Origin of the sequence: Roseovarius sp. MMSF_3359 (assembly GCF_030733385.1) — a bacterium.
In the GTDB taxonomy this organism is placed as follows: Bacteria; Pseudomonadota; Alphaproteobacteria; order Rhodobacterales; family Rhodobacteraceae; genus Roseovarius.
In genome coordinates this window covers 111,468-221,922 of the sequence record NZ_JASHJC010000002.1, presented here as the reverse complement: position 1 = coordinate 221,922, position 110,455 = coordinate 111,468, and the positions used below count along the sequence as shown (strand labels likewise).

121 protein-coding genes, 1 tRNA gene and 1 pseudogene (2 of these 123 only partly in view) are annotated in these 110,455 nt (G+C 60.3%); 66 read left to right on the top strand and 57 right to left on the bottom strand.

Annotated elements, in window-relative coordinates; genetic code table 11:
- On the top strand, window positions 1-134 hold the final stretch of the coding sequence (locus tag RBB29_RS03930; protein WP_306112873.1) for a class II glutamine amidotransferase. 664 nt of this gene lie to the left of the window's left edge; only the last 134 of its 798 coding nucleotides appear in the window; the start codon falls outside the window, past its left edge; it ends in the stop codon at window positions 132-134.
- Between the two features lie 87 nt (window positions 135-221).
- Here RBB29_RS03930 and RBB29_RS03925 read toward each other — a convergent pair whose 3' ends face one another.
- From RBB29_RS03925 to RBB29_RS03900, 6 genes are all read right to left on the bottom strand, one after another.
- Window positions 222-2,426 carry an NADP-dependent isocitrate dehydrogenase gene (locus tag RBB29_RS03925; RefSeq protein ID WP_306112872.1) on the bottom strand — a complete coding sequence of 735 codons (2,205 nt, stop codon included), beginning with the start codon at window positions 2,424-2,426 and terminating at the stop codon, window positions 222-224.
- Window positions 2,427-2,528: 102 nt separating this feature from the next.
- Entirely contained in the window at window positions 2,529-3,758 is a 1,230-nt protein-coding gene (locus RBB29_RS03920; RefSeq protein ID WP_306112871.1) for a multidrug effflux MFS transporter, read from the bottom strand.
- Window positions 3,759-3,843: 85 nt separating this feature from the next.
- Window positions 3,844-4,188 (bottom strand): potassium channel family protein, encoded by a 345-nt coding sequence (locus RBB29_RS03915; RefSeq protein WP_306112870.1) that lies wholly within the window; start codon window positions 4,186-4,188, stop codon window positions 3,844-3,846.
- A gap of 9 nt (window positions 4,189-4,197) precedes the next feature.
- Window positions 4,198-4,677: a metal-dependent hydrolase gene (locus tag RBB29_RS03910; RefSeq protein ID WP_306112869.1), complete on the bottom strand. Its 480-nt coding sequence runs from the start codon at window positions 4,675-4,677 to the stop codon at window positions 4,198-4,200.
- On the bottom strand, window positions 4,674-5,324 hold the full coding sequence (locus RBB29_RS03905) for a DsbA family protein (protein WP_306112868.1): 651 nt from the start codon (window positions 5,322-5,324) through the stop codon (window positions 4,674-4,676). Before RBB29_RS03905 ends, RBB29_RS03910 begins: the two co-directional genes overlap by 4 nt.
- Entirely contained in the window at window positions 5,321-6,838 is a 1,518-nt protein-coding gene (locus tag RBB29_RS03900) for a class I adenylate-forming enzyme family protein (protein WP_306112867.1), read from the bottom strand. Before RBB29_RS03900 ends, RBB29_RS03905 begins: the two co-directional genes overlap by 4 nt.
- Before the next feature lie 64 nt (window positions 6,839-6,902).
- Here RBB29_RS03900 and RBB29_RS03895 point away from each other — a divergent pair, with 64 nt between their 5' ends.
- On the top strand, window positions 6,903-7,523 hold the full coding sequence (locus RBB29_RS03895) for a helix-turn-helix domain-containing protein (protein ID WP_306112866.1): 621 nt from the start codon (window positions 6,903-6,905) through the stop codon (window positions 7,521-7,523).
- Window positions 7,524-7,612: 89 nt separating this feature from the next.
- Here the strand turns inward: RBB29_RS03895 and RBB29_RS03890 are convergent, their stop codons facing one another.
- The gene (locus RBB29_RS03890; RefSeq protein WP_306112865.1) at window positions 7,613-8,350 is read right to left on the bottom strand and encodes a FadR/GntR family transcriptional regulator; all 738 of its coding nucleotides are present in this window, start codon (window positions 8,348-8,350) and stop codon (window positions 7,613-7,615) included.
- A gap of 97 nt (window positions 8,351-8,447) precedes the next feature.
- On the opposite strand from RBB29_RS03890, the gene RBB29_RS03885 reads away from it, so the two are divergent.
- The 6 genes from RBB29_RS03885 (at window position 8,448) to RBB29_RS03860 (ending at window position 13,394) form a co-directional block, all read left to right on the top strand.
- On the top strand, window positions 8,448-9,224 hold the full coding sequence (locus tag RBB29_RS03885; RefSeq protein WP_306112864.1) for a DUF2182 domain-containing protein: 777 nt from the start codon (window positions 8,448-8,450) through the stop codon (window positions 9,222-9,224).
- Between the two features lie 3 nt (window positions 9,225-9,227).
- Window positions 9,228-9,932: a DUF1326 domain-containing protein gene (locus tag RBB29_RS03880; protein ID WP_306112863.1), complete on the top strand. Its 705-nt coding sequence runs from the start codon at window positions 9,228-9,230 to the stop codon at window positions 9,930-9,932.
- 1 nt (window position 9,933) lies between these two features.
- Entirely contained in the window at window positions 9,934-11,037 is a 1,104-nt protein-coding gene (locus RBB29_RS03875) for a dimethylsulfoniopropionate demethylase (RefSeq protein WP_306112862.1), read from the top strand.
- Between the two features lie 71 nt (window positions 11,038-11,108).
- Window positions 11,109-12,101: an acryloyl-CoA reductase gene (acuI, locus tag RBB29_RS03870; RefSeq protein ID WP_306112861.1), complete on the top strand. Its 993-nt coding sequence runs from the start codon at window positions 11,109-11,111 to the stop codon at window positions 12,099-12,101.
- A 150-nt stretch (window positions 12,102-12,251) separates the two neighbouring features.
- Complete coding sequence (locus tag RBB29_RS03865; protein WP_306112860.1) at window positions 12,252-12,776, top strand: hypothetical protein; 525 nt, start codon at window positions 12,252-12,254, stop codon at window positions 12,774-12,776.
- Between the two features lie 78 nt (window positions 12,777-12,854).
- Complete coding sequence (locus tag RBB29_RS03860; RefSeq protein ID WP_306112859.1) at window positions 12,855-13,394, top strand: GNAT family N-acetyltransferase; 540 nt, start codon at window positions 12,855-12,857, stop codon at window positions 13,392-13,394.
- Between the two features lie 327 nt (window positions 13,395-13,721).
- Here the strand turns inward: RBB29_RS03860 and RBB29_RS03855 are convergent, their stop codons facing one another.
- The 8 genes from RBB29_RS03855 to RBB29_RS03820 form a co-directional block, all read right to left on the bottom strand.
- Complete coding sequence (locus RBB29_RS03855; RefSeq protein ID WP_306112858.1) at window positions 13,722-14,594, bottom strand: DmsC/YnfH family molybdoenzyme membrane anchor subunit; 873 nt, start codon at window positions 14,592-14,594, stop codon at window positions 13,722-13,724.
- Between the two features lies 1 nt (window position 14,595).
- Complete coding sequence (locus RBB29_RS03850) at window positions 14,596-15,369, bottom strand: 4Fe-4S dicluster domain-containing protein (RefSeq protein ID WP_306112857.1); 774 nt, start codon at window positions 15,367-15,369, stop codon at window positions 14,596-14,598.
- Window positions 15,366-18,212: a molybdopterin oxidoreductase family protein gene (locus RBB29_RS03845; RefSeq protein WP_306112856.1), complete on the bottom strand. Its 2,847-nt coding sequence runs from the start codon at window positions 18,210-18,212 to the stop codon at window positions 15,366-15,368. The genes RBB29_RS03850 and RBB29_RS03845 overlap by 4 nt, the downstream gene beginning before the upstream one ends.
- A 25-nt stretch (window positions 18,213-18,237) precedes the next feature.
- Window positions 18,238-19,269, bottom strand: a complete 1,032-nt coding sequence (locus RBB29_RS03840) for a YeiH family protein (RefSeq protein WP_371931409.1) — start codon at window positions 19,267-19,269, stop codon at window positions 18,238-18,240.
- 81 nt (window positions 19,270-19,350) lie between these two features.
- Entirely contained in the window at window positions 19,351-20,358 is a 1,008-nt protein-coding gene (gene pta, locus RBB29_RS03835) for a phosphate acetyltransferase (RefSeq protein ID WP_306112855.1), read from the bottom strand.
- Between the two features lie 20 nt (window positions 20,359-20,378).
- Window positions 20,379-22,154 carry a sulfoacetaldehyde acetyltransferase gene (xsc, locus tag RBB29_RS03830; RefSeq protein ID WP_306112854.1) on the bottom strand — a complete coding sequence of 592 codons (1,776 nt, stop codon included), beginning with the start codon at window positions 22,152-22,154 and terminating at the stop codon, window positions 20,379-20,381.
- Between the two features lie 252 nt (window positions 22,155-22,406).
- Window positions 22,407-23,867 (bottom strand): PLP-dependent aminotransferase family protein, encoded by a 1,461-nt coding sequence (locus RBB29_RS03825; protein ID WP_306112853.1) that lies wholly within the window; start codon window positions 23,865-23,867, stop codon window positions 22,407-22,409.
- A 93-nt stretch (window positions 23,868-23,960) separates the two neighbouring features.
- On the bottom strand, window positions 23,961-24,644 hold the full coding sequence (locus tag RBB29_RS03820; protein ID WP_306112852.1) for a helix-turn-helix transcriptional regulator: 684 nt from the start codon (window positions 24,642-24,644) through the stop codon (window positions 23,961-23,963).
- A gap of 141 nt (window positions 24,645-24,785) precedes the next feature.
- On the opposite strand from RBB29_RS03820, the gene RBB29_RS03815 reads away from it, so the two are divergent.
- The 6 genes from RBB29_RS03815 (at window position 24,786) to RBB29_RS03790 (ending at window position 28,544) form a co-directional block, all read left to right on the top strand.
- Window positions 24,786-25,097 carry an NIPSNAP family protein gene (locus tag RBB29_RS03815; RefSeq protein ID WP_306112851.1) on the top strand — a complete coding sequence of 104 codons (312 nt, stop codon included), beginning with the start codon at window positions 24,786-24,788 and terminating at the stop codon, window positions 25,095-25,097.
- Window positions 25,098-25,204: 107 nt separating this feature from the next.
- Window positions 25,205-25,600 (top strand): 30S ribosome-binding factor RbfA, encoded by a 396-nt coding sequence (rbfA, locus tag RBB29_RS03810; RefSeq protein WP_306112850.1) that lies wholly within the window; start codon window positions 25,205-25,207, stop codon window positions 25,598-25,600.
- Entirely contained in the window at window positions 25,600-26,340 is a 741-nt protein-coding gene (locus RBB29_RS03805) for a phosphodiester glycosidase family protein (protein ID WP_306112849.1), read from the top strand. Before rbfA ends, RBB29_RS03805 begins: the two co-directional genes overlap by 1 nt.
- Before the next feature lie 60 nt (window positions 26,341-26,400).
- Window positions 26,401-27,306: a tRNA pseudouridine(55) synthase TruB gene (truB, locus tag RBB29_RS03800; RefSeq protein WP_306112848.1), complete on the top strand. Its 906-nt coding sequence runs from the start codon at window positions 26,401-26,403 to the stop codon at window positions 27,304-27,306.
- Entirely contained in the window at window positions 27,303-27,878 is a 576-nt protein-coding gene (locus RBB29_RS03795; protein ID WP_306112847.1) for a DUF1643 domain-containing protein, read from the top strand. The genes truB and RBB29_RS03795 overlap by 4 nt, the downstream gene beginning before the upstream one ends.
- 141 nt (window positions 27,879-28,019) lie before the next feature.
- A complete protein-coding gene (locus RBB29_RS03790) occupies window positions 28,020-28,544 on the top strand; it encodes a flavodoxin domain-containing protein (RefSeq protein ID WP_306112846.1) in 525 nt (174 codons plus the stop codon).
- A 91-nt stretch (window positions 28,545-28,635) separates the two neighbouring features.
- Here RBB29_RS03790 and RBB29_RS03785 read toward each other — a convergent pair whose 3' ends face one another.
- From RBB29_RS03785 to RBB29_RS03730, 12 genes are all read right to left on the bottom strand, one after another.
- On the bottom strand, window positions 28,636-30,114 hold the full coding sequence (locus RBB29_RS03785; RefSeq protein ID WP_306113092.1) for a Do family serine endopeptidase: 1,479 nt from the start codon (window positions 30,112-30,114) through the stop codon (window positions 28,636-28,638).
- 159 nt (window positions 30,115-30,273) lie between these two features.
- Window positions 30,274-30,471, bottom strand: coding sequence for a DUF2065 domain-containing protein (locus RBB29_RS03780; RefSeq protein WP_306112845.1), 198 nt, complete (start codon window positions 30,469-30,471; stop codon window positions 30,274-30,276).
- On the bottom strand, window positions 30,468-31,370 hold the full coding sequence (hflC, locus tag RBB29_RS03775; RefSeq protein WP_306112844.1) for a protease modulator HflC: 903 nt from the start codon (window positions 31,368-31,370) through the stop codon (window positions 30,468-30,470). Before hflC ends, RBB29_RS03780 begins: the two co-directional genes overlap by 4 nt.
- On the bottom strand, window positions 31,370-32,560 hold the full coding sequence (gene hflK / locus RBB29_RS03770) for an FtsH protease activity modulator HflK (protein ID WP_306112843.1): 1,191 nt from the start codon (window positions 32,558-32,560) through the stop codon (window positions 31,370-31,372). The genes hflC and hflK overlap by 1 nt, the downstream gene beginning before the upstream one ends.
- Window positions 32,561-32,630: 70 nt before the next feature.
- Window positions 32,631-34,097, bottom strand: a complete 1,467-nt coding sequence (locus tag RBB29_RS03765) for an FAD-dependent oxidoreductase (protein ID WP_306112842.1) — start codon at window positions 34,095-34,097, stop codon at window positions 32,631-32,633.
- Between the two features lie 12 nt (window positions 34,098-34,109).
- Window positions 34,110-34,898 (bottom strand): ribose-5-phosphate isomerase RpiA, encoded by a 789-nt coding sequence (rpiA, locus tag RBB29_RS03760; protein WP_306112841.1) that lies wholly within the window; start codon window positions 34,896-34,898, stop codon window positions 34,110-34,112.
- A gap of 157 nt (window positions 34,899-35,055) precedes the next feature.
- Window positions 35,056-36,594, bottom strand: coding sequence for a murein biosynthesis integral membrane protein MurJ (gene murJ / locus RBB29_RS03755; protein ID WP_306112840.1), 1,539 nt, complete (start codon window positions 36,592-36,594; stop codon window positions 35,056-35,058).
- A gap of 92 nt (window positions 36,595-36,686) precedes the next feature.
- Window positions 36,687-37,040, bottom strand: coding sequence for a dihydrodipicolinate reductase (locus RBB29_RS03750; RefSeq protein WP_306112839.1), 354 nt, complete (start codon window positions 37,038-37,040; stop codon window positions 36,687-36,689).
- A 52-nt stretch (window positions 37,041-37,092) separates the two neighbouring features.
- On the bottom strand, window positions 37,093-37,911 hold the full coding sequence (gene dapB, locus RBB29_RS03745) for a 4-hydroxy-tetrahydrodipicolinate reductase (protein WP_306112838.1): 819 nt from the start codon (window positions 37,909-37,911) through the stop codon (window positions 37,093-37,095).
- Window positions 37,912-37,988: 77 nt separating this feature from the next.
- Entirely contained in the window at window positions 37,989-38,492 is a 504-nt protein-coding gene (locus tag RBB29_RS03740) for a response regulator (RefSeq protein ID WP_306112837.1), read from the bottom strand.
- Between the two features lie 187 nt (window positions 38,493-38,679).
- Window positions 38,680-41,448, bottom strand: coding sequence for a [protein-PII] uridylyltransferase (locus RBB29_RS03735; protein WP_306112836.1), 2,769 nt, complete (start codon window positions 41,446-41,448; stop codon window positions 38,680-38,682).
- 20 nt (window positions 41,449-41,468) lie between these two features.
- Window positions 41,469-42,638, bottom strand: a complete 1,170-nt coding sequence (locus tag RBB29_RS03730; protein ID WP_306112835.1) for a penicillin-binding protein activator — start codon at window positions 42,636-42,638, stop codon at window positions 41,469-41,471.
- 89 nt (window positions 42,639-42,727) lie between these two features.
- Here RBB29_RS03730 and rsmI point away from each other — a divergent pair, with 89 nt between their 5' ends.
- Genes rsmI through RBB29_RS03710 form a run of 4 tightly spaced genes read left to right on the top strand, consistent with a single transcriptional unit; the run spans window position 42,728 to window position 45,897 of the window.
- Window positions 42,728-43,588 carry a 16S rRNA (cytidine(1402)-2'-O)-methyltransferase gene (gene rsmI, locus RBB29_RS03725; protein WP_371931417.1) on the top strand — a complete coding sequence of 287 codons (861 nt, stop codon included), beginning with the start codon at window positions 42,728-42,730 and terminating at the stop codon, window positions 43,586-43,588.
- Window positions 43,585-43,998 (top strand): YraN family protein, encoded by a 414-nt coding sequence (locus RBB29_RS03720; RefSeq protein WP_306112833.1) that lies wholly within the window; start codon window positions 43,585-43,587, stop codon window positions 43,996-43,998. The genes rsmI and RBB29_RS03720 overlap by 4 nt, the downstream gene beginning before the upstream one ends.
- A 58-nt stretch (window positions 43,999-44,056) precedes the next feature.
- The gene (gene gshB, locus RBB29_RS03715; protein ID WP_306112832.1) at window positions 44,057-44,992 is read left to right on the top strand and encodes a glutathione synthase; all 936 of its coding nucleotides are present in this window, start codon (window positions 44,057-44,059) and stop codon (window positions 44,990-44,992) included.
- Complete coding sequence (locus RBB29_RS03710; RefSeq protein WP_306112831.1) at window positions 44,989-45,897, top strand: alpha/beta hydrolase; 909 nt, start codon at window positions 44,989-44,991, stop codon at window positions 45,895-45,897. The genes gshB and RBB29_RS03710 overlap by 4 nt, the downstream gene beginning before the upstream one ends.
- Here the strand turns inward: RBB29_RS03710 and RBB29_RS03705 are convergent.
- From RBB29_RS03705 to cobU, 4 genes are all read right to left on the bottom strand, one after another.
- Window positions 45,863-47,377 carry a YifB family Mg chelatase-like AAA ATPase gene (locus tag RBB29_RS03705; RefSeq protein WP_306112830.1) on the bottom strand — a complete coding sequence of 505 codons (1,515 nt, stop codon included), beginning with the start codon at window positions 47,375-47,377 and terminating at the stop codon, window positions 45,863-45,865. The genes RBB29_RS03710 and RBB29_RS03705 overlap by 35 nt on opposite strands.
- Before the next feature lie 199 nt (window positions 47,378-47,576).
- A complete protein-coding gene (locus RBB29_RS03700; RefSeq protein WP_306112829.1) occupies window positions 47,577-48,443 on the bottom strand; it encodes a glutathione S-transferase in 867 nt (288 codons plus the stop codon).
- Between the two features lie 58 nt (window positions 48,444-48,501).
- Window positions 48,502-49,074: a histidine phosphatase family protein gene (locus RBB29_RS03695; RefSeq protein ID WP_306112828.1), complete on the bottom strand. Its 573-nt coding sequence runs from the start codon at window positions 49,072-49,074 to the stop codon at window positions 48,502-48,504.
- Window positions 49,071-49,592: a bifunctional adenosylcobinamide kinase/adenosylcobinamide-phosphate guanylyltransferase gene (gene cobU / locus RBB29_RS03690; RefSeq protein ID WP_306112827.1), complete on the bottom strand. Its 522-nt coding sequence runs from the start codon at window positions 49,590-49,592 to the stop codon at window positions 49,071-49,073. Before cobU ends, RBB29_RS03695 begins: the two co-directional genes overlap by 4 nt.
- Before the next feature lie 107 nt (window positions 49,593-49,699).
- Here cobU and RBB29_RS03685 point away from each other — a divergent pair, with 107 nt between their 5' ends.
- The 6 genes from RBB29_RS03685 (at window position 49,700) to RBB29_RS03660 (ending at window position 56,184) form a co-directional block, all read left to right on the top strand.
- Complete coding sequence (locus tag RBB29_RS03685; protein ID WP_306112826.1) at window positions 49,700-50,578, top strand: RNA polymerase factor sigma-32; 879 nt, start codon at window positions 49,700-49,702, stop codon at window positions 50,576-50,578.
- Complete coding sequence (locus RBB29_RS03680; protein ID WP_306112825.1) at window positions 50,575-51,345, top strand: ChaN family lipoprotein; 771 nt, start codon at window positions 50,575-50,577, stop codon at window positions 51,343-51,345. The genes RBB29_RS03685 and RBB29_RS03680 overlap by 4 nt, the downstream gene beginning before the upstream one ends.
- A gap of 84 nt (window positions 51,346-51,429) precedes the next feature.
- Window positions 51,430-52,623 (top strand): bifunctional phosphopantothenoylcysteine decarboxylase/phosphopantothenate--cysteine ligase CoaBC, encoded by a 1,194-nt coding sequence (coaBC, locus tag RBB29_RS03675; RefSeq protein WP_306112824.1) that lies wholly within the window; start codon window positions 51,430-51,432, stop codon window positions 52,621-52,623.
- Window positions 52,624-52,662: 39 nt separating this feature from the next.
- Window positions 52,663-53,124: a dUTP diphosphatase gene (gene dut / locus RBB29_RS03670; RefSeq protein WP_306113091.1), complete on the top strand. Its 462-nt coding sequence runs from the start codon at window positions 52,663-52,665 to the stop codon at window positions 53,122-53,124.
- Window positions 53,124-54,194 (top strand): molybdopterin-synthase adenylyltransferase MoeB, encoded by a 1,071-nt coding sequence (locus tag RBB29_RS03665; protein WP_306112823.1) that lies wholly within the window; start codon window positions 53,124-53,126, stop codon window positions 54,192-54,194. The genes dut and RBB29_RS03665 overlap by 1 nt, the downstream gene beginning before the upstream one ends.
- Complete coding sequence (locus RBB29_RS03660; protein WP_306112822.1) at window positions 54,172-56,184, top strand: M3 family metallopeptidase; 2,013 nt, start codon at window positions 54,172-54,174, stop codon at window positions 56,182-56,184. The genes RBB29_RS03665 and RBB29_RS03660 overlap by 23 nt, the downstream gene beginning before the upstream one ends.
- A 5-nt stretch (window positions 56,185-56,189) precedes the next feature.
- Here the strand turns inward: RBB29_RS03660 and RBB29_RS03655 are convergent, their stop codons facing one another.
- From RBB29_RS03655 to RBB29_RS03625, 7 genes are all read right to left on the bottom strand, one after another.
- On the bottom strand, window positions 56,190-56,921 hold the full coding sequence (locus tag RBB29_RS03655; protein WP_306112821.1) for an SDR family NAD(P)-dependent oxidoreductase: 732 nt from the start codon (window positions 56,919-56,921) through the stop codon (window positions 56,190-56,192).
- 86 nt (window positions 56,922-57,007) lie between these two features.
- Window positions 57,008-58,504: a phosphomannomutase/phosphoglucomutase gene (locus tag RBB29_RS03650; protein ID WP_306112820.1), complete on the bottom strand. Its 1,497-nt coding sequence runs from the start codon at window positions 58,502-58,504 to the stop codon at window positions 57,008-57,010.
- A 16-nt stretch (window positions 58,505-58,520) separates the two neighbouring features.
- Complete coding sequence (kdsA, locus tag RBB29_RS03645) at window positions 58,521-59,354, bottom strand: 3-deoxy-8-phosphooctulonate synthase (RefSeq protein ID WP_306112819.1); 834 nt, start codon at window positions 59,352-59,354, stop codon at window positions 58,521-58,523.
- Window positions 59,355-59,392: 38 nt separating this feature from the next.
- Entirely contained in the window at window positions 59,393-61,012 is a 1,620-nt protein-coding gene (locus RBB29_RS03640) for a capsule biosynthesis protein (RefSeq protein ID WP_306112818.1), read from the bottom strand.
- Window positions 60,990-61,649: an ABC transporter ATP-binding protein gene (locus RBB29_RS03635; protein WP_306112817.1), complete on the bottom strand. Its 660-nt coding sequence runs from the start codon at window positions 61,647-61,649 to the stop codon at window positions 60,990-60,992. The genes RBB29_RS03640 and RBB29_RS03635 overlap by 23 nt, the downstream gene beginning before the upstream one ends.
- A 196-nt stretch (window positions 61,650-61,845) precedes the next feature.
- The gene (locus RBB29_RS03630) at window positions 61,846-62,874 is read right to left on the bottom strand and encodes a permease (protein ID WP_306112816.1); all 1,029 of its coding nucleotides are present in this window, start codon (window positions 62,872-62,874) and stop codon (window positions 61,846-61,848) included.
- Entirely contained in the window at window positions 62,867-63,211 is a 345-nt protein-coding gene (locus RBB29_RS03625; protein WP_306112815.1) for a helix-turn-helix transcriptional regulator, read from the bottom strand. Before RBB29_RS03625 ends, RBB29_RS03630 begins: the two co-directional genes overlap by 8 nt.
- 212 nt (window positions 63,212-63,423) lie before the next feature.
- On the opposite strand from RBB29_RS03625, the gene RBB29_RS03620 reads away from it, so the two are divergent.
- Entirely contained in the window at window positions 63,424-64,011 is a 588-nt protein-coding gene (locus RBB29_RS03620; RefSeq protein ID WP_306112814.1) for a uracil-DNA glycosylase family protein, read from the top strand.
- Window positions 64,004-64,780 carry an SseB family protein gene (locus RBB29_RS03615; protein WP_306112813.1) on the top strand — a complete coding sequence of 259 codons (777 nt, stop codon included), beginning with the start codon at window positions 64,004-64,006 and terminating at the stop codon, window positions 64,778-64,780. Before RBB29_RS03620 ends, RBB29_RS03615 begins: the two co-directional genes overlap by 8 nt.
- Here RBB29_RS03615 and RBB29_RS03610 read toward each other — a convergent pair whose 3' ends face one another.
- From RBB29_RS03610 to RBB29_RS03580, 7 genes are all read right to left on the bottom strand, one after another.
- Complete coding sequence (locus tag RBB29_RS03610) at window positions 64,781-65,713, bottom strand: glyoxylate/hydroxypyruvate reductase A (RefSeq protein ID WP_306112812.1); 933 nt, start codon at window positions 65,711-65,713, stop codon at window positions 64,781-64,783.
- Between the two features lie 5 nt (window positions 65,714-65,718).
- Window positions 65,719-66,858, bottom strand: coding sequence for a rod shape-determining protein RodA (gene rodA / locus RBB29_RS03605; RefSeq protein ID WP_306112811.1), 1,140 nt, complete (start codon window positions 66,856-66,858; stop codon window positions 65,719-65,721).
- A complete protein-coding gene (gene mrdA / locus RBB29_RS03600) occupies window positions 66,855-68,798 on the bottom strand; it encodes a penicillin-binding protein 2 (RefSeq protein WP_306112810.1) in 1,944 nt (647 codons plus the stop codon). Before mrdA ends, rodA begins: the two co-directional genes overlap by 4 nt.
- Window positions 68,795-69,328: a rod shape-determining protein MreD gene (locus RBB29_RS03595; protein WP_306112809.1), complete on the bottom strand. Its 534-nt coding sequence runs from the start codon at window positions 69,326-69,328 to the stop codon at window positions 68,795-68,797. Before RBB29_RS03595 ends, mrdA begins: the two co-directional genes overlap by 4 nt.
- On the bottom strand, window positions 69,321-70,247 hold the full coding sequence (gene mreC, locus RBB29_RS03590; RefSeq protein ID WP_306112808.1) for a rod shape-determining protein MreC: 927 nt from the start codon (window positions 70,245-70,247) through the stop codon (window positions 69,321-69,323). The genes RBB29_RS03595 and mreC overlap by 8 nt, the downstream gene beginning before the upstream one ends.
- A gap of 31 nt (window positions 70,248-70,278) precedes the next feature.
- Complete coding sequence (locus tag RBB29_RS03585; protein ID WP_306112807.1) at window positions 70,279-71,325, bottom strand: rod shape-determining protein; 1,047 nt, start codon at window positions 71,323-71,325, stop codon at window positions 70,279-70,281.
- A 135-nt stretch (window positions 71,326-71,460) separates the two neighbouring features.
- Window positions 71,461-74,178: an EAL domain-containing protein gene (locus RBB29_RS03580; protein ID WP_306112806.1), complete on the bottom strand. Its 2,718-nt coding sequence runs from the start codon at window positions 74,176-74,178 to the stop codon at window positions 71,461-71,463.
- 325 nt (window positions 74,179-74,503) lie between these two features.
- On the opposite strand from RBB29_RS03580, the gene RBB29_RS03575 reads away from it, so the two are divergent.
- The 11 genes from RBB29_RS03575 to RBB29_RS03530 all read left to right on the top strand — a co-directional run bounded on the left by RBB29_RS03575 (window position 74,504) and on the right by RBB29_RS03530 (window position 80,159).
- On the top strand, window positions 74,504-75,706 hold the full coding sequence (locus tag RBB29_RS03575; protein ID WP_306112805.1) for a site-specific integrase: 1,203 nt from the start codon (window positions 74,504-74,506) through the stop codon (window positions 75,704-75,706).
- Window positions 75,703-76,434, top strand: coding sequence for a hypothetical protein (locus RBB29_RS03570; RefSeq protein ID WP_306112804.1), 732 nt, complete (start codon window positions 75,703-75,705; stop codon window positions 76,432-76,434). Before RBB29_RS03575 ends, RBB29_RS03570 begins: the two co-directional genes overlap by 4 nt.
- A gap of 75 nt (window positions 76,435-76,509) precedes the next feature.
- Window positions 76,510-76,710: a helix-turn-helix transcriptional regulator gene (locus RBB29_RS22270; protein ID WP_371931407.1), complete on the top strand. Its 201-nt coding sequence runs from the start codon at window positions 76,510-76,512 to the stop codon at window positions 76,708-76,710.
- Window positions 76,711-76,813: 103 nt separating this feature from the next.
- Entirely contained in the window at window positions 76,814-76,969 is a 156-nt protein-coding gene (locus tag RBB29_RS03565; RefSeq protein ID WP_306112803.1) for a hypothetical protein, read from the top strand.
- The gene (locus RBB29_RS03560; RefSeq protein ID WP_306112802.1) at window positions 76,966-77,346 is read left to right on the top strand and encodes a hypothetical protein; all 381 of its coding nucleotides are present in this window, start codon (window positions 76,966-76,968) and stop codon (window positions 77,344-77,346) included. The genes RBB29_RS03565 and RBB29_RS03560 overlap by 4 nt, the downstream gene beginning before the upstream one ends.
- 41 nt (window positions 77,347-77,387) lie before the next feature.
- Window positions 77,388-78,593: a YfjI family protein gene (locus RBB29_RS03555; protein WP_306112801.1), complete on the top strand. Its 1,206-nt coding sequence runs from the start codon at window positions 77,388-77,390 to the stop codon at window positions 78,591-78,593.
- 51 nt (window positions 78,594-78,644) lie between these two features.
- Complete coding sequence (locus RBB29_RS03550) at window positions 78,645-78,878, top strand: hypothetical protein (RefSeq protein ID WP_306112800.1); 234 nt, start codon at window positions 78,645-78,647, stop codon at window positions 78,876-78,878.
- Window positions 78,878-79,162 (top strand): hypothetical protein, encoded by a 285-nt coding sequence (locus RBB29_RS03545; RefSeq protein WP_306112799.1) that lies wholly within the window; start codon window positions 78,878-78,880, stop codon window positions 79,160-79,162. The genes RBB29_RS03550 and RBB29_RS03545 overlap by 1 nt, the downstream gene beginning before the upstream one ends.
- On the top strand, window positions 79,159-79,590 hold the full coding sequence (locus tag RBB29_RS03540; protein ID WP_306112798.1) for a DUF5681 domain-containing protein: 432 nt from the start codon (window positions 79,159-79,161) through the stop codon (window positions 79,588-79,590). Before RBB29_RS03545 ends, RBB29_RS03540 begins: the two co-directional genes overlap by 4 nt.
- On the top strand, window positions 79,587-79,880 hold the full coding sequence (locus RBB29_RS03535) for a hypothetical protein (RefSeq protein WP_306112797.1): 294 nt from the start codon (window positions 79,587-79,589) through the stop codon (window positions 79,878-79,880). The genes RBB29_RS03540 and RBB29_RS03535 overlap by 4 nt, the downstream gene beginning before the upstream one ends.
- A gap of 3 nt (window positions 79,881-79,883) precedes the next feature.
- Window positions 79,884-80,159 (top strand): hypothetical protein, encoded by a 276-nt coding sequence (locus RBB29_RS03530; RefSeq protein WP_306112796.1) that lies wholly within the window; start codon window positions 79,884-79,886, stop codon window positions 80,157-80,159.
- A 289-nt stretch (window positions 80,160-80,448) separates the two neighbouring features.
- Here RBB29_RS03530 and RBB29_RS03525 read toward each other — a convergent pair whose 3' ends face one another.
- Window positions 80,449-81,333 (bottom strand): hypothetical protein, encoded by an 885-nt coding sequence (locus tag RBB29_RS03525; RefSeq protein ID WP_306112794.1) that lies wholly within the window; start codon window positions 81,331-81,333, stop codon window positions 80,449-80,451.
- Window positions 81,334-81,466: 133 nt separating this feature from the next.
- On the opposite strand from RBB29_RS03525, the gene RBB29_RS03520 reads away from it, so the two are divergent.
- Together RBB29_RS03520 and RBB29_RS03515 are read left to right on the top strand one after the other, a co-directional pair.
- Complete coding sequence (locus RBB29_RS03520) at window positions 81,467-81,661, top strand: hypothetical protein (RefSeq protein ID WP_306112793.1); 195 nt, start codon at window positions 81,467-81,469, stop codon at window positions 81,659-81,661.
- A gap of 184 nt (window positions 81,662-81,845) precedes the next feature.
- Entirely contained in the window at window positions 81,846-82,034 is a 189-nt protein-coding gene (locus RBB29_RS03515; protein WP_306112792.1) for a hypothetical protein, read from the top strand.
- Between the two features lie 627 nt (window positions 82,035-82,661).
- On the opposite strand, the gene RBB29_RS03510 is transcribed toward RBB29_RS03515, so the two are convergent.
- The 6 genes from RBB29_RS03510 to RBB29_RS03485 all read right to left on the bottom strand — a co-directional run bounded on the left by RBB29_RS03510 (window position 82,662) and on the right by RBB29_RS03485 (window position 87,115).
- On the bottom strand, window positions 82,662-83,111 hold the full coding sequence (locus tag RBB29_RS03510; RefSeq protein WP_306112791.1) for a hypothetical protein: 450 nt from the start codon (window positions 83,109-83,111) through the stop codon (window positions 82,662-82,664).
- A gap of 81 nt (window positions 83,112-83,192) precedes the next feature.
- Window positions 83,193-83,420: a hypothetical protein gene (locus RBB29_RS03505; protein ID WP_306112790.1), complete on the bottom strand. Its 228-nt coding sequence runs from the start codon at window positions 83,418-83,420 to the stop codon at window positions 83,193-83,195.
- 704 nt (window positions 83,421-84,124) lie between these two features.
- Entirely contained in the window at window positions 84,125-84,748 is a 624-nt protein-coding gene (locus RBB29_RS03500) for a hypothetical protein (RefSeq protein WP_306112789.1), read from the bottom strand.
- A 138-nt stretch (window positions 84,749-84,886) separates the two neighbouring features.
- Complete coding sequence (locus RBB29_RS03495) at window positions 84,887-85,558, bottom strand: SOS response-associated peptidase (RefSeq protein ID WP_306112788.1); 672 nt, start codon at window positions 85,556-85,558, stop codon at window positions 84,887-84,889.
- A gap of 1,064 nt (window positions 85,559-86,622) precedes the next feature.
- Entirely contained in the window at window positions 86,623-86,808 is a 186-nt protein-coding gene (locus RBB29_RS03490) for a hypothetical protein (protein WP_306112787.1), read from the bottom strand.
- Between the two features lie 118 nt (window positions 86,809-86,926).
- Window positions 86,927-87,115 (bottom strand): hypothetical protein, encoded by a 189-nt coding sequence (locus RBB29_RS03485; RefSeq protein WP_306112786.1) that lies wholly within the window; start codon window positions 87,113-87,115, stop codon window positions 86,927-86,929.
- A 1,544-nt stretch (window positions 87,116-88,659) separates the two neighbouring features.
- Here RBB29_RS03485 and RBB29_RS03480 point away from each other — a divergent pair.
- Complete coding sequence (locus RBB29_RS03480; RefSeq protein WP_306121102.1) at window positions 88,660-88,896, top strand: hypothetical protein; 237 nt, start codon at window positions 88,660-88,662, stop codon at window positions 88,894-88,896.
- A gap of 26 nt (window positions 88,897-88,922) precedes the next feature.
- Here RBB29_RS03480 and RBB29_RS03475 read toward each other — a convergent pair whose 3' ends face one another.
- Entirely contained in the window at window positions 88,923-89,108 is a 186-nt protein-coding gene (locus RBB29_RS03475) for a hypothetical protein (protein WP_306112784.1), read from the bottom strand.
- 129 nt (window positions 89,109-89,237) lie between these two features.
- Window positions 89,238-89,456 (bottom strand): helix-turn-helix transcriptional regulator, encoded by a 219-nt coding sequence (locus RBB29_RS03470; protein ID WP_306112783.1) that lies wholly within the window; start codon window positions 89,454-89,456, stop codon window positions 89,238-89,240.
- Between the two features lie 106 nt (window positions 89,457-89,562).
- Here RBB29_RS03470 and RBB29_RS03465 point away from each other — a divergent pair, with 106 nt between their 5' ends.
- The 8 genes from RBB29_RS03465 to RBB29_RS03430 all read left to right on the top strand — a co-directional run bounded on the left by RBB29_RS03465 (window position 89,563) and on the right by RBB29_RS03430 (window position 92,725).
- Entirely contained in the window at window positions 89,563-90,180 is a 618-nt protein-coding gene (locus RBB29_RS03465; RefSeq protein WP_306112782.1) for a hypothetical protein, read from the top strand.
- 20 nt (window positions 90,181-90,200) lie between these two features.
- Window positions 90,201-90,482 (top strand): hypothetical protein, encoded by a 282-nt coding sequence (locus RBB29_RS03460; protein WP_306112781.1) that lies wholly within the window; start codon window positions 90,201-90,203, stop codon window positions 90,480-90,482.
- The gene (locus tag RBB29_RS03455; RefSeq protein ID WP_306112780.1) at window positions 90,479-90,694 is read left to right on the top strand and encodes a hypothetical protein; all 216 of its coding nucleotides are present in this window, start codon (window positions 90,479-90,481) and stop codon (window positions 90,692-90,694) included. Before RBB29_RS03460 ends, RBB29_RS03455 begins: the two co-directional genes overlap by 4 nt.
- 1 nt (window position 90,695) lies before the next feature.
- Window positions 90,696-91,148: a hypothetical protein gene (locus RBB29_RS03450; RefSeq protein ID WP_306112779.1), complete on the top strand. Its 453-nt coding sequence runs from the start codon at window positions 90,696-90,698 to the stop codon at window positions 91,146-91,148.
- A complete protein-coding gene (locus RBB29_RS03445; protein ID WP_306112778.1) occupies window positions 91,145-91,399 on the top strand; it encodes a hypothetical protein in 255 nt (84 codons plus the stop codon). Before RBB29_RS03450 ends, RBB29_RS03445 begins: the two co-directional genes overlap by 4 nt.
- A gap of 1 nt (window position 91,400) precedes the next feature.
- Window positions 91,401-91,733, top strand: coding sequence for a hypothetical protein (locus tag RBB29_RS03440; RefSeq protein WP_306112777.1), 333 nt, complete (start codon window positions 91,401-91,403; stop codon window positions 91,731-91,733).
- Between the two features lie 250 nt (window positions 91,734-91,983).
- Window positions 91,984-92,196, top strand: a complete 213-nt coding sequence (locus tag RBB29_RS03435; RefSeq protein WP_306112776.1) for a hypothetical protein — start codon at window positions 91,984-91,986, stop codon at window positions 92,194-92,196.
- 40 nt (window positions 92,197-92,236) lie between these two features.
- Complete coding sequence (locus RBB29_RS03430; protein ID WP_306112775.1) at window positions 92,237-92,725, top strand: hypothetical protein; 489 nt, start codon at window positions 92,237-92,239, stop codon at window positions 92,723-92,725.
- A gap of 889 nt (window positions 92,726-93,614) precedes the next feature.
- On the opposite strand, the gene RBB29_RS03425 is transcribed toward RBB29_RS03430, so the two are convergent.
- Both RBB29_RS03425 and RBB29_RS03420 read right to left on the bottom strand, forming a co-directional pair.
- Window positions 93,615-93,881: a hypothetical protein gene (locus RBB29_RS03425; RefSeq protein ID WP_306112774.1), complete on the bottom strand. Its 267-nt coding sequence runs from the start codon at window positions 93,879-93,881 to the stop codon at window positions 93,615-93,617.
- A gap of 956 nt (window positions 93,882-94,837) precedes the next feature.
- Window positions 94,838-94,912: transfer RNA gene (locus tag RBB29_RS03420), tRNA-Thr, on the bottom strand.
- 86 nt (window positions 94,913-94,998) lie between these two features.
- Between RBB29_RS03420 and RBB29_RS03415 the strand changes: the two genes are divergently transcribed.
- The 15 genes and pseudogenes from RBB29_RS03415 to RBB29_RS03345 all read left to right on the top strand — a co-directional run bounded on the left by RBB29_RS03415 (window position 94,999) and on the right by RBB29_RS03345 (window position 107,504).
- Window positions 94,999-95,154, top strand: coding sequence for a hypothetical protein (locus RBB29_RS03415; RefSeq protein ID WP_306112773.1), 156 nt, complete (start codon window positions 94,999-95,001; stop codon window positions 95,152-95,154).
- A gap of 5 nt (window positions 95,155-95,159) precedes the next feature.
- On the top strand, window positions 95,160-96,428 hold the full coding sequence (gene murA, locus RBB29_RS03410) for a UDP-N-acetylglucosamine 1-carboxyvinyltransferase (RefSeq protein WP_306112772.1): 1,269 nt from the start codon (window positions 95,160-95,162) through the stop codon (window positions 96,426-96,428).
- Window positions 96,425-96,895, top strand: a complete 471-nt coding sequence (locus RBB29_RS03405; protein ID WP_306112771.1) for a DUF2948 family protein — start codon at window positions 96,425-96,427, stop codon at window positions 96,893-96,895. Before murA ends, RBB29_RS03405 begins: the two co-directional genes overlap by 4 nt.
- 77 nt (window positions 96,896-96,972) lie before the next feature.
- The gene (hisD, locus tag RBB29_RS03400) at window positions 96,973-98,274 is read left to right on the top strand and encodes a histidinol dehydrogenase (RefSeq protein WP_306112770.1); all 1,302 of its coding nucleotides are present in this window, start codon (window positions 96,973-96,975) and stop codon (window positions 98,272-98,274) included.
- 45 nt (window positions 98,275-98,319) lie between these two features.
- Window positions 98,320-99,282 carry a LuxR C-terminal-related transcriptional regulator gene (locus RBB29_RS03395; RefSeq protein WP_306112769.1) on the top strand — a complete coding sequence of 321 codons (963 nt, stop codon included), beginning with the start codon at window positions 98,320-98,322 and terminating at the stop codon, window positions 99,280-99,282.
- 120 nt (window positions 99,283-99,402) lie between these two features.
- On the top strand, window positions 99,403-100,389 hold the full coding sequence (locus RBB29_RS03390; protein ID WP_306112768.1) for an MBL fold metallo-hydrolase: 987 nt from the start codon (window positions 99,403-99,405) through the stop codon (window positions 100,387-100,389).
- A 119-nt stretch (window positions 100,390-100,508) separates the two neighbouring features.
- Window positions 100,509-101,693: pseudogene (locus RBB29_RS03385) on the top strand (RidA family protein); the annotation flags it as partial.
- Window positions 101,694-101,822: 129 nt separating this feature from the next.
- Window positions 101,823-102,302, top strand: a complete 480-nt coding sequence (locus RBB29_RS03380; RefSeq protein ID WP_306113090.1) for a UPF0262 family protein — start codon at window positions 101,823-101,825, stop codon at window positions 102,300-102,302.
- Between the two features lie 5 nt (window positions 102,303-102,307).
- Window positions 102,308-102,769, top strand: a complete 462-nt coding sequence (locus tag RBB29_RS03375) for a low molecular weight phosphatase family protein (protein ID WP_306112767.1) — start codon at window positions 102,308-102,310, stop codon at window positions 102,767-102,769.
- Window positions 102,766-103,158 (top strand): ketosteroid isomerase-related protein, encoded by a 393-nt coding sequence (locus RBB29_RS03370; protein ID WP_306112766.1) that lies wholly within the window; start codon window positions 102,766-102,768, stop codon window positions 103,156-103,158. Before RBB29_RS03375 ends, RBB29_RS03370 begins: the two co-directional genes overlap by 4 nt.
- Entirely contained in the window at window positions 103,155-103,736 is a 582-nt protein-coding gene (locus RBB29_RS03365; protein WP_306112765.1) for a GNAT family N-acetyltransferase, read from the top strand. Before RBB29_RS03370 ends, RBB29_RS03365 begins: the two co-directional genes overlap by 4 nt.
- Window positions 103,737-104,058: 322 nt before the next feature.
- Window positions 104,059-104,679, top strand: coding sequence for a 30S ribosomal protein S4 (gene rpsD, locus RBB29_RS03360; protein WP_306112764.1), 621 nt, complete (start codon window positions 104,059-104,061; stop codon window positions 104,677-104,679).
- A gap of 111 nt (window positions 104,680-104,790) precedes the next feature.
- The gene (gene hisC, locus RBB29_RS03355) at window positions 104,791-105,876 is read left to right on the top strand and encodes a histidinol-phosphate transaminase (protein ID WP_306112763.1); all 1,086 of its coding nucleotides are present in this window, start codon (window positions 104,791-104,793) and stop codon (window positions 105,874-105,876) included.
- A complete protein-coding gene (locus RBB29_RS03350; protein ID WP_306112762.1) occupies window positions 105,873-106,787 on the top strand; it encodes a prephenate/arogenate dehydrogenase family protein in 915 nt (304 codons plus the stop codon). Before hisC ends, RBB29_RS03350 begins: the two co-directional genes overlap by 4 nt.
- 3 nt (window positions 106,788-106,790) lie before the next feature.
- Window positions 106,791-107,504, top strand: a complete 714-nt coding sequence (locus RBB29_RS03345; RefSeq protein ID WP_306112761.1) for an extensin family protein — start codon at window positions 106,791-106,793, stop codon at window positions 107,502-107,504.
- 4 nt (window positions 107,505-107,508) lie between these two features.
- Here the strand turns inward: RBB29_RS03345 and RBB29_RS03340 are convergent, their stop codons facing one another.
- Window positions 107,509-108,513, bottom strand: a complete 1,005-nt coding sequence (locus RBB29_RS03340) for a DUF2125 domain-containing protein (protein ID WP_306112760.1) — start codon at window positions 108,511-108,513, stop codon at window positions 107,509-107,511.
- 68 nt (window positions 108,514-108,581) lie between these two features.
- On the opposite strand from RBB29_RS03340, the gene RBB29_RS03335 reads away from it, so the two are divergent.
- The 3 genes from RBB29_RS03335 to RBB29_RS03325 form a co-directional block, all read left to right on the top strand.
- Window positions 108,582-109,112, top strand: coding sequence for a gamma-glutamylcyclotransferase (locus RBB29_RS03335; protein ID WP_306112759.1), 531 nt, complete (start codon window positions 108,582-108,584; stop codon window positions 109,110-109,112).
- 68 nt (window positions 109,113-109,180) lie between these two features.
- Window positions 109,181-110,389 (top strand): biopolymer transporter ExbB, encoded by a 1,209-nt coding sequence (locus tag RBB29_RS03330; protein WP_306112758.1) that lies wholly within the window; start codon window positions 109,181-109,183, stop codon window positions 110,387-110,389.
- A gap of 3 nt (window positions 110,390-110,392) precedes the next feature.
- Window positions 110,393-110,455 carry the 5' end (the start) of a peptidoglycan -binding protein gene (locus RBB29_RS03325; protein WP_306112757.1) on the top strand. 1,896 nt of this gene lie beyond the right edge of the window, so only the first 63 of its 1,959 coding nucleotides appear in the window; the start codon lies at window positions 110,393-110,395; its stop codon lies beyond the right edge, outside the window.

Here is a 110,455-nt window from a genome sequence, read left to right as displayed (position 1 = left end):
TGGTTTCCGAGCCGTTGATGACGGGCGGTTCCGGTTGGGAAGAGGTGCCACAGGGCAGCATCTGCACGTTCACGGACACGGGAGTGGAGCGCCGGGACTTCCTGAGCGATATCCCTTCGGATTGCGCCGCGTAGGGGTCCGGCACGCGCCCGCATCCATTTCAAGGGTCAAACGAAAAAGGCGGACCAGAGTGGCCCGCCTTTCTGCGTTTATCAGGCGCGTTACCCGATGATGCCGTTGAGCGTGGCGCTGGGCCGCATGACGGCGGCCAGCTTGTCGGGATCGGCGGTGTAGTAGCCACCGGTATCGGCGGGCGATCCCTGAGCTGCGGCCAGTTCGCTTGTGATCTGAGCCTCGTTTTCGGTCAGGGCGGCGGCAATCGGCGCGAATTCCGCGGCGAGTTCTGCGTCCTCATCTTGTGCTGCAAGAGCCTCGGCCCAGTAGCGCGCGAACCAATAGTGGCTGTCACGGTTGTCCGGCTCACCGACCTTGCGGCTGGGCGAGCGGCCATGGTCAAGGATGCCTTGCGTTGCAGCTTCGACCGCTTCGCCCAGAACCCTTGCCCCCGCATTGCCCTTGGCATCGGCGAGGAACTTGAAGCTTTCCCCAAGAGCGCAGAATTCACCAAGGGAATCCCAGCGGAGGTGATTTTCCTCCTGCAATTGCTGAACATGCTTGGGGGCCGAGCCACCGGCGCCGGTTTCAAACAGCCCGCCGCCCTGCATCAGTTTGACAATCGACAGCATCTTGGCCGAGGTGGCCAGTTCGAGGATCGGGAAGAGGTCGGTCAGGTAGTCGCGCAGCACGTTGCCGGTGATGGCGATTGTGTTTTTGCCTTTGGTAATGGTCTCGAGCGAGGCACGGGTGGCCTCGCGCGGGGCCATGATTTCGAACTTATCGGCAACACCCTTGGCTTCGAGGATGGGTTTCACATAGGCGATCAACTCCGCGTCATGGGCGCGGTCGGCGTCCAGCCAGAAGATCGCGCGGTACCCGGTTGCCTTCTGGCGTTCGATGGCGAGGTTCACCCAATCTTCGATCGGGGCCTTGCGGGCCGAGGCCGAGCGCCAGATATCACCCTTTTCGACATTGTGCGAATGCAGCACGGTGCCATCGTCGAGGATCATCTTGACCACGCCGTCCTGCGGGATTTCGAACGTGGTCGGGTGCGAGCCGTATTCCTCGGCCTTTTGTGCCATCAGGCCAAGGTTTTGCACCGTACCCGCGGTCGCAGGGTCGAGCTTGCCGTTGGCCTTGAAGAAGTTGATCGCCTCGTCATAGACCGGCGCATAGCTGTCATCGGGGATGACGCAGACTGTGTCATGCTCTTTGCCATCCGGGCCCCAACCCTTGCCGCCCGCGCGGATCAGGGCGGGCATCGAGGCGTCGATGATGACGTCCGACGGCACATGCAGGTTGGTGATGCCCTTGTCGGAATTGACCATGTACATCGGGGGGCGGTCGGCCATGCAGGCCTCGACCGCAGCCATGATCTCGGCATTGTCCGCGACTTTCTCCAACAGCGCCCCAAGACCCTGGTTGGGGTTGACGCCAAGCGCCGCCATCGCGTCGCCATGCGCGTCGAACACAGGCGCGAGGAAGGTCTTGACCGCGTGGCCGAAAATGATCGGGTCCGAAACCTTCATCATCGTTGCCTTCATGTGCAGCGAAAAGAGGACGCCGTCGGATTTGGCCCGGTCGATTTCGGTGGCGAGGAAACTGTCGAGCGCCTTGGCGGACATGAAGGTCGCATCGACAACAGTCCCCGCGGGATAGGAGATATCGTCTTTCAACACGGTCTCGCCCTGGGCCGTTTCAAGCACGATCCTGGCGGTTGACGCACCGTCGAGCGTGGCCGACACTTCGTTGGAGAAGAAGTCATTGCCGGACATTGACGCAACGCGGGTCTTGCTATCGGCGGACCAGTCGCCCATGCGGTGCGGGTTGGCCTGGGCAAATGCCTTGACGGCCTTGGCGGCACGGCGGTCGGAATTGCCTTCGCGCAGGACCGGGTTCACCGCTGAGCCCTTGATCGTGTCATAGCGGGCGCGCACCTCTTTTTCCGCATCGGTTGCGGGGGATTCGGGGTAATCCGGGACGGTAAAGCCCTTGGATTGCAATTCTTTGATCGCGGCCACAAGCTGCGGCACGGAGGCCGAGATATTCGGCAGTTTGATGACGTTGGCCTCGGGTGTCTTCACCAGCTCACCCAGTTCGGCAAGGTCATCGGCGATACGCTGATCGTCGGTCAGGTGATCGGGGAAGGTCGCCAGAATGCGGCCCGCAAGCGAGATATCCTTGGTGCCGACCGACACGCCTGCGGCGGCGGCAAACCGTTGAATGATCGGCAGGAGCGACGCGCTGGCCAGCTCGGGGGCTTCGTCAACTTTGGTGTAAATGATGTCGGGCGTGGGTGTGTTGGCCATCGGTGACCCCTTTCGATCCGGTTGACGTTTTCGCCGTATCCAAGGGGATGCGCGGCGGTGATTCATATGCGGTATGCAATAGTATACAAATAAAGTCCAGCCCTAGCCGGCAAATTCTTCAACCCGCTTCAGCCGTACCATTATCACCCGCCCGAGGAGGGTACAAACCAGTACGCCGAGGATGAGCGGCACGGGGGTTCCGTCGAAGGCGAGGCCAATGGGAATGGCCAGCAGTACCGAGCCGACGGTGGCAATGCCCGAGATGACGCTGGCCGCCATCCCCGCGATATGGCCGAGCGGCTCCATCGCCAGCGAGGTCAGGTTGCCAAGCGTTAGCGAGACCATGGCAAAGACGCTGGCCTGCCACGCGACGTAGATCGCGAACTGGGTGCCGGGGGGCAGGTCCAACCGCAGCACCACAAGCGCCAGAAGGCAGGCCACGACTTGTCCGCCAAGGGCCACATTGACCAGGCTGCGCATGCCGAAGCGCATGACCAATGCGGCGTTCATCAGGCTGGCCGCGCCGGCGATCAGGGCGATCATCCCAAACCAGTAAGGGAATTCACTCGGACGCCCGAAGGTATCGCCCATGATTTGTTGAATGGAACTGAGCGATGCCCAAAGTGCCGCAAAACAGAGTGTCATCACTGCGGTGGCCAGCACGACGGTGCGATCCGACATGACCTCTTTGACTGCATGCCAGAGGGTCGTCGCGCGGAAGGGTTGGCGTTTGGCACTTGGCAGTGGCTCGGTCAGGCGGGTGGTCATCCAGAGACTGTAGATCGCCGTGAAGATCACAAAGCTGCCAAAGACGCCGCGCCAGCCCGCCAGTGCGATGATTCCGCTGCCGATCAGGGGACCGATCGCCGGGACCAGGGTGAAGACCATCGTGACAAATGACATGAGCCGGGCCATTTCACGGCCCGAATAGAGGTCGCGGATGATCGCCATCGACACGATCCGCGCGGCGGAGACGCCAAACCCCTGAAAGATCCGCGAAACAATCAGAAGTTCGAGGGAGGTTGTGATGATGGCCACCAGCGCGGCCAGCGCAAAGATAACCGAGCCCGCCAGGATCACCGGTTTGCGCCCGAAGGCATCCGACAGCGGCCCGACCAGGAACGTCCCGAGGCCCATCCCGAAGACGAACGAGGTCACGATCAACTGCGCCCGGTTCAGCGCATCCGGAGACAGTTCGGCACCGATCCGCGGCAGGGCAGGCAGCATCGCGTCGATGGCAAAGGCGACCACGCCGCCCATCATCGCCATCAACAGGATGAATTCCACCTTGCCCATACGGGTGCGGGCCGCTGATCCAGTCGTCTCGGTCATGGCTGTCGCCTATCACTCCTTGCGGCATCGGACCAGAGTGCGCAGCGCACAGCCCAAGACCCAAATCCGCACAGGGCCTGCGGGGTCAACCTTTGGCCGGATCTTCCGGAGATGTGGCGCCTTCGACCGCGTGGCGTGCCATCCGTTGCGCAAGCCGCTCTGCGTGTTCTTCGCGTTTGCGCACAGCGAAGGAGGCAAATTGCTGTATGGTCAGGGCAAAGACACCGAGGCCGGTGAAAATGAAGATCGTCGTGCCGATCTTGCCCAAGGCCGTGGCGGGAACGAGTTCGCCATATCCAACGGTCGAAAGTGTTACGACGGTAAAGAAATAGGCGTCGAGCCAACTCCATCCCTCGACATATCTGAAAAAGATCGTGCCCGTCGTGATGATGAGGGGCAGGGTCGTGATCAATGTGAGTAGTCTGAACATGGCGGTTCCTCACCTGTTTGATGGGTGGGCAGGGCGCATCACAGCCCAGAGGGCCAGTCCCCAGATCAGGAGTTCCAGCAGGAATACCGGGTGCAGGATAAAGTTCAAGACCCAGTGGCCATACTGCGCCGGGATGTCGAAAAGCCTGTAGAGTTGATCCGAAAGAGGCCAGAGCCATTTGATACCGCCCGCCACCGTATCAAGGCAGAGATGCATGAAAATACCTGCGAGAAAGGCCAGCGCCGGGTGCAGCCAATGGGGCTTCGTTACCTGAAGGACGGGAAGGACAAGCGCCGCCAGCATGAGCCAGAATCCGGGGATGTGCACCCAATAGTGATGGTGATGAAACGCCCGGTTGTCGACGAGGTAGAACCAGATGAGGTCGAGATCCGGCAGGACGCCACCAATCACCGCCATCCACAGACAGGTACCTGAATGCGCGATCGCGCGCCCTGTCAGGTATCCGGCGGGGAGATGGGCGGTTATCACGCCTCGCTGGCTTGGTCGGCCTTGGCGGTGAGTTCGTCGATGACCTTGAGCCAGAGTTCCGCCGGTTGGCATCCGGGGACGGCCTGCTGACCGCCAACGATAAAGGTCGGCACACCGGTCACGCCCATTTCGCGGAACTGCGCATCGCGGGCGCGGATATCCGACAGGTCCGATGTGCTCTTGAGCAGGCGCTGAACCACCGCGCCGTCCATGCCAAGGCTATCGGCAACATCGGCCAGCACCTCGGCGTCGCCAATGTCACGGCCTTCGTCGAAATAGGCGGCAAAAAGGGCCATCGCCATCTCGTCCTGCTTCTCCTCGATACCCGCCCAATGCAGCAGGCGGTGGGCGTCGATCGTGTTGGGCGTGCGTTTGATCGCGGCAAAGTCGATGTTGAGGCCCGCCGCCTCGGCCCGTTCCAGTACCGGCGCATAGGCCCTGACCGCTCCCTCCTTGCCGCCAAACTTGGCCTCGAGATATGCGCGCCTATCCATGCCTTCTGCAGGCATGTCGGGGTTGAGTTGAAACGGATGCCATTCGATCACGAAGGGGTGGTCGGGCCGTTCCGCCAACGCCTGATCCAGGAGGGTCTTGCCGATATAGCACCAGGGGCAGATCGGATCGGAAATGATGTCGAGCTTGATCATTGCAGGCCTTCATAGATCGGGCGCAGTTCACGCCGCAGGAGTTTGCCATTGGCCCCGGTGGGCAGGCTGTCGAGGTGGTAGTAGCCGCGTGGCCGTTTGTAGGGGGCGAGGTGATCGGCGGCAAGGGCCTGCAATTCGTCATCGGGCAGCGGGGCAGGGCCGGTATAGAAGGCCATGATGAGGCGCGCATCCTGCTTGACCTCGATGTCCGTCACGGCGGCCTGCGTGATCCCGGGATGCGCGTTGAGCACGGCCTCCACCTCCAATGGTGAGACGCGGTAGCCGCCCGCGTTCATCATGTCATCGGCGCGGCCGTGGTAGGTGATCTGACCGTCTTCATCCATGCTTCCCTGATCGCCGGTGATGAACCAGTCCCCGCGATATCGCGCGGCGGTGTCGTCCTCGGCATGCAGGTATCCCAGCATCAGGCCGGGGTCCGAGCTGTGGATGGCGATGGTGCCCTCTTCGCCGAGGGGGACCGGGCCATCGTCGCCCATGATCGCCACCCGGCGCCCGGTCTGGGGGCGGCCCAAGGCGCCCGGTTTGGCCGGATGGGCCGGGCTGCCGGAAATGAAGGTCGAGCATTCGGACATGCCATAGGCTTCGTAAACCTTCGTCCCGGTGGCCTCGTTCCAGGCGGCGCGCACCCGGTCGGGCATCTTCTCCCCCGCCGAAAGCGCATGGCGCAGTTTCGGCAGGACGAGGGGCGTGTCGTCCCGCAGGAACTTGCGAAAGACACCCGGGGCGGCGGCGAAAATCGTGGCATCGTGACGTTTCATCAGTAGGGGAAGCTGTTCCGGTGTGATGCCGGGCGCGGCGATCAGGGCCGTCGCGCCGACCGTCCATGGGTCCATCAATCCGGTCCCAAGCGTGTAGGTCCAGTTGAAGGCCCCCGCATGCAGCAGCCGATCCTCCGGGGTCAGGCCGTACCAGCCGTCGAACATCATCTGCCGCGCCCAGATGGCGCGATGCGCATGGGCCACTGCACGCGGCACCCCGGAGGTGCCGGAGGTATAGATGATGTAGGCGAGCCGGTCGGGATCGCCCATGTCATAGTCGGCGGGCGGCAGGCTGCGCATCTCTTCGAGCGTGGCCTGATCGAGCGTCAGGATGGTGTTTTCCGGGCAGGCGATGCCATCACCCAGAAGGATCGCCTTGGGGGTGAGCGTTGCGATGATGCCTGCCACTTCGGTCTCGGTCAGTTGCGAGGAGGTCGGCACCGGGACCAGTCCGACACTCAGGCAGGCCAGGTAGGCAATCGGAAACTCCACCGTGTTGCCGAGCCGCATCAGGACGATATCGCCCGGTGCAAGGCCAGCGTTCAGGAGGCCCGTTGCGGTGCCAAGCACCGCTTCCTTGATCCGCCCGAAGCTCCAGCGTTCGGCACCGGAGAGGCCAAGGACCGCAAGAGCCACCTTGTCGGGCGACGCATCGGCACGGCCCAGCACATGGGCCGCCATGTTAAAGGATGCGGGGCAGGACGGGGGCGGGCCTTGGTAGAATTCCGATCTCATCCTGTTGGCTTAGGGCCGAGTTGCGCCGGTTGCAAGTGGCCGCTGCGCTGCGATAAAACAGGGTATGACTCAGACCCACGGCACATTGATCCGTATCGCACGTGAAAACGGCAAGAACACCGAGACCGAGCCCCTTAATCTCGGCGCCCGTGTGCGCGAGCTGCGCAAGGCGCGCAAATGGACGCTGGAACAGGCCGCGACGCAGGCCGGGCTGGCGCGATCGACCCTGAGCAAGATCGAAAACGGGCAGATGTCGCCTACCTATGACGCGCTGAAGAAACTGGCCGTGGGGTTGGAGATTTCGGTGCCACAGCTTTTCACACCGCCGCAGCGGGACAAGATCAACGGGCGGATGTCGGTGACGAAGGTCGGGAGCGGCGCACATCAGGCGACGACGACCTATGAGCATGAACTGTTGGGCGAGACGCTCACCAAGAAGCAGATGCTGCCTTATCGCGCCCGCATCCGCGCCCGCAACATCGAGGAATTCGATGGCTGGGTCCGCCATGACGGCGAAGAGTTCCTCTATGTCCTGACCGGTGTGATCCGGCTCTACACCGAGTTTTATGAACCCATCGAAATGCGCCGCGGCGATAGCGCCTATTACGACGCCACGATGGGCCACAATGTCGTGTCGGTCAGCGACGAGGACGCGACGATCCTGTGGGTCACATCTCTGGTCTGACGGACGGGCGATGACGTGACGATAGCACGGCGTTGCACGGGCTTGACGTCGTGCGGGGGCTTCAAATCACCCGCAATCCCGACATTCAGCTAAACCGCTTTCTTGCTCTTTCTTGCGGCCATCACGTCGCGGCCCAGGGTGAGCGTGTAGGCTTCCAGCTCGTGCAGCGCGGCTTGGGCGGCTGCGGGGTCCATGCCTTCGATGGCATCCGCGATCCGCGTGTGCAGGCGCACGATTTCTTCGCGCGAGCGGGCGGTGAAGGTGATCATGTTCATCAACGGCTGCATTGCCTCGACCGCGCCAGCAAGCTGGTACGAGAGCACCGGATTGCCCGCCGCATCCACAAGGGCGCGGTGGAAGGTCACGTCGGAGGCGCAGAAACTTTCGTCGCTCAGACCCGGCTGCCCTTGCCGGTGAATTTCCGCGCGCATCGTTGCCAGATGATCGGGCGAGCGACGCTCGGCCGAGAGCGGTGTGCAGGCCCGTTCCAGCGCATAACGCGCCTCGCAGGCGACGTCGAAGCTGACCGCGTTCATGCTCAAAAGCAGGGTCGAGGTGGTGATCTGCTGCCCGTAAGCCTCTTCGTAGCTGAGCCGATTCACAAAGGCCCCGCCAAAGGCCCCGCGCTGCGTCCGGATCAGGGATTGCGCCGCCAGCCGTTTGAGCGCCTCACGCACCGTCGGGCGGGAGACGTCGAACTGATCGGCAAGCTCTGCCTCGGATGGCAGACGCTCATCCACGATCATGTCGCCGCTGACAATCGCATCGCGGATAGCCTGCGCGATCTGCGCTGACAGATCCGCCTTTTTGTCGGGGTCAATTTTCATTTGTCTTACATTTAAATGTCTGACATTTTAAAAGCAACCCCAAGAACACTCTTTGAGTCGGAGAGGCGACCCGGTGAAGGCCATCTTTGAGACCCCCATGCGAACCCTGCTCTGGCTCGTGTTCTTCGCGGCCATTCTGGCGGCGTGGTGGGTGATGTATGTGATGGCAATGGACATGGACCTCGACCTGATCGGGCGGCCGGGGGATGCGGGCCAGGCCATGCGCCGGATGGATCCGCGCATGGACATGTATATGCCAATGGCGCATTTCGGCCCGCTTTTCGCGATGTGGGCGATCATGATGGCGGCGATGATGCTGCCCACGCTGGTGCCCACCTTGCGCGCCTACGAGGACCTGATGACCAGTGCCACGGGCACCCGCGCGGGCTGGCTCGGCGTGTTGCTCGGGTATTTCCTGGTCTGGGTCGCCTTCGCGGCGCTCATTACCGGGGTGCAACTGGCGCTCCTGTTCGGGGGCGTTGTCGATATGCTGGGGATCGCGAAATCAACGGTTTTTGCGGGTCTCCTGTTGCTGGTGGTGGGGGGATTCCAGTTCACCCGCGCCAAGGAAATCTGCCACGGGGTCTGCCACAGCCCGATGACCTATTTCCTGGGCCACTGGCGCGTGGGCTTTGCCGGGGGGCTGCGCATGGGGCTGGGACTGGGCGCGTTTTGCGTTGGCTGTTGTTGGGGCTTCATGGCGCTTGGTTTCGTGGGCGGCGTGATGAGCCTATTGTGGATGGGCCTGGCCACGCTTTTCATGGTGCTCGAAAAACTGCCGCAGATCGGTCACCGGGTGACGAAACCGATGGGTGTGGCGCTGATATTCGGCGGGTTGGCTGTGCTGGCCCTGCCGCTTGCTAACGGAGGATAGACAATGGCGATCAAACGCAAACCGGACGCTGACAAGCTGCCGGTCTCACAACGGATCGACAACCGGATGCCCAATCCCAAGCGGCGCAAGATGTCGCCCACGGAATGGGCCATCAAGGGGGAGCTTTTCCTCAACTGCTCCTGCACGGTCTTCTGCCCCTGTGTGGTCAGCCTTGGCGCGCACCCGCCGACCGAGGGCCATTGCCACGCCTGGATGGCGATTGCCATCGACGAGGGCCATTTCGAGGGCGAAGACCTCGGCGGCCTGAATGTGGGCCTGCTCGTGGATATTCCGGGTCGGATGGGCGAGGGCAACTGGAAGGTTGCGGCCTATGTGGACGAACGCGCAAGCGGTAAGGCCTATAACGGTATCCTGCAGATATTCTCGGGCCAGGCGGGCGGCACGACCGGCCTTTTCACGATGCTGGTCAGCGAGATCATCGGTGCCGAGCGCCAGAAGGTCGAGATCGTGCGCGAGGGCAAGAAACGCGGCATCTATATCGGCCGCAAGATCGCCGGTGAGATCGAAATGATCGACGGGCTGAGCCCCGATCACCCGGTGATGGTCAGCAATTCGAAATACTGGATGGGGCCGGACATCATCGCGGCCAAGGGGATCAAGTCCAAGGTGCGCGATTACGGGCGCGTTTGGGATTTCGGCGGCAAATCGGCAGAGATCTGCCCGATTGATTGGAAAGGCCCCAAGTAAAATGGCACTACTGTCACCGTCACACCGGCTGCGCCGGACGCCGTTTTCCGAAGGTGTCGAGGCCGCCGGGGTCAAAGCCTATACGGTCTATAACCACATGTTGCTGCCCACGGTGTTTCGCAGCCCCGAAGAGGATTACCGCCACCTGAAAGAGGCGGTGCAGGTCTGGGACGTGTCCTGTGAACGGCAGGTCGAGCTGCGCGGCCCCGATAGCGGACGGCTGATGCAGATGCTCACCCCGCGTGATTTGCGCGGCATGACGGTGGGGCAGTGCTACTACGTGCCAATCGTGGATGAAACCGGCGGGATGTTGAACGATCCCGTGGCGGTCAAGCTGGCGGAGGACCGGTGGTGGATCTCGATTGCCGACAGCGACCTGCTCTACTGGGTCAAGGCGATTGCCCATGGCTGGCGGCTTGATGTGCTGGTGGATGAACCGGATGTGTCGCCCCTTGGTGTGCAGGGACCAAAAGCCGACGACCTGATGGCGCGTGTATTCGGTGATGGCGTCCGCGATGTCCGCTTCTTCCGCTATGGTATCTTTGATTTTCAGGGGCGGGATATGGTCATCGCGCGCTCGGGCTATTCCAAGCAGGGCGGGTTCGAGATCTATGTTGAGGGTGGCGACATCGGCATGCCGCTCTGGAACGCGCTGTTCGAGGCCGGAAAGGACCTTGATGTGCATGCCGGATGCCCGAACCTGATCGAGCGGATCGAAGGCGGGTTGCTGAGTTACGGCAATGACATGAACTCCAACAACACGCCCCATGAATGCGGCTTGGGCAAGTTCTGCAACACCCATACGGCGATTGGCTGCGTCGGGCGCGATGCGCTGTTGCGGGTGGCCAAGGAAGGTCCGGTGCAGAAGATCTGCCCGGTCGAGATCGACGGACCAAGGGTTCCGGTCTGTGACCGGTGGTGGCCTGTGACGGTGGATGGCACAAGGATCGGGCGGATCAGTTCCGCCGCCTGGTCGCCCGATTTTGACACCAACGTCGCCATCGGCATGATCCGCATGACCCATTGGGATGCCGGGACGGAGTTCGATGTCGACACGCCCGACGGGACGCGCCGCGCCCGGGTGCGCAGCGGATTTTGGAGCTGACGAAAGTTTTAGGGCATTTGCCCGCCCCGGACACGGTCCGGTTGGACCCAGAGAGATGAGAGGAATGAGAGATGTTCAAGGCATTGGTCGTTGAGAAGGATGAAGAGAGCGGCAAGACAAGCGCCGCGGTCCAGGAACTGGGCATGGAGGACCTGCCCGAGGGCGAGGTGACCGTCGCGGTCGAGTATTCGACGGTCAATTACAAGGATGGTCTCTGCATCGGGCCGGGCGGTGGCTTGGTGCGCAAGTACCCGCATGTGCCGGGGATTGATTTTGCGGGCACCGTCGAGGCGTCATCCGATGACCGCTACAAGCCCGGCGACAAGGTGGTGTTGACCGGCTGGCGCGTGGGCGAGGCGCATTGGGGTGGCTATAGCCAGAAGGCCAATGTGCGCGCCGATTGGCTTGTGCCACTGCCCGAGGGGCTTGATACCCGTCAGGCGATGGCCGTTGGTACCGCCGGGTTCACCGCGATGCTGGCCGTGATGGCGCTTGAAGATCACGGGTTGGAGTCTGGCCATGGTCCGGTTCTGGTGACCGGTGCCGCGGGGGGTGTCGGGTCCGTGGCGACGGCGATCCTCTCCAACCTCGGCTATGAGGTTGCTGGCGTGACCGGACGGCCCGAGTCGGCGGACTACCTGAAATCCCTGGGCGCAACTCAGATCGTCGCCCGCGAAGAGATCAACGAGACCACGAAGCGCCCGCTTGAGACCGAGACATGGGCCGGCTGCGTCGATGCGGTGGGTGGCGCGATGCTGGCCCGCGTTCTGGGGCAGATGAAATATGGCGCGTCGGTCTCGGCCGTGGGCCTTGCGGGCGGGGCGGGGCTTCCGGCGACGGTCATTCCGTTCCTCTTGCGCGGCGTGAACCTGCTGGGCATCGACAGCGTGATGCAGCCCTACGACAACCGCGTCCGCGCCTGGCAACGGATTGCGCAGGACCTGCCCATGGACAAGCTTGAGGCAATGGTCCGACCGGCCACCCTGTCCGATCTGCCGGGGCTCGGAGCGGATATCCTGCAAGGACAAGTACAAGGCCGTGTCGTGGTCGATGTGAACGGCTAAACCCCCGCAAAACAAGGCTGAAATGCTGATGCGCCCGGTCCCTGGACTGGGCGTTTTCAGGAAATAATGATAAACTTTCGCCTGTTTTGTGCCTAATTTCGAACAAATGACCTGAGCATTGTCTTCTGAATTGATTTCAGGAGGGTCAAGATGGATTTCAAATACGATTTCGATATGTTTTCGGTGTTCCCGGACGAAGTGCGTCAGGAATTCCAGGGCATGTTGAACGAGATCGGCATGGGCGCCATCGGTTCCGAACAAAAGGCCCTGTTTCGCGACTCCGCCCTGGTCGAGGCGCTGCAAGGCGCGGATGAGGCCGTCAAGAAGGTCTTTCTGGATGCGGGTTTTGGCCTCAACGTCTATGACAGCGGTGCCCCCGATGGGCGGTATCCCGGCCATGACGAGGACGCGCGCAACATCTGCGTGCACAAGCTGGCCGAGAACATTGCCGCTGCCGAAGATCTGGGCGATGCCAACTGGAATGGTTTCGATATCGGTGAATTCCTGACCTACCTGTCGACGGCCAAACCGATCGACGCGACCGAAATGCAGGCCGCCACCGCACCGCCACCCCCCGTCAAGAAGCGATCCTTTTTGCGCTTGGGTCTTTTTGCAGGCGGAGCGATGGTCATGGTCTCCACCGTCGGCATTCTGCTGGGTACGATCGGCAGCTGACCACTTTTTGCCGGGTGGCGTTGTGCAAATAGCGCAACTCCGTGACAATGAAATTCACCTGCCAGAGGTCGCGTGACAATGGGCGAAATCACTGCAATAGATCTCCGCAAGATGACGGATTTTGGTAAGGTAAATATCCGGCTGGCGCGCGATGGAGAATTCGACGCCATCTGGCCTATTCTGCGGGGGGTGATCCGGGCCGGCGAGACCTATGCGATCGACCCGAAGATCAGCCGTGAAGGCGCGTACGAGCTCTGGATGAATGCGCCGCGGGCGACCTATGTTGCCGAAGCGGACGGTGAAATTCTCGGCACCTATTACATCAAGACGAACCAGGCCGGAGGCGGCGCCCATGTCTGCAATTGCGGCTACATGGTGTCGGAGGCGGCCCGGGGCCGGGGCCTGGCCGCGCGTATGTGCGAGCATTCCCAGGCTGAGGCATTGAAGCTCGGTTATCGGGCGATGCAATTCAACCTTGTCCTGGCGACGAATACCGGCGCCATTCATCTTTGGCACAAGCTGGGGTTCGATACGGTGGGTCGGCTACCGCTGGCCTTCGATCACCCGCAGTCAGGGCTTGTCGATGCGCTTGTCATGTACAAATGGCTGGAGTTCTAAGCCAGGCGTTTCGGACAAATTTCCTCCGGACAGGTAAGACCCCAGGCAAGGTCAGCTTTGAGCCCGTTGCAGGCATTGCTCCAGCCCGGAATCAAGGTGCGCAGCACCGCCGGGCAGCGCCCGACCGCCCCATGGGCGGGCGCTTCCTCGTCGTGTCAATCCGAACGATTGTTGAATGTACGCGTCACCATAAAGTGCGATGAACAACCTCAGCGGCGCCCACCCGCGGTCGGGCGATGCCCTCTGTTTCAATGGTGATCGAAGGCCCGCTTTGTCCGAAGAACCAACAACTGTCCGATGCTCCTGTCGTCGCTTGCCTGCGAGCCCTCAGCGTTTCCCGTAATAGAGGCCAACCACATGTTCGGCTTCTGCGAAGAACAGCCAGCGGGAGGCTGCGATGCCCATCAGGTGCATCACGATCGCGACCAGGATCAACACATGGGCAAACGGGATCAGGATCAGCAGGACCGGCATGATAAACCCGAGGATCAGCGCCATTGCCCGGACCTTGAGCGCATGTTTGCGGCCGACCTGGAACACCAGCTCGCGAAGCAGGTAGTTGGTGCCGGTATGGGGCGGCTCGAACGCGCGGACGGTGCCGATATTGCCCAACCCTGTGGCGCTTGCCATATCGGTGCCGCTTTGTTTGAGGGCGTTATCACCCCGCACCCACCAGATGACCTGAATGACGGCGGCGATGGGCAGAAGGATCTTGGCGGCGGCAAGCTGCCCGGCCAGAAGCGCGCCGCCCGCGAGCGAGATCGACAGCAGCAACGCCGGGGTCAGCGCGGTTTTCCAGCGTGGCACGGTGGTGAGCTGCGCATAGATCATCGACGTGGCATAGACTGTCGCGAGGCTGAGCGCCGCGCCGATCCAACCCAGAGGCGCCAGTTTCTTGTCCAGAAAGATGAGCGCAGCGGCATAGATGCCCATGATCACGAGCGCGGCCACAGCAGCCACGCCCTCGCGGCTAAGCCAGCTTGAGCGCCACTGGCTGAACGCCTTGATCGCCCGTTCCGGATGACCCAGGTGGAAGGTCGAGGCCAAGAGCCCGCCCACTGCCAGGCCGAAGCCGAGCGCGAAGAAAACAAAGGCAACCCAACCCGAGACGTCCGGCAAGCCAAGGCCAAGAAAGAACAGCAGGCCAAAGCCCAGACCCGACAGGGTGGTGAATACGATGACAGAAGGTGCGGGATGCATCTCAGATTTTCTCCAATGCCTTGTCGAGCCAGCCGAGGAAGCCTTTGGGCTCTTCCATCACCGGCTCAAGGAAGGGGGCGAGGATGTCGATTTGCTCGGACTGATCCATCTGATCCTTTGGCCGGGGGGGCAGGTATTTGTTGACGGGTTTGGTGCCCTGCTCGGGCATCAGGTCCATGCCGCCGCGTTCCGCCGATAGTTTGCTGACATTGCTTTCGGGGTCGGCGAAATCACCGAAGTGGCGGGCACCGGCGGGGCAGGTCCGCACACAGGCGGGGACGCGGTCTTCTTCTGGCAGATTGTCGTTATAGATCCGGTCAACGCAGAGTGTGCACTTCTTCATCACACCCTCGGCGGCGTCAAGCTCACGCGCGCCGTAAGGGCAGGCCCAGGCGCAGAGGCCGCAGCCGATGCAGTCGCTTTCGTTCACAAGAACGATGCCGTCCTCAACCCGCTTGTAGCTGGCCCCGGTCGGGCAAACGGTGACGCAAGGTGCGTCTTCGCAATGCAGGCAGGATTTCGGAAAATGCACCAGTTGCGCCGCCGGGTGCGGCATGGCGGAGGTGGCCAGCGGCTGCACCTCGTAACTGTGGACGCGATTGAGGAACGTCCCTGAGGCTGCGCCGTCATACGCATTCTGGTCGGATAGCGGCGCGCCGTAGTTCTCGGTGTTCCAGCCCTTGCAGGAGATCACGCAGGCATGGCAGCCAACGCAGGTATCAAGGTCGATCACAAGGCCCAGCTTGCGGGTGGTGTTTTCGGGAAGGGTTGTCATTTGCCCACCTTCCATGTCAGTTCCTTGGGGCCTTGGCCCACGGGGGATTTGATCGGGTCGAACGCAGGTTGGCTGACATCCGGGGGGGCGCTGGCCTTCTCGATTTTCACGCGCAGGTCGAACCACGCGGCCTGGCCGGTGATCGGGTCGGAATTGGACCATCGCAACCCGTCGCCCTTGGGCGGTTGCAACTCGTGGATCAGGTGGTTCAGAAGGAAGCCCCTGGTCGTCTCCGACGCGTCATTGCCGAGCGCCCAGGCCCCCTTGCGTTTGCCAATCGCATTCCAGGTCCAGATCGTGTTTTCGTTCAAGGCGGCCATGTGGGCCACGGGGACGGTGATCTCGCCATGGGCGGAGGTGACCTTGGCCCAATCGCCTTCGGCAAAGCCGTTCTCTTCCCAGATCTTGGTGGGAACGTAGAGCGGATTGCGGCCATGGATCTGGCGCAGCCAGGCGTTCTGCGTGCCCCAGGAGTGATACATCGCCATCGGGCGCTGCGTCAGCGCGTGGACCGGGAATTCGGACGTATCCACGTTGTCGTCCTCAAAAGGCGCATACCAGATCGGCAGCGGGTCCATCGTCTGTTTGATCCGTTCGCGCAGGTGATCGGGCGGTTGCCGGTCCCCATGGCCTTCGGCGGCCAGTTGGAACTTGCGCATCGTCTCGACATAGAGGTCGAATACGTAAGGCTGAGGGCTGTCATAGAGGCCGATTTCAACCGCCCAGTCCTGATATTCCTTGTTCCACGGCTTGTAATAGTTCGAGCCATCGGGGATGTGCTTCACGAAGAAACCGCCATTGGCGATATAGCTCTCAAGCTGCGATTCATTCGGCGCACCGCGCCCGTGCTGCAGCCCACTTTTGCCCATGCGCCACCCGGCCAGCGGCCCGACGCCCGGACGGCGTTCGTGGTTGACCATGTAATCGGCATAATCCTGATACTTGGCGCTGCCGTCTTCGTTGGTGAAACCCGGCAGTTTCATCTTGTTGGCCAGTTGTACAAGCGCCGTCTGGAACCCGCGCACATCGCGGTCGGGTTCGATCACCGGCCACCGGATCGCATCTGCCGCCCCGTCCGCCTCGCAGATCGGACGGTCCAGCAACGAGATGCAGTCGTGCCGCTCAAGATAGGTCGTGTCGGGCAGGATGAGGTCGGAATAAGCCACCATCTCCGAGGAATAGGCATCGGAATAGATGATATGCGGTATCACGTAATCGCCGTTTTCATCTGTGTCGGTCAGCATCTCCATCACACCGGTGGAATTCATCGAGGAATTCCACGACATGTTCGCCATGTACATGAAGAGCGTGTCGATCTTGTAGGGATCGCCCGCATGGGCGTTCGAGATCACCATATGCATCAACCCGTGGCTCGACATCGGGTTTTCCCAGGTGAACGCCTTGTCGATCCGCGCGGGTGTGCCATCCTCGGTCAGCATCAGGTCGTCGGGGCCTTGAACAAACCCCAGATGCGGGCCGTTCAGCGGCGATCCGGGCGTGACCTTGGCATGGGGTTTGGGATGGGCGCTGACCGGCTTCGGGTAGGGCGGTTTGAAACGGAACCCGCCGGGGACTTCGACGGTCCCGAGCAGGATTTGCAGCACATGCAGCGCGCGGCAGGTCTGGAACCCGTTGGAGTGGGCGCTGACGCCGCGCATCGAGTGGAAACTGACGGGGCGCCCCGTCATCTTGGTGTGTTTTTCACCGCGGAAATCGGTCCATGCGTGGTCAAGTTCAAAGGCTTCTTCGAACGCGACACGGGCCAGTTCGGCGGCGATGGTCTTGATCTTCTCAGGTCTGATGCCGCATTTCTCGGCAACGGCCTCGGGGGCATATTGCTTGTCGAGATACCGTTCGGCCATCAGGTGCATGACGGGGCGATGCGTGACGCCCGCCGCGCGGTGGGTGGCATGAAGGTCGGGGCGAACCCCCGGTTTGTCAAAGGCTGTGAGCTTGCCGGTGTTGCGGTCGATCACCAGCGGTTTGCCATCCTCATCACGCAGGAAAAGCCCGTATTCCGGCGATTTCTCATCCCCGTTCACCAGCACCGGCGCATTGGTGTAACGCGCGAGGTAGTCGAGGTCGATCTTGCCCGCCTTCATCAGTTCGTGGATGAGCGCCAAGATGAACAGCCCGTCGGTGCCGGGCGTGATCCCGACCCAATCATCAGCCACCGCGTTATAGCCCGAGCGGATCGGGTTGACGCCAATGACCCGCGCACCCCGCGCCTTGATCTTGCCGATACCCATCTTGATCGGGTTTGAATCGTGGTCTTCCGCCACGCCAAAGAGCATGAAGAGCTTGGTGTGGTCCCAATCGGGCTGGCCAAACTCCCAAAACGCGCCACCCATCGTGTAGATGCCCGCCGCCGCCATGTTGACCGAGCAGAACCCGCCATGAGCCGCGTAATTCGGGGTGCCGAAATTCTGCGCCCAGAAACTGGTGAAGGACTGTGACTGATCGCGGCCGGTGAAGAAGGCGAGTTTGGACGGGTCTTCCTGCCGGATCGGTTCCAGCCAATCCGCGGCGATCTGATAGGCTTCGTCCCAGGAAATCTCCTCGAACTCGCCCGACCCGCGCGGCCCCACCCGTTTCAGCGGCGCGCGCAGGCGCGACGGCGCATTGACCTGCATGATCCCGGCGGACCCTTTGGCGCAGAGGACGCCCTTGTTCACCGGGTGGTCGCGGTTGCCTTCGATATAGGCGACCTGTTTCTTGCCATCGGGGCCGTCCTTGAGATGCACGTTGATGCCGCAACGGCAGGCGCACATGTAGCAGGTCGTTTTGCGTATTTCGTCCGAGACTTTCGGGGAGGTGTCGATTTTGGGTTGCTGGATTGTCATCTGGCTGTTTGTTCCTCTCGTCCCGTCAGTTCAAGAACTTTATTCCTGCAAGTATCAGTCCGGCAATGAAAATCGTCTCGAGGACGATCAGGGCGATGGCGGCGCCACCGACGGAAAGCACTTGTCTCAGGTTGGTTTTCATACCGACCGCCGCGATCGCGGTCAGCAGGAGCCAGCGTGACGTCTGGCTCAGGAATTCGGTCAAAAATGCCGGGATCAGGTTGAAGGAGCTGAGCGTCGCCAGCGCTAGGAATCCCAGAACGAAGGTCGGCAGGATTGGCGGGCGGGTGCCCGACCCGTCATGTTGTGCAAAGCTGCGGATCAGGACGGAGGCCACCAGCACCACCGGTGCCAGCATCGCCACGCGGAAGAGCTTGACCAGGGTTGCCGTGTCGCCCGCCTGCTCCGAGATCGAGAAGCCTGCGCCGACGACCTGCGCCACGTCATGGATTGTCCCGCCCAGGAATACGCCCGCCGCGATATCGTCCATCTCCAGGGCCTTGACCAGAATGGGATAGGCGATCATGGCGATCGTCGACAAAACGGTCACGCCGACAACCGTGAAGATCAGCCGTTCCTCGGAGCGTTCGTCGCGTGGCAGGATCGCGCTGATCGCCATGGCGGCGGAGGCACCGCAGATGGCGACCGATCCCGCGGTCAGGAAAGCAAAGCGCCATTTGTGCCCCAGGAACCGGGCGAAGATCAGGCCGAAACCGATGGTCGCGACGACCCCGGCGATGACCAGGAGGATCAGGTCGAGCCCCAGCCCGGCCATCAGGGACATGGAAATACGCACCCCAAGGAGCGCCACACCGACCCTCAGCAAGGTGCGGGCGGCAAAAGCGATGCCGTCGACGGTCTTGCCCTCTTCGCCCAGAAAACTGACTGCGATCCCGAGAAGCAGCGCCAGCAACATGGCGGGTGTCGCATAATGATCCGACAGGAATTGCGCGGTGACGGCGACCAGTATCGACATGACGATGCCGGGGAACAGCGCGCGGGCGCGCGTCCCGATCAAGGTGCGCAGCGGTGGTTGGGATGTGTCGGTAGGCGCCATGGTGCAGGACGTATCCTTTTTCGTGGTATTGCCGGTTGCACGAGTGACCGCCCCGGGGGCGACCGCAGGGCTGCCTTGGGTTTACTTAGCCACCGATTGCAGGACGGTGACGGCGATCATTTGGGTGACGTCCTCGGCGACGCAGCCGCGCGACAGGTCGTTGGCCGGGTGCGCGAGGCCCTGGAGGATCGGGCCGATGGCGCTGTATCCACCGACACGTTGGGTGATCTTGTAGCCGATATTGCCGGCGTCGAGATTGGGGAAGATCATTACATTGGCCTTGCCCGCCACGTCCGATCCCGGGGCCTTGCTCTCGCCGACCGACGGGACGAAAGCAGCGTCGAACTGCAATTCGCCATCGGCCTGCAGGTCCGGCTGCGCCGTGCGCAGAAGGTCCAACGCGTCGGTGACCTTGGTCACTTTCTCGTGCCGGGCGCTGCCTTTGGTCGAGAAGGACAACATCGCGATCCGTGGCTCCTCGCGCATCAACGCGCGGCAGGAATTGGCCGAGGCCGCAGCAATGGCGGCGAGCTCTTCGGCGCTCGGCTCGATCACCAGGCCGCTGTCGGAATAAAGCATCGCGCGCCCATGTTCCGTGGCATTCGCGGGCGGGTACATCAGGAAGAAGCTCGACACCATCGCGGCATCGGGGGCCTTGCCGATTACCTGGATCGCCGTGCGGACGACATCGGATGTGGTGGCAACGGCACCGCCGACGGTGCCTGCGGCATGGCCCAGCCGGACCAGCATCGCGGCATAGACCAGCGGTGTTTCGGCGGCTTTGCGCGCGGCCTCTTCGTCAACTCCCTTATGCTTGCGGAGGTCAAAGAAGGCGGCGGCGAAATCCTGGGTCAGGGTGGAGGTCGCGGGGTCGTGGATCGACACCCCGTCACCGGCACTTGCCCCCTGATTGGCAAGCTTGGTTTCGATGGCCGTTTGTTGGCCCACCAGAATCACATCGGCAATCCCGGCCTTCCGGGCGGCCAGCGCCCCCGCGACAACGCGGGGATCACTGCCTTCGCTTAGGGAAATCGTCGGACGGGTGGCCGGACGCTCTGACAGCAGCAGGTCAATGGGTAACTGTGTCATGGGCTCCGGCCTATTCCCGATCAGACTTGTTGGGGACGCATGTCCGCCTTGTCGATGCCCGCCACGGCGACGGGTTTCTTCATCGCGTCGCGGCGGAACGGCTCGCCCAGTTCCTGGTTGATCATGGCCTCGATCAGCGTGGTCTTGCCCGCTTTCTGATCCTTGATCGCCTGATCCAGGGCAGCGGTCAGCTCTTCCGAGGTGCGCGCGACAACGCCCTTGAGACCGCAGGCTTGCGCGATACCGGCATAGGAGACCTGCTCGTCCAGCTCGGTGCCGACGAAGTTGTCGTCATACCAGAGGGTCGAGTTCCGCTTTTCCGCACCCCATTGGTAGTTGCGGAAGACGATCTGCGTGATCGCGGGCCATTCGCCACGACCGATCGCGGTCAGTTCGGTCACCGCGATGCCGAAGGCACCGTCACCCGAGAACCCGACAACCGGCACGTCCGGGCAACCGATCTTGGCGCCGACAACCGACGGCAGACCATAACCACAGGGACCAAAGAGGCCCGGAGCCAGGTATTTGCGGCCTTCCTCGAAGGATGGGTAGGCGTTGCCGATGGCGCAGTTGTTGCCGATATCCGAGCTGATGATCGCCTCTTTCGGCAGCGCGGCTTGGATGGCGCGCCATGCTTTCCGAGGGCTCAGCCAGTCGGGCTTGGCCGCGCGGGCACGCTCGTTCCAGGTTGTGCCGGGATCGTCCTGCTCGTGGTCGAGCGAGGTCAGTTCCTGCGCCCAGGCCGATTTGGTCTTTGCGATATGGGCCTTGCGCTCTTCGCGGCCCGCATCACCGGCGGTGTCGCTCAACTGACCCAGGATGCCGTTTGCCACTTTTGCCGCGTCCCCGATGATGCCGACGCTGACCTTCTTGGTCAGGCCGATGCGGTCGGGGTTGATGTCGACCTGGATGATCTTGGCATCCGCGGGCCAGTATTCCATGCCATAGCCCGGCAGGGTCGAGAACGGGTTCAGGCGCGTGCCGAGGCACAAGACAACATCCGCATCCTTGATAAGCTGCATACCCGCCTTGGAGCCGTTATAGCCCAGGGGACCGGCAAAAAGCGGGTGCGAGCCGGGGAAGGCATCGTTGTGCTGGTAGCCGACGCAAACCGGTGCATCGAGACGTTCGGCCAGGGCCATCGACGCGTCGATACCGCCTTTGGACAGCACCACACCGGCACCGTTCAGGATGACGGGGTTTTTCGCATTCGACAGCAGATCGGCCGCTTCGGCAACCGCTTCGGCACCGCCGGCGGGGCGTTCGAATTCGACGATCGCGGGCAGTTCGATGTCGATCACCTGGGTCCAGAAGTCGCGCGGCATGTTGAGCTGCGCGGGCGCCGAGGCGCGCTTGGCGTTCATGATGACACGGTTCAGAACTTCGGCCACGCGGGAGGGGTCACGCACCTCTTCCTGATAGGCGACGCAGTCGGCGAACATGCGCATCTGTTCCATTTCCTGGAAACCGCCCTGGCCCAGGGTCTTGTTGGCCGCCTGCGGCGTGACCAGCAGCAGCGGTGTGTGGTTCCAATAGGCGGTCTTCACGGCGGTCACGAAGTTGGTGATGCCGGGGCCGTTTTGCGCGATCATCATCGACATTTTGCCGGTCGCACGGGTGTAGCCGTCGGCCATCATGCCGCCAGAGCCTTCATGGGCACAGTCCCAGAAGGTGATTCCGGCTTCGCCAAAGATGTCGGAGATCGGCATCATGGCGGATCCGATAATGCCGAAAGCATGTTCGATCCCGTGCATTTGCAGGGTTTTGACGAAGGCTTCCTCGGTTGTCATTTTCATGGGGCGGTCCTCTATTTGCAGCGCAATTGGTGAATTGCAGTAAAATCTGGCCGGAAACTAGCGGTGCCTCCGGCGTGGTGTTAGGGCCAGTTTTCTGACTCTGGTATGTCCAGGCAAATTAAGTATTGAGATCAAAAGTCTCAAAAATGATTATTTTTTGCAAGGCACAATTTTCAAGGCACTGAAAGAAAAGCCTTGTTTTCTTATATTTCCCGGATTTCCCTGTTTTTGAGGCGGCGAAATGGGGGAATTTCAGCTATTGGCCAATTCCCGCGCCAGAATCGCCAGCCCGTCGGGGATGCGCGCCGCCGGGATTGACGAGTAGGCCAGGCGGTAGAAATTGCGGGGCGGATCATCCCCGTGAAAGAAGTGAACGCCGGGTTCAATCAGCACGCCCTTGTCGCGCAGGCGCCCGTCCACCGCCGCCATGTCCACCCCATCCGGCGCCCGCATCCAGATCGACGAGCCCCCGAAAAGGCCGCGTCCGGTCACGTCAAGCCCGAGGTCTTCGAGCGCGTATTCCATGACCCGTCGCCGCTTGGCATAGATCTGCCCCATCTTGCGGATCAGGCTGTCGTAATGACCGAGCGACAGGAAATAGGCGGCCGTGCGCTGGATATGACCCGGGGGATGCCGTAGGACGCTGGTACGCAGGGCGCGCACTTCGCGGATGAAGGCCCGGGACCCGACCAGATACCCAAGGCGCAGCCCGGGAAAGATCGACTTGGAAAAGCTGCCCACATAGATCACCCGTCCATCCGTATCGAGCGATTTCAGCGCCGGCAGGGGCGATTTGAGGAATGACATCTCGAACTCGTAATCATCCTCCACGATCAGCGCATCCATGTCCCGCGCCTTTTTCAATAGCGCCTTGCGCCGGTTCAACGGCATTGTTGCGTTGGTGGGTGATTGGTGGCTGGGCGTCGTAAAAATCACATCTGCTTGCGCAGGCAGGTCATCGGGCGGCAGGCCGTCGCGGTCCACGGTGATCGGGGTCAGGTGGCATCGCGATTGGGTCAGGATATCGCGCAAGGCGTGGTAACAGGGATCTTCGATCGCCGCCGTGCGTCTTTGGGTCAGGAGAACCTGCGCGGTAAGCCACAGGGCATTTTGCGCGCCCATTGTAATCAGGATCTCGGAGGGATCGGCGAGGATGCCCCGCCGCGGCAATGTGTGGCGCGCAACGAATTCGATCAGTTGCGGATCGTCCTGATCGTAGTAATCCGTCGTCATCGCCTGGAAGTCTTTTTGCCCCAATGCCTGCAACGCGCATTGACGCCAATTGCCATGGTCGAATAGCGTCGGATCGGCCTGCCCGTAGATGAACGGATAACGATATCGCGACCAATCCTGCGGCTTGTCGGGTGTCACGCCCCCGGTGAAGCGTCGCCCAAGCGCACGGGACCAATCGATCCGATCCTGCCGGGGATGGCGGGCGGAAAACTCCGGCGGCTCGGGCGCATTGTCGGACACGTAATATCCCGACCGGTCGCGCGCGGAGAGATAGTCATTGGCCTGTAACTCCGTGTAGGCGAGCGTTACGGTGATCCGGCTGACACCGAGGTGATCGGCCAGACGTCGGGAAGAGGGCAGTTTCTCGCCCTTGCGGAACCGACCCGACAGGATGCCCTGGGCGATCATCTGTTGGATCTGCGCCTGCAATGTCCCTTGCGCATCGGGATCGAGAAAGAAGGTTTCGACGGAAATGGCCATGGTGGCACTCTAGACTGGACTTATCCGGCGTGCAATCTGGCCTGATCCCGGCCGCCGTTGTGGGCCCTTTTTGCGTGCTGCGGGTCTGCGCGGTTAAGGCAGGGGAAATGCCTTGTCGAAAGCCGCCATGCCCCGTGGCGTAAACCGGATGATCCGTGTGTCGTCCACCCGACTGGCCCAGCCCGCGTCCTGCATATGACTGAGGAGCGCCCGGCCCAGGCGCCCGGCCAGGTGCGAGCGGCGTTCCGACCAGTCCAGGCAGTCGCGGCAGAGCGGTGCGCGCGATGGCGGCAGCGCGTCAAGGTCGATGCCGAGGCCGGCCACAAACACCCGGCCCGTGTCGGTCAGGGTGAGGCCATCGCCGGAATGGCGAAAATGGCCACGGGCGGTCATGCTGTCATAGGCACGGGTGCCCATGTCCCCGGCCAGGTGGTTGTAGCAGACCCGCGCGTGCCGCAATTCGGGGTCGCGTGGGCCAGGTCGGTGGCGCAAATGCCCCGATCCGGCGGCGAGGCCGGTGAGGGCTTCGAGCACCTGCGCCACCTCTTCGGAGCCCAGGGTGAAATACTTGTGACGCCCTTCTTTGCGGGGCCGCACGAGGCCGCCTGCCTCAAGTTTGGCCAAATGGCTGGACGTGGTCTGCAAGGTTACACCGGCCTCGCCGGACAGTTCGGTCGCGGTCAGCGCCTTGCCGCTCATCAGGGCGTTGAGGATGTTGGCGCGCGCAGGATCACCGATCAGGGCGGCGATACGAGAGATGTCGGGCATGTCTTTCATAGTTCGACCATAGCCGAAGCATTAGAGTGCGGCAATAGGATACCCTTGAGATGCCGCAACATATAGCGCGCGGACGTAATTTCGATCCTCGAAATTGCGCAACATGTACATAAAATCAGAAGGTTATAGGGAGCCGCCAAAATGCTGACCTGTATCATCCGTTATCACATTGACCCGACGAAAAAGGCGCAGTTCGCGCAATATGCCCGCAACTGGGGGAAGGCGATACCGCGCAACGTTGCGGACCTGATCGGGTATTTCGCACCGCATGAGGGCAGTGCGACCTTGGCCTATGGCATCTACAACATCCGGTCGCTGGCCGACTACGAGCGTTACCGAGTGCGGTTGGTCGCCGATCCGCTGGGGCGCGAAAATTACGCCTTTGCGCAGTCGGAGAAGTTTCTCTTGCGGGAGGATCGGACGTTCCTGAAACGGGTGGATCTGCCGGAATAACCGCCATGTGAAACCGGACGTGCCGTTGCGGCACCATACGCGGGATGCAGTCGGGCGACGGTGATCTGTGCTTGGCAAAGCCCATGCGAGGGCATAGATGCAGGTTTATGGCAAAGAACAAGTTTCATGACGGCCCCGGACCATCGCAACGGCAGTTGCGCGTCGGAGAGTTGATCCGCCGGACATTGTCCGAGGTGCTGATGCGCGGCGATATCCACGATCCCGACCTGAACCGCCTGTCGGTCACCGTGGGCGAGGTGCGTACCTCCCCCGACCTCAAGGTCGCGACGGCTTATGTGCTGCCTTTGGGCGGCAAGGGTCAGGACGAGATCATCGGATTGCTGGCCCGCAACAAATCCGAACTGCGCCGCATCATCGGCAAGAAGCTGGAACTGAAATACGCGCCCGACCTGCGGTTTCGCCTCGACGAGACCTTTGACCAGATGGACGAGACCCGCCGCCTATTCTCGCAAGACGAGGTGCGTCGGGACCTGGAGGAGTGATGCGGGCCTTCTGGGGCATCGCGGCGTTTCTGGCGGCAACGCCTGCCTGGGCGGTTGATTGCCGGGACCTGAGTTTCAAGGGCGAGGTTTATACCGTCTGCGAGGTCGATGCCCAGGCCGAAGACCTGCGCCTTTTCCTCAATGACCCCGAGACCGGCAAACCGCTCGGCAATTTCACCAGCATCGAAAACCTCGTCGAAGAGGAAGGGCAGGTGCTGGCCTTTTCGATGAATGCCGGGATGTATCACACGGATCGCCGCCCGGTTGGCCATTACGCGGAAAAGGGCGAGGTGCTGGCCCCGGTCATCACCAATGCGGGTCCCGGTAATTTTGGTCTTCTGCCCAATGGCGTCTTTTGCATCCGCGAGGGCCGCGCCGATGTTTTTGAAACCCTGCGCTACGTGGATGAGGCGCCCGATTGCACCTATGCGAGCCAATCCGGGCCGATGCTGGTGATCGACGGGGCGCTGCACCCGCGGTTCCTGCCCGATAGCGACAGCACCTATATCCGCAACGGTGTTGGCACGACGGCGGGTGGCGAAACGGCCTTTTTCGCGATCTCGAAATCGCCGGTGACCTTTCATCAGTTCGGCACCATGTTCCGCGACGGCCTCAAACTGCCGCAAGCCCTCTATTTTGATGGTAGCATTTCGCGGCTCTATGCGCCCGACCTCAACCGGTTCGATATCGGTTTCCCGATGGGGCCGATGGTGGGCGTGGTGGCGCCCCCGCCGGAATGATTGACCTATCCGCGCAGGCAGGGTAACGCCCGGGGCCTGAGGCTGAGACGAGGGATCTCGATGGGACGCAAACGCAAAGGCCGCGATATCTCGGGCTGGCTGGTGGTGGACAAGCCCGCGGGCATGACCTCGACCGCGGTGGTCAACAAGGTCCGTTGGGCGTTTCAGGCCAAGAAGGCGGGCCATGCGGGCACCCTTGACCCCGAAGCGACCGGCGTTCTGGCTGTTGCCTTGGGTGAGGCCACCAAGACAGTTCCCTACATCACCGACGCGCTCAAGGCCTATGCGTTTTCCGTGCGTCTGGGGCAGGGAACGAACACCGACGATGCCGAGGGCGAAGTGATCGCCGAAAGCGATGCCCGTCCGGATGACGCGGCGATCAAGGATGCGCTTGGCCGGTTCGTTGGTGAAATTCAGCAGGTGCCGCCCAAGTTTTCGGCGGTCAAGATCGACGGTGAGCGCGCCTACAAGCTCGCTCGCGATGGCGCCGATGTCGAGATCGCGGCGCGGCCTCTGTGGGTGGAGGAGTTGCTCCTGACCGACCGTCCGGATGCGGATCACGTGACGCTGGAGATGACCTGTGGCAAAGGTGGCTATGTCCGCGCCATTGCGCGGGATCTCGGCGCGGCGCTAGGGTGTTACGGGCATGTGGTCTGGCTTCGGCGGCTCTGGTCCGGGCCGTTTGATGCCGGTGACGGGATCAGCATGGAAGAGATCGACCGCCTGGCGCAGACGCCCGAATTGGACAACCACCTGAGACCGCTCGAAGAAGGTCTGGCCGATCTGCCGATGCTGTCCTGTACGCCCGAGGGGGCGGCGCGGCTGCGCAACGGCAACCCGGGGATGGTGATTGCGCAGGACGTTGAATATGGGGATGAATGCTGGGCCGCGCTGGACGGCAAGGCGGTGGCGGTTGGCCGCTACAAGGCGGGCGAATTGCACCCGAGCCGGGTTTTCAACACATGAGCGGGTCAGGCGATACCTGGACGCATGATCCCGGCGGCAAGGTGCGCCTGAAGCTGCCGGATGGGGTGATCGGCGGTGCGACTTTCTCGCCCTGTGGCCGGTATCGGCAGGCGCTCACGCGGGATTGGACGCCCGAGGGCGCCGCCCCGCGTGCGATCCTCTTTGTCGGGATGAACCCTTCCGTGGCCGCCGCCGACATTTCCGATCCGACCTGCCACCGGGAGTTGATGTTTGCGCGCGACTGGGGCTTTACGAGATATCTCAAGGGCAACATGCTCGACTGGCGGGCGACGTCGCCGAAGGATATCCCGGCCGATGCGGCGCAGGCGTGCAGCGCCGACAACATCCCGGCCCTGGTCGCCATGGCCGAGGAGGCGGAAACGCTGGTCATGGCCTATGGCAAGCTGCACAAGCGGTTCAACCCGGTGGTTGCCGAGGTGCTGGGCGCCATGGCCCGGACGGGCAAGCCGCTCATGTGTCTCGGCACCAATCAGGATGGATCGGCGAAACACCCGCTTTACCTGCGCAAGGATACCCAGTTGCGTGGTTTTGAGATCCCCGACCTGAGTTAGAAGGCGGCCAGCGTCACATCACAACACTTGATTTAAGACAAGGCCCGCCCGCGCGGGCGGTTTTATTGTGCAATGGGAATGTGATCCGGATCCAAGCAGTATTCGGCGTCGAATCCGAAGGTAAGCTGAGGAGAAACCCGCATGAGAATTCTGATAATTTTTGGCACTGTCGAGGGGCAGACCGCCAAGATCGCCCGTTTCCTGGCCGATGAGGCGCGCGGGGCAGGCCATGATGTCGATTTGATCGACACGGCCGACAAGTCCGCGTCGATTTCGGCTGCCGACGCTGACAAGGTGATCCTTGCGGCGTCTGTACATGAGCGCAAACACCCCAAATGGTTCGAAATGTGCCTCGCGGCGGAAGGGGACAAGCTGGCGGCGCGCGATACGATGCTATTGTCCGTCAGCCTGATGGCGGCCTTCCCCGATACGAGGTCCGAGGCGCAGGAATTCGTCGAAGAGATGAAGATGCGCACCGGGTTCGAGCCCGCGACCGAGATGCTGGTTGCCGGTGCGGTGCGCATGAGCAGCTATGACTATTTCTCGACGCAGGTGTTGCGCCATGTGGTCCTCAGGGGCGGGAAATACGATCTGGCCGAAGGGGATCACGAGTTCACGGACTGGGAGGGGCTGAAGACCGCCCTGTCGGCATTTCTGGCCGCGTAAGGGCGCGTTGCAGGCGCTCCGCGATGCGATCTTTCATAGAAAAAGCGCCCCGAGACCGGGGCGCCTTCGTCGATGAGAAGAGGACGGGCGTTTACTCGCCGTCTTTGTTCATCTCTTTTTCTTCCAGCGGCAGCGCGACAAACCGGGCGTCCTGATCGCGCACAACGCGCAGCAGGATGGATTTGCGGCCCGCCTCCTTGGCCTTTGTGACCAGCTCTTCGAAATCGGCAATGCCCGAAATCTGCAGCATGCCGGCGCCGGCCTCGGTGATCAGATCGCCGGGGCGCACGCCTTTTTCGTAGGCTTCGGACAGCTCGTCCACATCGGTAACCAGAAGGCCGGTGGTATCCGCGTCAAGGTTGAGGGCGGTGCGCGCCTCGTTGGTGATCGCGCTGAGCGACAGGCCGAGCATTTCCTTCTGCTGCGGTTCCTCGCTCTTTTCGTCATTGCCGGGCTGGGCCGCAGGGATTGCCCCTTCGGCGGCCTCACGGCGACCAAGGGTCACTTTCAGGGTTTGAGTTTTGCCGTCGCGGAAGACGATCACCCGCACGGTCTTGCCGACTTCGGTGTTGCCAACCTGACGGACGAGGCCGCGTGTATCGGCCACTTCCTTGCCGTCGAAGGACATGATGACATCGCCGGATTCCATACCGGCTTCGGCTGCGGGTCCTTCGGGGACATCGGTCACCAGAGCACCAGCAACCTTCTCAAGGCCAATCGCTTCGGCCACGTCATCGGTCACATCCTGGATCCGGACGCCCAGCCAGCCGCGGCGCGTTTCGCCGAATTCCTGCAACTGCTTCACAACCTTGGTGACCACGTTCGACGCCATCGAGAATCCGATGCCGATCGAGCCGCCATTTGGGCTCAGGATCGCGGTATTTACGCCGATCACGTCGCCGTCGAGGTTAAAGAGCGGGCCGCCGGAGTTGCCGCGGTTGATGGCGGCGTCGGTCTGGATGTAGTCGTCATAGGTGCCGGAAAGGGCGCGGTTGCGTGCCGAGACGATCCCGGCGGACACCGAAAAACCCTGACCCAGCGGGTTGCCCATGGCGACGACCCAATCACCCACGCGGGCAAGGTCGCTGTCGCCGAAGCTGACGAAAGGCAGGGGTTCCTTGGTATCGACCTTCAGAAGCGCGATATCCGTTTTGGGGTCGGTGCCGATGACCTTGGCCTCAAGCTCCTTGCCCGAATAGAATTCGATGATGATCTCGTCGGCACTTTCGATCACGTGGTTGTTAGTCACCACGTATCCATCTTCGGAAATCACGAAACCCGAACCAAGCGCAGAAGTGCGCCGTGGCCGGTCGCCATCTTCGTTGCGCTCACGGAACTGGCGGAAGAAATCCTCGAAAGGCGAGCCTTCGGGGACGATGGGAGATGGTCCGGCGCCCTGCGCCATGACCGTTGACGTGGTGATATTCACAACCGCCGGGCTGAACTTTTCGGCCAGATCGGCAAAGCTGTCGGGCCGGGCTTGTGCGGCGATCGTCTGGGCCAGCAGAATGGCAAAAGCCAGCGCAGTCAGCCACAGGGCGCGCAGGCCATTGATATTCTGCCGTGTCATTGAAACGGTTTGAACTTTCACGCGGGGTTCTCCTCTGGTGTTCGATATACGTCCGGCGACACAGCCGGTGATGTCTGGATCACATGTAGGTGCGGTTTGATGGATCGCAAAGTCCACGACAGTGTGTCACGCGCATGTGAACGAATTGTAAGGATTCTATCAGGCGCCGAGCGTTTTGGCGACCCAGACGAGCATCAGGCCGATCACGATGGCCAGGCAGCCCAGCAGACGGCGGCTTTCGACCGGCATTGCACGCAGGGCGACAAGCAGTTGGTCGATAAGCGAAGGGGCCAGTGCATAGACCAGCCCCTCGACAATCAGTACCAGCCCGAGGGCCAGAAACGTGGTTTCGATCATTGCGCGGTGCTGGCCCGGTTGGCCGCCGCCCCCTGATCCGAGCGCAGGTAGTTGAAGAACTCGCTATCGGGTGACAGGACCATGCTCGAATTCTGCCCGGTCAGCGATTGTTCATAAGCCGCCAGCGACCGGTAGAACTCGAAGAACTCCGCGTCCTGCGCATAGGCTTCGGCAAAGATCCGGTTGCGTTCGGCATCGGCCTCACCCTCGATGATGCGGGCGTCACGGCGCGCTTCCGACAGGATTTCCTCATAGGTCCGGTCGGCGGTCGCGGTCACCCGCTGCGCCGCCTCGCGGCCCCGGGCGCGTTCGTCGGTTGCTTCGCGTTCCCGTTCGGCGATCATCCGTTGCAGCGTGGCGTCGAAGTTCTGCTCGGGCAGGTTGGTCTGCCGCAGGCGCACATCGACCACTTCGAGGCCAAGCGCCCCGGCCCGGCTATCGGCGCGGTTCCTGATCTGCTCCATCAGGCCCGCCCGTTCCGGCGACAGGATGGTGTTGGAGGTTACACCGTCCGAACCTAGCACCGCCCGGATCTGACCGTCGAGGATGTCATTGAGCTGAATGGCTGCTTCGCGCTCGCCACCGGCGGCAAGGGCCTGCCGGAACTGCCGGATATCGGCAATCCGGTAGAGAACGAAAGCGTCCACCTCAAGCCGCCGGTCATCGGCGGGGGTGACTTCGATCACCGGGGTTTCCAGCGACAGGATGCGGTCTTCGTAACGCACCACTTCGTCGAGCAGCGGCAGTTTGAACCCAAGGCCGGGTTCATTCACCTCTTGCTTGATCTGACCAAAGCGCAGGACAAGGACCTTTTCACGCTCGTCCACGATGAAGATCGACGACAGTACCGCAACAACGGCAACGACGAGGATCGGAAAGAGATATTTGGTTTTTCCCATCAGTTTGCTCCCGAGTTACGGCGCAGTTCATTGAGCGGCAGGTAGGGCACCACGCCCTGACCGCCGCCATCGGTGTTGTTCTCAAGGATGATCTTGTCGACATCCCCCAGAACCTTTTCCATCGTCTCGAGGTAGAGACGCTTGCGGGTCACCTCGGGTGCTTCGCGATACTCCGCCAGAACGGCGAGGAAACGGCTGGCCTCACCAACGGCGTCGTTCACCACGCGCGCACGGTACCCTTCTGCGGCCTCAAGAAGCTGCGCGGATTCACCGCGCGCCTCGGCCAGTTTCCGGTTGGCATAGGCGTCCGCCTGGCGTTCCACCCGGTCACGCTCCTGCTCGGCGGCCTGAACGTCGCGGAAGGCGTCGATCACCGACTCGGTCGAGGTACGGCCATCGGCATCGGTAACCGTGACCGTCTGGCTCGGCGGGTCCACCTTGTTGAAGTTGACACGGATGATGTTGATGCCGGTCTCGCGATTGTCCAGCGTCTCCTGGATCAACTCCTTGACGCGGGCTTCAATCGCGGCGCGATCCCGGTTGAGGATTGGTGCCAGCTCGGATTGCGCAATCACCTCGCGCATCGCCGCTTCGGAAATGGCGCGTACGGAATCATTCGGATACTTCAGCGAGAACTTGAAATCCTCGGCGTTCTTGATGTTCCAGACCACCTGGAAATCAATATCGACGATGTTTTCGTCCGTTGTCAGCATCAGACCGTCATTGTCGCGGCCCGACCGGCGCACACCGATGTCTTCGGTGCGGTTGGTTGTGACATTGAACACTTCGTAGGTCATGACCGGCCATGGCGCGAAGTTCAGACCCTCCGTGCCGATGCCGGAAAACTCACCAAGAAAAAGCTCGATCGACTGTTCTTCGGGTTTGACCGTGTAGAAGCTCGCGGCCCCCCAAAGACCCACGGCGACCAGCGCGCCGATAAAGATCGACCCTTTGCCGATCCCGCCGCCATTGCCACCGGAACCACCGCCAGTGCCATTCGCGCCACCGCCACGGCCGCCCATCAGCACACGAAGCTGATCCTGGCCCTTTTTCACAAGCTGTTCGATCTCGGGGATCTGTCCGCCCTCAGGGGGGCGTCTGCCGCCACGATTGCCGCCGCGGTCGTCGTCGCCGCCATCTCCACCCGAGTTTCCGCCGCCGCCCCAGGGGCCGCCAGAATGTCCAGCCATGTATAATCTTCCCTTATCTCTTGCCACCTTACGGGGCGATGTACCTAACCTGTGCAGGAATGGCAAAAAATCAAGCCGTTCTGATAGGTTCCTTCATGGTCACGATCTCTTCGGACATGGTGGGGTGTACCGCCACCGTTCGATCGAAATCTTCCTTGGTTGCGCCCATCTTTACGGCGATACCCGCAAGCTGGATCATTTCACCGGCACCGGGCGCCACCATGTGGCACCCCAGAACCTTGCGCGTCGCCTGTGACACGATCAGCTTGAAGAGCACCCGATCCGGCTGTCCGGCAAACGCGGTTTTCATCGGCCGGAAGGAGGTACAATAGACCTCAACCGGTTCCTGTTCACGGGCCTCTTCCTCGCTCATGCCAACCGTGCCCATCTCGGGCTGCGTGAAAATCGCCGTCGGGATGAGGTCGTGATCGACAGGTGTCGGATTGCCATTGAACACCGTTTCCACAAAGGCCATGCCCTCGCGGATCGCCACGGGGGTCAGGGCCACGCGGTTCGTCACGTCACCAATCGCATAGATCGACGGCACCGAGGTCTGGCTGTACTCATCCACGACGATTTCGCCGCGGCGACCAATTTCGACGCCCACCTCTTCGAGGCCCATATCGGCGCTGTTGGGGTCGCGGCCGGTGGCGAAGAACACCGCATCGAAAACCGCTTCCGACCCGTTGGTGGCCTTGACCCAAACGGGTTCGCCGGTTTTGGCGTCGGTTGGCAACAGATCGCTCGCGTCACTTGCCGGCGCGCCCATGGCCGCATCCGAGGCAGTCCCGGCGTGGCTTGCCGACCGATCCGCCGAAGCAGGTGCCATTTCGAGGATATTGGTGCCCAGGTGCAGGTTGATGCCCTTCTCGCGCATCGATTCGGCGATCAGTCCGCGCGCCTCATCGTCAAACCCACGCAGGATTTGCGCGCCGCGATAGAATTGCGTGACCTCAACACCCAGCCCGTTGAGAATGCCGGCGAATTCGCAGGCGATGTAACCGCCGCCGACAATCAGGACCGATTTGGGCAGTTTCTTGAGGTGGAAAATATCGTCCGAGACCATGCCGAGATGCGCATTCGGCATGTCGGGCCGCACCGGGTGACCGCCGGTGGCAACCAGGATGTGCTTGGCGGTGAAACTCTCGCCCGTGCCGAGCTTGACAGTATGCGCGTCGGTCAGGCTGGCGCGGGCATCGAAACTGTCCACACCGCTGTTTTTCAGAAGCCCGCGATAGACCTCTTCCAAACGGTCGAGCTCCTCGTTCAGACGACCGGCAAACTTGGTCCAGTCAAAATCGCCAAGCGTCATGTCCCAGCCATAGGCATTGGCCTCTTCGGGTGCGCCGGCGAATTCCGAGGCAAAGACCATGAGCTTTTTGGGAACACAGCCGCGAATGACGCAGGTGCCGCCATACCGGTCCTCTTCGGCCAGGGCCACCTTGGCACCGCCCGCCGCCGCAACCCGCGCGGCCCGAACCCCGCCTGAGCCGCCACCGATTACAAAAAGATCATAGTCAAACGCCATGTCCGTCATCCTGCCTTGCCTTTAGTCGAGCATGTCGGAGAAGAGGTTGTCGGATTCCAAAAAATCCAGACGGTCCTCTTCCACCGTGCCCTGATTGATATCGCGCGTCTCGACCCGGCCATCGCCATAGCCCAGAACGACCACATCGCAGATATCAATGAAAAGCCCGTTTTCAACCACCCCGGGCATCTGGTTCATCGCCAGCGACAATTGCTGTGCATTGCCGATCCGGCCGAGGTGCAGATCAAGGATGTAATTGCCCTCGTCGGTGAAAAACGGTGTTTCGCCATTCATCCTGAGCGTGGCGTCGCGGCCCAGGACATCCATGCTGATGAGCAGCTCTTCGATCAGCGATTTCGTGGTCTGCCAGCCGAACGGGATCACCTCGACGGGCAGGGGGAAGGCGCCAAGGGTTTCGACCTCCTTGCCGATATCGGCGATCACGATCATCTGATCGCTGGCGGTGGCCACGATCTTTTCCTGCAAAAGCGCGCCGCCGCCGCCCTTGATGAGGTTGAGATTGGCGTCGAACTCATCCGCGCCGTCGATTGTCACGTCCAGCCATTTGGCCTCGTCGAGAGAGATGACGTCGATCCCGACTTCGCGCGCCAGGTCGGCGGTTCGGGTCGATGTGGGAACACCGCGGATTTTCAGGCCGTCCTCGCGGACCATTTCACCGAGGCAGCGCACCATCCAGGCGGCGGTGCTGCCGGTGCCGAGGCCGACGCGCATCCCGTCTTCGACAAAGTCGACCGCGCGCTTGGCGGCAACGAACTTGGCCTTGTCGATGGGTGACAATTCTCCGGACATGGCATGTTTCTCCCCGATGCTTGGCAGCGGTTATACGGGAGTCGCCCACAAGGTGCGAGAGCAATTCGGCGGTTGTTGGCCGCAGAGCCGGATTAGGTGCCGGTTCATCGCGAAGACCTGTAAATGTGAGCCAAAGATGGCGCCGGCCTGGACGGCTTCAGCGCCGCAAAGACCCGCGCAGTTCGGACATGCGGAACGCACCGATGAGCTGCCCAAAGCCGAAATAGCTCAGGCTGCCCAGGACGATCAGGACGATCAGGGCGATCCAGCGGATACCGGGAATGCCGAAGAATGGCCCCATCAGCATCCACAACACCCACAAAACGACCCCCATCAGGACCGATGCCAGGATGATCCGCCAGAGCCTTTGCTTGAAGCGGGCATCGAAACGGGCCACATCGCCGAAGCCCCGCGCCCCGCGCAGGAGCAGCCAGACCATGACCCAACCCGCGACTGTCGTTGCGATGGCCGCGGCGATCCAGCCGATGGCGTATGACAGGCCGATCGCGACGACCGCGTTGATGACCATGGCAACCACGGCATAGCGGAAAGGGCTCCTGGTATCTTCGCGGGCGAAAAACAGCGGCTGCAGGATCTTCTGTAGCACGAAGGCGGGCAGGCCCAGCCCGTAGATCGCGACGGCGGTGGCGGTGGCGGCGGTGTCGTCGGTGCCAAAGGCGCCGCGCTCGAACAGTGTCGAGACGAGGGGCAGGGGGATCACCATCAACGCCACGGCCGAGGGGATTGTCAGCGCCAGTGAGATCTCTCCGGCGCGCGACAGGGCCTCCCGTGCACCGGTCTGGTCATCAACCTTCAACCGGCGCGACAGGTCGGGCAGGAGGACGATGCCCACGGCGATGCCGACCACGCCAAGCGGCAGTTGATAGAGCCTGTCGGCGGCATAAAGCCAGCTCACGGCTTTTTCGTAATTCGACGCCACGAGTTGCCCCACCAGCAGGTTGACCTGCATGACGCCGCCCGCCAGGGCCGCGGGGATCGCGATCCGGACAAGTTGGGCCATTTCGGGCGTCCAGCGCGGGCGCGTGGGCCGGATGCGCATTCCGGCGCGATCCGCCGCGTACCAGACCAGCGCCAATTGCGCCAAGCCTGCGAAGGGAATGGTCCAGATGAGCGCCTCGGCCACCGCTTCACCGCACCACCATGCGACGCTCATCGCGGTGACCAGCATCACGTTCAGCAGGACCGGCGCGGCGGCGGCGGCGGCAAAGCGATTGGCGGCGTTCAGGACGCCGGAAAACAGTGCTGCGAGCGAGATGAAGAGGATATAGGGGAAGGTGATCCGCCCGAATTCAACAGTGATATCAAAGCGTTCATCGCCATAGAACCCTTCGGCAGTGGCCCAGACCAGCGCGGGCATGAAGATCATGGCAAGTGCCGTCAGGATCAGGAGGATCACGGCGAGCCCCGACATTGCTAGCCGGGCAAAACCGATCGGATCTTCACCCGCCTCCAACCGTTTGGAGAACATCGGCACGAAAGCTGCGTTGAAAGCGCCTTCGGCAAAGAAGCGGCGGAACATGTTGGGCAGGCGGAAGGCGGCCACATAGGCGTCCATCAGCACGCCCGGCCCGAGCAGGTTGGCGATGATCACATCTCGCACGAAGCCCAACACCCGGCTGAGCAGGGTCCAGACCCCGACGGTCAGCACGCTGGAAAGCAGGCGGATGGGTTTCATGCTCGGGCCTCTCTGCGGGGGCAATTGCCGCAGGAGTACCGGATCAGGCGATGTGGCGAAAGGGGGCGCGCGCTCTCAAAGCGCGGCTTGTGTCATCTGAGTGCGAAATCCGCGTGGTCGCCCTGGCCCCGATCCGCGACGAAACGGATGGTGCCGTCCTGCACAGCGACGATCTGACAATTGGGGCCGAGGTCGCGCGATCCCCAGTAAAGATCACGGCAGAAATAGCCTTGTTGCCATTTCCATGCGCCGAGCACTTCGCGTCCAAAGGCGTCACCTTTGATTTTGCCATTGGGCATCACGTTCAGCTTGATTCCGAAGCGTTTGAGGTCCTTGCCGTTAATCAGCGACACGAAATCGGCGCGTTTCGATATCTTGGCAAAACCGTCGGCGGACACGGGGGCGGCGATGAGGGCGGCCAGGGCGGCAAAAATGGCGTAACGCATGGATCATATCTCCCTTTGTTACGAGGGATTACGTGCCGCCGCCCGGTTTGGATCAGTTTTCGTTCAGGCCGAGCACATCAAGCATGTCGTAAGCGCCGGGTTTGCGCCCGATCCCCCAAAGCGCAGCCTTGAGGGCGCCACGGGCAAAAATGCCGCGATCGGTGGCGATGTGGCGCAGCACGATGCGTTCGCCAGGGGCGGCGAAAAGCACGTCATGTTCGCCCACGATGTCACCGCCACGAATGGCCGAAAACCCGATATGGCCGCGCTCGCGCTTGCCGGTGATGCCGTCCCTGGCGCGGTCTGCGACATTGTCCAGGGTCAAGCCACGCCCCTCCGCGGCCGCCTCACCCAGCATCAAGGCGGTTCCCGAGGGCGAATCGACCTTCTGATTGTGATGTGCCTCGATCACCTCGATGTCGAAATCTTCGTCAAGGGCCGCGGCCACGCGCTTGGTGAGCTGTGTCAGAAGGTTCACACCGAGGCTCATGTTGCCTGCCCGCACGATGACCGCATGGCGGGCCGCGGCGTCGAGCCGCTTGATATCTGCGTCGGTAAGCCCGGTGGTTCCGATCACATGGACGCAGCGCGCTTGCGCGGTGATGGTGGCAAAATCGACCGTCGCGGCAGGTGCGGTGAAGTCAATCACCGCCTGCGCATTCGCAAAGGCTTCCAACGGGTCGTCGGTCACCATCACACCCATCTCGGCCCCGCCCATGGCAGCACCCACGTCCTGGCCGATCCAGTCATGTCCGCCCCGCTCCAACGCGCCAATCAGTCGTGCGCGCGGACTGTCGGCAATGGTGCGCACCAGCATCTGACCCATGCGGCCGGAGACGCCGGTTACCACGATTCCGGGCAAATCACTCATCTTGAAAGCTCCTGGTCGTTCAGGCTTTCTGCATAGCCCGAGGAGCAGGTGAGGGACAATCGCGAAATAGAGGGCGGTCAGACGTGGCGGGGCGCAGCCATGGTGATCCCGGTACCGCCCAACGTTGGTGAGCTGACCGCCAACAAACCCTCTTTGCGCAATCTCGCAAGTTCGCTTTTCACGGTGACCATCCGCACCGCGGTGTTGATGTTTTCAACGGTGAGCGGCTTGGCAAAAAAGGCGTCGATCATCGGGGAATTCGCGGCGCGCCTCTGGTCATTCTGGTTCAGCGGGGTTGTCAGCATGACAGCAACGGTCGCTTCGAAATCGGTACCAAAGCGTTCCTGCGCCGCATCCAGAAATTCGAAACCGTTCATGCGCGGCATGTTTATATCAAGCAGGATCATGTCGACCGTGGGATTGGACGGATCACACAGATAGGTCAACGCCTCTTCGGCATAGGCAAAACTGCTTATGCGGTCTGCAATATCGTATTTCTGCAATATGCGATGATACATTTTCCGATCGAACTTTTCGTCGTCGATCAGCATCACATGTCCCAAGGTCTCTGATTTCTTCATCGAACTCTGCTTCCTGTTTAGTCTTCATTCACCCAACTTTCGGGTTGCGCTGCGACATCGGCCTGTTTCGATTGCCCGGTTGCGGGGCGCATGGCCAATCCATCCTCGGGGTGTCGCGCGAATCCTAACGATGGGTTCGCGGTCAGGATAAAAGATTCAATCTAAAGAAGGATTAAGCCGGGCCGGTCTATGCCGTGGCGCGCTCGACCCCTTCGCTGATCGCGATGCGCAGCTTCTTGTCGAGGGCTTCCTGCTTGGCTTTCGAGTGGAATTTCAGGCCAAACATGTCCTTGACGTAAAACGTATCCACGACCTGTTCGCCATAGGTCGCGATCACCGCCGAGTTGATATAGACGTTGCTGTTGGCCAGCGTGCGCGTCAGATCGTAGAGCAGGCCGGGGCGGTCACGGGTATCGACCTCGATGATCGTGTAAATCTCGGATCCTTCATTGTCGAAGGTGATGTGGGTGGGCACGCGAAAGGCGCGTTCGCGTTTCTTGATCTTGTCCTTGGATTTGATGGCCTCGCGCGCGACGACCTCGCCCTTGAGCGTCTTCTGGATCATCTGGCGCAGACGGGGCAGGCGCGCGGCCTCGTAGGGATGACCGTCGGCATCCTGAATCCAGAAGGCCGGCGTGGCATAGCCGTCCTTGGAGGTGTAGGTGCGCGCATCGACAACATTGGCGCCGACAAGCGCCAAGGCGCCGGCGAGACGCGAGAATATGCCCGGGTGATCGGCCAGCGCGAAACAGGCGCGGGTGGCATCGCGATCCTCGTCCGGGTGCAGGTCGATGGCGATCTCACCCTCCTTGAGATCGCGCAGCAGACCGGCAAAAACCGCATGCGCGGTCACATGGAGGCCCTGCCAATAGGGCGGGTAATGGCGGGCGATCTCGGTCTTGATGTCCTTGGCGTCCCAGCCTTCGAGCGCCTCGCGCAGATTGCGTTTCGCGTCCGAGCCGCGTTGCTCCCGGTTGAGCGCCTCAAGCCCGCCTTCCATGGCGCGCCGCGTCTGGCGGTAGAGTGCCCGCAAAAGCGAGGCTTTCCAGTTGTTCCACGTCCCCGGACCCACGCCGCGGATATCGCAGACCGTCAGCATCAGGAGCAGGTCGAGACGTTCGCGCGTCTGCACCGCCTTGGCGAAATCGCGCACGGTGCGCGGATCGGCGATATCACGTTTCTGCGCCATGTCGGACATCAGCAGGTGATAGCGCACCAGCCATTCGGCAGTATCGACCTCCTTGGGCTTGAGCCCGAGGCGCGGTGCGACCTTGCGGGTGATCTGGGCGCCGAGGATCGAGTGATCCTCGTCGCGCCCCTTGCCGATATCGTGCAAAAGCAGCGCGACATAGAGCACTTTGCGGTTGATGCCCTCCTCGAAGATGGTCGACGATACGGGCAGATCTTCGACCAGCTCGCCGCGCTCGATCTGGGCCAGTTGGCTGATGCACTGGATCGTGTGTTCGTCGACCGTGTAGTGGTGATACATGTTGAACTGCATCATTGCCACAATCGGTTCGAATTCGGGGATAAAGGCCGACAAAAGGCCCAACTCGTTCATCCGCCGCAGCGCCCGTTCCGGGTTGCCATGCTTCAGCAGCAGGTCAAGAAAGAGTTTCTGCGCCACCGGATCTTCGCGCATGTCATTGTCGATAAGATGCAGGTTGGCAGTGACAAGCCGCATGGCGTCAGGGTGGATCAACATGCCGGTCCGCAGCCCCTCCTCGAAGACGCGCAGAAGGTTCAGTCGATCCTTCAGGAACTTCTTTTCATTGGCGATGGCGATGCGGCCGTGGACCTCGGTATAGCCGTCCTTGAGCTTGCGTTTGCGTTTGAAGAGCCGTTGCAGAAGGGGCGCGGATTTGACATGCGCGGCTTCGAGCTTGGTCAGGAAAATGCGCGTCAGATCACCCACGACGGTGGCATGGCGGAAGTAATCCTGCATGAAGTATTCGACCGCGCGGCGCCCGGCGATATCGACATAGCCCATGCGCTCGGCCACCTCGACCTGCAAATCAAAGGTCAATTGGTCGTTGGGGCGTTTGGTGATCAGGTGTAGATGACAGCGCGCGGCCCATAGGAAATCATGCGCGCTGGTGAATTTGTCATATTCCTCTTCGGTGAACATCTTCAGGCGCACCAGTTCGGCCACATCCTGCACCCGGCGCAGATACTTCGCGATCCAGAAAAGCGACTGCAGGTCGCGCAAGCCGCCTTTGCCTTCCTTGACGTTGGGCTCCACCATGTATCGCTGGCCGCCCTGCTTTTCGTGACGCACATCACGCTCGGCCAGCTTGGCCTCGATAAACTCGGGCGCGCTGCCCTTGAAGAGGTCGTTCCACAGGCGGTGGTTCAGGTTGGCAGCCAGCTCGCTGTCACCCGCGAGGAAGCGATGCTCCAAAAGGGCGGTGCGGATGGTGAAATCCTCGGCCCCAAGGCGCAGGCAATCGCGGATGGTGCGGCTGGCATGGCCGACCTTCAGTTTCAGATCCCACAGGATGTAGAGCATGGATTCGATGACGCTCTCGGCCCAGGGCGTGATCTTGTAGGGCGTCAGGAACAGGAGATCGACATCCGATTGTGGCGCCATCTCACCGCGCCCGTACCCACCCACGGCCAGGACGGAAATACGCTCGGCCTCGGTTGGCGTGGGGAGCGGATGCAGGTGCTGGGTGGCAAGATCAAGTGCCGAAAGGATGATGCAATCGGTGAGCCAGCTATAGGCGCGGATGGTTGCGGCGGCTTCAAACGGGTGGGCGGCAAAAGCCTGCGCGATGGCGTCGCGGCCGCTTCGCTGCGCGGTCGAAAGGACCGCGACCGCCGCCTGACGCAGGGCCATCGGGTCGTTCTCGCTTTGCTGCGCGGCCGCCGCGAGGTCGGCCCGCACGGCGCCGAGATCGAAAATCTCCTCCGCCGGGCAGATCAGATCATCCGGCAGAGAGGGGTCTTTTGCCATCGTCTTGTAAGGGTCCCGGTTCAGAAGCCCGCCGCACCAAAGCCCCGAGGCGCCGGTGAGATGACCGCAACCTGGTTGTCGCGGATCGTGGCCACGGCCAGACCGCGTTCATTGCTGCCATTCGGCAGAAAGCGGAACACGCCGGTCACGCCCTGGAAACCGGCGGCCTGTGTCAGCGCCGCACGCGACAGGGCACCGCGCCCGCGGGATTCGCTCAGGGCGCCGATGGCGGCGATGCCGTCATAGGCCAGGCCGCTCAACGGATGGGGTGTTTCGCCGAAACTTGCCGTGAACCGGCTGTTGTATTGTGCCGCACGGTTCGGATCGGGCAGGGCGAACCAACTGCCCTGAACGCCGGGCAGTGTCAGGGTTTGCGGCGGCGTGTCCCAACGGGTCAGGCCGATATATTGAATGTCCTGCGGCGACAGGCCCGCCTCTGGCAGCATCTGTGCGAAAAGGGGCAGGGCGCCTGCGGTGTTCGATGTCATGAAAATGGCGTTGGCATTACCCGACGAGGCCGCTGCGGTGATTTTCGGGATCGCATCGACCACGCCGTTTTGCGAGAAATCATAACCGACGCTGCCCACGTTGCTGCCACCCGAGGCGCTTACCGCGTTGGTGATCGCCTGCTTGCCAAGCTGACCGGAGAGGTTGTTGGCATAGACGGTCAGGACACGGTTCTTGCCATTCTGGGATCCGTATCGCGCCAGCCTGCTGGCGCTGTTCTCGAAGGTCTGTCCGAGGATGAACAGGTTGCCGCCGGCTATCGTCGAGTTGTTGGAAAAGGCCAGGACGTTCACGCCCTTGTCGGCCACGGCCACGGCGACCGCGTTGGCAGATTCGGCGTGAAGCGGCCCCACGATGATCTGGGCGCCATCATCAACGGCCTTGAGGGCTTCGGCCTGCGCCTGCCCTGCATTCCCCGCGGTGCTATAGACGCGCAGGTCAATCGGCACACCGTCAAGATCGGACACGGCCAGGCGCGCAGCGTTTTCCAAATCGCGCGCCAGTTTCTGCTCCTGGGCGCTCGATGCGCCATGGGGGACGAGAAGGGCGACGGCGACACTGTTGCTCGGCACGAGGCCGGTATTGGACAGCGAGACCGGCTGACACGCGGCGAGCCAGGCAACGGAGGCAAACAGCGCGAGCCGCGCGACGGTCTTGCGGGCGGTGGACAAAACGGCAAACATGGGTAACTCACTCCCTCTGGGCGGCCTGTGCTGAAGTGCAGCCGCGTTTTGGGACACAATCATAAACGTCAAACGGGGCGGGTCCAGTGGTGAATCCGATCAACAGCAAACTGCCGCCGGGTCTCTACCTGATCGCAACGCCGATCGGCACGGCGCGCGACATCACGCTCAGGGCGCTGGATATCCTTGCCTCCGCTGATGTTCTGGCGGCCGAAGACACCCGCAGCCTGCGCAAACTTATGGAAATTCACGGGGTAGCGCTTGGCGATCGACCGCTTGTCGCCTATCACGATCATAATGGTGACAAGGCGCGGCCCCGGCTGCTTGGTGCGCTGGCAGCAGGAAAATCGGTTGCCTATGCGTCCGAGGCGGGCACGCCGATGGTTGCCGATCCCGGTTTTGACCTTGGCCGGGCGGCGGTCGAGGCGGGGCATACGCTCGTGTCGGCGCCGGGGCCATCGGCGGTCATCACCGCGCTGACACTGGCCGGGCTGCCGACCGATCAATTCCATTTCGCCGGGTTTCTGCCAAACACCGCCTCCCGGCGGAAAACGGCGCTCACGGCGCTGGCGCAGGTGCCGGGAACATTGGTTTTCTACGAATCACCCAAGCGGGTTGCGGCGATGTTGGCCGATGCGGCGGATATCCTGGGCGCGGAGCGGCACGCCGTGGTGGCCCGCGAACTGACCAAGAAATTCGAAGAAATCTTGCGTGGCACGCTTGCGGAACTGTCTGCCCTCTGCGCCGAGCGAACGCTGAAAGGTGAATGCGTCGTTCTGATCGACCGTGGCCATTCACGGGCCGTTAGCGAAGCGGATGTAGAACAGAAACTGCGCGCGGCGCTTGAGACGCTGTCGGTGCGCGATGCGGCGGACCAGGTATCTGCCGAATTGGGGATTAAACGGCGGCAGGTCTATCAACTGGCGCTCAAACTGGAGGCCGGCACATGAACACCGATGGCGACTTTCGCCAAGCAATGGCCAAACCGGCTGGGGCCCGCCGACATGCCGGTCAACGCGCCGATCTGTCGGGGCGGGCCGCCGAAGAACGCGTCACCCGCGCCTATCTCGACAAGGGTGCCCGTCTGCTGGAAACCCGCTGGCGCGGCGAAGGGGGCGAGATTGACCTGATTTTCGGCATGGGCGATCTGCTGATCTTTGTTGAGGTCAAGAAGGCACGCAGCATCGACGCGGCCATTCGTAGCCTGCGCCCGACACAGATGCGTCGCATTCATGCCGCGGCGGCGGAATACCTTGCCCAGACCCCGCAGGGACAGCTCAGCGATGTGCGCTTTGATCTGGCGGCGATGGATGGCGCGGGCCGGGTCGAGGTCATTGAAAACGCCTTTGGGCATTTCTGAATTGAACCTCTGCCGCCCTTGCCCCATGTAGAGGGAGCTTGAAACAAGGGGCAGCGCCATGAAGATCGCCTTTCAGATGGACCCGATCGGTCCGATTGATATCAACGCGGACAGCACGTTTCGCCTTGCCGAAGAGGCGCAGGCGCGGGGACATGAGCTCTTTTACTACACGCCCGACAAACTGGCCTACGATCAGGGGCGGGTCACCGCGCGGGGCTGGCCGCTCAGCGTTCAGCGGGTCGAGGGCGATCATTTTCGCTTGGGCGACGAAACCACCGTCGATCTGGCGGATTTCGATGTGGTCTGGCTGCGCCAGGATCCGCCTTTTGACATGTTCTACATCACCACCACCCATCTGCTGGATCGCCTGACGCCGGGGACGACCGTGGTCAATGATCCGTTCTGGGTGCGCAACTTTCCGGAAAAGCTCCTGATCCTCGATTTTCCTGAGCTGATGCCACCGACAGCGATCGCCCGCGATCTCGACACAATCCGGGCGTTCAAGGAAGAACATGGCGACGTTATCCTCAAGCCGCTCTATGGCAATGGTGGCGCGGGGGTTTTCCTTTTGAAGAAAGAGGATCGCAACCTGACATCCCTGCACGAGATGTTCACCGGCTTCAGCCGCGAGCCACTGATCGTGCAAAAGTTCCTGCCTGACGTGTCCAAAGGCGACAAGCGCGTGATCCTCGTTGATGGCGAGGCGGTCGGCGCCATCAACCGGGTTCCGGCGGCGGGTGAAACCCGGTCGAACATGCATGTGGGCGGGCGCCCGGAAAAGGTCGAACTGACGGATCGCGACCGCGAGATCTGCGCCACGATCGGGCCGCTCCTGCGGGAGAAGGGACAGGTTTTCGTGGGGATCGACGTGATCGGCGACTACCTGACCGAGATCAACGTGACCTCGCCCACCGGCATCCAGGAACTGGAGCGTTTCGACGGGATCAATGTCGCCGCGAAGATCTGGGAGGCGATCGAGGCGAAGCGTTCATGAGCCTGCGCGCCCGACTGCTGAACCGGTGGCTGAAGCTGACCGAGAAACCGCATCTTGGGCGGGCGTCGCTGACCCGGGTGCGCCGGTCATTCGAAGCGAAGGCAAGGATCCTGTTCCATCCGCCGAAGGATGCAGTCTTTGAGCCGCAAGAGCTCGTTCACCGGCAATCTTCGGTCCCTGCGCTTGGGGTGGCGGGTCCACCGGACGGGCCGGTGATCCTCTATTTCCATGGCGGCGGCTATGGGTTTGGCTCGCCGCGCACCCATCGGGCGATGATCGCCTGGTTGTGCCGATACGCTGGCGCACGCGCCTTGCTGCCGCAGTACCGCCTGGCCCCGGAACACCCATTTCCCGCTGCTTTGGAAGATGCGGTTCTGGCCTACAGGGCGGTCAATGAGGCACCCGGCGGGGTCGTTTTGGGCGGAGACAGTGCAGGCGGCGGTCTCGCGCTGTCGCTTCTGGCTGAGATCAAGAGGTTGGGCCTGCCGATACCCCGCGGATGTTTTGCCTTTTCGCCGCTGACCGATCTCAGTTTCTCGTCGGATTCGGTGACCCGGAATGCGCGGTCCGAAGTCATCCTCCCGGCAGATCGCGCGGCGGAAATGGCGCGGGCCTATCTGGATGGCGCGGATGCGGCTGATCCGCGCGCCTCGCCACTGCATGCGGATTTCGAAGGCGTCTGTCCGATCTGGATCTGTGTGGGCGATACGGAAATCCTCCTGGATGATACCCGCGACATCGTGGGTCGGTTGAAAGACCAGGGCGTGCCGGTGACATGTGTGATCGAGCGAGACCTGCCACATGTCTGGCCGCTTTTCCGGGGGTTGATGCCCGAAGCGGATCAGACCTTGCGGGAGGTCGCAGAGTGGATCAGATCTCTTTCGCTCCGGTCAGCCGGTAGCTGATTGCCTCGGCGATATGCGGGTGCCGGAGGGCGGTTGAGCCATCGAGATCAGCGATGGTGCGGGCGACGCGCAGAACCCGATGATACCCCCTTGCGCTGAGCCCGAACCGTTCCGCGGCCTTGGTCAGTAACGCGCGGCCTTCGGTGTCGGGCGTTGCGATTTCCTCCAGGGCCTCGCCTTCGGCATCGGCATTCAGGCGCATGTCGGGCCGGTCGGCATAGCGCGCCTGTTGCTCCGCCCGGGCCCGTTGCACCCGGTTGGCAACCTCGGAGGAGCTGTCGCCAGACGCGGGCAGGTCGAGATCGGTAAAGGCGACGGGTGGCACTTCGACACGCAGATCAAACCGGTCCATCAGCGGGCCGGAGATACGCCCCATGTAGTCCTCGCCACAGATCGGCGCACGGGTGCAGGCACGGGCGGGATCACTCAGATAGCCGCATTTGCAGGGGTTTGCAGCCGCCACCAGCATGAAACGGCAGGGGTATTTGACGTGGGCATTGGCCCGCGCCACCATGACCTCGCCAGTCTCGATCGGTTGGCGCAGGGTTTCCAGCACCGTCCGCGGAAACTCGGGGAACTCATCCATGAAGAGAACGCCATTATGGGCAAGACTGATCTCGCCGGGGCTGGCGCGCCGTCCACCGCCCACGATCGCGGCCATCGACGCGGTGTGATGTGGTTCGCGAAAGGGGCGGGTGCGGCTGATGCCGCCTTCGTCCAGCAAGCCAGCCAGCGAGTGGATCATCGAGGTTTCCAGCGCCTCCGCCGCTGTCAGCGGCGGCAGGATGCCCGGCAGCCGTGCCGCAAGCATGGATTTGCCCGACCCTGGCGTCCCGACCATCATCAGGTGATGCCGCCCTGCCGCGGCAATCTCGAGCGCCCGCTTGGCGCGTTCTTGCCCCTTGACGTCACGCAAATCGCGCCCGGACCCGTGCAGGAGCACTTCGCCAGGCTCCGCGGGTGGAAGCGGCGACTGCCCCGTGTAATGCCGTACGACGTCCGCGAGAGAGGAGGCACCCAGCACCTGCACCGCATCGACCCACGCGGCCTCGGCGCCGGAATCCTTCGGGCAGAGCAAGGTGTGATCCTCCTCCGCCGCGGCCATCGCAGCGGGCAAGGCGCCGATCACCGGTACGAGTGAGCCGTCAAGGGAGAGTTCACCCAGTGATGTTGTACTTTCGACGGCGTCCTTGGGGATGATTTCCAACGCCGCCAATAATGACAGCGCGATCGGCAGATCGAAATGGCTGCCTTCCTTGGGCATATCGGCGGGGGACAGGTTGATGGTGATCCGCTTGGAGGGCAGTGCGATCGCCATGGAACTGAGCGCCGTCCGAACCCTGTCACGCGCCTCGCTGACGGCCTTGTCTGGCAGGCCCACGACGGAAAACGCAGGCATTCCCGGAGTGACCGCGCATTGCACCTCGACATGGCGGGCCTCAACGCCTTCGAAGGCGACCGTGTAGGCGCGTGCGACCATTCCCCTGCCTTTCGTCAATCTTGGTTAACGACCCGACATCGACGATAGGAGGAGAGGTGTTGATGAAAGGTTAACCGCGGCCCGAAGCGCATCCCAGGCGATTATCGCACAACGAGTGCCACACGCGGCGCGAGGAGAAGGCCGGAGGCCGCCGACGAGATATCCGGTGTGCGCGGTACGCGCACTCCATCTCGTTGCCTCAGCCGCGCATCGCCATGAAGGCAGCCCATGCTTCCGGATCGGCGGCGGTTTTGTCGCGGCAAAACGCATTGCAGAAACCAAAAACGCGCCCGTCCAGCGTCATCATGTGGGTCGGGGGCTTGCCCGAATAAGGACAAGCGGCGTTCTCTGGTTCGGCATCGGTCGCCTCTGCAACCAAGGCAGGCGGCCCCGGCCAAGCACTGGTCTCAAAGGGTTTTTTGTACCTATTCAACACCTCGCCATGCACCAGACCCATGGCACGCCATCGCCGGAATGCAGGGTCAGCCAGATGCGCGGCCACATATTTCTGCGCGTCCTGGGATACGTCGAGACCATAGCCCGCAATCCGTGCGGCAACCGGCGCGTAGAACGCATCGGCGATCGAATAAGCGCCACAGAGCCATGGCCCGTCCGGTGCGCAGGTTTGCCTTGCATGCGCCCAGATCAGTTCGAGCCGCCTAAGGTCCGACAGAACGGCCGCAGTCGGCTCAACCCCGGTATAGGCCAGGCGCAGGTTCATCGGACATTCCCCGCGCAGCGCCATGAACCCGGCATGCATCTCGGCCGTCAGGCTGCGCGCGGTGGCACGCGCTTTGGGATCTTCAGGCCAGAACCCGGCCTCCGGATGACGCTGGGCCAGTTCTTCGGCGATGGCCATCGAATCCGTCAGGATCGCCCCTTCGGGCGTCCGCACCGCAGGGACGGTCTTGGCAGGCGCCCAATCGGGCATCTGCTCGGGCACGCCCCCCTTCTTGAAATTCACCATCTCGGTGCGGCATGGGATGCCGAACCGGTCGAAAAGCAGCCAGCCGCGCAGCGACCAGCTTGAATAGGCGTAATCGCCGAGAATGAGATCATAGGTCATGGGCGCAGATTAGACGCCGGGCCGTCCGCGGAGAAACAAAACCTTGTGCGGATGCCCATCACGGAATGTGATTGATGCCCTCGGCGTGCCACCGGGCGCCGTCCCAATGCAGCTCGGTGACCGAGAGATTGTCGATCCGGTGGCTGAAGGCCTCATAAGCGCCCACCTGCAGGGCCTGTTGCACCTGTGTTAGGATCGCGCCGAAATGCGCCACCGCGATAATGTCGCGTCCCGGATGCGCCGCGATCAGGCGCGCAACACCGCGATCCACCCGCGCAACGACCTCGTGCCAGCTTTCACCGCCGGGGGGGCGGACATCGCCGGGCTGGTCCCAAAACGCGCGGACATGGTCCTGATCCGGGATGGTATCGAAGCCCTGCATCTCCCACGCGCCGAAATGGATTTCGCGCAGGTCGGCATCATGGCTCAGGCGGTCGCGCGTCCCTGCGATGGCATCGGCCGTGGCCGTCGCGCGGATCAGGTCCGACGATATGACGAGCGCGTCAGCCGGGAGATGCGCCGAAAGGCGGGCAATTTGCGCCGTGTCACTCAGATCCGCGGCGATGTCGGACCAGCCCACCATGGCCTTGGCGTGGGTCGGACCGTGCCGTACCCAGAAAAACCGGCTCATGGCAGCGTACCCTTGAGAACCTGCGGCAGTCCTGCCATCACGTTCACGACCAGATCGGCCCGTGACGCCAAGGATTGGTTGAGCCTTCCTTGCGCGTTCTGGAAACGCCGCGCCAGTTGATTGTCCGGCACAACTGACAGGCCGACCTCGTTGGACACAACGATAATCGGCGCTTTTGAGTCTTGAAGCGCGGCCATCAAACCCGCCTCGGCGCGGGTCAGGTCACTTTCTGCAAGCAAATGATTGCTCAACCACATCGTGGCGCAATCAAGCAAGATCACGTCATCCCCGGTCGCCGCCTCAATCGCAGGTGCCAGATCCATCGGCGCCTCATGGGTCCGCCAACCCTCGCCGCGCATCTCCTTGTGTTTTCGCACTTTTTCGCGCATCTCATCGTCAAAAACCTGCGCTGTGGCGAGGTAGATCAACCCGCGACCGGACCTTTTCGCCAGCCCTTCGGCAAAAGCGGATTTGCCCGAGGCAGCGCCTCCCAGCACCAGTGTCAGCTTTGGTAGCATGACGAATTCGCACCCTTTTTTGATCCGCTTTGATTGGGCCTGCGTACCATTGGATGAGAAACTGAAAAAGAGCGCAAATTACGCAGCCATTGAACAGGGGGCCGAAGATGCCTTTGGACGCACCATACCAGAACAACTTTTCGCGCACGGCGATGAAGGCCGAGATGCTGGATGCCGAAACTGAACGTGAACTTGCCTATGCCTGGCGCGACCACAAGGATGAGGCCGCTCTTCACCGCCTGATAAACGCCTACATGCGGCTTGCAATTTCGATGGCATCGAAATTTCGGCGGTATGGCGCGCCGATGAATGATCTCATCCAGGAGGCCGGGCTTGGCCTGATGAAAGCCGCCGACAAGTTCGATCCCGACCGCGGGGTTCGCTTCTCGACCTACGCGGTGTGGTGGATCAAGGCGTCGATCCAGGAATACGTGATGCGCAACTGGTCGATGGTGCGCACCGGCAGCACCTCCAGCCAGAAGTCGCTATTTTTCAACATGCGCCGGGTTCAGGCCCGGATCGAGCGCGAGGCGATGGCCAAGGGTGAAGAGCTTGATGGCCATCAGCTGCGGGAGATGATCGCGCATGAGGTCGGTGTGCCGCTTCGCGACGTCGAAATGATGCAAGGTCGGCTGGCGGGCTCCGACTTTTCCCTGAACGCGACACAATCCACCGAGGATGAAGGCCGCGAATGGATGGACACGATCGAGGATGAAGGCCCCCGTGCCGAACATCTGGTCGAGGCCGAGCATGACCAGGCGGCTCTGCGCACCTGGTTGACGCAGGCGATGGGGACGCTGAATGACCGCGAAAGGTTCATTGTCCGTGAACGCAAGCTGCGCGAACAGCCCCGCACGCTGGAAAGCCTCGGCCAGGAACTGAACCTGAGCAAGGAGCGGGTTCGGCAGCTTGAGGCCGCCGCCTTCGTCAAGATGCGGAAACAGCTTGAACGCCACGGGTCCGAGGTTCATAACCTCTTGGTATGAAACCCCTTATCGCTACTGTCGGCCTCTTTGTAGGCCTGTTTCCTGTGCGCTTGTCGGCGCAGGACGCGCTGATCCTTGGTGAGATACATGACAACCCGGCTCACCACGTGGTGCAGGCGGACCGCGTGGCGGAATTTGACCCCAAGGCACTTGTTTTTGAGATGCTCACCGCCGAGCAGGCGGCTCGGGTCACGCCTGATCTGTTGCAGGACGCGGCGGCACTTGAAGCGGCATTAGGCTGGTCCGAGAGTGGATGGCCGGATTTTTCGATGTATTACCCGATTTTCGTGGCCTCGGATGCGCAGATCTTTGGTGCCGCGGTTCCCCGGGAGGCGGCGCGGCAGTCGATGTCATCCGGTCTGGCCGCTGCCTTCGGCGAGGATGCAGACCGCTTCGGGCTGACCCGGCCCTTGCCCCCAGCCGAGCAGGCGGCGCGTGAGAAGTTGCAAGCCGCGGCCCATTGCGACGCGCTGCCCCAGGACATGCTGGCGCCGATGGTGGATATCCAACGTCTGCGCGATGCCACCCTTGCCCGCGAGGTCATCCGCGCCCTGGCGGAGACCGGCGGACCGGTGGCGGTGATCACCGGCAACGGACATGCCCGCAAGGATTGGGGCGTCCCGGCCATCCTGGCGCAGGTGGCGCCCGATCTGGATGTGCAAGTTCTGGGTCAGACGGAGGATGGCGCGCCGCTTGAGGGCGGATTTGACGAGGTGCATTCAAGCCCCGCACATCCCCGTCCCGATCCCTGCCTCGCCTTTCAGTAGCGTCGGTCACTGCCGCGCGGCCCGCTCTTGTCACTGTTCATATCCCGCAATACTGTCGCGCAAGACCCAAAAGGAATATGGCCCATGTTGGTGTCCAAACGTATCCTCCTGATCATTGGCGGCGGCATTGCGGCCTTCAAATCGCTGGATCTGATTCGGCGGTTGCGCGAACGCGGGGCCTCTGTGACACCGGTCCTGACGCGGGCGGGGGCGGAATTCGTCACGCCACTTTCGGTGTCGGCGCTGGCGGGCCGAAAGGTGTTTCAGGACCTCTTTGATCTGACCGACGAGGCCGAGATGGGTCATATCGAGTTGAGCCGCAGCGCCGACCTGATCGTGGTAGCGCCCGCAACAGCCGATTTGATGGCCAAGATGGCGCAGGGCCAGGCGGATGACCTGGCCTCGACCCTGCTGCTGGCGACCGATACGCCGGTTCTTGTGGCGCCAGCGATGAATGTCCGCATGTGGGAGCACCGCGCCACCCGGCGCAATCGCGCCACGCTGGAGGATGACGGGATCATGTTTGTGGGCCCGAACGCGGGCGACATGGCCTGCGGCGAATATGGTCCGGGACGGATGGCGGAACCCCTTGAGATCGTCGCAGCGATTGAGGCCGCCCTCGCCGACGGGCCGTTGAATGGCAAGCGTGTGCTGGTCACTTCCGGTCCCACCCACGAGCCGATCGACCCGGTGCGGTACATTGCCAACCGGTCGTCGGGGGCGCAGGGGACGGCGATTGCACGGGCGCTTTCGGCCTTGGGGGCGGAGGTGGTGTTTGTCACCGGACCTGCCGATGTGCCGCCGCCCGATGGCGTGCAGGTGATCCGCGTGCAAACCGCGCAGGAGATGATGGACGCCGCACAGTCGGCGCTGCCCGCGGATGCCGCCGTCTTTGCCGCCGCAGTGGCCGATTGGCGCGTTGCCAAGGCCAGTGACAGCAAGATGAAAAAGACCAAGGGCGGGTTGCCGACGCTCGATTTTGCCGAAAATCCGGACATCCTCGCCACGGTCAGTCAGATGAAAGAGGGCCGGCCCGGTCTGGTGGTGGGCTTTGCCGCAGAGACCGATGATGTGGTCGAAAACGCCACCGCGAAACGGGCGCGCAAGGGTTGTGATTGGATCGTGGCCAATGACGTGAGTGCGGGTACCGGAATTATGGGGGGCGTTGAAAACGACATCACCCTGATTTCAGACGCGGGTGCCGAAGATTGGCCGCGCATGGCCAAGGATCAGGTGGCGGCACGGTTGGCGGAGCGGATTGCCAAGGCGTTGAGCTGAGGTATTTTGAGTATTTCCGGCAAGATGAAAGGGCAGGGGATGGTGACGGTCAGGCTGATCTGGGACGAAGGCGCTGACCGGTCTCTGGGCTTGCCTGCCTATGAAACGGGGGGTGCGGCGGGTGCTGATCTGCGGGCGAATTTTCCCGAGGCGGATCGTGATGGCGTGGTGATTGCGCCGGGCGCGCGGGCGCTGGTGCCGACGGGGTTGAGGGTGGCCATTCCCGTGGGGTTCGAGGCGCAGTTGCGCCCGCGGTCGGGGTTGGCGCTGAAGCATGGCATCACGCTGCCCAATACGCCTGGAACGATCGACAGCGATTATCGCGGGCCTTTGGGCGTGATCGTGATGAATGCGGGCGCCGAGGCGTTTCATGTCACCCACGGGATGCGGATTGCGCAGATGATTGTCGCCCCGGTGGTGCAGGCGGCGTTTGAACTGGTTGAGGCTCTCGATGATACCGCGCGCGGGGCGGGCGGGTTTGGATCGACGGGGCGGGTCTGATGGTGCTGGTTCTTGGTCTGGCGGTGGCGCTTTGGGGGCTTGGGGCCGCGATGGGAACGCCGAGGTCGCTGCGATGGGGGATGATCGGATGTCTCTGGGTTGGGGTGGTTTTCCTGCACCTGATCCTGCCATCCGGCAACCCGCTTCGGCTTGCCACCGGTGAAACGGCCGCGCCCTGGCTTTTGCTTGGGGGTGCGGCGGCGATTGTGCTGGCCTATCGGGAAGGGCTGCGACTGCTGCGTGCCCGGGCCAATCCGTTACCGACCGCGCCCGCCAGCACACCGGGTCAGTTCACTGAGGCTCAACTGGAACGCTACGCGCGCCATATCGTCCTGCGTGAAATCGGCGGGCCGGGGCAGAAGGCGCTGCGCGAGGCGCGGGTCCTGGTCATCGGCGCGGGCGGGCTTGGCTCTCCGGTTCTGCTCTATCTCGCGGCGGCGGGTGTGGGGACCATCGGGGTGATCGACGACGATGTGGTCGACAACTCCAACCTGCAACGGCAGGTCATTCATCGCGATGCGGATATCGGCATGCCCAAGGTACAGTCCGCCCAGGCCGCGATGCAGGCGCAAAACCCGTCGGTCACCGTGCGTCCCTATCAACGCCGCCTGACCGAGGAGATCGCCGCGACGCTTTTTGCCGAGTATGATGTGATCCTCGACGGCACCGATAATTTTGCCACCCGGTACCTGGCCAACAAGATCGCGGTTCAAGCGGGTAAGCCGTTGATCTCCGGGGCTTTGTCGCAATGGGAAGGGCAGTTGAGCGTGTTTGATCCCGCCCATGGCACGCCCTGCTATCAATGTATCTTCCCAGAGGCACCCGCGCCCGAACTTGCGCCGTCCTGTGCCGAGGCGGGCGTGTTGGGGCCGCTGCCCGGTGTTCTTGGATCGATGATGGCGGTGGAGGCGATCAAACTTGTCACCGGGGCGGGTACGCCTTTGTGCGGTGAAATGCTGATCTATGACGCGCTTTATGGCGAAAGCCGCAAATTCACCCTCAAACCCCGCGCGGATTGCCCTATCTGCCATGGAAAAGGAGCTTCGGATGACAAACCCCTTGCTGGCTGATTGGAACACACCTTTCGAAATTGCGCCGTTCGACCGGATTTCCGATGCAGATTTCGAAGAGGCGTTCGATATCGCCCTGGCGCAGGGCCGCACGGAGATCGCCGCAATCGCCGGCGCGCCGGAGACCGCGACATTTGCCAACACTATCGAGGCGTTAGAGACATCCGGGAAGGCACTCGACAAGGTGTTGTCGGTATTCTTTTCCCTGGCCGGGGCCGACAGCAATCCGAAGCGCCAGGAATTGCAGCGGGTCTTCAGCCCGAAATTGGCGGCGTACAGTTCGGAAGTGCATGGGAACAAGGCACTTTTTGCGCGGATTGACAGGCTTTGGCAGACGCGCGAGACGCTTGGCCTTGGTGCGGAACAGGAGCGTCTTTTGTATCTGACCCGGCGTGGGTTCGTCCGTGCGGGCGCGGCCCTGACCGGTGATGAGGATGCGCGCATGCGCGAGATTATGGCCCGGCTGGCGGAACTGGGCACTGCGTTCACGCAGAACCTGCTGGCGGATGAGGCCGCCTGGCACATGGAACTGGCCGAAGAAGATTTGGACGGGTTGCCGGACTTCCTTGTTGGTGCCGCGCGGGCGGCGGGGGCCGAGAAGGGTCTTGTTTGTCCGGTCATCACGTTGTCACGGTCGCTGATCGTGCCTTTCCTGCAATTCTCTACCCGGCGCGACCTGCGCGAGATTGCGTTCAATGCCTGGGTGGCCCGCGGAGCGAATGGTGGCGACACCGACAATCGTGGGATCGCTGCGGAGACGCTGGCCCTACGGCAGGAGCGCGCGGCCCTTCTTGGGTATGACAGCTTTGCCGACTTCAAGTTGGAAACAGAGATGGCCAAGACACCCCAGGCGGTGCGGCAACTCCTGATGGATGTGTGGGAGCCGGCGAAGGCGCGCGCAGAGGCGGATGCCGAAGTGTTGACCGCGATGATGCAGGCTGATGGCGTCAATGGTCCGCTGGAGCCGTGGGACTGGCGGTACTATGCGGAGAAACGCCGGAAGGCCGAGCATGATCTGGATGAGGCGGCGCTCAAGCCCTATCTGCAGCTTGACCGGATGATCGAGGCGGCCTTTGCCTGCGCCAAGCGGTTGTTCAACCTCGATTTCAAACCGCTCGACGTGGCCCTTTATCATCCGGATTGCCGCGCATGGGAGGTGACCCGAGATGGCGGCCATGTGGCGGTTTTCATTGGGGATTACTTCGCGCGGGGGTCAAAACGCTCTGGTGCTTGGTGCTCGGCAATGCGGGGGCAGGCCAGGTTCCCCGATGTGCAGGGGCCCGTGGTCATCAACGTCTGCAACTTTGCCAAGGGTGACCCGGCGCTTCTGAGCTATGACGATGCGCGCACGCTTTTTCACGAGTTCGGCCATGCCCTGCATCAGATGTTGTCGAACGTGACCTACGAGAGCCTTTCCGGCACCAATGTGGCGCGTGATTTTGTCGAACTGCCGAGCCAGCTATACGAACACTGGCTGGAGGTTCCCGCGGTGCTGGCCGAGTTTGCCACCCATGCTGAAACCGGCGCGGCGATGCCGCAGGATATGCTCGACAAGGTGCTGGGTGCTGCCAATTTCGACATGGGTTTCCAGACCGTGGAATATGTCGCCTCGGCGCTGGTGGACCTAGCTTTTCACGAAGGTGCCGCACCGGCCGATCCGATGGCGAAACAGGCCGACGTGCTGGCGGAAATCGGCATGCCGCGGGCGATCACCATGCGCCATGCCACGCCGCAATTCGCCCATGTGTTTGCCGGCGACGGGTATAGCTCGGGTTACTATAGCTACATGTGGTCCGAGGTGATGGATGCCGATGCCTTCGCCGCTTTCGAGGAGGCGGGCGATGCGTTTGATGCGGAGCGTGCCGGTGCGCTTGAAGTAAATATCCTTTCAACCGGCGGATCGCGGGATGCGGAGGAGCTTTACCTGGCGTTCCGCGGTCGCCTTCCCGGCGTCGAGGCTTTGCTCAAGGGGCGCGGGCTGGCGGCGTGACGCACTCAGACGTGTTGCGCGCCATTCACTTCGAGTTCGGCACCCGAGATGTACGAACTCGCCTCGGAGCATAGAAAAAAGATTGCGGACGCGACCTCTTCCGGTTGGCCAAGGCGGCGCATCGGCAGGGCATCCACCAACTTTTCCGTGCCGGGGCTGAGGATCGCGGTCTCGACCTCGCCGGGGGCGATGGCATTGACGCGCACGCCCATCGGCCCGAAATCATGCGCCATCTCCCGCGTCAGCGCCGCCAGCGCCGCTTTGGACGTGGCATAGGCGGCCCCGGCAAAGGGATGCACCCGGGATCCGGCGATCGAGGTCACGTTGACCACGCTGCCCTTGGCGGCGGCCAACTCGTCCTTGAGGCCACGGGCCAGAACCACCGAGGCGAAGAAATTGACGTGAAAAACCCGACCCCAGGTTTGCAGATCTGTGTCGATCGTGTTCAGGCGCTCTCCCTCCGGCCCCTTGGGAGAAATACCCGCATTGTTGACGAGGGCGTCGAGGGAGCCATCCAGCCGTTCGCGAATGGTCTCAATGGCGCGGATCGTCGTGTTCGGATCGGAAAGGTCCACCTGGATATGGTTGTCGCCACCGCTCCACGGGCAGTTGTCGTCGAAGGGTTGGCGCGAACATGAAATGACCCGCCATCCGGCCTGATCGAAATGGCGCACCGTGGCATGTCCGATCCCGCGGCTTGCGCCGGTCAGCAGCAGTGTTTTTTGACGCTCGCCCATATCTCTCGGTTCCTTTCAAACGATGCCATCTCCGACGGCCGCCGCATGGAACGGGCACTGGCGGGAGGCCCGCCTGGCCCCGGGGTTCAGATCGTCTGGTCGTAATCGCCGACGGATGGCTCCGTCCGGATCACCGCGTCAATATCGGCGAAGATGGCGCGCATTTCATCGTCGCTTTCGCTGCTTTCGCAGACCACGACGAGGTTTGGCGTGTTCGACGACGCCCGCACCAGCCCCCAACTGCCGTTATCGAGGATAACCCGCGCGCCGTTGACGGTGACCACTTCCTTGATGGGACGTCCGGCGATTTTTTCACCGGCTTCGTGCTTGGCAACAAGCTTCTGCACCAGCCGCTCCAACACGTCGTATTTCTCGGTATCCGCGCACCAGGGCGACATCGTGGGCGTCGAATAGGTGACCGGCAGCGCCTTGCGCAAGTCCGACATGCTCATGTCGGGGTTGCGGTCCATCAGCTTGCAGATCTCGACCGCGACGCGCATCCCGCAATCGTAACCACGCCCCACCGGCTCGGCCAGGAAGTAATGCCCGGATTTCTCGAACCCCGCCAGCGCGCCGATCTCCTTGACCCTGCGTTTCATGTGGCTGTGGCCGGTTTTCCAGTAATCCGCCTTGACGCCATTGGCCTGAAGCTCGGGGTCCGAGGCGAAAAGCCCGGTGGATTTCACGTCCGCCACGAAGGTGCTGCCGGGGTGCAGTTTGCTGAGATCCCGCGCCATGATGACGCCCACCTTGTCGGCAAAAATCTCTTCGCCCTCGTCATCCACCACGCCGCACCGGTCGCCATCGCCATCAAAGCCAAGGGCAAAGTCCGCGCCGCTGGCCTTCACCGATGCGCTCATGTCATGCAGCATTTCCATCGCTTCGGGGTTCGGGTTGTAGTTCGGGAAGGTATAATCCAACTCGTTATGCGAGGGGACAACCTCAACCCCCAGCCGTTCGAAGAGTTCAGGCGCAAAGGCGCAGGCGGTGCCGTTGCCGGTCGCACAGACGACCTTCAACTTGCGGCTCATTTTGAAATCACCGACGAGGTCATCGAGGTACGCCTCGCGCACACCGTCCACGAATTCATAGGCGCCGCCCGGGCGTGGCTCTCCCCGTCCTTCCAGCACGATATCGCGAAGTTCGGACATCTCGTCGGGGCCATGCGTTAGCGGGCGGTCAAAACCCATCTTCACGCCGGTCCAGCCATTGGGGTTGTGGCTTGCCGTCACCATGGCCACCGCCGGCACGTCCAGGTGGAACTGGCTGAAATAGGCCATGGGGCTGAGGCAGGGGCCGATATCCTTGACGGTGATCCCGGCGCGCATCAACCCGAGGATCAGAGCGTTTTTGATGGAAAGCGAATAGTCGCGATAGTCGTTGCCAACCGCGATCACCGGGTCAATGCCACGCGCGTGCATCTGCGTGCCAAGGCCCAGGCCGAGCGCGGTGATGCCGGGCAGGTTGATCTCATCGGGGTATTTCCAACGCGCGTCATACTCGCGGAAACCCGTGGGTGTGATCATCGCATCGCGGAGGAATTCCCAGGTATTGGGGGTGACGGTCGGCTGGGGTTTGGTCACTGTCAAAACTCTTTCTTCAGATCGAAATCGGATTCTCTTTTGCCAGCGCGTCAAAGCGCATCAATGTGTCAACAAGATGGGGCATTGCGGCCAAATGGATCATATTTGGCCCGTCCGAGGGGGCATTATCGGGGTCTTCATGGGTTTCGATGAATACCGCCGCGACACCAAGGCTAACCGCGGCGCGTGCCATGACCGGTGCAAACTCGCGCTGTCCGCCGCTTGATCCGCCTTTGCCGCCCGGTTGTTGTACCGAATGGGTGGCATCCATCACCACCGGATATCCCGTTGCGGCCATCTGCGACAGGGATCGCATATCTGCCACAAGCGTGTTATACCCGAAACTCGTGCCGCGCTCGGTCAGCATGAGGCGCGTATTGCCGGTGCTTTCCAGCTTGGTCACGATGTTGGGCATTTCCCAGGGGGCGAGGAACTGCCCCTTCTTGATGTTGATTGCAGCCCCGGTCTCGCCTGCGGCCAGCAAAAGGTCGGTCTGCCGGCATAGGAAGGCCGGGATTTGTAGCACGTCACAAACCGCAGCCACCGGTGAGCATTGATCGGGCAGGTGGACATCGGTCAGCACCGGCACGCCAAGCGTTTCCTTGACGGATTGCATCACCTTTAGGCCCTTATCAACCCCCAACCCGCGCTTGCCCGAAAGCGATGTGCGGTTGGCCTTGTCGAAGGAGCCCTTGAAGATGAATTGCGCGCCGGCGGCTTTGCAGGCCTCGGCCATCTGCCCGGCGATCATCTGCGCATGGTCGGTGCTTTCCAGCTGACAGGGCCCGGCGATGATGGTCAGCGGCTGGTCATTGCCCACATTCAGTCCGGCGATCTCTACCTGTTTCATGTGCTGCAACGTCCTCACGCAATGCGATCCGGCTGCGCCTAAGACGAAACCTGCTCTTTCAGGATCGAGGCGGTCAGCGATATCATCAGGTAAATACCGGCAAAGATCAGGAAGGCAAGGATCGTGTTCTCGAACGCCCGCGGATAGGAGGGATCCTGCGAGGCGACCGGGCGTACACTGACCGTCAGGTAACGCACCTGCTTATTGGCCTCGATCTCACTCAACCGCTTCGATTCCAGGGCCGATTGCAGGATGATGTCGGCGGTCGCGAGGTCCTGCTGCGCCATCTGGATGTCAGAGGTTTGCGACGCCAGGGAGCTTTCGCCCTCCGTGGCCTGGTTGAGCCGTGCCTTCTGCTTGCTGAGTTCCGCGCTCAGAACTTCGATCTCGCTGGTGAGCGCATCGACCTTGGCCTGGTTGGGCCTGGCATTGTTGAGCTGAATATCCAGCGCCAGTTGTTTCTCCTGCAACTGCAGTTCCACCGTGCTGACCAGCTGCCGGATGCCGGCGATCTCGCCTTCGGGGTCGAGGATCGTTCCCTCCTGCAGCTGCACAAGGCGCTCCTGCGCCGCGCGGCGTTGGGCCTTGGCATCTTCCAGGCCCCGGTTCGCGGTTTCAACCGCATCTGTTCGTTTCTCGCTGCTGAGCTGATCGACATTCTCCTCGGCATATTCGATCAGTCTTTGGGAAAAGAGCGCGCTGACCTCCGGGTCGGCGGTGGAAAGCTCCATCTTGATGACGCCCTCGGTGGGGTCGTAGCCGAGCTTGATGTATTTTTTGTAGAGCTTGTAGGCCTCTTCGTTACTGGCATCCGGGTCAAGCCGCTGGATCGGGTCGATATGCTCCTGGCTGAAATGCGCGCGGAAACCCAGTTCCCGGTCAAGCCGCAACATCGCATCCTTCGATTGGAGATAGGATTGGGTCGCGATCGAGTCCTGGCCGGTGGCAAAGGATGTGCCGCTGAACAGACCGGCAGGCGCGCTGCCGCCGCTGCCATCGGCGGTCAGGATAAGGAATTCGGATTTGGTGGCGTACATCGGCGTGGCCACGGCGTAGTAGTAATAGCCGGCGATCAGGGTAGGTAGAAAGACGAAGGCCGTGAGCCGCGACAGCAGCAGGAGGAGCTTGCGTCGCCGCCGCTTGGCAATGTCGCGCTGGATGCCCATGATTTCGGCAGCGCGCTGTTCGGACGGGCTGAGATCGGTCGAGGGCAGGGTCTGCTGATCCGCGGGGATCGTCTGGGGCAGTTGCACACGTTTCTGGGCCGTGTCCGGCCGGGTTTCGGGTTTCGCGGCATCCTCTCCGGCGACGACCTCGAGGATGTTGATGCGCTGAAACGGATCGATACCTTTCTGCCGAAGCAGCCGGACGGCGTCAAAATCCGACACCGGCGCCAGCCCGTGTTTCTGCGCCATGCGGCGCGCCATGCGCAACTGGCGCCCCGTCAGCCCCTCTTTGCGGATTTCGTCGATATCCTGCGACGTCGCCGTCTCCCGCGCCGAGCTGACCTGCCCGCTTTGCCCCTGCGTGGCCTGCTCTTGCTGGTCCGCGTCCGGGGACGCCTCGGGACGTGCGGCGTCCGCCTCTGGCGCTGCGGCATCAGGGGCGGGTGCATTGCGGCGAATGCGGAATTTCCTAGCCTTGGGTTTCGTAGTCATAAAGCCGTTTTGCCTCTTCCAAGGTGTCGAACATATGCAGTTTGCCGCCCATGAGGACAGCGGCCTCGCGGGCGAATTTTTCCAGGGTGTTGGGCTGGTGTGATACGATGATCACGGTTGTTGTGCGCAGCCGTTCGCGCAGGATTTCGCCCGCTTTCTTGTTGAACTCGACATCGGTCGAACTCGGCATGCCCTCGTCGATCAGGTACATGTCAAAATCCAGCGCCAGCATCAGCGAAAATGTAAAGCGCGCCTTCATCCCCGAGGAATAGGTGCCGAGCGGCTGATCGAAATATTCGCCAAGATTGCACATCCAGCGGCAGAACGCTTCGATATAGTCCGGATCAAGCCCGTATAGCCGGGCGATGTAGCGGCTGTTTTCCATGGCCGAAATCTTGTTGACCACACCACCCATGAAGCCAAGGGGAAAGCTGATCCGGCAATCGCGTCGGATGCTGCCTTCGTCTGGCTTTTCGAGGCCTGCCATCATGTTCACAAGTGTCGTTTTGCCCGTACCGTTAGGGGCCAGAATGCCAAGCGACCGGCCAAGCTCCACCCGGAAGGAGACCTTTTCAAGGATCACCTTGCGCTGTGTGCCCGTCCAGAAGGACTTGCTGACATTCTCGAACTCGAGCATCCAAGGGCTCCGGTACTGCTTCGGCCTGCCCTCTTGTAGCGGGGCATTGTTAAGGCTTGTTTAGCCAATCTTTGCGCCATTATGTCGGATTTTTGCCGATCATGACAACAAAGCCGGTGCGTTTTATGGGGTTTGATGCAAAAAAACCGGCCCGCGGGCAGCGCGCGGCCGGTTCTTTTGACGTATGGTATCCGCCTCAGGCGACGGCTTGCCAGGCCATCCCGGCCAGAACCGCGCCGACCATCGCATAGCCGATATAGGCCGCAAAGACCCGCGGTTTGACCAAAGCCCAGACCGCGATAGCGGCGGGGATGCAGCTGACGCCGCCGGCGATCACGAAGCTCATCGCGGCGCCTTGCGTCATACCTTGGGCCAGCAGCGCATCGACCAGTGGCACGGCGGCATAGCCGTTCAAGTAGGCCGGTGCACCCACCAACGCGCCGAGGATAATCGGCCAGAGGCCTTCGCCGCCCAGAACCCTCGCCACCATTTCGGCAGGGATGTATTGCAGCATCACGGCTTCGATCACATAGGCCAGCGCCAGCCATTTCAGCAGGAAATGCGCGTTGTCGAGTGCCGTCTTGCGGAAGGTGTCGCGGCGCGGCGCCTCGGACCAGAATTTCCAGACCGGTTTGCCCTCGAACGGTTTGCTGCTGCTGCAACACCCGCCGCAGCCCTGTTTTGCCTCGCGTAGCGGGTTGGCAAAGACTGGGCTGTTGGCCATGAGCATCGTGGCGAAGCCGCCCAGGAGGCCGATACTGACCGCCGATACGGTTTTGGCGACCGCGAAGTCCCAACCCAACGTGCCGGAGGTGATGAGGAACATGGCCGGGTCCATCAGCGGCGAGGCCAGCCAGAATGCCATCACCGCGCCCAGGGGTGCCCCAAGCGCCAACATGGCAGCGATAAACGGGATCACCTCGCAGGAACAGAAGGGCGATAACCCGCCCAGAAGTGCTGCCAGCACGATCATCTTGGCCTGTCGTCCCTCGAACGCCTTGGCGAGCAGGGTCTCCGCGCCGCTGGCCTTCATATAAGCGACGGCCAGCACGGCGAAGGTGATGAAGGGCGCGGTGTGCCAGAGCGCACCCACCGCAAAGGTGATCGTCGGCCAGAACTGCGCCCAGTCCAGCACGGCGACCAGCGCCAGGATAACAATCAGCGCGGCCCAGGCCTTGTCGATGCGCCATTTGGGGCTTTGGGACGGGACGGTTGTCTCAGCCATGGGTATGTCCTTCATGGGGGTGGTCACTGTCGGCGCAGCATTCGCGCAACAGGAATTCCGAGATGGATTTCAATTCGTCATAGGCGACGGCCGCGCAGATGATGCTGCGCCCGCGTTTCTCCTGCCTGACCAACCCGGCCTGTGTCAGGATTTTCATGTGATGTGTCAGGGTCGATCCGGTTACGCCGGTGCGTTCGCCCAACTCCCCGATGCTCAGCCCTTCGGGGCCCGCGCGCACAAGGCTGCGCAGCACCGCAAGCCGTTGCTCACTGCCAAGCGCGGCAAAGGTAGAGGCCGCAAGGGCAAGGTCGAGATCGGGAATCGCTGTCTGTTTCATAATTCTAGAATTATCGAAATAAAAAATGACGCGCAACCGTTATTTCGAGTTTTGTCGAAATAGAATGACTGCGGTCTCGGCGTGATCCAATCACTCGGTGCAGCATCGTTCAAATTACCTGGCTGATCGTTTGTTTTTGACCTTCTATTCACAGGCGCCGTGCAAATCTGCCGTTTTTCACCTAGGTAATCTCAGACTCTCCTGGGATCACCATGACCGAGCTTACCGATCAAATATCCGCCTGCCGCCTCTGTGCCGACCGTTTTGCCGCGACCCATACGGCGCATGAACCCCGACCTGTGGCCTGGTTTCGCCCTTCCGCGCGATTGCTGATCGCGGGGCAGGCGCCGGGGATGCGGGTGCATAAATCCGGCAAACCGTTCGATGATCCATCTGGGGACCGACTGCGTGACTGGCTGGGGCTTTCGGTCGATGAATTCTACGACCAATCCCGCGTGGCGATCGTGCCGATGGCGTTTTGTTTTCCGGGGTATGACGCCAAGGGGTCCGATCTGCCGCCACCCCGGATCTGCGGCGAGACATGGCACGAAGAGGTGATGCAAACCCTTGCCGGGATCGACATGACGGTGTTGGTGGGCGGCTATGCGCACAAGTACCACATGGGCGTCAAAAGCGGCGTGACAGAGACCGTCAAAGGATGGCAGGCGCATGCGCCAAACCTCTTTCCCTTGCCTCATCCGTCCTGGCGCAATACAGGCTGGATCAAGAAAAACCCGTGGTTCGAGACAGACCTTCTGCCGGAATTGCGCACCCGGGTTCGCGAGGTCCTTGATGGTTGAAACACTTCTCGATGCGGCTTTTGCGGCGATGCAGGCCGAGGATGCGGATGATGAGGCGCGCCGCCGCTTCTATGAGCGTCTGACCGGGACCGAGCTCTTTCTGCTGCTCGACGCCGAGCCGGTGGATGACAAGATCTCGCCGCACGTGTTCGACCTCTCCGATCATTCCTTCGTGCTGGCTTTCGACCAGGAACACCGGCTGAGCCAGTTTACCGGCATCACCTCCCCCTACGCGGCGCTTTCCGGGCGGGTGATTTGCCAGATGCTGGCGCCGCAGGGGCTGGGCATGGGGTTCAATCTCGACGTGGCGCCATCCTCGATCCTGTTGCCCCCCGAAGCCGTGCAATGGCTGGCCGAGATGGATGCCACGCCCGAAGAAATCACCGCCAAGGTGCAGGCATTCGCCGCGCCCACCGGGCTGCCCGAGGCTTTTTTGCAGATCCTTGATACCCGTCTTGCCGCTGCCGAAGGCTTGGCCGACCTGGCCTACCTGGTGCAGGCAACCTACGAAAACGGCGCGACGGGCCACATGCTGGGCATCATCAATGCGCGTCCGAGCGCGGAAGAGGCGCTGGCGCATACGGTCGCGCAGGCGCTGGTGTTTTCCGGGCTGGAGGCGGGGTCCATTGATGTGGGGTTCTTCCAGGCAAGTGACCCGACTGCTGCCAGTCTTGCCCGTTGTGGGTTGCGGTTTGATTTGCCACAGGCCGAGGTCACGCTCCGCGCGGCACCGGGATCAAATCCGGACAAGCCGCCTATTCTGCGATAATCAATACCCCAAGTCACGATCTACCAGGTGCAAGAACGGCTCCCCGGCTTCACCCCGGCGGATGTTTTCGGCAATGACCTCTGCGGCGGTCTCCGCGCGGGTTTCCGAGGCGATATGCGGTGTCACGGTGACGTTTGGATGCGCCCAGTAAGGGTGATCCACAGGCAGCGGCTCCACCCGGAACACATCAAGCGTGGCATGGCCGATCTGCCCACTATCTAGCGCCTCTAGCAGCGCCGCGTCGTCGATGAGCGGACCGCGTCCGGGGTTGATGATGATGGCACCCTTGGGCATTTGCGCCAGTGTCTCTGCGTTCAGGGTATTTTCGGTCTCGGGAGTGAAGGGCAGGAGTAGCACGACGATTTCCGCTTGGCGCAGCGCCTTGGTCAACCCCTCCGCGCCAGAGAGACAGGCGATCCCGGCCACATCCTTGGGCGACCGGCTCCACCCGGTCACGTCGAAACCCAGATTGGCCAGCGCCGTGGCGCAGGCAGACCCAAGCGCGCCGAGGCCCAGCACCGTCACGCGACGGTCGCCTGCCAGCGGCGGCACGTATCGACGCCATTCGCCGTCCTGTCCGTGCACATGCAGATCGGTGTTCAAGTGATGGCGCAGGACATGGCCCGTCACCCATTCCACCATGCCCTGCGTCAGCCCGTGATCGACCATCCGCGCCAGCGGGATTTTGAGCGTTTCATTCCCCACCACATCCTCGACCCCGGCCCAGAGGTTCAGCACCGCCTTGGCGCGGGTAAAGGGGGTGAAATCCTGCACGTCGCTATTGGGTGCATAGACGATGTAATCGACTTCACCGGGTGGCAGATCAAGCGTAAGGTTGGCCTCGACCCCCGCAGCGGTGAGCGCGTTTTTCAGGGGTGTCTCGTAGGTTTCCCACCGCTCCGGGAGGGCGGCGAAGAGGACATTGACGGGCATCAACTCTACCTCGGTTTATGGATATGGGCGCTCTGGATCAGGCCGAAGCCCAGAAGCAGGATCAGCATGGCCGAGCCGCCATAGCTTACAAGGGGCAGGGGGACGCCGACGACCGGGGCCAGCCCCATGACCATCGACATGTTGACCGCGAAAAAGAGGAAAAACGTCGTCGCGATCCCGAGGATCAGCAGCGATGAATAGCGGTCGCGGTTCGACAGGGCCGCGATGATGCAGAAAAAGACGATCAACGCATAGAGCGACAGAAGCGAAAACGCGCCGACAAAGCCGAATTCCTCGGCCAGTGTGGTGAAGATGAAATCGGTGTGTTTCTCCGGCAGGAAGTTCAGCCGCGATTGCGTTCCCTGCATGAAACCCCGCCCGGTCCAGCCGCCGGAGCCGAGCGAGATCTTGGACTGCGTAATGTGATAGCCCGCGCCAAGCGGGTCACTCGCCGGATCGAGGAAGGTGTCGATACGTCGGAACTGATAGTCCTTGAGCAATTGCCAGGTTGTCCCCCGGCTTTGGAACACCGCCGTCACCAATCCCACGACCGCCGCCGTGACGACAGCAAAATATCCCCAATGCACGCCCGCGAGGAACATCACCAGCGCGCCTGCGGTGATAAGCAGGATCGACGTGCCGAGGTCGGGTTGTTTCAGGACCAGCGCCACCGGGATCAGGATCAGGATGACCGGGATCACCACCCAGATAAACCGCGATGTTTTCTTGAGCGGGAGCCAATCGTAATAGGCCGCAAGCACCATGACGAGGGCGATTTTCATCAGCTCAGACGGTTGCAGGCGCATGAAACCGAGGTTGATCCAGCGTTGCGCGCCCTTGCCTTCGACGCCCACAAGCTCCACCGCGACCAGGAGCAGCAGCGAGACGATATAGGCCACGACCGACATGTTGCGCCAGAACCAGATCGGCACCATGGCCACGAACATCATCAGCACGATGCCTAGAGCGAAGCGTTTCATCTGCGGCGCGGCCCAGGGCGAAAACGACCCGCCCGCGACGGAATAGAGCATCAGGAACCCGGCGGACGCCACGGCGATCAGCAGGATGATGAGCGGCCAGTTGAGGTAGAGCACCTTGCGCAACCCCGTGGGCGTCGTCTTGACCGTATATTCAAGATAACTCATGCGCGGTCACTCTTGTCTTTCTTGCGTTCGGGCCGGGCCTTGCGCAGTTTTTCCTGCTGCGTTTTGATCCGGGCGCGATCGGCGGCGGGGTAGGCTTCGAGTGGAGGTTCGCCGCCATAAAGCGTCTGCAAGGTCACGTCGCGGGCAATCGGCGCTGCCGCAGTCGAGCCGCCGCCGCCATGTTCGACCACAACCGCAACGGCGATCTTCGGGTTGTCGTAGGGCGCGAAGTTGACATAGAGCGCGTGGTCGCGCCGTTCCCAGGGCAGGTCGCGGTTGCGGGTCACGCCGCGCGCGCGTTCGGCCTTGGTGATGTTACGGACCTGGCTGGTACCGGTCTTGCCCGCCATCTTGAAGGCGTCTTCGATGATACGGCTGCGATAGGCCGTGCCGCGCCGGTTGTTCGACACCGCGTACATGGCCTTGCGCACCAGCCGCAGCAGGTTCTCGTTGATGCCCAGATCCTCGGCGGGCGCAACGGGCTCATCCACACCGTTCACGGATTTCACCAGCCGCGGTTTGACCATCTTGCCGGTCGCCAGGCGGGCGGTCATCACGGCCAGTTGCAGCGGCGAGGCCAGCACATAGCCCTGACCGATCGCGATATTGACCGTATCGCCCCGCAACCACTCGCTGCCCTTGCTTTCGAGCTTCCACGCCTTTGTCGGCGCCAGCCCTTGCGACACGCTGGTCATCGGCAGGTCGTGCACGACGCCAAGGCCCAGTTTCCGCGCCATCGCGCTGATCCGCTCGACACCCGTGCGTTGGGCGATGTCGTAATAGTAGACGTCGCAACTGTTGCGCAGCGACTTGTGCAGATCGACATTGCCATGCCCGCCGCGTTTCCAGCAATGGAAACGCCGCCCGCCCACCCGGAGGTGCCCGGGGCAGTAGACCGTTTCGCCGGGATCCACGAAACCGCCATCAAGCGCGGCCAGTGCGGTGACCATCTTGAAGGTCGAGCCGGGCGGGTAGACCCCTTGCACCGCCTTGTTGGGCAGGGGCCGGTATTTATTGTCGAGAAGCGCCTTGTAATCCGCGCTCGAAATGCCGCGCACAAAGAGGTTGGGATCGTAATTCGGCGCAGAAGCGCAGGCCAACAGGTCGCCGGTTTGGCAATCCATCACGACAACGGCGGCACTTTCGCCATCAAGGCGATCGTTCACATAGGCCTGGAGCTTGTTGTCGATGGTGATCTGTATGTCCTGCCCGGCCTCGCCCTCCTTGCGGTCAAGCTCGCGCATCACGCGGCCCGCGGCGTTAACCTCGACCCGCTTGGTGCCGGCGGTGCCGCGCAGGGTCTCTTCCATCTTGACCTCAAGCCCGATCTTGCCGATCTGGAACCGCGGGATCAGAAGCAGCGCATCGGGCGCGTCGATCTTTTCCAGGTCGCGATCACTGACCGCGCCGACATAGCCCACGATATGCCCGTAATCACCGCCACCGGGGTAATGCCGCGACAGGCCGACCTCGGGGGTGACGCCGGGCAGGGCGGGGGCGTTGACAGCGACGCGGCTGATATCTTCCCAACTGACCCGGTCGGCCACGGTGACCTGCGTGTCGCCGCGCAGCTCCCTGAGCTCGCGCCGGGCGCGTTTGAGTAGATCTTCGTCCAATTCGACCAGCCGCGACAGGCGGGTGATGACCTCTTCGACATCGCCCGCGTCCTCGCGCACCATCGTGATCCGGTAGGCCGGGGCGTTTTCGGCCACGATCGCGCCGGTGCGGTCAAAGATGCGGCCCCGCGCGGGCGGGATGAGGCGGATGTTGATCCGGTTCTCCTCGGCCAGCAGGCGGAACTGATCAGCCTGTTCGACCTGCATGTAGCGCATCCTGAGCGCCAGGAGCCCCATGAACCCGGCTTGCGCGCCGCCCAGGATGAGGCCGCGCCGGGTGATGACGCGCAGGCTGTCGGCGGTATCCTTGGTCGGGCGTCTCATATGTGCTGCCTTCCCGCGTCGACATCACCGGGGGCCATCTTGCGCACGCCAAAGACCGTCTGCGTGACAAGGACCACGAGCGGATACGCGATGAGCGTCATCACCAGTTGGATCAAGCTGAGGCCCAGGGGCGCCTGATCGACCACAGTGATGCCAAGGATGATGCGATAGCCGAGTGTCATGATGACCAATGTGGTCGAAACGGTGAGCCATTCCACCGGAAAGGTCAGATCGCGCAGGCCCGGCGCGCGGTTGCGTAGGGTTTCACTGCCCAGAAGCACCAGCGCCGCCCAGAGACCCGGGGGCCGCTGCACCAGAAGGTCCGCCAGCAGGAAAATCAGCGCAATCAGGATGGGGGGCGCATATTCGGGCCGCCGCAGCACCCAGGCGAAGGTCACCACCACGACCAGTTCCGGCGCGGCCCAGACCTTGGGCACCGTGTCGAGCGGCAAAAGCTGCACGAAAAGAAGCGCCATGCAGACGATGAAAAAGAGGCAGCGCATGAACCATGGGCGACGAGTGCTAGCCATTACCACCCTCCGCCGTTGCGTCAGTCGCGGTCTCCGGTGTCTCGGTCGGGTCGGTCAGGACCTTGGGGGCAATGAGGCGACCGGGATCGGTGATGCCCTCGTTGCCGTAATCGCGCAGCACGCGCAGGAACTTGAGGCGTTCATAGTCGGCTGCAAGGCGCGCGCGCATCCGCCCGCCGGGATCTTCGGCCACTTGCCCCACGAGAAGCCCTGCCGGGAAGACACCACCATCGCCCGAGGACATGATCCTGTCGCCCGGGCGCACCTGATCGGCGTCTTCGATGAAGTCGATCACCGGCGCGGCAGTGTTGTCCCCGATGAGCAATGCCTGCTGTCCCGAGGGTTGGATCGTGACCGGCACGCGGCTCGACGTATCGGTCAGCAGGATCACCCGCGCGGTCTTGTTGCCCACGCCTGAGATCCGCCCGACAAGGCCCAGCCCGTCCATCGCGGCCCAGCCATCGACGATCCCGTCGCGCCCCCCGACATTGAGCAGGACGGACTGGCGGAAGGGCGATCCGCTATCGGCCAGGACAACCCCAGTCACGAAGGTCAGGCGCGGATCAAGCTGCACATTGTTCAGGTCGAGCAGCCGTGCGTTTTCCTGTTCAAGCTGCAACGCGGCCTCTTTCCACGCTTTCATTTGTTGAAGTTCGCGGCGAAGCTCTTGGTTTTGTTGGTAAATGCGTGTGTAGCTTTGGAAATCCCGCAGGATGTTGACCGTGCCGGTGACCGGCGCCATGGCCCAGTCGAAATTGGGCACAAGCGTATCGGTGACCTGCGCGCGGAAACGTTCCACGCGGGGGCTGTCGATCCGCCAGAGCAGGAAGATGCCGAGCAGGCACAGAAGAATCACACCGAAAAGCAGGCGCTTTAGCGGGCCGGTGTATTCGCCAGTGTGTCCTCGGTCTTTTGCCAATGGCTCTCCCTTTGATTAAAAGGTGGTCGCCTCAGCTGTCGTAGTCAATCGCGTGGCGGAGTTGTTTCTCGAACTCCAGCGCCTTGCCGGTGCCAAGCGCGACGCAGTTCAGGCTGTCATCTGCGATGGAAACCGCCAGCCCGGTCTGCTCGCGCAGCGCCAGGTCCAGATCGCCCAGAAGCGCACCGCCCCCGGTCAGCATCACGCCGCGATCAACGATATCGGCGGCCAGATCGGGCGGGGTCGCCTCAAGCGCGGTCATCACCGCCTCGCAAATGGCTTGCACCGGCTCGGCCAAGGCTTCGGCAACCTGTGCCTGGCTGATCTCGGTTTCTTTCGGGACGCCGTTCAGGAGGTCGCGGCCCCGGATCTGCATCGAACTGCCGCGCCCGTCATCGGGCATCCGTGCGGTACCGATCGAGGTCTTGACCCGCTCGGCGGTGCTTTCGCCTACCAGCAGGTTCTGCTGACGGCGGAGATAGTTGATGATCGCCTCGTCCATGCGGTCACCGCCGACCCGGACGGAGCGGGCGTAAACGATGTCGCCCAGCGACAGGACCGCAACTTCGGTGGTGCCGCCGCCGATATCGACGACCATGTTGCCGGTCGGATCGGTAATTGGCATGCCGGCGCCGATGGCCGCCGCGATCGGCTCTGCAATGAGACCCGCGCGGCGCGCGCCGGCGCTCAGCACCGATTGGCGGATCGCACGTTTTTCGACCGGCGTCGCGCCGTGGGGCACGCAGACGATGATCTTGGGCTTGGAGAAGGACGACCGGCGGTGCACCTTGCGTATGAAATGCTTGATCATCGCCTCTGCGGTATCGAAATCGGCAATCACCCCTTCGCGCATCGGGCGGATCGCCTCGATACTGCCCGGTGTACGGCCCAGCATCAGCTTGGCATCCTCGCCCACGGCCAGGACTTTCTTGACGCCATCCTTGACGTGATAGGCAACCACCGAGGGTTCCGACAGGATCACGCCGCGCCCCTTGACATAAACAAGGGTATTGGCTGTCCCCAGGTCAATGGCCATATCCTGCGAGAACAGCCCCGGAATTCTGTGCAATATCGACATTTTACGCGTCGTCCTGTGGTTTTAATGCTCAATAGGCCCGCATTTGAGTGCGGTGCGTTGTCTGACCTTATAGAGGCCATAGGGAACAGGCGAAAGGCCTTGTTTGCAAGCTCTCAGCATGTAGTTGCCGGAATGTCAGGCAACGGATGAGGCGCCATCATCTGTCCGCAGCCATTCCCGCATCTGATCGAGGTTCATGGGGCGTGCGAAATGGTATCCCTGCAGCCGGTCTGCTCCAAGGCCGGTCACGGCTTTGGCCTGGTCCTCGTTTTCGATCCCCTCGACAACGGTTTCGGCGCCAAACCTCCTGGCCAGTTCGACCAGTGTTTTCACCAGCTTGGCACGTTCGACGTGCTTTTCGACATCCGTTACGAACATCCGGTCTATCTTGAGCGCGTCGGGGCGCAGCGCAAGGATACTGGCGAGCGAGGCGTGCCCGGTGCCGAAATCGTCCACTTCGATCGCAATGCCCATGGCCTTGATCTCGGCAACGGTGACGGCCAGATCGGCGTCAAGCTCGTCGATATGAGCGGTTTCGAGGATCTCGAAGCAGAGCCCCTTGGGTAGCTCGGGGAGCTGACGCAGCTCTTTGAGAAGAAACGGATCTGCCAGGCGTTTTGCCGAAACATTCACAGAGATTGATTGCAGCGACGGGCACACGGCGGCGAGGTCGCGATAGGCGTTGAGCGCCTGCGTCAGGATCAACCTGTCCAGTTCCGCGGTCATCTCCAGCTCATCCGCCAGCGACAGGAAATGCCCGGGGCCCACGGTGCCGCGTTCCGGATGGTCCCAGCGTGCCAATGCTTCGCACCCGACAACCGCATGGCTCCGGGCATCTACCTGCGGCTGGAACACCGTGAAGATCTGGTTCCCGGCGATCGCGTTCTTGAAAAGAGCGAGTTCGTCGACATGTGCGGTGTAGATAGAGCCGATATCCTGCGAATACTGCACGGCGACGCCACGTCCCGCCTTTTTTGCCTCGTAAAGGGCCATATCCGCTTGCTTGAGACTGGACCTGATATCGCCGCCAGTCTCCTGCACGAAGAAACCGATGCTGCATCCAGGTTCGAGGTCGATGTTGCCAAAGGGGACAGGCTGACTGAGGTCGGCAACAATCGTGTCGCAGAAATCCTGCGCCTTTGCGGAAACATCCGTCCATTCCATGAACAGGATGAATTCGTCGCCACCGATGCGGAAGGCGAAATCGCGGTTTTCGCGCGTCAGCGTTCCGAGCCGTTCGGCGGCGGCCTTGAGCACCGCGTCGCCGGCATTGTGCCCATACCTGTCATTGATCGCTTTGAACCGGTCCAGGTCCACCGCGATCACAAGATAGGGATCTGACGCGGCATCGGCGGACCCGATCATCTCGTCCAGCAACATCCGGTTGCCAAGGCCTGTCAAAAGGTCATGGCGTGCCGCGTGGGCGTTTTCCTTTTGCGCTTTGTGCAGCGCGTCGTAGGAGTTTTCGACCATCTCGCGCATCATCCGCTCACTGCGCACGGCGGTCATTCGCGCCTCGATCTCCTCTTCGGCGCGCTCGAGAACCTTGTTGTAACTTCGTGCCAGAAGGCCGACATCGGTCGAGGGGTCGACCTTGACCCGGGTAGAAAACTGACCGCTGATCTGATGGGCGCGCATATGATTGATGAGATCAAGCAGCGCGTTGCCGATGTTGTGTTCCGAATTGTCGAGGCCCACCACCTCGTCGCGGGGACGGACGCGCAGGGGCGTCACGGTGCTCAGGACCCTCAGAAACAGCCAGGTGGCGCCAACGGTCCAGGCGGCGCAGGCCAAAACACCCAGGCTCTGAATGCCAAGCTGCGCCAACACGCTTCCGGCTGGTAAATCGGCCACCGGTCCAAGGAACGGCACCGCCAATGTGCCGACAATGCCCGGTGCCAGGTGAACCGATACGGCATCGACAACATCGTCAATCTGAACAATTCGCATGGCGCCGCTGGCAAAGATCATGGCGCTGGCGCCGAGTGCGCCCAGCATGAGCGCGCCGGCACCGGAACTGAGGTGAATACCGGCAGTACCCGCAACCAGGCCGGCAAGTACGCCATTCAGGGTCAGTGGCGCCGAGGCATGGCGAAGAAAGAGGAAGGAGAACAGCAACGCCGTGGCCCCACCCGCCGCCGCACCAAGCAAGGTCCGTATGATGATCGGTGCCACCGCTTCGTTATAGGCCATCGCCGATCCGGCGTTGAAGCCGGTCCACCCGATCCAGAGCAGAACAACACCGAGAGCGGCCTGCGAAATCGAGCTTGCTTCGAACCGCCGTTTGCCCTTTCCGAAGCGGCCCCGGCGGGCGCCCAGCAAGATGCAGTAAACCAGAGCAGCCCATCCCCCGACCGAATGAACAACGGTGGCACCCGCGAAGTCGACAAACCCCAATGCCTGAAGCCAGCCTTGCTGATCGGTCAAAACGCCGCCGCCCCAGGCCGCGTGGCCGACCATTGGATAAATCAGGCCCGCCAGGACCACGCTCATCGCGACATAGGCCGGAAAACTCGCCCGTTCGGCAACCGCACCAGAGATGATCGTCACCGCGGTCGCAGCAAATGCCATCTGGAAGAAAAGGAACGGCGCGATCTGCGTCAGGGCCGTCTCTTCGCTGAGTGCAAAGAACGAGGTGCCAAAGATCCCGCCAGAGGTCGCACCGAACATCAGGCCGAAGCCAACTCCCCAAAAGGCCAGCGTTGCCAGGCAAATGTCGCTGACGTTTTTCATGGCGACATTTGATGCGTTCTTGGCACGGGCCATGCCCGCCTCAAGACACAAGAAGCCCGCTTGCATATCCAGGACCATAAATCCGCATAACAGGATCCAAAGCCCGCTGACCACGTCCATGCGCCGTCTCCACTAACACTGTACCGGGCGGGGCATATCGGACAGCAATCAAGATTTGGCTAATGACAGCGTGGAGTTTCTTCAAACTTTAGCAAACCCGCCCGCCGCATGCAGATGCGGGCCCGAAGGTGCGTGGATGAACAGTTTGGAAAGACGGTGTCGGATGGTGCTGCTGGGGAGCATTGAAATACTATATCATGTGGTGTCATGCTGTGTCAGAAATCTAATGAATCCAAAATATTACTGCAATTTAATGTTTCAAACCGTTTCATCCTATCTCACGCTATACTATATCTAGGGGTGGACATTAGGGTGGATAGAAATAATGAGAGCATTGAGCAAACTAACCACCGCCAAGATTAAGAGCGTCGCTCCAGGCAAGTATTCGGATGGTGGTGGGCTATGGTTACATATTCGTCCAGATGGCGGCGGTCAGTGGTTTCTTCGTGTGACGGTACATGGCCGTCGCCGAGAGATGGGATTGGGGCGTTACGACAGCAAGGGCTTGAATGGCGTATCCCTTAAGGAAGCGCGGGATCAAGCAGAGAAGTGGCGCGCTTTGGTACGGAAGGGCAAAGATCCGATAAAGGAACGGGAGCGCGAACGCCGCGAGACCGCAAAGGCTGACCACACGCTTGAGACAGTTGCCGAGGAGGCATTCGAAGCGCGGAAAGCGCAGTTGCGTGACGACGGGAAAGCTGGCCGTTGGTTTACTCCACTCAAGCTATATGTGTTGCCAAAACTTGGAAAAGTCCCCATCGAGGATATTGACCAGCGAGATATCAAGAATGCTCTAGGGCCAATCTGGCACGAGAAAGCTGACACCGCCCAGAAGGCGCTCAACCGTCTGCGGATAACAATGCGCTACGCTGCTGCGATGGGTTTGGATGTGGATATTCAGGCAACGGAAAAAGCCAAAGCGTTGCTAGGTAAAACTAGACATGTGATCCAAAACATACCTTCCATGCCCTGGAGTGAAGTACCAGCGTTCTACGAGAGCCTTAGCGATGGCACGATAACTCACCTTGCTTTGAAACTACTCATCCTGACCAATCTCAGGTCAAAGCCGATCCGGTTCTGCCGGTTGGATGAAATTGAAGACGATGTGTGGATTGTACCTGCGAAAAACATGAAGGCACTCAAGGGCCATGAGGCCGAGTTCAGAGTTCCTCTCTCAGCGGAAGCCCTGTCAGTGATCGAGCAGGCAATACCGCTTGCGCGAGATGGCTATCTCTTCCCAAGCCAGCGAAAGGGTGTGATTTCCGATGCCACCATGAGTAGGCTGATGGAGCGTCGGGGGTTTGAGTTCCGCCCTCACGGGTTCCGGTCCAGCTTCAGAACATGGTGTGCCGAAGCGACCGACGTATCGGAGGAAGTTGCCGAGGCTGCACTCGCGCATGTTACTGGCAGCAAAGTCGCACGAGCATATCGTCGGACGGATTTCCTGGAACAGCGCCGCGCATTGATGGAACGCTGGGCCGATCATGTGACCGGTGGTTCTGATGAAGTTGTGAGGATGGTGCGGTGAGTGACCGTTGGAAAGGGGGCGCTTTCCAGAAAGTGATTGATGAACACTTCCCCGGGAATTCTCTTAGTGAATGGGAGTTGTTATTAGTCAATTCAGATGACTTAACCGACCTCGACACCATCGATGTCGTCAACAAGGCTGAGCAGTCAAAACACCTAAGTGAATTAGATAATGCTATCAGAACCGCTTGGAGTGCTTTCGGCGCATTGCACCCAGTGCTCAAGCGAAATCTCGAAACGTCGTTTTCAGAGAATTCTAAGAAATCTCCTGCGATGAGAGGTTTGAAACCTTTTAGCCTTGAGCCCGAGATTGAGCCGCTTGTGGTTCCCGATCCGTTTTTTCTTCACCTCCAGACTCTCGTTGGCCACTATCTTGGACAAGACCCAGATCAAATCAGTTTAGACCAGAGTTCTCTTGGTGGCCGCCAGAACTGCGCGTCGGTTGCAGAAGAATTTCTTAGCGGGTTGACACCTTCAAGCGCACAACAGCGCTCCAACGAAACATTGGAGAAGTTGGTGCTCATCGCGAATGCGAGAAGATTGTGGATGCGATTGGCGAAGAAAATTCCCCCTAAACAACCGAGCCCAGGCAGCTCGTTCTTTGAATTTGTAGCGGATTTGATCGATGCAACCGAACGAGGTTGGGATACTGAAAGCTGCTTTAAGGCATGGGTGAGTTGCCTCAATAAGCGTGAAGATGAAAAAGAAACCTGGATGCCAGATTTATAGCCTAGATATCCGTGAATTAGTTTAGCTGGCATCTCATTCTCTCAACATGTCGCAACCAACCGCGAGGTGTTGAAAATGGCCCTACAGTCTTTTGACAGACTAGTTTCAGTAAAGGACACGGCAGCCGCCTATGGCTGCAGCGTAGCCACAGTTTGGCGTCGTGTATCTGACGGAACCATCCCCCAGCCCGTAAAAATCGGCGGCATGACCAGATGGTCCATGTCAGAAATTGCCGACGCAATCGAAGATGCAAAAGCTAAGCGTGAAGCTGCGTAAATGAAAACCCCTATCCGACGAGCGAACAGGGGCGTATTCTTAGGGTGTGTGGTGCACCTAGAATACAGTTTCTGCGCTCGTCCTGCAAGAAGGATCGAGCAGGATGACAAACACCAAAACAAAACCAGCAACCAAGACGGCCCGTACCACGCGGGCCTCAAACGTGCCGCAACGTATCGGCAGTTTCATCCCCATCGGGGAACTGGCGACGCGTATCCTGACCAACTTCCCGGAACGCAAAGGGGAGGGTTTGAAGTGAGCAACCAGTATCTTTCAGACGCCAACAAGCGCGCCGTCCGCTGCATGGCCTTTGCCCTTACCATCGGCGGGCATGACGCCTGGGAGGGCGCCTCCGCTGTCTGGTCAGCACGTCTGACCGATGAGGAACGCGCAGCCTTGAGTTTCGCCGCCCTCAAATCCCTCGACCCAGATCAGGCTGCAATGGTTGTGGAGGCTGTGTTCCCGACAGGTGGCACACCAATGCCGCCGCTGCTGTCCTCGGCTGACGAGGCGGCACATTGGGCCTCATGGGCAGAGTATCCCGACATCAAGGCCTGCACCCTAGCCGGGTTCAACCGGCTCTCGGCAAATGACCAGTCTGCTTTTCTCAACCATGTGCAACGGAGAGCGGCATGAACTCCTTTGCACAGATAGATCAGGCCTGCCGGGAGAGCGGAATGACCTTTGGATTGAATGGGCATAACATCCCGGCAGAAGACCCAACGCCCCTGATCCATGAGATACCCCTGGGCGATCCGTTCCCGGTTGCAGCCATGGGTCCGCTTATGGATGCCACACTGGCTATTCAGGACAAGACGCAGGCCCCGGTTGCCATCGGGGCGCAGTCGCTCTTGTCGGCCACATCGCTCGCAGCACAGGCGCTCTTTGATGTTCAAACACTGGGTGGCATCCGCCCGCTGTCCCTCTTCGCTCTGACCATCGCAAAATCAGGTGAGCGCAAGTCCAGTTGCGATGCTCTGGCCATGGAGCCGGTTCGGATGTTCGAGCGGGCGCTGGCAGATGCCTACCGGGAAGACAATGCCAGCCATAAGGACAACCTGGAAATCTGGGAGCAGACCCGCACCAAGCTTATCCGTGAAGCCAGCGGGCGAGATGACATCAAGGCGGCAGGGGCCAAGGCAGACCTGGCGGCGCTTGAGGCACAGCCAGAAGAACCGCTCTTACCTTTTGTCACGGCCACTGACCCTACCTTTGAGGGTCTGACCAAGAACCTCGCACTGTCCCGCCCGTCTCTGGGCATCTTCAGCGATGAGGCCGGACAGTTTCTTGGGGGTCACGCGATGAACAGCGAAAACCGCATGAAGACCGTCGCGGGTCTGTCCAAGTTCTGGGACGGCGCACCCATCAATCGCACACGTGCGGGGGACGGCGCTGCAACCTTCTATGGTCGCAGGCTCAGTGCTCACCTGATGGTTCAGCCAATCATCGCAGATACGCTTCTCAGCGATCCCACCGCACGCGATCAGGGCTTCCTGGCCCGGTTCCTGCTGTGTCATCCCCCCAGTACGATTGGCACGCGGTTGCGCGAGGCGCATTCGGTTCAGTCCGACGCCGCATTGGCTGTCTACACAAGCCGTCTGGGTGAACTGCTGCGTGCAGAGCTTCCCCTGGCCGAAGGCAGCCGCAACGAGTTGGACCTGCCGGTTCTTCAATTGGAGCCTGAAGCCGAGCGGGTACTGAGGAAGTTCGCAAACGAATTGGAGCGCAAGCAGGCACCTGGCTGCGAGCTGTCGGAGGATACGGCCTTTGCCTCTAAAGCAGCAGAACAAGCGGCACGCATTGCTGGCGTGCTAGCCGTTTATGCAGGTGACACGCAGATCACGTCAGAACGGATCACCAACGGTATTGAACTGGCCGACTGATATCTCTCTGAGGCTGCCAGGCTCAAGAACGGCGCGTCGATATCAGCAGATGTGCGCAAAGCCGAGAAGCTGCGTCTCTGGTTGATGGAACGTTGGCCTGAGGACCACATAACGCCGTCGGCAATCGTTCATGCCGGTGCGGCCAATATCAAGACGGCCAAGGAAGCGCGCGCCATCATTCCGCATCTCGAAAAGAACGGATGGCTCCTGCCACTGGAAGGCGGCGCGATGGTTCAGGGAAAACACCGAAAGGAAGCTTGGAAGATAGTTCGGAGGGCAGATTGATGGCTCGGTATTTTGATGCACAGGCGGCTTTAGCTGAGATCAAGGGCAGCCCGATTCATCCGATTCACCCGATTCAAGAAGGGGATGAGGCCAGGAATCGGACAAATCGGGTGAATCGGGTTCCCCCTGATCCGGAGATTTTTGAGGAACGCGCCGCAATCATCGAATTTGATGCCGGGCTATCGCGCGACCGGGCGGAAGACATGGCAGCGAAGGCGCAGGGCTACGGCAACGTCGTTGAGTTCCGGGCGGCGGTGCAATCAATGCAGGAGGGCAGCAAATGACACGTAAAAACGTTGAGACAACGTACACAGACGAGACAGGCAAGTTTGCCGAGGGCAATCCTGGCAGGCCCAAAGGCGCCCGCCATAAGACCACCTTGGCGATCGAGGAATTACTGCAAGGCGAGGCAGAGGGCCTGACTCGCAAGGCGATTGAGCTGGGCCTCGAAGGCGACATGGCGGCACTACGTCTCTGCCTAGAGAGGATAGCGCCACCTCGGAAAGACACGCCGGTCAAGTTTGACCTGCCTTCTATGCAATCTGCCAGTGAGGCCGCAGATGCTGCCCAGGCGGTTCTACACGCAGTCTCAGGAGGAGAGCTAACCCCACTGGAGGCAGCAAGCGTAATGGGTCTTGTCGAAAGCTACCGGCGCACGCTGGAAACGTCGGCATTGGAGAAACGGATTGAGGCTCTGGAGGGAAAGAAATGAATACATCACTCACACGTCGGTTGGAGAAGTTGGAAGGACTTCACGGTAAGGACGGTCCTGCCTGGCCGGATATCGTTTTTCTAGTGTCGTTGATGCCTGATGGCGCAGAGCATTCCGGCGAGGCCGAGGAAGGGCCGTTTGTAGCCTTTGTCAAAGGTGGCCCATTCCACGGTATTGGCAGTGAAGAGGGTGAGACACTCGACGACTTTCGGCGGCGATTGCAAGCTGAATACCCACACTTGAGTGCCTCACAAGCTGACCACCGTATTCAAAACTCCAAAGGAGAGTAACCAATGCGCATAAAAACGAGAATCAAGAAATTAGAAGAGCGCTCAAACAGCGGGTTCTTAGTTGTAACGCCTGAGGTTGAATATCAAGGCGAGCAGTGTGGTAGCGCTGTCGCGTGTGTGGATGACATGCCCGTTTATCAGACTGAACGGCTTGCGGACGAGAGTACTGACAAATTCAAGCTCCGATTTGTGCGTGAATACAGAGAATCCATCGAAGAGCAGTTATCGCTAGCTGGCAACACGGTAGTTGTGTTGAGCGCAGATGTTCGAGACCTTTGAACACCTCAGTCGAAACCGGCGCGCGGAGCCGCGTTAAATCATATCTGCTTCGCATTAGAAATGGCGGTCTACAGCATCCTGATGGAATACGAGGAAGGATTGGGTTTGCCCACACGGGTCATGCCTAAGCCGGATGGCAAGGGTGGCATTGAGCCGGAGGCCGTGGTGCCGGAGGGGTGGCGAGTATGAATGGTATTGTCTTCAACACATTCTACAGAATTCAACCGATTGAGCGATTCAAACAAGCTAAGGCCATGGTTGGAGGTGAAGGATGATAAAGGCCCTTGCACTAAGTTGCATTGTTTTGCTTCCCCACATGGGCGGTTTGTGTCATGTAAATTACGCCCCTCCCCATTTCATCTTGTTTGAAACCGGATATCCAAAATTTAACATCAAATTCTGTGTGTCTGATATCCTTCGAAAATCCGTCTTCGTATTCGACAAGCCCGTAAACCTCGGCGACACCCTCTTGAGACAGGAGTCTTTCGCTCTCCTTATCCAAGAAGAATATCTGATGTCCTCTAATCATCTGCTCCGGTCCAACTATGCCTTGATTTGTCGTGAAAAGGTCATCTGGACGCATGAAGATGCGAGATTCAGTTCCGTCTTCCCAGCGCCAAGTAGTATAAACGGTCAAAATTTTTGCTGGATACTTACCAGTATTCTTCCAAATTGGCGTGAAAGAATATCCCGCCTTGTATTCGCCCCGAGTTGCATGTTTGCCGCTACCCATTGGATGCGCGTCGTAGTTGTCGAAACACATCCAAGCCCGCTGGGTTTCAACCATTCTCATCGCGGCTTTATTGGCCTGACGAGTCAGGGAAAGAGTGACCGCGAGCATGAAAGTACCGATGGCGACCAATACTGTGGAATAGAGCGCGTAATCCCTCATGTCGCGCGTAGCGGCATCAATCGATTGTGTGGTCGCGTTCATTTCCTTTTGGATGACAAGGTAATCTATCTCCCTTTGGCGGGTTTCCTCTTCGCTATTCTTGCGGGCCTCGGCGGCGGCCTCATCCTCGACGATTTCAATCGGGATAGGAATAGGAAGTGTCTGGGTTGGTTGCTCATTTCTTTCAGCTTCCCTTCCGGTGCCGCCTGCCTGTTCCTGGGCCTGCCCTGAGAGTGTTAAGAGTCCAAGTGCAATTGTAAATATCCAACAACGTACAAGCATCGTTTAAAAGAACACCGCTGCCACTCTCGGATAGCAACTTGCGGACGTTCACCCCTATCCATGTGATTCCAATGCTTTCCAGCATTTAGATTTGTTGGCTGTGAGTCACGCCCTATTGTCAGCGTGTTTCGCGGTGTCATTCTTAAACCGGTTCCTGCAACGTCTCACCAACGACAGGGCGCGTCAGATCCTCGTGGATGCCATCGAGGACCCGGAATTGATGAAGGTACTCCTCGGCAGGCCACTTAGCCTCAATGCGCCGAAGAACGAGCGGATACTGTCGCGGTATCTCGCAGGGACCGTGGGGGCGATGGCGCAAGGTGACTAAAATCCGTTCGCATCGGGTGTCGTTAGCTGGTTTTGAAATCCAGCAGAATCATTCAAAGTTTCCCTTACGTAAGCGAGATAGCGCCGAGATTCTCCCGTTTCGGGTAACGTTAAGAAATCATTAGTATTTTGTTAAGAAATTGATTCCATTGCTCGACAAATTACTAAGAAATCAGGAGTGAATCATGGATATTCAACGACTGCTGGTACGAACCTCGAATGCTGCCAAGCGTGCACGAGAACAAGGTTGTGAAGACACCGCCGATGCCTTTGATGAAATCGTAGAAAAGCTACTGGAGTACATGAATGCGCACGTTCAATCTCCAGGCGAGAAACGCCCGAACTCTCGCTCTAGTGTGATGCATATTCACTAGTGAGAGAAGACCTATACCTTTGATAAAGAGCTAGTTCATACTTTATTAACCAATCCCGTCAAGGTTGTGTTTCTGCCGCTCGAATGTTTTTGGGGAACACACAAAATGACGATTTATAGACGCTGTGAAGTCATACTTAATGACTGCGAGACCTACTCAAAGAAGCATCATTTCCCCGAGATTGATGACCTAATTTGGAGAGCTCGGCAGGCAATGAAGAAAGACCTGCTCAAACATCTGGAGCTGCCACATCGAAAACGCTCCACAGACTTGAACGCCCTGCACTAGCTGGTTGAGCTGATCCCATCCTTGGGTTCGACCGCCAGCTATGGGAGATAGATGAAAACCTGATCCGGTCGGAACTGACGCCAACACAACAGGCCGAACACCTTTCTAAGCGCAAGGAACTTTGGGAGGCGCGCAAGTTAGCTGGTGCAACTTGCACCACCAAGAAGCCACAGCACGAAAAACGATTTGCGGCTGAAACCGCCGATGCGACAGGCGTCAATAAGTCCACGATTACCCGCGCCGTATCCCGTGCAGAGGGCGTCACAGAAGCCGCCCGAGACGCTATCAGGGGTACTAATCTAGAAAACTGGGTCTTTAAGCACAAATCTCGTCTTTGAGCTAGTTCAAAGGCTCGTTCGTTATCTTCAAGGCCATAAGAGCAGATTTGATGCCAGCAACCATCTGACCAGGTAAGAACGGCCCATAACTGTTCCCGCCAACGACAAAGGTCACTTCAATCAATTCACCAGGAACGCTGTTGTATTCCAAGTGAAACAATTCCGTCTGATGGCTTAGTGTTTTAGTAATGATTTCGCTGAATTGCGCTTGGCTCATTGGGCCATTCCAATCGACACCCCATCCAATCTGGACGTCGATACTACTAAAGCCGTGGCCATCCAGTACGTCTTCGACTGTGGTAGGGACTTCCTTTGATGGAGCCAAAGGTTTGAGGTGAGGGACCTTATAGTAGTAGCTAGCAAAACTGATGAGCATGGCTGGTGTCGCCAAGACAAGAGCGGCTACCAATATGCGTGCTAGATTACCCATTTCATCATCAGTTTTTTCCAATGGAGATTTCTGTCAGATAAAGACTGAATTTGAGTTAACGGGTCCGGCACGAGCAGGCGAGAACGCTTGAGCGAGCGCCCTTTAGCCTCTTTCAACCCGTGCGACGCTACGCGCCCAAGGGGCAAGTTCGACAACAATCGTATAACCTTCAGGTAGGCGCGCATTTGCTTCCTTGAGGATTTCGCCAGCGATACCACCATCTTGTGCCATCAGCGGTTCATAGTTGTTCGCCAGCGCGAAGGTCACTTTGGTTTCAGCAACCGCACCAGAGGTTGCAAACAGAAGGCAAACGAAGGCAACCAATCTCATCCGTGGATTTCCTCATTTAGTTTGATGGTGATTTTGCCACCAAGACCTTTCGAAAAAGCAAAACCCCCAAAAAACCCTGCCGAATGGCCGGTATGGGCTCAAACCGGACATTGATACATCATCAGAGAGGAGCCGATGTTGGCTACTCGGAATTAGGATTACTCTGCTGCCGCAAGAACAAGATTACCTGAGCCCTTGCTTGAACTAGAGCAGCTTTAGCCTTCTTGGCTCTACGAGGAGTTTTTGGCATTCGCACATAGCGCTTCGTTGGCCGAGTGTTCAATTCGTCGTGGCAGCGGAAAACGAACTCATCAGTCGAATCTTCCGTCATAAGGCCTGACGGAGATTGAATCTCCGAATTGGCGTTTTCAGATTTGGACATGCGCCACAACTAAGCGGCGTAGGTAAACATCCTCTTGAGATGCCATAAATATTGGAGCTATGCCAACACAGCAGGCGGAGCACCTGGCTAAGCGTAAGGATCTCTGGGAGACGCGCAAAGAAAGTGGGTCAACTTGTCCCACTTTAACCGGGCGCGGCAATAAGCAGTTCGCAGCAGATACGGAAGACACCACCGGCGTTCCGAAGTGCGCCATCAACCGCGCCGTATCCCGTGCAGAGGGCGTCCGAGACGCCATCAGAGGCACAGACCTGGATAAGGGCGTAGTGTTGGATGAACTTAAGCAGGTCGCCCCATGGGAGTGCTATTTTCCGCCGGTTGACCGAAACTTGTCCCTAGCCAGTTCTTCTTGATTTGTTGGTTCGTCAATGGCCGCTTCAGGGCTTGGCTCGAATGACAGATCTGGAAATGGCCCCATCGACTGATTGGGAACCATCACCAGTTTTGCAATAGCTTCCACTGCCTTGTCTGCAAATACGGCAGTCACTCTGTCGCTCTCTTTCTTGGCTTCAAGTGCTCGAACAGTTTCATTCAAGTGTCTATGGTATCCACCAAGCACTGTACCCAAAAAGAAGCTTGTGACGAATGCAACTGACGCCACACCTGCGAAAACGACGGCGACCCTTTCCTGGATGTAGCTCAGCGCAAAAAGGGCTCCGAAACCACCCAGCAACACGGGGCCAAAGTCGCCTACTGCTGAAGACCGAGAGTTTGTTGCGTAGTGTCCGGCAAGAAACGCGATAAAGGTCAATACGCCTACCGCTCCGAGTATCTCAAAAAAGCGTAAGCCGGGGCTTCGGAGCTTTGCGAATGAAGCGCCTGCGACAGCTATAACTGACGCAGCAGTCAATGATAAAGCAAGCGTAGTAGAGCTACCCAAAAGGGTTGCGGACATGTCTCCCCAATACGCTTCCCAGAATTCTTTCATTTGCTATCAAATCAACTTTCAGAAGAACGCTACGTTACCAGCAAGCGCCAGAATTGTTAATAGCAGTCGGTTGGAAGCGAGTGTCTGGCCAATGTGCGACACGACCTTTTGCGGGCATGTCCGGAAGCTTGGACTAGGCTAAAATTCATCTTCCCGGACGCCTACGCCCTCCAGTACAACTCGCATTTTCTCTGCAGGGTATGGCTTGAGCAGTGCAAGAGCATCGTCCACCGAGCCGTGCAGCCATGCCTCGTAGTTCTCAGGGTTCAGAATGACCGGCATTCGGTCGGCATGGACCGGCTTGACGATTTCATTAGCAGTCGTGGTGATAATGGTGTGGGTAAGCTGCTGCTCTATCTCACCGTCTAGTCCAGGCTGAAACCCGCGCCACATGCCTGCGAAGGCGAACGGTGGCCGTGGCTCATCGCCTTTCAGGGCAAACCAGAAATCTGTCGCAGGATTGCGCCCCTTGGCTTCTCTGAAACTGGACGCCGGAACCAGGCAGCGCCGCTCTTGAAAGCTTTGTTTCCAGAGGCCGTTGCTCACGACCTTATCGGCGCGGGCGTTATTCCAGGCAGAGGGAAAGAGGGGTTTGCCAGTCGTCTTCGATACCTTTGGTGTGAGAAACCCCCATCTCATGTAGAGCATCTCCCTGTCACCATCATCTGTAAGGCGAACCACTGGTGCTTCGTATTTGGGCCAGATAGCGGCCTGAGGTTTTGCATTTCCCAAGTGGTCGCGGTCGGCATCGACCTTGAATAGCTGCCGCATGGCTTGCTGCGCGGTCGTGCTGGAGTATAGGTTGCACATGCAATTCAGGCTTTCTCGTTACGCCAGATCCACTTGGAAACCTGCTTTACGGGACGCCTCACCGTCAAGGTCTGTAGCTCGGAAGTTGCTGGTACGGTCCATCTGACATGGATGTATTCGGCAGTCTTGCAGCGTGAGCACGGAAAGGGTGGTATATAAACCTGGTGAAGTGGCCCCACGACCTTCATCAAATCAACCGCCCAATAGTTTGCGGAGCAATGACACAGGCCGCAACGCAGCTTTATCAGCATGCCGTCCCGGGCGGCATCCCGCATCAATCGGTTTCTTGTACGACTGCCAGAGGGTCTTTGAGCGGGCAATGCGGCGTTCCAAACTCACAACATGAACTGGGAACATATCAAGAACATTTAGTGAGTCGATACCTCGAATTGTGACAGGGTACTTATGCCCACGCTTCAATCGGACCCGGCAGATATTGAAGGAGCCTGACTAGACTTCCGCCATTGCCTCGCGCACGGCACCGATGGCCCAACCCTCTTGCACGAGGCTTTGATGAACGTCCTGATTTGTTCGACCCTGGGAACGCAGGCGCTCAATACGCAGGATCAACTCGGCGACAACTTTTCGCTTATTCACTGGTAAATCTCCGAAACTACTAACGGGCGAAGAGTACCAGAAATGACGCGCGGGATTGAGGGCAGGTTTGGAAACAGTCTGGTCACAGGTACGCCAAGTCAGTAGCTGGACGGCGTTAAGGAAGTGCTGCTTTCAGTCTCGGAGAAATCGTGCATGGGCGTAACCGAAAATTAACGTCTGCTATGCAAATCGTTAATCTTCATGAATAGAATGAAACGAGGCCGACCGTGTTTATTGTAGCGTCCACAGTTGTCATTGGTCTGGTAATGTCCTGTGACAGTTCAAAACTGCTCCGACGTCGTAGGAAACCGTGTGAAGAATTAAATGAAGACCAAGAGTTCTGTGTGGACGTTGCCTCCCTATGGATGAATTGCAAGGGGCCAGGCCATTTGATTGATATGTGGTTACTAGCGGCATGCAGCCCCAAGACCGCAAAGCAAATGCGATACGTGCTTTCGAGGGCCAAACTATTGGATCAGGTAGACCTGTGATGACTTGAGCGGTTTTCGAACAGGAGGGAACATGCCGCCTAGGTCTTTCTCCAAAGCCATCCTGGCCTTTGCAATCAGGTTTTCGGCTTCAGGAAACCTGTGAGTTTCGGCGAATTCTTCGAGGTCGTTCATCAGAACAAGTGCATCTTTGTAGTTCGTCATTCTTTTGCATCCCTAAGGCGTGTTCATGAGTGATTCCCACCACACAACACAACCTTGGGGATTATGATTAACAGGAGATAAATTTCCGCTTCGGGATAGTGAACTTCCAAAACTGCTCTTAGTGAAGATGGAGGAAATCCGGACCGATGTTTGCTTGCTTCTCACCCATTGATTGGGTTCTTGAATTCAATAATTCCAGCAAGCTTTCCACTATTTCATCAAGAGCACTGGCAGTATTGTCAAAACCTCTTTCGCGGGCCTCTTTGGCGGCATTCATGGTTCGTACGAGCAGCTCATTCGTGTCCATGTTTTACTCCTGATTTTACAATTTCTTTAGCTTTAATGAGTCAACATTATTAATAGAAAGCTAACGAACTCCAAACCTAGAAACACGCCATGTAAACTCGGCGTTATCCCGCTCAAGTTATGTGAATCTCGCACGAATTTCTTTGAAATCGTCAATGAGGGTCAACTTTGTTTCCTGCAAACGACAACCGCAAACCTTCCACCCTCCAAAGTTTGGACGGTTAGTAATTTTGTCCGCAGGTTTTGCGTTTCTCGCCGTCTTGTTTCGAAGTTTCGTGCTGTCAGTGGTTAACTTGGTCTGACAACAGCTCTTGTGAACAAACCCGTCATCTGACGTAAGAGCACGCGCTTGAAGGTTTCCGGCACGCTTGCGTACCACGCCTAGGCAATCACACGTATTTACTCCGATGCGACGTCGGCCAAGGATGAGGTTGTGGGTAATGGTACGATTTCCGAATGTTTCTCGATGTACTGGGGGTAAAGAGTGATTGAAGGCCTGGGTGTGATTGTTATCGTGTCTCGCATCCCCAATTAACCGCGCACACGTCACGAACCCTGGCTGATTTATTATAGCGTTGCAGCATGCTCTCCACAGGCAAGTTGCAGCGCTATTTTCGGCAGTGAAGGGTGGATGAGGAAGTGGAATCTAATCCATTTGTGTCGGATGACTGCTTTGAGCCCAATGCGGACCTGTAGCCTAAGCCAGCGGACGCACTCCCTATTTTTTCAACCTCACCCCGAGTCCACCACCGTTTTCGCGATACGGGAATCCCCGAATAGCCGGGGGAATAGTACGGCTTTACAAAGTGGCATCTATTCAAACGATGGTTTTCGATTATGTCCAAATCTAAGAATTCCCGAATTACGCATTTGAACGCGCTTACCCGTCAGTTGTCTTCTAGACCTGTCGAGAATGAAGGGTGGGTAGACCGCTCACTCGATTGCCCCGACATGTTGCAAGAGTTTGAAGAGACCGTCCTGGAGCTGTTTGCTCCCACTCAAGATAAGAGAACGAGACTAAACTGACATCATGATTTCGGACGGCAATTGCTCGCTTGTCGTTTGGTCTCATTTGGCAAGGCTCTGCTCATTACTGATGTTTTTGCGCATCATTCCACTAAGTCAATTAAGCTTGTCACTTTCACCAGCCATCCAATCTCGGATTAAGAACAGGTCACCATTATACTTTGATCTATTGTTCGGGGGTGGAGCTATGAATGGCAAAGAGTACGTGGACGGCAATCGAACATGGGCGCGAGAGGACGGTGAAACATCAGCCTCTTTCTTTGTCCGAGTACTTACGGCAATTGTCTTTGGATTGTCGGTCTGTCTGTTCGTCTTACTTCTATGTGCACTGGGTGCAGCAGCTATTACTGGCAATGAGAGCTTAGTCGTTGAAGCCCGAAACCTTCTGCTCTGGGCAGGTTCGGCTGTTTTGGCCGCTCTTGTGGTGACTGCCGCGTCCTAGGCAACTTTGATGATCAAAGTAATAGCTAGGCAATCACGCGCATTTACGAAGTCATGTTCTTCGCAAAGAGTCTGGCCGTGAGTACTGAGAGAGCAGCAGATATCATTGCAAAAGGCCTAACAGGTGACGAAGCAGAGCTTCTTATGTTCTTTGGACGCGAGAACGTGATGGCTCCGGAAGAGTTCACCGACGCTTTCCGCTCTTTGTTGTCGCTTCGACTAATTGAAGGGATTGCAGGCGGTCCAAAGGTGATAATCACCCTCTTTGGACGGGAGGTTTTGGCGCAGGTAAATCCGCCAGATAGGCGCTGCTGATGCGCTTTCAATTCAAGGTCTGAACCTCAATTGAACCTTTCAGCAGTTGGGTGGTTCAGCACTCGTTCATTAGAATTGGCGAACATTTTGAACTCGGTTTCAGCCTTTAGGCGCGCTTCGCCTAACAGGCACTTCAATGAATCTAACTCATTGCTTGCAGCATACGTTTCCAGGTCTTCTAATACATCAATAATCCATTTGTGATCGGTCATGAATTCTGCTCCCCAAGAAAAACTGTTTTTGCAATTAGTAGACCAGATGCTCAACTTTAAGGGGAATAATCTAAACGTTTGCTCATCTTAAAGATAACCGTTGCCTTTAAGATACTTCAGGCTTGCCATCTACTTCTTCAACCTGACACCTGGTCCGCCGCCGTTTTCGGGGATGAATTCGATGCCAGCCGCTTCGAGAGTTAGCTGCACCAGTTTGCTGGTCGAGTCTTTTCCTTCACCCTTATCAAGCTTGTTGAGTGTATTCCGGTGAAGGCCAGTCATTTCTGCTAACTCAGGATTGCTTAGACCAAGTGCCGCTTTGGCCATTTTGAACTGCTCGGGCGTCATTTGCCACCTTTGTGTGCTGTCAGCATATTTAAGGTGTTGACAGCATATGCTATCGACACTATTTATATGCTAACAGCATACGAAAGGCTGCGCAATGACCCAAGTTATGAACCGATCAGAAGTTTTTTCCTTTGCCTGGAGCCTTGCCCGTCAGGAACTGTTCAGCCGCCGTTTGCCTTCCTCCAAACTCCGCGAAGTGTTTCCCGATGCCCTGCGCCGAGCATGGGCTGAGATGAAACGCCGGGCGGTCATCGCAGCCGAGCGCGCCAAGCAAGTCCTGCGCCCATCCGCTGAGTTGTGGGAAGAAATCCAAAATCTGGAGAACCGCACCACCTTAGGTCACGAGGGGCTGGCCCGACTGTCAGAGTTGCGCAGTGCCTACGACGCCTCGAAAGAACGCGAGGCCGAAGAGCAGGCCAAGGCTGAGATGGAAGCCAAGCGCCGGATGATTGCTGCCGCCAAGGGCCGGTTTGTCTCCGTCACCTTCACCAAGAAGGACGGAACCGAGCGCGTGATGCGCGTACAGCCCGCCACGCTCAAGTATCACCTCAGGGGCGACAGTGCCTCGGAGAGCGCCCGTAAGGCCGCGCAGACCCGCGCTGAGCGTCATCCGCATCTCATGCCTGTCTGGGACGCTGACAAGGCCGCTGCGCGCTCTGTGAACCTCGCCACCATCTCCCGCATCGCCATTGATGGCGCGGTGCATGAATACGCCATCCACTAGCCAGCAAGAGAGGCACGCTGATGACAGCCCCCAAACCCCTTGACGACATCAAGGTAGATGCCGTGTTCCTTTACGGCCTCTGCCAGGGCGTCGGCATCCTCTACGACGAAACCGAGAAGTTCTGCAGCCCCGCCAGCAACGCAACCCATGCGTTGATTTGTGAGGTCATCGAAAAGGCAGAGCGCCTCGCTGACGACATCGACGCGGCTGAGACCCAGGCCCGGAAGATGGAACGTGCGCTGCGCCGGGCGGAGTTCAAGCTTCAAAACCATAACGCCAAAGAAGAGGGAGCGATTTCATGAGCATCAGCGACAACATTGATGACGCACACGGAGCCATCAACGACGCCGAAAACCTCATCTATGCGCTGCAGATTGTCGTGTGGGACATCGTGCAATCAGACCGCAAAGAGAGAGGCACCGAGCCGCAGATCAGGGCATTGCTAGGCCTTGGTCATGCTCTTGGCCGAGTGTTCAGGGACGACAACCAGACAACAGCTCAAGCAGGAGGGTAAAATGGGTAAGTTCGACCACCCCGAAGAGATTGCCTCGACCATGGCCACTGATGTTGGCGGCGATGACTCGGAAGAGTACAAACGCGGGTACCAGGACGCGATCCGGCGCACTCATGAGTTACTTGGTGCATTCCAGGAAATGGAAGCGGTCAAAGCCAAATCAGACCCCCATGTTGCCTGGCTCGAAGAATGGAAAGTTGCCCGTGCAACCTGGTGCAAGGCCGCATCCGGACATGAGGAAGACTGGGACAAACCCGTTGTCAAAGCGATGGAGGCTGAGGAAGCAAGGCTTTCCGCGCTCATCGGCCAGACGGTTGCGAAGACCCGCGAAGGCATGATCGCGCAGCTCGACTACTGGATCGCTGATTGGGGCGATTGTCATTCCGAGGAAGATCCCTCCAGCGCGGTTGTCTACAGCGTCAGGCAGACACTCGCAGAAGGGCAAGTCGCATGAGTGACCACATCTACGACCGCGAAATCGACGGCGACCCCTTCATGAGCGCAAGCCATATCTTGTCTCTGGCTCGCGTAGGCGTTGCCGCCTCGGAAAGCATCATGAACGTCAATCTACAACGTGACGGCTATCAGAACCTTCTTGAGGTCATTGGTGACATTGCGGGCAGGCTAACGGAAGAAATCTTGGAGCTGCAGCGGCAGAACGAAATTCTGTCGAAAGCCAGTCAGACATCGCAGGAAAGGGGGTGAGATGACTTGCGGTGTCTGTCATCCCGAAGCCTTCCGTGAGGATAACAAGCGGGTGTTTGGCTATGTCGCTGAACCCCGCAATGGACCAGCGGACATCAACGTGCGCCGGGCCTATTACGTGGGCGCCGAGCTCGTGATGACAGACATTCGGGAAGGCCGTGTGATGGACCGTCCCGGTTACAAGTTGCTGTGCAAGATCATGCGACCGGGTGACAAGCTCATCCTGGCAGATGAAAGGGCACTTGGCACCAAGCCTGCCTATGTCTCTGCGAACCTGGAAGCACTGGAGGCCCAGGGCGTTGAGGTCGCGGTCATTTGCGAGGACTTCTTTTGAGAGAATGGAAGCCCCTGTGAGCAGATTAGATGGGGCTCCCAAACTCTATACCCCTATCGAGGCAATGTTGGCACCTAACGAGAAGATTATGAAGTTTGTATTACGCTGATTGGGAAATTCTGTGGGGAAAGAAAGAAGCCCCGCCGGGTATGAGTGGCGAGGCTTCTAACACAGTGCGAATGTCAGATATGACATCGCCAATTAACAACAGAAATATGAATTTAAAGTTACCCTTTTCGGAGAAAGCCACATGCCACTGACGATGGATGAATACGAATACCTGCGTGAGACGATGGAACAGGTGCAGGGCCTGGCTGGATTGGCCAGCGAGAGAGCCAATGCCGAAACCGAGGCGCCGCAGCCGGGCGATGGTTTGCCTGTTCTGTTGCTGGCTCTGGGCCGCGCCTGTGATGATGCTATTGCGGTCGCCGAGGGCATGGTGGAGGTGCCGCAGCCAAAGTGACGTTAGTGAGTAACTACCCCCTGTAGGGGACATTTGAGATATGAACATTTATCAAACCAACCGTAATTGGTCCGACCAGTTCTTGCCGCAGATCAAGCGTATCGTCGGGAGCCATCTGCTGGAAACCTCACCGGATCCGCTGGACTGGCACCAGGCAACCGATTTGCTCATGCTGGACGCTCGTGACATGCGGATAGCCGCAAGGGTGCGCAGACCGGGATACGCCACCCAATACCCGCATCAGTTCACCATCCGCTCTCGCGTCGCCTCAGGGGCGGAGACTGAGCTGTCCAAGATAGTGAACGGCAAGGGTGACTGGCTGTTCTACGGCCATGCCAACGCTTCTCAGACGGCAATTGATAGCTGGTATCTGATTGACCTGCGCGCGTTCCGGGCGGGATTGATACGACAGGGATCAGATGGACTGGTGTGGGGCAATAAGACCAACGCAGACGGTACACGGTTCACCTGGTTTGATATCAGGAGCTTTCCCAAGGAGCCAAGGTTGGTGGTGGCGAGGTCGGGTTGAGAAGTGTAATCCAGTTTGCCTACCTCAGCTCTGAGCCCGAAGTCACCATTTGAGTAGAGTTTTCGATTTTTGGAACTAGAGAGGTATGGCTTGGCGGTCTAGATAATCACACTGATACTTCTGAGTGAGCGTTCTTCTTAATGACTCAACCTGCCATTTCAGTTTGGCTTGCAGTACCCTAGACTAAACGAAGTCTGATTCTGGAACTCGCGCGAGCTAAGGCAGAAACGAGTTCCGAACGTTAAGTAGCTTCGTCTACAGGGAAAGAATCTTCAAACTGCTTCGCGATTTCAAGCAGTGAGACCGAAGCCCTTGAATTCCGGTGTCGAGCTACCTCAAAGGCGGAGTATTCGATGAGCATTGCCACAGACTTTTTGACGCATTCGAGGTCACCTGAGGATGCTTTTTGCATCAGCTGATCACAGAGTTCAGCGGTCAAGTTTTCTATATTGGACACTGTGTTTGATCTCAGCTGCAAGAAGAAAGTTAGATACTCAAAAAATGGAGACTAAGGAGAATGCAGAGTTACGATTGGTCAGGGGAATTCGCAACATGTTCCAAAGGATAGAACAGCAAAAAAAGAATGAAGCAAATCGAGCCATACATCCGCCCTTTCTACAGAACCGTCATTCGGTGCGGCCACAGGCAGTCCCATGCAAGAACCCGTCTAGTTCCAGCAACAACATTAGGTTTTCGGAGCAGTCCTTTGAGCTTAGACGGGCATCGAGCTTGTCGAGGTCGTCCATAACACTAAAGTCGTGTGTTTCGCGGCTCTCTGGAAGCTTGCTACGGACCAGCCATCCCGCCTGCCGGGTTAATTCGGTAAACCAGCTAAGCGCGCCAATTTTTCTAAGGAGTTGCGATATGTTTCAAGCCAATAGCTTCTAAGTCAGAACGCCAACCCGTAACCAGGCAGGCCGTCCCTTAGTTTTTGCTCCGCAGTCTCGGGGTCTCTGGCAGCACATAGCCACACTTCAATTTTGTAGTCAGGTGCGCCACTTTGCAGAAGGCGAGTGGCCTCTTCCATGCAGTGACGTTGTGCGTCAGCCTCTTTGTTTCTTCCTGCTAGAGAACTGCGGCGAAAGACGGAGGCCTCAGGCAGAAGAAAAACTCCAGCAATCATTGCGATCATGGAAAAACCGATGAGAAAACTCATTGCAGACCCCCAAACAACATCCTCAATGAATTACATCAAGATATTAAGAAATCACTATGGGGCTTCCACGTCTTTTCAGAATGCTAGTTGTTGGAACCACTATTTAACTGGCCGCTCTTTAAGCAAATTTGTTTGGTCTTGTTCTTGCTTTGGCGCGCGAACCGTTCGTGCAAGAGGACTAAAACCAAGAACAACAACAAGGCAGCGGCGGCGGCAGTTATCGAACCAAAGAAAATTGAGAATGCCATTCTCTAAATCCCATTAGTGGAGATTAACAATTTGCCACTAAGAAGTTAAGAAAACGCTACTTCGCTTGATCTGCTATCAGCCCGCACTTGAGCAATTGGTAGTGCCAATGTCAGAAAGTCGGGAATTTTGGTTTAATTAACCGTTAAGTAACCAAACTCGTATCTTGTTAAACTTGTAGTAATTAAGCTTATGCGGGAGTTAATTATGGCTGTCATCATCTTCGTCGCGATGTTCCTGGGCTCGTTGCTCGCTGCAATAGTCGCATTTTCGGGCTGGCCACTGTGGTTCGCATTCACGGCATACCTCTTATGTGGATTGACTGGGCTTGGGCTAATCGTGTTGTCAGGTGTTTTCCATTCGACACTCTCACGGGGAATGGCAAGAATAAAGCCGTCATTTCACAAGTTTAGGTTCTGGAAGAAACAAGCCGGTGATTGCCTCGAACCACAGCACGTACCTGATCTGTCTGAATACCTGTTCTCGTCAACTCGGAATAGACGCTAGTGGTCGACATCGCCCTACGAATCTTCCAGGCTCGGAACGCATCGAAACCAAACCAATTGTCCCCCAGAGCGTAATGAGCCCAGCCTATTTTAGGCTAACCAGCGAATTTCAAGTTTTCCGATCATGAAGGTGGTTAATAGGGTGGATAGAAATTACCATACATAGTGTAAGATATTGAAATATATATATTTTATGGTATTCAATGGTGCTGCTGGGGAGGATTGAACTCCCGACCTCACCCTTACCAAGGGTGCGCTCTACCACTGAGCTACAGCAGCACGTCGTGGCGCGCTGATTAGACGCTTATTGGATATGGTGCAAGGGTTATCTGGACGCTAATTGTCGGCTGATGTAGAGAGTTAACATGGACAAAAAAGCGCCGACCAAAAAACCGAAACAAACGGGCGAAACGCGCGAAGACCGGCTGAAACAGGCGTTGAAAGCCAATCTGGCGCGGCGTAAGGCGCAGACGCGGGCACGTAGTGCGGCACAGGCAGGCAAGAGCGAAGGCGAAGGGTAGAGCAGATGGATTCGATTGTGGTGACGGGCAATGGCCCGCTGGACGGGCAAATTCCGATTGCCGGGGCCAAGAACGCCTGTCTCACGCTGATGCCGGCGACGATCCTGAGCGATGAGCCGCTGACCCTGACCAATGCGCCGCGCCTCTCGGATATCAAGACCATGACCGCTTTGCTGGCCTCGCTCGGCTGCGAGGTGTCGAGCCTGCAGGACGGGCAGGTCCTGGTGATGTCGAGCCATAACCTCGACAACCATGTGGCCGACTATGACATCGTGCGGAAAATGCGCGCCTCGAACCTCGTGCTGGGGCCGATGCTGGCGCGGCTCGGGCACGCGGTTGTGTCGCTGCCGGGCGGTTGTGCCATCGGGGCGCGGCCGATGGATCTGCATATCCAGGGGCTTGAGGCATTGGGGGCCGAGATCGAGCTGCGCGATGGCTATCTGCATGCCAAGGCGCCGAAGGGGTTGAAGGGCGCGAAAGTAACCTTCGGGTTTGCGTCGGTCGGGGCCACGGAAAACGTGCTCATGGCGGCCACCTTGGCGAAGGGCACGACGGTTCTGGAAAACGCCGCGCGCGAGCCTGAGATCGTCGATCTGGCGACCTGCCTGCGCCGCATGGGCGCGCAGATCGAGGGCGATGGCACCAGCACGATCACCATTCAGGGCGTCGACCGGTTGGGCGGGGCAACCCATCCGGTGGTGACCGACCGGATCGAATTGGGCACCTATATGCTGGCCCCGGCGATCTGCGGCGGTGAGGTGGAATGCCTCGGCGGACGGATCGACCTCGTGGGGGCGTTTTGCGAAAAACTCGATGCGGCTGGGATATCGGTCAGCGAGACCGAGAAGGGCCTGAAAGTCGCGCGCAAGAATGGCCGGGTTCGCGCCGTTGACGTCACGACCGAGCCGTTCCCGGGCTTCCCCACGGATTTGCAGGCGCAGATGATGGCGCTGATGTGTACCGCCGAGGGGACCAGCGTGTTGGAAGAGAAGATTTTTGAAAACCGTTTCATGCACGCGCCGGAACTGACCCGGATGGGCGCGCAGATCGAGGTGCATGGTGGGACGGCCACCGTGACCGGTGTTGAACGCCTCAAGGGCGCGCCGGTGATGGCGACGGATTTGCGCGCCAGTGTCTCGCTGATCCTCGCGGGGCTCGCGGCCGAAGGCGAAACCGTGGTCAGCCGGGTTTATCACCTCGATCGCGGTTACGAACATGTGGTACGCAAGTTCGAGGGCGTGGGCGCCAAGATCGAGCGGGTGCCGAACCGATGAGCCAGGACGCGAAATTCGAAGACGGACGCGAGGCGCCGCTGAACCTTGGCGCGCTGGATGCGGATGACCTCGAGGTGGTCTCGTCCCTGGTGCAGGACGCGGTTTTCCCGATCACCGAGATGACATGGCAGGCAGGCCGCCGCCGCTTTGCCATCCTGCTGAACCGGTTTCGGTGGGAGGATGATGGCCGCGACCGGCACGGACCGGAACGGGTGCGCAGCCTTCTGGTGGTGGACAACGTCCTGCGCGTCGCCAGCCAGGGGATCGACCGGGGGGACAAGGGTTTGATCCTGTCCCTGCTGACCGTCGCATATGAGCCGGGGGCGGATGGCGCGGGCGAGGTCCTGCTGACGTTGGCGGGCGACGGGGCGATCCGGCTGGCGGTTGAGGCTCTCGAAGTGACGCTCAAGGATGTGACGCAGCCCTATGCCGCGCCGTCAAAGAAAGCCCCGGATCACGGCGCCTGAGGGCATGATCTTTGCTGCAAGGCTTGAGCCTCGGCGCGGATCGACGTAAGGCACAGGCCGACGAAGGAGCCCACGCCATGCCGGTATTTCTGAACGCCAATGACGCTGATTTCGAGACGGCTTTTGCGACCCTGCTCGGGGCCAAGCGAGAGGACAGCCCGGATGTGGATGATGTCGTGGCAGGCATTATCGCGGATGTTCGGGCGCGGGGCGATGCCGCCGTGCTGGAGCTGACGGAACGGTTTGACCGGATGACGCTCGACGCCGACCAATTGCGGTTTTCCGAAGCGGAGATTGACGCGCTCATAGCGCAGGTGCCGGAGGCCGAGCGTGCGGCCTTGGCGCTCGCGGCCGAGCGTATCCGGGCCTATCACGCGCGGCAGATGCCTGCCGACGAAAGCTGGACCGATGCGCAGGGCGCGATGCTGGGCTGGCGTTGGACGCCGGTGAGTGCGGCGGGGCTCTACGTACCGGGTGGTCTGGCCTCTTATCCGTCTTCGGTCCTGATGAACGCGATCCCGGCCAAGGTGGCGGGGGTTGAGCGACTGGCCATCACCGTGCCAACGCCGGACGACGAAGCAAACCCGTTGGTCCTTCTGGCGGCGCGTCTGGCGGGCGTCGATGAGGTCTATCGCATCGGCGGCGCGCAGGCGATTGCGGCGCTGGCCTATGGCACCGAAACGATTGCGCCGGTGGACAAGATCACCGGCCCGGGCAACGCCTTTGTCGCCGCCGCCAAGCGGCGGGTTTTTGGCAAGGTTGGCATCGACATGATTGCCGGGCCGTCGGAAATCCTTGTCATCGCCGATGCGGACAACAATCCCGATTGGATTGCGCTCGATATGCTGAGCCAGGCGGAACATGACGAAAGCGCGCAGTCCATCCTCGTGACCGACAGCGCCGATTTCGCGCAAAAGGTCAGCGCCGCGATCGACCGGCGGCTTGAGACGCTGGAACGGCGGGAGATTGCCGGGGCGAGCTGGCGTGACTTTGGCGCGATCATCGTGGTGCCGGATCTCGACACGGCGGCGGTACTGTCGAACCGTGTGGCGCCCGAACACCTGGAGCTTTGCGTGGCCGATGTGGATGCGCTGGCCTGCAAGATCACCCATGCGGGCGCGATTTTCCTGGGTGCCTGGACGCCCGAGGCGATTGGCGACTATGTGGGCGGGCCGAACCACGTTTTGCCCACGGCCCGCTCCGCGCGGTTTTCCAGCGGGTTAAGCGTGATGGATTTCCTCAAGCGCACCACCCTGGCGCGGATGACGCCCGAGGCCCTCAAAGCCATCGGACCGGCGGCGGAAACACTGGCGCAATCCGAGAGCCTCGAGGCACATGGCCTGTCGGTGCGCGCCCGGCTCGACCACCTCAACGACTGACCCGTAGGCTTGCCTAACCGCGCGGAGCAGCCTTAGACTTGGCCCATGCCCCGCGACATGCCCAACATCCCCGGCGAGATGATCGCCAATTGGCAACGGATCATTGATCTCATCGCCAAGCTCTCGGATGTGCCTGCAGGTCTTGTCATGCGCACCGATGCGCCGCACCATTCGGTTCTGGTGACCAGTCAGACAGAGGGAAACCCCTACGAGGTCGGTCGTGAGTTCCGCCTGCATGAGAAGCTCTATTGTCAGGGCGTTTTCGACAATGACGGCGAGTTGATCGTCCAAGACGCCACTTGCGAGCCGCGGTGGTGCGACAACGAAGACCTCGAAGAGGGGATGAGTTTCTACATCGGGTATCCGCTGAAATGGCCGGATGGCACGGTGTTCGGCACGATCTGCGTGCTGGACCGGCGACGAAACAAGCGGGCGCTGCTCTTCCGCGACGGGTTGAAGGAGTTTGCCCGGGTGATCGAGGCGGACCTGGTGCTGCTGACCGAAATCGACATGCGCAGCCGGTTGGAGTTGCAGTTGCAGGAGACGCTGGACCAGCTTGAAAAACGAGTGAGCGAACGGACCCACGAATTGGAAGAGGCCAACACCGCGCTGCGGGTTCTGTTGGCGAATGTCGAGCAATCGAGGCAGGAATACGACCAGCAATTCCTGCGCCAGATCAAGGGGTTGGTCATGCCTCATGTGTCGCGTTTGCGGTTGCGGCTGAACGGGGATCCGGTGGCGCTGACCTATCTGGAGCTGATGGAAAACAGCCTCAAGGCGATCTCGGCCTCGTATTCCAGCAAACTGGCCACGGCGTTCGAATCCCTGACGCCAGCGGAGCTTGAGATCGCGCAGATGGTGATGCGCGGCCAGACCACCAAGGAAATCGCGCAGACCCTCGCCCGCGAGACCAGCACGGTTGATTTCCACCGCAACAACATCCGCCGCAAACTGGGCATCCACGGCAAGGGGCAGAACCTGCGCAGCCTTCTTTTGTCGATCCAATAATATGGGGGAATCCCCCATATTATCCCCGCTATTTTTCCGTACTCTCGCAATCCGTCCGACTTGTTAGCCTGCTTCCATCCGAAAGACCGGGTGAGAAAACAGACAACAGGGACGACAGATATGAAAAAAGAGGATTTGAAACCGGCGCTGCTGAACGGCGCGCGGGATGAATTGGCCCCCGGGCTCTCGCGCCGCTCCTTCTTCATGGCGGCGGGGGCGACGGGTGTTGGCGCCGCGGCGACAATGCTGGGCAGCACCTCGGCCAAGGCCCATTCGACCGACTGGCTGCAGCCGGGCAACAACAATCACGTCATCGACCTGCAAGGAACGACCGGGAGTGCGGTCGAAGGCGCGGTCGGCGTCGATTTCTTTGGTCATTGCGCGATCAAGATCACATCGCCGGGCGGGGCGTCGGTGCTTTTTGATCCGTGGCGCGACGATCCGTCCGGCGCATGGGGTCTGTGGTTCAAGAACGAGTTCCCGGAAACGCAGGTCGATATCTGCATGTCCACGCACACGCATTTCGACCACGACGCCATCGACCGGCCGGTCTCGACCATGGTGCTGGATCGGATGGTGGGCAATTTCGAGTTCGCAGACCTCAAGATCACTGGCTTTGCCGACAAGCACGCCTGCGTCGCGCCGGGCTGGTATAGCTGGACCGATGCGCTGGCTGAGTTTGGCGTCAATGCCTGTCCGCCGGACAATGTGGGCCATATGGACATGGTCGTCTATCTTGTCGAGACGGGCGGTATCCGCACGTTGATCTGGGGCGACAACCGCCACAACCCGCCGGAAGAATTCTGGAACGCGATTGGCCAGGTCGATGTGCTGACCCTGCCGGTGGACGGCTCGCAGCACATCCTGTCCTACGAGATGGGTAACGATATCGTGGAGCGGCTTAAGCCCAAGGTGGTAATCCCCACCCATTACCTCAATGAAACCACAAGCTACACGCTGACCACGCTGCAAAACGCCGATGAATGGGTGAAGGCGCAGCAGAGCTACCAGATGGTGGATGGCGCCAGCCTGTCATTGAACGCGCGCGAGGTCGCGCAGATGGACCGGGAATTCATGTACTTCGGCCATAACGCGCATACGGCCTGACAAGGGTCGTGGCCGGGGCGGCCTGACATCCCAAGATTGCCGCCCTGGCCGAAACTTCGCGCTGGAACGCTGAGCGTAGTGGTGTAGCTTTCCGGCAAAGGCACCATGCGGATGTTGGGATGTACAAGAAATACAGTTGGCCCGAGGGGCATTGGAACTGGCCCGTTGCCCTGAGTCATCAACATGGGGTGCGCGCGGGGCAGATGATCTTTACCGGTGGGCAGGTGGATCTTGATGCCGCCGGTGCCGTCCGAAACCCCGGGCAGGTTCACCCGCAATGCGACGCTGCGATGGGGTATGTCGCCGAGGTCCTTCGGGATCTTGGCGCTGACCTGGAGGATCTCGTCCGGATCGTGGTGTACTTTGTCGGCGATGCGGTCACGGAGCGGCAATTGCTGGACCAGATCGCGGGCATTCTGGGCGGCTGTGCGCGGCCCGTCATCAACCTCATCGCGCTGCCCGAGCTTTGCTATCCCGACATGATGATCGAAATCGAAGGCGTCGCCATGAAGGCGGCGGATGGCGCAACGCTGCAACGCGAGTGCCTGCATCTGCCCGGTATGCCGCAACTGCCCGAGGCATTTTCTCATGTGGTGATCTGTGGCGACATGATCCTCACGGGCGACATGTCGGCCATGACACCGGAGGGTGATGTGACTTCGCCGGGCAGCGTCACCGGCCAGACCGAGATCATGATGGATCGGTTGCAGCAGGCTCTGGCGGCGGCTAGTGCAGCGATGGCGGATGTGGTCAAGCTCAACGTCTTCTACGTGGGCGGCGGGACGGCGGAGGACTGGGAAGCCCCCGCCCGCATCCGCGCCGCGCGGTTTCCCGATCCTGGACCGGCCCCCACGGGCATGCCGGTCCCGTCGTTTCCGCATCCGGACCTGATGACCAAGATCTATGTCACCGCCATGCGGGGCGAAAAAACCCATGCCTGGCCCGAGGGGCATTGGGATTGGACCACACCCTTGCCCTACAAGCACGGCAATCGGTGTGGCCGGATGATCCATGTGGGCGGGCAGGTGTCGTTGGACAGCGACGCCACCGTGATCGACCCCGGTGACATGGTCGCGCAAACGCGGCGTGCCATGGCGAATGTCGAGGCCGTTCTGGCCGATCTCGGCGCTGGTCTGGACGATGTGGTCAAGGTCACGACCTATTACCAGGGCAATGCTTGCGCCGAGGTGCTGCATGAAAACCTGCTGATCCGGTCGAACGCCTATACCCCGCCCGGTCCCGCCACGACCGGCATTCCGATGCCCGCGCTGGTTTACCCCGACATGGTGATCGAGATCGAGGTTACCGCCATGGTGGACGATGCCAAAATGCACCCCGTGAGCGACGATTCAGCCCAAGGTTCGGAACCCGGATTGCCCAATAATGCATCGTGCGATAGTGGTTCGGATGGTTCTCAAGTGAAAGATGGTGAAATGAGTCGTATCAGCCATATCGAATTGGATGACGCCAATCTGCCCCCGCCTACGCCCGAGATCGAGCAGGAGCGGAAAGTGGCGATGTTTGACCTGATCGAAGGCAATGTCTTTGATCTGCCCAAGCGCGATGACCGGGTGGTGCCGCCTGGTCCCTATCGGGTGCAGCTATCTATCCGGGAAAAACGGCTGGTGTTCGATATCCGCACCGAGGCCGAGGAACCGGCGGCGGAGTTTCACCTGTCGCTCAGCCCGTTCCGCCAGGTGGTCAAGGATTACTGGGCCATCTGCGAAAGCTATTTCGATGCGGTCAAGAACATGCCACCGAGCCAGATCGAGACGATCGACATGGCCCGCCGGGGCATCCATAACGAGGGTGCGCGCATCCTCGAAGAACGCCTGGACGGCAAGGCCCAGATCGACAATGACACCGCCCGCCGCCTCTTCACGCTGATCTGCGTGCTGCATTTCGGGGCCTGATCTGCATGGTCGAGGAGCTGCCTCAGTCGGTTCTGTTCTGTTGTGACCATAACGCCGTGCGTTCGCCCATGGCCGAAGGGATCATGAAGAAATTCTATGGTACGGACACCTATGTGCAATCCGCAGGTGTCAAAAGTGACATGGATATCGACGGGTTCAGCATTTCGGTCTGTGGCGAGATCGGCGTCGAGCTTGATCGCCACCGCACGCGCAGTTTCGACGAGATGGAGCAATGGGGCGACGACCTGTCATCCTTTGACCTCGTGGTCTCGCTCAGCCCGGCAAGTCAGCGGCGCGCCCTGGAGCTCACGCGGGTGTTTCACCTCGAAGTGATTTATTGGCCGATCATGGACCCGACCGGCCTTGGCGAAACCCGGGAGGCCAAGCTGGACGCCTATCGGCAAACCCGCGATCAGATCATCAATCACCTGACCGAGCGTTGGGGCCCGCCAAAGGAAGACCCATGAACACGACCGTGCGAGACTATTTCGATGCCTTCAACAAGGGGGATGTTCCGGGCATGCTGGCCTGTCTTTCCGACGATGTGGAGCATTACGTGAACGAGGGGCAGGTGCGGCAGGGCAAGGACCTTTTCAAGTCCTTTTGCGAGCACATGAACCGCTGCTACCGCGAAGAGCTGACCGAGATCGTGACCTTCGAGGCCGAACGCGGCACCCGTGCGGCGGCTGAATTCGTTGTGAATGGCACCTATCTTGAGACCGATGAGGGTCTGCCCGAGGCGACCGGTCAGAAATACTGTCTGCCGGCGGGGTCGTTCTTCAGCCTGGAGGACGGTCAGATCACCCGCGTCGTGACCTATTACAACCTGGCTGACTGGAAACGACAGGTGTCATGATCCGCGTCGAACGTCTGACCGGAGAGGCGCTTGGCGCGGCACTGGACGATGTGGCGCGGCTGCGGATCGAGGTGTTTCGCGCCTATCCCTATCTCTATGACGGCGACGCCGCATATGAACGCGCCTATCTGCAGACCTATCGCGAGAGCAGCAACGCCATCCTTGTCGGTGCCTTTGACGGGCCACGGCTTGTGGGGGCGTCGACGGGCACCCCGATGGAGGATCACGCCGAGTTTGCCGCTGCTTTTGCTGGGCGCGACATTGCGCTGACCGACATCTTCTATTGTGCGGAAAGCGTCCTTCTGCCCGACTATCGCGGGCAGGGTATTGGCCACCGGTTTTTCGACCAGCGGGAGGCGCATGGGCGCGACCTGGGTCGTAGCTATTCCGCGTTCTGCGCGGTGGTGCGGAACACGGATCACCCGCTCCGGCCCATGGAATATGCGCCGCTTGACCCGTTCTGGCGCAAACGCGGCTATGCGCCGGTGGACGGCGCCATTGCGCATTACCGTTGGAAAGATCTGGATCAGGACGCGGAGACGGATCATCCGCTGCAATTCTGGATGCGGTCGCTTTGATCCGAAGGGCCGGGGGATGGTGCGGAAATAGGCCGTGCGGCAGTGATCGAGGCACCCGCGACCATAAGAGGTCATTGCCGCGTGAACGAACCCTGTTGACTCTACGCTGCGGCGCAGTATAAGCGCGCATTCATTGGTGTTGGTGGCCCCCGTAAGGGGATGCCTGTCAGGCGCAAGCCAGAGGACAACGCCCTTTTGCAACGGCACGACGCCCAAGTCTGGGCTGGTTTGCACGACGGGTTCGGCGGAGACGCTATTTCGGCCCGAAAAGTGGGAACCGGTTTTCGGATCAAGCCGAAATGCCAATAAAAGGAGATCAGCCGTGACCAAACGCACGTCTGCCAAGTACAAAATCGACCGCCGGATGGGCGAAAACATCTGGGGTCGTCCGAAATCCCCGGTCAACCGCCGCGAATACGGCCCCGGCCAGCATGGCCAGCGCCGCAAAGGCAAAATCAGCGACTTCGGCCTGCAATTGCGCGCCAAGCAGAAGCTGAAAGGCTACTATGGCGACCTGACCGAAAAGCAGTTCAAGCGCATCTATTCCGAAGCGGCCCGTGTGAAAGGCGACACCGGCGAGAACCTCATCGGTCTGCTGGAGCGCCGCCTGGACGCTGTCGTCTACCGCGCCAAGTTCGTGGCCACCATGTTCGCCGCGCGTCAGTTCGTGAACCACGGCCATGTCCGCGTGAACGGCAAGAAGGTCAACATCCCCTCCTACCGCGTGAAAGAGGGTGACGTGATCGAAGTGCGTGACCGTTCCAAGCAAATGACCGTTCTTCTCGAAGCCGTGCAACTGGCCGAGCGTGACGTGCCGGATTACATCGACGCCGACCATTCGAAGATGACTGCAACTTTCGTCCGCACACCGGGTCTGAGCGACGTGCCTTATCCGGTGATGATGGAGCCGAACCTCGTCATCGAATTCTACGCGCAGAACTAAGCATAGCTACCTTCTGCCAGGGGCCGCGACGGGAAACCGCCGCGGCCCTTTTCGTTTGGTGCTGGTCAAGTTCTGGCACCGCCGTTAGAAAACGCCACGGGAGGCGGATACATGACGATCATCACACCCCAGCCGGGGATCATGGACATCGAGCTATACCAGGGTGGCGCGGCGCATATCGACGGCGTCAGCAACGTGGTCAAGCTCAGCTCGAACGAGAACCCCTTTGGGCCGTCCGATGCGGCCAAGGAAGCCTTCCGCAAGATGGCGTTCGATCTGCACCGGTATCCGTCCACCGATCACACCGCGTTGCGCGCAGCCATTGGCGAGGTCCACGGCGTCGAGGCGTCCCGTGTGGTTTGCGGCGTTGGCAGTGACGAAATCATCGCCTTTCTCTGTCAGGCTTATGCCGGTCCCGGCGACGAGGTGATCCATACCGAGCACGGCTTTGCCATGTACCGGATCTCCACGCTGGCCAATGGCGGCACGCCGGTCGAGGTGCCCGAGAGGGGCCGTGTCACCGATGTGGATGCGATCCTGTCGGCCTGCACCGAGCGCACCCGGCTGGTCTTCATCGCCAACCCCAACAACCCGACCGGCACGATGATTGGCGAGGCCGAGATAGCGCGCTTGGCCGATGGCCTGCCGCCGCAGGCGCTTCTGGTGATCGACGGGGCCTATGCGGAATATGTCGAAGGGTATGATGGCGGTGCGGGGCTGGTCGACAGCCGCGAGAACGTCGTGATGACGCGGACGTTTTCCAAGCTCTACGGGCTTGGTGGGTTGCGCGTGGGCTGGGGATATGGGCCGCAGCATGTGGTCGATGTGCTCAACCGTATGCGGGGGCCGTTCAACCTCTCGAATGCTGCTCTGGCCGCCGCCGAGGCCGCGGTGCGCGATACCGCCTGGGCCGACAAATGCCGAGACGAGAATACAAGGCTGCGCCATTGGCTGGCCGAGGCGCTGGCGGGTCACGGTGTCATCTCGGACACCTCGCTTGCCAATTTCATCCTCGCGCGTTTCGCCGACCAGGCCGAGGCTGAGGCCTGCGATGCGCATCTGAAATCCCAGGGGCTCATCGTGCGCAAGGTGGCGGGGTACAACCTGCCCCATTGCCTCCGGATCACCGTGGGGGACGAGCCAAGCTGCCGCCGCGTGGCCCATGCGGTGGGTCAGTTCATGGGGGATGAGGCATGAGCCAGATTTACGACCGGGTGGCGTTGATCGGGCTGGGCCTGATCGCGTCGTCGATGTTCTGGGCGATGAAACGCAGCGGGCTTGCGGGCGAGGTCACGGGCTATGCGCGTTCTGCCGAAACCCGCGCGACGGCGCGCGAAATCGGGTTGTGTGATCGTGTCTGCGAGAGTGCCGCCGAGGCGGTGGAGGGGGCCGATCTGGTGGTTCTCTGCGTGCCGGTAGGCGCCATGGGGGCCGTCGCCAAAGAGATCGCCCCGGCCCTGAAACCCGGCGCCACAGTCAGCGATGTGGGCTCGGTCAAGAAGGCCGTCATCAGCGCCGTCGCGCCCCACCTGCCGCAGGGCGTTCACTTCGTGCCTGCGCACCCGATGGCCGGGACGGAACATTCCGGCCCCACCTCGGGGTTTGCGGAGCTATTTGACAACAAGTACTGCCTGATTGTGCCAGTGCCCGGCAGCGACCGCGATGCCGTGGATCGGCTCGAAAGCCTCTGGCATGCGCTTGGGTCGAAAACCGATGAGATGGATGCCGATCACCATGATCTGGTCTGTGCTGTCACCAGCCACGCGCCCCACCTGATCGCCTATACGATGGTGGGCGTTGCCGATGATATCCGCCGGGTCACCGATAGCGAGGTCATCAAGTATTCCGCCGCGGGTTTCCGGGATTTCACCCGCATCGCCGCCAGCGACCCCACCATGTGGCGCGACGTGTTCCTATCGAACAAGGACGCCACGCTGGAAATTCTCGGGCGCTTCACCGAAGAGCTTTTCGCCCTGCAAAAGGCCATTCGCGATGGCGATGGCGATCACCTGCATCACTACTTCACCCGCACAAGGGCGATCCGCAAGGGGATCATCGACGCGGGGCAGGATACGGATGCGCCGGATTTCGGACGCGGGAAGGTCTAAGCGATGCGTGTGTTGTTGGTGATTGTTCTGGTTCTCACATCTTCTGCCGCCTGGGCCAAAGCCCCCGACAGTTCGCTGCGCCCCGTGGCCCGCCCCGGATCGGCCACCGACGTTCAGAATGCCGGTCTTCTGGATGTGCTCCGGCCGAAATCCCGCCAGCGGCAGACCCGCAAGGAACGACGCCTGGCCAAGAAAGGCGCGGTATGCGGCGATATCGACATCCAGGGCGTTGCCGTCGGGCGCGTCCCCGGCAAGATCCGGGGGTGTGGTGTTGATGATGCGGTCAAGGTCCGGTCGGTCAGCGGGGTCATCCTGAGCCAGCAAGCGGTGATGGATTGTGGCACGGCCAGGGCGTTGAAACAGTGGATCGACCAGGGTGTGAAACCCGCCGTCGGCAAACGTGGCGGCGGTATCGTGCAACTGCGCGTGGCGGCGCATTACGCTTGCCGGACGCGCAACAATCGCAAGGGCGCCCGGATCTCGGAACATGGCAAGGGTCGCGCGATTGACATCTCGGCGCTGACCCTGCGTGACGGCAACGAGATCTCGGTCCTGAAACATTGGGGACGCGGCAAGAACGGCCGTATTCTCAAGAAGGTCCACCGGGCTGCCTGCGGGCCGTTTGGCACGGTTCTTGGACCAAGTGCCGACCGGTATCACCGTGATCATTTCCATTTCGACACAGCACGGTATCGCAGCGGCACTTACTGCCGTTAAGGCGTCAGCGGATCACCAGCACTGGCGCGGGGCCGATGGGAACCGGCCCCAAAAACATCCGCCCGCTGCGGAAATCCAGCGGGATATCGAGCGTGTTGGGGTTGCCCGAAAGCCCGGCCATTAGGCCAAAGGCATCCTCCAGCGTTGGGCGTAACCCTTCGGGCAGCGCACCGGACGCCACCGCCAGGTCCAGCATCTCGCGCCAATTCCTGGCCTTGACGGTAATCTGACCCCTGGGTTGCCCGCCGTCATCCACATCCACGGCACCGGCCAGTTGCAGATCAAGCTGCCCCCACCGGGCCTGCGCCAGCTTGAGGTCGATTTTGCGCGGCTGCGGCCGGGCCACCTCGATGGCGGCGCGGTCCCACGGCTTGTCGAACGTGACCGTCAGGTCGGCCTTCAGCGTCTGCAGCGTCTCGGGCAAACGCCCCTGCGGATCAACCGTCTTGAGCCATGGCGCAGAGGGCGTGACATTGTCCGCAGCCAGTCCAAGACGATAGGTGGCGTCTGATCCCTCGCTCCGCTCCGCCGCCAGCGTCAAAGCGCCAACCTTGGCGGTCTCGGGCGGGTTCGTGGCCGCAACGACAACATTTCCGGCGGTCAGCGTGCTCCGCTCCAGGGCCAGTTGCGTGTTGGGCTGCAAGGTCAGGCTGGCGCGCATGTCATCGCTTGAGAGCTGATACTTGCCCTGGGGCGTCGCGAGCACCTGCTCCTTCGGCCAGACGGCAATGACGCTGTTGGGCTGATAGCTGAGCGCAAGGACCTGGAAAAACGGCGCGGTCCAGGCCAACCCCGTGTCGGGATCGGCGAGCGACAAATCGGTGAAGGTGGCATCGAACCGGTTGGGAAACCCCTGAACGTCCAGCGCGGCATAATCCGCGACCCACCCTTCCGCGCGGCGCGCCTCGATCCAGCCTTCGAACGCGGCCTTGGATCCGGTTGCGCCGACAAACCAATAGCCCGACCAGCCGATGGCGGCCAGCAGGATGAGGGTGAGAAGAAATCTCATTTTCCGATGCCTCTTTCATGCCTCTTGGCTTTGGTGTTTATAGGGTAAAAAGCGCGAGGGACAACTCTATGGCATTGTGGGTTTTCGGCTATGGTTCGCTGGTGTGGAACCCCGGTTTCGACGTGCGCGAAAAGGTGATAGCTACCTTGCCGAACTATCATCGCAGTTTCTGCATGCGGTCGGTTCACCATCGTGGCACCCACGAGAACCCCGGCCTTGTGCTGGCGCTCGATGAAGAGGCCGGTGCGACCTGCCAGGGCGTCGGTTTGGCCGTCGTGGACGGGACAGAGGATGCCACGCTGGAATATTTGCGTGAACGCGAGTTGATCTCTTCTGCCTATCTCGAGAAATTCCTCGAAATCCGCCTCGCCGATGGCCGCCATGTTGAGGCCGTGACCTACGTCGTGGACCCGCATCACGTGCAATATTGCGGCGGGATGCCGCTTGAAGAGCAGGCTGGCATCATCGCGCAGGCCCATGGCGGGCGCGGGCCGAATGACGAATACCTCTACAACACCGCCGCCCACCTGAGCGAGCTTGGGATTCATGATGACGATCTTGAGTGGTTGACCGCTCGCGTTCGCCGGCTCACCGCATAAATCCTTGGCACGATTGCCGCATCCGCGTAGGGTGCAGGCCAAGAAGAACAAGTGTCGGGGGCGTCCAGATGGACCAGCCGGACCGCGAGGTCGAGCCGCAATTCTCACATCCCGTGCGCCAGATCATGCTGATGCTGGTGGTGCTAGGCCTGACCGGCGCGGGCGCATTTTTGGCGCTGCCGCGGGTCTTGCCGGTGTTTCAAGCGAACCCCTGGCTGAACGGCTTCATCATCTTCGTCTTTGTGATCGGCGTGCTCGCCTGTTTCTGGCAGGTGTTTCAATTGATCGGCTCGGTCAGATGGATCGAAGGTTTCGCGGCGCAACGGCCCGGTCATGAATTCATCCAGGCGCCACAATTGCTGGCGCCGCTGGCCACGTTGCTGCGCCAGCGCGGCAAGCGGATGCAGGTTGCGTCCTCCTCCGCCCGGTCGATCCTCGATTCCGTCGCGCAACGCATCGACGAGGCGCGAGAAATCACGCGCTACATTGTCAACATGTTGATTTTCCTTGGTCTTCTGGGGACGTTTTATGGCCTCGCAACCACGGTTCCGGCGGTGGTGGACACGATCCGCTCCCTCGCCCCGCAAGAGGGTGAAGGCGGCGTCGAGGTGTTCAACCGTTTGATGACGGGGCTTGAGACGCAGTTGGGTGGCATGGGTGTGGCCTTTGCCTCGTCGCTTCTGGGCCTTGCCGGATCGCTGGTCGTGGGGCTTCTGGAGCTTTTTGCAGGCCATGGTCAGAACCGGTTCTACCGCGAGTTGGAAGAATGGATGTCCACCATCACCCGCGTCGGGTTTTCCGCCGGGGACGGGGATGGCAGCCCCGAGCAGAACATGGTCGCCGTCGTCGTCGATCACATGGGCGAGCAGATGGAATCGCTTCAGATGATGCTCACCCAATCGGACATCAGCCGTGCGGCGGTCGATGAGAGGCTCGGTGCGCTGACCGACAGTGTTCAGCGCCTTGCCGACCGGATCGAAGGGGGAGGCAATGGCGCCGCCGATACCGCGCTTCTTCGGCTTGCCGAAAGCCAGGAACGGCTGATCGAAAAGCTGGAGGCGCGCGGCGATGAGGGGATCGACGCCGAGAGCCGGATGCGGCTCAGGTCGATCGACGTGCAGATGTTGCGCATCCTCGAAGAGATCAGCGCCGGTCGCCAGGAAAGCATGACCGAGTTGCGCACCGACCTGGCCGCGTTGACCCGGGTTCTGGAACAAACCGCGCGGCGCGATAGCGGGTCGGATGGCGGTCAGGGCAGTACCTGGGGGGACGGGTAGGCCATGGCCCTGTCGCGACGCACCGGCGCGCGGTTTCAGGCCTCGATCTGGCCGGGTTTTGTGGAT

Coding starts and splice junctions, on each gene's coding strand:
- RBB29_RS03925 (WP_306112872.1), bottom strand. CDS start 2,426: ATGGCCAACACACCCACGCCCGACATCATTTACACCAAAGTTGACGAA.
- RBB29_RS03920 (WP_306112871.1), bottom strand. CDS start 3,758: ATGACCGAGACGACTGGATCAGCGGCCCGCACCCGTATGGGCAAGGTG.
- RBB29_RS03915 (WP_306112870.1), bottom strand. CDS start 4,188: ATGTTCAGACTACTCACATTGATCACGACCCTGCCCCTCATCATCACG.
- RBB29_RS03905 (WP_306112868.1), bottom strand. CDS start 5,324: ATGATCAAGCTCGACATCATTTCCGATCCGATCTGCCCCTGGTGCTAT.
- RBB29_RS03900 (WP_306112867.1), bottom strand. CDS start 6,838: ATGAGATCGGAATTCTACCAAGGCCCGCCCCCGTCCTGCCCCGCATCC.
- RBB29_RS03895 (WP_306112866.1), top strand. CDS start 6,903: ATGACTCAGACCCACGGCACATTGATCCGTATCGCACGTGAAAACGGC.
- RBB29_RS03890 (WP_306112865.1), bottom strand. CDS start 8,350: ATGAAAATTGACCCCGACAAAAAGGCGGATCTGTCAGCGCAGATCGCG.
- RBB29_RS03885 (WP_306112864.1), top strand. CDS start 8,448: ATGCGAACCCTGCTCTGGCTCGTGTTCTTCGCGGCCATTCTGGCGGCG.
- RBB29_RS03880 (WP_306112863.1), top strand. CDS start 9,228: ATGGCGATCAAACGCAAACCGGACGCTGACAAGCTGCCGGTCTCACAA.
- RBB29_RS03875 (WP_306112862.1), top strand. CDS start 9,934: ATGGCACTACTGTCACCGTCACACCGGCTGCGCCGGACGCCGTTTTCC.
- acuI (WP_306112861.1), top strand. CDS start 11,109: ATGTTCAAGGCATTGGTCGTTGAGAAGGATGAAGAGAGCGGCAAGACA.
- RBB29_RS03865 (WP_306112860.1), top strand. CDS start 12,252: ATGGATTTCAAATACGATTTCGATATGTTTTCGGTGTTCCCGGACGAA.
- RBB29_RS03860 (WP_306112859.1), top strand. CDS start 12,855: ATGGGCGAAATCACTGCAATAGATCTCCGCAAGATGACGGATTTTGGT.
- RBB29_RS03855 (WP_306112858.1), bottom strand. CDS start 14,594: ATGCATCCCGCACCTTCTGTCATCGTATTCACCACCCTGTCGGGTCTG.
- RBB29_RS03850 (WP_306112857.1), bottom strand. CDS start 15,369: ATGACAACCCTTCCCGAAAACACCACCCGCAAGCTGGGCCTTGTGATC.
- RBB29_RS03845 (WP_306112856.1), bottom strand. CDS start 18,212: ATGACAATCCAGCAACCCAAAATCGACACCTCCCCGAAAGTCTCGGAC.
- RBB29_RS03840 (WP_371931409.1), bottom strand. CDS start 19,269: ATGGCGCCTACCGACACATCCCAACCACCGCTGCGCACCTTGATCGGG.
- pta (WP_306112855.1), bottom strand. CDS start 20,358: ATGACACAGTTACCCATTGACCTGCTGCTGTCAGAGCGTCCGGCCACC.
- xsc (WP_306112854.1), bottom strand. CDS start 22,154: ATGAAAATGACAACCGAGGAAGCCTTCGTCAAAACCCTGCAAATGCAC.
- RBB29_RS03825 (WP_306112853.1), bottom strand. CDS start 23,867: ATGGCCATTTCCGTCGAAACCTTCTTTCTCGATCCCGATGCGCAAGGG.
- RBB29_RS03820 (WP_306112852.1), bottom strand. CDS start 24,644: ATGAAAGACATGCCCGACATCTCTCGTATCGCCGCCCTGATCGGTGAT.
- RBB29_RS03815 (WP_306112851.1), top strand. CDS start 24,786: ATGCTGACCTGTATCATCCGTTATCACATTGACCCGACGAAAAAGGCG.
- rbfA (WP_306112850.1), top strand. CDS start 25,205: ATGGCAAAGAACAAGTTTCATGACGGCCCCGGACCATCGCAACGGCAG.
- RBB29_RS03805 (WP_306112849.1), top strand. CDS start 25,600: ATGCGGGCCTTCTGGGGCATCGCGGCGTTTCTGGCGGCAACGCCTGCC.
- truB (WP_306112848.1), top strand. CDS start 26,401: ATGGGACGCAAACGCAAAGGCCGCGATATCTCGGGCTGGCTGGTGGTG.
- RBB29_RS03795 (WP_306112847.1), top strand. CDS start 27,303: ATGAGCGGGTCAGGCGATACCTGGACGCATGATCCCGGCGGCAAGGTG.
- RBB29_RS03790 (WP_306112846.1), top strand. CDS start 28,020: ATGAGAATTCTGATAATTTTTGGCACTGTCGAGGGGCAGACCGCCAAG.
- RBB29_RS03785 (WP_306113092.1), bottom strand. CDS start 30,114: ATGACACGGCAGAATATCAATGGCCTGCGCGCCCTGTGGCTGACTGCG.
- RBB29_RS03780 (WP_306112845.1), bottom strand. CDS start 30,471: ATGATCGAAACCACGTTTCTGGCCCTCGGGCTGGTACTGATTGTCGAG.
- hflC (WP_306112844.1), bottom strand. CDS start 31,370: ATGGGAAAAACCAAATATCTCTTTCCGATCCTCGTCGTTGCCGTTGTT.
- hflK (WP_306112843.1), bottom strand. CDS start 32,560: ATGGCTGGACATTCTGGCGGCCCCTGGGGCGGCGGCGGAAACTCGGGT.
- RBB29_RS03765 (WP_306112842.1), bottom strand. CDS start 34,097: ATGACGGACATGGCGTTTGACTATGATCTTTTTGTAATCGGTGGCGGC.
- rpiA (WP_306112841.1), bottom strand. CDS start 34,898: ATGTCCGGAGAATTGTCACCCATCGACAAGGCCAAGTTCGTTGCCGCC.
- murJ (WP_306112840.1), bottom strand. CDS start 36,594: ATGAAACCCATCCGCCTGCTTTCCAGCGTGCTGACCGTCGGGGTCTGG.
- RBB29_RS03750 (WP_306112839.1), bottom strand. CDS start 37,040: ATGCGTTACGCCATTTTTGCCGCCCTGGCCGCCCTCATCGCCGCCCCC.
- dapB (WP_306112838.1), bottom strand. CDS start 37,911: ATGAGTGATTTGCCCGGAATCGTGGTAACCGGCGTCTCCGGCCGCATG.
- RBB29_RS03740 (WP_306112837.1), bottom strand. CDS start 38,492: ATGAAGAAATCAGAGACCTTGGGACATGTGATGCTGATCGACGACGAA.
- RBB29_RS03735 (WP_306112836.1), bottom strand. CDS start 41,448: ATGGCAAAAGACCCCTCTCTGCCGGATGATCTGATCTGCCCGGCGGAG.
- RBB29_RS03730 (WP_306112835.1), bottom strand. CDS start 42,638: ATGTTTGCCGTTTTGTCCACCGCCCGCAAGACCGTCGCGCGGCTCGCG.
- RBB29_RS03720 (WP_306112833.1), top strand. CDS start 43,585: ATGAACACCGATGGCGACTTTCGCCAAGCAATGGCCAAACCGGCTGGG.
- gshB (WP_306112832.1), top strand. CDS start 44,057: ATGAAGATCGCCTTTCAGATGGACCCGATCGGTCCGATTGATATCAAC.
- RBB29_RS03710 (WP_306112831.1), top strand. CDS start 44,989: ATGAGCCTGCGCGCCCGACTGCTGAACCGGTGGCTGAAGCTGACCGAG.
- RBB29_RS03705 (WP_306112830.1), bottom strand. CDS start 47,377: ATGGTCGCACGCGCCTACACGGTCGCCTTCGAAGGCGTTGAGGCCCGC.
- RBB29_RS03700 (WP_306112829.1), bottom strand. CDS start 48,443: ATGACCTATGATCTCATTCTCGGCGATTACGCCTATTCAAGCTGGTCG.
- RBB29_RS03695 (WP_306112828.1), bottom strand. CDS start 49,074: ATGAGCCGGTTTTTCTGGGTACGGCACGGTCCGACCCACGCCAAGGCC.
- cobU (WP_306112827.1), bottom strand. CDS start 49,592: ATGCTACCAAAGCTGACACTGGTGCTGGGAGGCGCTGCCTCGGGCAAA.
- RBB29_RS03685 (WP_306112826.1), top strand. CDS start 49,700: ATGCCTTTGGACGCACCATACCAGAACAACTTTTCGCGCACGGCGATG.
- RBB29_RS03680 (WP_306112825.1), top strand. CDS start 50,575: ATGAAACCCCTTATCGCTACTGTCGGCCTCTTTGTAGGCCTGTTTCCT.
- coaBC (WP_306112824.1), top strand. CDS start 51,430: ATGTTGGTGTCCAAACGTATCCTCCTGATCATTGGCGGCGGCATTGCG.
- dut (WP_306113091.1), top strand. CDS start 52,663: ATGGTGACGGTCAGGCTGATCTGGGACGAAGGCGCTGACCGGTCTCTG.
- RBB29_RS03665 (WP_306112823.1), top strand. CDS start 53,124: ATGGTGCTGGTTCTTGGTCTGGCGGTGGCGCTTTGGGGGCTTGGGGCC.
- RBB29_RS03660 (WP_306112822.1), top strand. CDS start 54,172: ATGACAAACCCCTTGCTGGCTGATTGGAACACACCTTTCGAAATTGCG.
- RBB29_RS03655 (WP_306112821.1), bottom strand. CDS start 56,921: ATGGGCGAGCGTCAAAAAACACTGCTGCTGACCGGCGCAAGCCGCGGG.
- kdsA (WP_306112819.1), bottom strand. CDS start 59,354: ATGAAACAGGTAGAGATCGCCGGACTGAATGTGGGCAATGACCAGCCG.
- RBB29_RS03640 (WP_306112818.1), bottom strand. CDS start 61,012: ATGACTACGAAACCCAAGGCTAGGAAATTCCGCATTCGCCGCAATGCA.
- RBB29_RS03635 (WP_306112817.1), bottom strand. CDS start 61,649: ATGCTCGAGTTCGAGAATGTCAGCAAGTCCTTCTGGACGGGCACACAG.
- RBB29_RS03630 (WP_306112816.1), bottom strand. CDS start 62,874: ATGGCTGAGACAACCGTCCCGTCCCAAAGCCCCAAATGGCGCATCGAC.
- RBB29_RS03625 (WP_306112815.1), bottom strand. CDS start 63,211: ATGAAACAGACAGCGATTCCCGATCTCGACCTTGCCCTTGCGGCCTCT.
- RBB29_RS03620 (WP_306112814.1), top strand. CDS start 63,424: ATGACCGAGCTTACCGATCAAATATCCGCCTGCCGCCTCTGTGCCGAC.
- RBB29_RS03615 (WP_306112813.1), top strand. CDS start 64,004: ATGGTTGAAACACTTCTCGATGCGGCTTTTGCGGCGATGCAGGCCGAG.
- RBB29_RS03610 (WP_306112812.1), bottom strand. CDS start 65,713: ATGCCCGTCAATGTCCTCTTCGCCGCCCTCCCGGAGCGGTGGGAAACC.
- rodA (WP_306112811.1), bottom strand. CDS start 66,858: ATGAGTTATCTTGAATATACGGTCAAGACGACGCCCACGGGGTTGCGC.
- mrdA (WP_306112810.1), bottom strand. CDS start 68,798: ATGAGACGCCCGACCAAGGATACCGCCGACAGCCTGCGCGTCATCACC.
- RBB29_RS03595 (WP_306112809.1), bottom strand. CDS start 69,328: ATGGCTAGCACTCGTCGCCCATGGTTCATGCGCTGCCTCTTTTTCATC.
- RBB29_RS03585 (WP_306112807.1), bottom strand. CDS start 71,325: ATGTCGATATTGCACAGAATTCCGGGGCTGTTCTCGCAGGATATGGCC.
- RBB29_RS03580 (WP_306112806.1), bottom strand. CDS start 74,178: ATGGACGTGGTCAGCGGGCTTTGGATCCTGTTATGCGGATTTATGGTC.
- RBB29_RS03575 (WP_306112805.1), top strand. CDS start 74,504: ATGAGAGCATTGAGCAAACTAACCACCGCCAAGATTAAGAGCGTCGCT.
- RBB29_RS22270 (WP_371931407.1), top strand. CDS start 76,510: ATGGCCCTACAGTCTTTTGACAGACTAGTTTCAGTAAAGGACACGGCA.
- RBB29_RS03565 (WP_306112803.1), top strand. CDS start 76,814: ATGACAAACACCAAAACAAAACCAGCAACCAAGACGGCCCGTACCACG.
- RBB29_RS03555 (WP_306112801.1), top strand. CDS start 77,388: ATGACCTTTGGATTGAATGGGCATAACATCCCGGCAGAAGACCCAACG.
- RBB29_RS03545 (WP_306112799.1), top strand. CDS start 78,878: ATGGCTCGGTATTTTGATGCACAGGCGGCTTTAGCTGAGATCAAGGGC.
- RBB29_RS03540 (WP_306112798.1), top strand. CDS start 79,159: ATGACACGTAAAAACGTTGAGACAACGTACACAGACGAGACAGGCAAG.
- RBB29_RS03535 (WP_306112797.1), top strand. CDS start 79,587: ATGAATACATCACTCACACGTCGGTTGGAGAAGTTGGAAGGACTTCAC.
- RBB29_RS03530 (WP_306112796.1), top strand. CDS start 79,884: ATGCGCATAAAAACGAGAATCAAGAAATTAGAAGAGCGCTCAAACAGC.
- RBB29_RS03525 (WP_306112794.1), bottom strand. CDS start 81,333: ATGCTTGTACGTTGTTGGATATTTACAATTGCACTTGGACTCTTAACA.
- RBB29_RS03515 (WP_306112792.1), top strand. CDS start 81,846: ATGGATATTCAACGACTGCTGGTACGAACCTCGAATGCTGCCAAGCGT.
- RBB29_RS03505 (WP_306112790.1), bottom strand. CDS start 83,420: ATGAGATTGGTTGCCTTCGTTTGCCTTCTGTTTGCAACCTCTGGTGCG.
- RBB29_RS03500 (WP_306112789.1), bottom strand. CDS start 84,748: ATGAAAGAATTCTGGGAAGCGTATTGGGGAGACATGTCCGCAACCCTT.
- RBB29_RS03495 (WP_306112788.1), bottom strand. CDS start 85,558: ATGTGCAACCTATACTCCAGCACGACCGCGCAGCAAGCCATGCGGCAG.
- RBB29_RS03490 (WP_306112787.1), bottom strand. CDS start 86,808: ATGACGAACTACAAAGATGCACTTGTTCTGATGAACGACCTCGAAGAA.
- RBB29_RS03485 (WP_306112786.1), bottom strand. CDS start 87,115: ATGGACACGAATGAGCTGCTCGTACGAACCATGAATGCCGCCAAAGAG.
- RBB29_RS03475 (WP_306112784.1), bottom strand. CDS start 89,108: ATGACCGATCACAAATGGATTATTGATGTATTAGAAGACCTGGAAACG.
- RBB29_RS03470 (WP_306112783.1), bottom strand. CDS start 89,456: ATGACGCCCGAGCAGTTCAAAATGGCCAAAGCGGCACTTGGTCTAAGC.
- RBB29_RS03465 (WP_306112782.1), top strand. CDS start 89,563: ATGAACCGATCAGAAGTTTTTTCCTTTGCCTGGAGCCTTGCCCGTCAG.
- RBB29_RS03460 (WP_306112781.1), top strand. CDS start 90,201: ATGACAGCCCCCAAACCCCTTGACGACATCAAGGTAGATGCCGTGTTC.
- RBB29_RS03455 (WP_306112780.1), top strand. CDS start 90,479: ATGAGCATCAGCGACAACATTGATGACGCACACGGAGCCATCAACGAC.
- RBB29_RS03450 (WP_306112779.1), top strand. CDS start 90,696: ATGGGTAAGTTCGACCACCCCGAAGAGATTGCCTCGACCATGGCCACT.
- RBB29_RS03445 (WP_306112778.1), top strand. CDS start 91,145: ATGAGTGACCACATCTACGACCGCGAAATCGACGGCGACCCCTTCATG.
- RBB29_RS03440 (WP_306112777.1), top strand. CDS start 91,401: ATGACTTGCGGTGTCTGTCATCCCGAAGCCTTCCGTGAGGATAACAAG.
- RBB29_RS03435 (WP_306112776.1), top strand. CDS start 91,984: ATGCCACTGACGATGGATGAATACGAATACCTGCGTGAGACGATGGAA.
- RBB29_RS03430 (WP_306112775.1), top strand. CDS start 92,237: ATGAACATTTATCAAACCAACCGTAATTGGTCCGACCAGTTCTTGCCG.
- RBB29_RS03425 (WP_306112774.1), bottom strand. CDS start 93,881: ATGAGTTTTCTCATCGGTTTTTCCATGATCGCAATGATTGCTGGAGTT.
- RBB29_RS03415 (WP_306112773.1), top strand. CDS start 94,999: ATGGACAAAAAAGCGCCGACCAAAAAACCGAAACAAACGGGCGAAACG.
- murA (WP_306112772.1), top strand. CDS start 95,160: ATGGATTCGATTGTGGTGACGGGCAATGGCCCGCTGGACGGGCAAATT.
- RBB29_RS03405 (WP_306112771.1), top strand. CDS start 96,425: ATGAGCCAGGACGCGAAATTCGAAGACGGACGCGAGGCGCCGCTGAAC.
- hisD (WP_306112770.1), top strand. CDS start 96,973: ATGCCGGTATTTCTGAACGCCAATGACGCTGATTTCGAGACGGCTTTT.
- RBB29_RS03395 (WP_306112769.1), top strand. CDS start 98,320: ATGCCCCGCGACATGCCCAACATCCCCGGCGAGATGATCGCCAATTGG.
- RBB29_RS03390 (WP_306112768.1), top strand. CDS start 99,403: ATGAAAAAAGAGGATTTGAAACCGGCGCTGCTGAACGGCGCGCGGGAT.
- RBB29_RS03380 (WP_306113090.1), top strand. CDS start 101,823: ATGAGTCGTATCAGCCATATCGAATTGGATGACGCCAATCTGCCCCCG.
- RBB29_RS03375 (WP_306112767.1), top strand. CDS start 102,308: ATGGTCGAGGAGCTGCCTCAGTCGGTTCTGTTCTGTTGTGACCATAAC.
- RBB29_RS03370 (WP_306112766.1), top strand. CDS start 102,766: ATGAACACGACCGTGCGAGACTATTTCGATGCCTTCAACAAGGGGGAT.
- RBB29_RS03365 (WP_306112765.1), top strand. CDS start 103,155: ATGATCCGCGTCGAACGTCTGACCGGAGAGGCGCTTGGCGCGGCACTG.
- hisC (WP_306112763.1), top strand. CDS start 104,791: ATGACGATCATCACACCCCAGCCGGGGATCATGGACATCGAGCTATAC.
- RBB29_RS03350 (WP_306112762.1), top strand. CDS start 105,873: ATGAGCCAGATTTACGACCGGGTGGCGTTGATCGGGCTGGGCCTGATC.
- RBB29_RS03345 (WP_306112761.1), top strand. CDS start 106,791: ATGCGTGTGTTGTTGGTGATTGTTCTGGTTCTCACATCTTCTGCCGCC.
- RBB29_RS03340 (WP_306112760.1), bottom strand. CDS start 108,513: ATGAGATTTCTTCTCACCCTCATCCTGCTGGCCGCCATCGGCTGGTCG.
- RBB29_RS03335 (WP_306112759.1), top strand. CDS start 108,582: ATGGCATTGTGGGTTTTCGGCTATGGTTCGCTGGTGTGGAACCCCGGT.
- RBB29_RS03330 (WP_306112758.1), top strand. CDS start 109,181: ATGGACCAGCCGGACCGCGAGGTCGAGCCGCAATTCTCACATCCCGTG.